The following is a 106,061-nucleotide window of genomic DNA, read 5'->3' as shown; positions in this document are numbered from 1 at the left end:
TCAGAGGAAAGCATTGAAAAAATTTATATTGATTATTGCATTTTTAATTTCAGGATGCAGTGAGGTTATCAATCATAACTATCCTACATATCAAGATGCTTTAGAAAATCAGCTTTTTGAGCGTGGTTGGTTACCAAATATTTTACCTGAATCAACGACAAAGATTATCGTTAATAATGATCTTGATCTCAACGCTTCAGCAGGGAGTTTTGTTATAGCTAAACCAGATTTAACTGTTTTTGTTTCACAACTCACTCTTGTGAATGGCAAAGATAGTGTTTTTGAATATTCTTCTGGTAGAAGTGTTTGGCGGTTTACGATTGAAGAAAATGGTTTAGTGGATTATCTACTATTAGCGAATGAAGAGACAGCCGTGAATAGGAAATAGTCTTCTAATCTTAATAGAAGGTCTAATGGTTATTTAGGAGGCGTGATGGAATTATTACACGAAGAAACAATATGTTGCCCTTACTGTAATGAATTAATTGTTATTCTAATTGATCAAGAGGATCATGACCAAGAGTACATTGATGACTGCAGTGTTTGTTGCCGACCCATTCACATTCACGTCATGACTAACGCTAATGATGAGTTAGTCGTGACTGTAAATGATGAAAATGAAGCTTAAGCGTAAATCATTATTTTTCTAAATCAATCGTTTTACAACGGATAGAAAGTGTAGACATACTTGCACTTGGCGATAAGCTACGGATAAAATCAATGGCTTTAGTTAAGTCTTGAGTTTCGATTTTAAGGTTGTTCATAATACGGCCATCATTAGTCATGTCTGTATCAACAACACTTGGGCATAAACAGCAGACCTTAACTCCAAAAGGAAGTAATTCCTGATAGAGCGACTGGCTATAACTCACAATAGCGGCTTTTGTTGCTGAGTAAACGGCGATTTTAGGAACTGGCTCTAGGCCTGCGGTTGAGCCGATATTATAAATCTCACCATAACCTTGCTCTTTCATTTTTTCGACAACCAAATTACATGCAGTAATCGTAGAAAGTAGGTTAACATTTACTAATTCTGAGAGCTGATTTAGTGTTAAATTAGTGTGCCCAGCCATGAGTATACCTGCGCTATTTACCATTACGTCGATAGAGTTGTAATTAGTAATAATTGATGAAATGCTTGATTCAACATCCACAGGGTTATTAAAATCGATATTAATGGCTTCAATACTGCTTGATGGATATTGAGCTTCTAGTTCTCGCTTTGTAGTATTGAGATTATCCTTATTTAACGAAACTAAAATAAGTGAATAACCTTGTTGAGCAAAGTAATGAGAAATCGCTTTTCCTATACCTCGACTCGCACCTGTAATGAGTGCAAATTTAGACATAACAGACTCCTTGTTTATTGTTTTTTTCACCTTAACATCTTCTAATGCTTTCTAAAAGTGACAATCTTATTTAGGCATTTATTATTTTTGTATGTATTTTTAGCAAAAAGATAACAAACTCATTAAAACACTGGCATATATTTGGTTTTTAACATTGTTAAGTATTATTGGTTTTAATGATGACCATGTAATACGATTACGTATTAAAAATACCCGTAAGCAAATGAGGTTAGGGCATGAAAAGTAACTATCTTGATAGAATTTACCGTGGAAAAGTAGAGCATCGCTATGGCTTTGATACAGCGATGAATAAGCTACCTGTAGATACTCACTTATACCTTTCTCTGGAAGGATTAGAAGGAGATCAGTGTGCTGATTTACATCATCATGGTGGCGTTGAGCGTGCGTTGCATCAATATCCTCTAGAGCATTATGCTTACTGGAAAGAAAAGTATGGTGGTGATGTTCAGTGGGAGGCTCCTGGTATGGGGGAGAACTTTAGTTCAAGAGATATGACAGAAGAGACTGTTTGCTTGGGGGACCGTTATCAATGGGGAGAGGCTATTATCGAAGTGAGTCAACCTCGTTCGCCATGCTTTAAATTGAGTAAACGTTGGCAGGTAGAGAATTTCTCTGTTGATATGCAAGAGATTAGTCGCTGTGGCTGGCTATATCGTGTCATTCAACCGGGAATGGTCAGTGTTGATGAACCTCTCGAATTGATTGAACGAGAACCTAACGCAATGACAATACGTGAAGTGTGTGATGTGTTTTTTGGTGATCCGCTGAATAATGATGGTCTACTAAAGCTACAGCAACAAACTAAATTATCAGCTAGTTGGATGACGAAAGTAATAGAACGCCTTGAGACTAACCGTGTAGAGAATTGGAATTTTAGATTGCTCGGACACGCAGGTCTTTAAATACAAAATAGAAGTACCTACCTTATCGGTACTTCATTTTCTTAATCACTAAATTAAAGGCAGAAGAGCATGCGTGTATTAAAATATCTTATGTTATCTGACTGTAAGTGAAGTAACGATGAAGTATAATGTTTTTAGAATTAATTAAAGGTTAGGTATTTATGAACAATAATCGAGAGATCATCGCGAGTTTGCGTGAACGTATTCCAACGTTTGAATGTACGCTAGGGTGTCATGATTGTTGTGGACCAGTTACAACGTCTTCAGAAGAAATGTCTCGCTTGCCAGTAAAAAGCGATGAAGAGCATGAGGCTGCATTAAATGAATTTGATTGTGTTCATTTAGGACCGAAAGGTTGCACTGTTTATGAAGAAAGACCGTTAATATGTCGACTTTTTGGTACAACACCGAACATGCCATGTCCAAATGGCTGCCGACCTAAAGAGATGATTGATTCAAAAACTGAACGTCAGATCCATAGCTATATTGCAAATACAAGACAAGTGCTAGTGTAAATATAATCGTTTTTTTATCGTAGCTAAAACTTAAGCTGAGTAGAATGCTTCTCGGCTTTTATACTCGATTTTCTATCCAGTTTGATAATTGTTTTGCTTGTTTTAATGCATTAAAGTTTTTTTCTACTCGTTGTCTTGCCATTGCTCCCATTTTAGCTCGTTGCTCAAAAGTAAGTTGTGCAAATTGTTCAATGCTTTTTTTCAGCTCTACAACGTTTTTTTCGTTGACTAGGTAGCCTGTCTCAGAGGTGACTATTTCTTTACACCCCATTATATTCGTAGTGATGACTGGCGTTCCAACAGCCATGGCTTCTTTTAACACTAACGGACCAGTATCAACACAACCTGTTTGAGAGAAACAGAAAGGGGCAATTAGGCAATCATATTTAGATAGATTTTCTTTTACCCAATGGTGTGGTTGAGCGCCTAAGAAACATACATGATTTGATAACCCCTTAAGTTTTACCCGCTCTTTTAATTGTTCTTCCATTTCACCCGTACCAATAATATCTAAATGAACATTAAGCGACTTAGCTATTGGCGCTAGAGCATCAATTAAGTAATGAATTCCTTTTTGTTGAACTAATCGACCAAGAAATACAAAGCTTAAGTGATTAGAAGGTTTTTTATCTTCCACTACAAATTGATCTGTTTTTACACCGCAATGTAAGAGTTTTATGTTGCCGGCTGCCATTTTCTCAAAATCATTTTTCATGTCTTTGCAGACCGTAACAACGAAGTCACTGGCTAAAATTTTCTTATCTATATCAAAAGCCGCTTCATACACATCATGTCCATGAGCAACAAACGAGCAAGTGATATTAAGTAATTTAGCAGCAACAATAGCGTGAGCTGCAGTATGCTGGCAAAAATGTGCATGGATATGATCGGCTTTAATGTCGGCAAGCTGTAAAGCCAATTTTAATCCGTAGTTAAAAAGAGATCTCTTAGGTAAATGCTTTTGTTCTCGAATGAATTTCATTGCTTCTAAAACGCCCGACAGGTGGAGATTTTTAAACATATCAGCCTGTATGTTTTTACCTATTTTAATAACGTTATAATCAAATTTATGTTGATAATCTTCAATTTCAAACGCTAATACGCATACGTCATGCCCAGACGCCTTAATAGCGTCAACCTCCGTTTGAATGAAGGTTTCACTAAGAACAGGATAGGTTGGAGCAATAAAAGCCACTTTCTTCATATTCATGCCCTCTAAGACTGATTAAGTAATTAAAGCAAAATATACGCCATTAATTATTTATAATAATATCAATACCTTGCTATTATTTTTATCGTGCTTTGTCATGCGTTCTCAAAATGACAATCAATATGAAATAATGATGAGTGTATTTTTCATTTAGTGTATGCATTTTAAGAAAAGTAAAAATTATTAATGTAATTCAATGCGTTAGTGTTTGGCATGTTTTCTGCTGTAGTTAATTATTACTTCAGTGTTTAGGGATAAAGTTATGGCTAAGGTATCGATAATCATTCCAACATATAATTGTTTAGTTTTTCTGCCTACTGCGATAGACAGTGTATTAACACAAACACATCAAGATTTTGAGCTATTGGTCATTAATGATAATAGTACAGATGGCACGGCAAGTTATTTAAATACATTAATAGATGAAAGAATTATAACGATAACGACTAATGGTGTAGGGGCATCTCTGGCTAGAAATCTAGGGATAGCTAAGGCATCAGGTGAATTTATCGCATTTTTGGATGCTGATGATTTTTGGTTGCCAGAAAAACTGTCAATGCAATTAGCTTTGCATGCTGACTCTCCCAATTTAGCGATGAGCTTTACTAATTATGATCATTTAACTGAAACTTATGAGTCGATAATCGATTGTTTTGGCTATTGGGAACAATTTAAGGGGCAAGATGAAAAGTTTATCACGCTTAAAAACCCACTCGATTTCATTATAAAAAACAATATTATAGGTACGTCGACGGTAATGGTGAAAACTGAGATTTTAACTCAAATGCATCGATTTAATGAAGATTTAAAATATGGTGAAGATTGGGAGTTATGGCTAAGAATATGTGAAAGTCATGACGTTGGAGTTCTAAATTCCATTCAAACAGGTTACTTGATGCGTCAGGATTCAACGACACAAACTGATGGATTACGACTAAGGAACCTTCGATGTATTGAGTTGATTTTGAACCGTTATCAAAAAGATAAGCAATATTGGAACTTATCGTCTTCAGCTCTTAATAATGCGCGAGCTCGAATATTAGAAGGGTATGCGGATTACCATCGTGGTTTGTGTCAATACCGCTCTGCAATAACGTATGGAATTTATTCATTATTTCTTGCGCCTCAAAAAAGAAGAGTTCGTAGCTTGCTTGGTGATTGTAAAAGCATGTTATTACCAGCTTAAGAGGAAGATAGAATGAATTCACTTAAGCAATCAGCGTATTATGCTGTTGGGATCTTAATGATGAAGGGGATCTCTCTTGTTATGATCCCCTATATCACACATAAAATGACGCTTGAAGAGTATGGCTCGTTAGAGTCTTTAGTATTACTTGCTGACATAGGAACCATCTTATTTGGCTTTGGTATTGTTGATGCAATGTATCGTTATGTTGGCGTTGCTAAAGGAGAAGAGAAGCGTCAATTGGTATCAAACTGTTTTACGCTAAGTGTGTTTGTTTGCCTTTTAGGTGGGTTATTCATTGCTATTAGTTTACCTGCTTTATTGCTGGTATTACCGGTTAAATTTTCTTCCTATCAAATATTCCTTTTACTTATTCCTACAATGCTTGATGGTGTTATTTCAATTCCGTTGACCTTGTTGAGGATGAATGCAATGGCTAAACGCTTTTGCTTTTTAAATGTATTTAAAGCGGCAATACAAGCAGTGATGACATTTTTACTTTTAGAGGCAGGATATGGTATTGATGGTGTACTTATCTCTGGTGCGGTATCAAGCATTGTCTTACTGATATGCTTACTGAGTTATCAGTGGCAAGAGATGGGAGTATTTGGTTATTTAAAATCATCTAAGTTGGTATTGAGCTTCGGGCTTCCTGTGCTAGTTGGGGGAGCTTCCGTATATATGATTAATGGATTAGACCGCTGGTTTTTAGCCAGTTTTATAGGGGTGGAGGAATTGGCAGTGTATGCAGTTAGTGCTAAATTTGCGCTGATATTAGGGCTTATTCTTCAACCTTACGCACTGTGGTGGTTTCCTAATCGAGTCTCTATATTACAACTTGAAGATGGGAAGAAAACATGCGCCGATAAAGCGTTGCTCGGAGTAAATATTGGTATTGTTATGGGGACTTTATTGATCCTTATTGTTCCCGGATTAATTACTGTAATGTTACCTCGTAGCTATAATTTAGCCGGAACAATTGCTGTGGTTTTACTGGCGATTGGTATGATTAAAAACGCTGGTGACTATTTGAATTTAGGGTGTTATAGCGGCAATTCGAGCCACTCTCAAATGTGGATTCAAGGCATTTGTGCAGTTGTTGCTGCGGCCGGCTATTTTGTTATAACTCCAACATTTGGTTTATGGGGGGTTGTAGGTGTTTTGGCTACGGCCTATACATTACGTTTGGTATTATTATACATCGTAAGTCAATCGATGGAGTTTCTTCCTTATGAGTATTCAAAATTACTAACTTGCATTGTGATCGCTTTCTTTGCCATTACATTAGATCGTTTTTTAGATAATACACTTACAGATGTACCTGAACTTGTCATCGGAGTTATTGTGAGTTTACTTGCACTGCTTATTTTTGTTAAGTGCGCGGTTATTCCGTATCCTGATACGAGGTTTATCACAACAAAACAGAGTTAATGTGTAGAAAGGAGCGATTTTGTATTGATGTTATTTTTGTTCTCTTTTTAATGAGTGAATGATACGTTTATATCATAATAATAAATATCTTCTTAAGACGTACCGTTTTTTGTCATGTTAGAGCGATAAAATAGACAGGGGTAGAAGGTGTCGGGAATTACGGATTTGGATAAGTTACTAGTGTCAATGTCTCCAAAATTGATGGATGGTCACTATGTATTTTGTACAGTGCAGGGAAAGTTGAGTGAATACGTTCAATATAATCCGTTAGCAACATACCAAGAAAGTGAAGGGCTAACATTGGTATTACCGTTAGAAGAAGCTCGTCAAGGGGAGTTTGAGTTCACTGGTGTGTATTGTTTGATCACGTTAATGGTTCATTCTAGTTTGGATGCGGTGGGGTTAACTGCTGCAGTCGCAAATAAATTGAAGTCTAATAACATTAGTGCAAATGTTATTGCTGCTTATCATCATGATCATATCTTTATTCAAAAAGAGAAGGCAGAGCTAGCATTAGAGGCATTGAAAGAATTTAGCCGTTGATATGTAAATAGTTGCGGCGATAATGCCGCAACGATTAGATTCAACTGCTTTAATAGAATGTAGCGTATATACCCACTAAATTATCAGGATGCGAGGCTGTTACTGAGAAATAAACGTAACCTGCTTTTTCAACGTTCATTTCAATGAATTTGTTACGTGCTTTACCTGTAGAGGATCCTTCATTTTTGGTCTCTGTTGGCCAATAACCTTTAGCTGCATAGAGATTAATATCACCTTTATCTACATTTGCTGTTGATTTTTTCTTATCAACCCAAATGCGGACAGTTTGCTCATCTTTTGGTACATATAATGCTAAATAACGCTGTTTATTAATTATGATCTCTGTTGCGACATTATTATCTAATAGGATCGGTTTTAAATTATCAGATGGCATTGAAGGAGTCGTGGACGTATTATTAGTGTCTACATTAACCGCCAAAGTCACTTTTTTAAACGTATCTCGTGCTGCGACACTAAAGTAATAGCGGCCGACTTTAAGAGGTGTATTGGTATTATTTGATCCAAATTGAATGCTTTCATCGCTACCACGTTGAAAATTACTTGTTTCATAATCATAGTAGTGAGCGACTTTATTGAAACTTGCATATAAATCGGCATCACCATCTCCATTGATAGATACAGACACGACAGCTGCATCTGATGTGACATCAAAATAAAATAATTGCTCATTATAAATCTCTGACGATAGTGTGATGGTTGTATTTGCACTGAGTGCTGTCATCGTTTCTGAAGGTTGTGTTGGTTTCTGAGGCTCATTGGTTTTTTTGTCATCAAGTGTCGTTTCATCAACAACAGTATCTAGCCATACATTGAATTCATCATCGTATTGTTCACCAATATTTTTTATTGTTTTGGCCCATTCTTTATAATCGCCATCGCGAGAAAGTGCTAATAAAAGATCGACCTTTTCAGGATGGTTATCGATAAGAAAACGAACGGCTAAATACCCCCAACGATAAATACGGTCAGTATTATGATCGTATGTTGTAGCTAACACGTCAGATAAGCGATAGGTTTTTTGTCGCCCAATTTGAATCGCTGCACTATAAGTGTTTTTATAAGACATATATTCAGCAAAACCTTCTAGCCACCAAACAATATAACCTTCTCGTAAATTATCGTTAAAACCGCCATGTTGGTTAAAGCGGCCATCCAGATAATGTATGTATTCATGCTCAAGGTTTAAGATAGAAAATTTGTTGTTATTATCTTGGCGATAAGCAATAAATCGAGCTTGGTTGTTTATTTTACTTGGTGAGCCTTCAAGATATTGGCCACCATTGTTTGTTGTGTTACCAAACAAAAAAGAAGAGTAAGTAATGTAATCAGCATTACTATTGAAGACAGCAACCTCAAGGGTATCGTTTAGGTCATCATCGACTGGACGGTAACCACTGTTAGTAACTAGATGGAAGTCAGCTTCTTTTACATTTAATGTGTCACAACTTGCTTGGGCTTGTTCTTGAGTCATATTTTGGCCACGAATGATTGCAGGACCATCACATTGATAATTTAAGGTCATGATACGTTGTTCTAATTCATCTTTGGCATTTTTAAGACCAAACTCAGCAGCTCTATCTGGGGCGAAATAGGTTATCATTTCAGCTATACCAACCCACATTTTATCGCTTTTACCTCCCAATGGATAACGATCTAATAAATCTTTTAAAATGGTAAATACCTGTTGACGGGTGCTTGCGTGTGGGCTTGCAAGTAAGCGACCCATTTCACGACCGGCATTAGTGACTAAGAATCCTGATTTTGTTTCTAATGCCCATTCTTTATTTAAGATAAATTGGTGTAATTGTGTGAGATATTCTGGATGGGCTTGCAGATTGTCGTAATAGGTTTGTATACCAGAGTGTCCGTTCATTGCTTGAAATAAAACATTTAAGTTTTTCTGATTCTCCCAACTCTCTGCGTTTTCAATAGAGAGGGAATCTAATGAATTTACAAGGGAACTCATGATAGAAGGCAGTTGTCGAATACTGTCAATCATATAGATCATGCTATACATGGCACTCGTTTGGTTTTTCCCTTTTGTCATTGCTTTGGGGTGCGCAATAAAAGATTGGATACTTGCAGCCAATTGCATATCGAGTTGCTCAGAATAATCTTCTAGCTCTGCTTTAAAACCATAACGAACGAAATAGGCTGCGCGAACATATTCTGCTAGATTTTCAATTTTTTTTGCCTGTGTATCTTCACCTTTATATTCCATAATGCGTAGATTAAGTCGGTTAACTACTTTTTGTAATTGTGGTTCGCTATATAAGGATTCAAATAATGAACGAGGAGCATCGAACCAAGATCTCTGGCAATTATTATCTGCAATTTCTATTTGATCGAGAAATTGATTTGATTCTGAGATGCTTTTTATTGAGCATGATTGAGCCTCTCCAGGCTCAATAGCAAGTGTAGATGGTGAAATTAAACTTCCTGCAATAGCAAGTGCGAGCGAAGTGATGCGGTACCAACTGCGGATGTAATTATTAATCATAGTATCTCTAAGTTATTGGGTTTATTTTGCGGGGTGTGTTTTTATCAACAAAACATTCACGATACCAATGCAATTCTTATTGTTAAGATCGCAGTTCAGAAATTGCACATATAGTAATTACGCCTATTGCTTTAGATTTAATAACTATTTTCCAATGTTATATAAAAGTTAATTTAAGAGTGGAACAATATAAATTATCGGTATTTAATAAATAGAAATCGAAGAGGTCTTATAAATGATTAATAAGAAAATTACGCTTATATTGCGTAGAAATTTAAAATAGTTAAACATAGGTGTATTAATATTATTGTTACCATTATTAATGTAAGACTATGAAAAGTATTAAAAATAAGAAATTATGTTGAAGATGATACTGGTGAGTCATGGGAAATATTCTTTAATACGGTTAGAAATATAAATATTCATGATTACTCTAAAGAACAAGTAATCGCATGGGCACCTAGTGATTTTGATTTTACTGTTTGGTGCCATTACTAATATCAAGGTAAAGGGGTCGGTAACGCATTAATGAATCACATTTTCTCTATAGGAAAGGAGAAAGGGTTATCGCGATATTATTCAGAAGTAACTATTTACAGCGAAATCTTTTTATGAACATTTTGGATTTACGATTGTTAAGCAACAAATGATTGATGTTCGTGGGCAAAAGCTTGTAAATTAGGTGATGGAAAAAGTGATTAATTACAGATATCTTTTAATTTAAATGAGTAATGAATGAAGAAGCAAAGTGTCGTCTTAATTTTGGCCACGTTATTTTCTGGTTGTAGTACGCAGTTAAGCCCTTTCGATTCGCCAATCACTGTTTTTGACATAGAAGCACAGACGTTCACCTATAGCGGACTAAATGGGAAGGAAGCGGCATTATGGGAAAAGGCACGGCGCCATATCACACTGGCATATGGAAAAAACCAGCCCATATTACGTGTTGAAAATAAAGCGAGTGGGACGCTACTTGGTAAAGGGGTTGTTCGTTGGAAGTCGCCTTCATCTTTAGATAGTGTTGAGTGCTATTCTGAATACGATATCCGATTTATGGCCAGAGATCATAAAGCGCGCTTACAACTGACATTATTGCCGGGTGTTCCAACCCTCTCTGGTTGTGAAAATTGGGGATTGCCTTCTCAATTTGGTTATGAGCAAATTCTTAATAAATTTGAATTGATGTCTGATAGCTTGCATTCTGTTTTACGTGACGTTAAGTAGCATTTATTTTTTTCGATGACTTTTTTGAGCCTCTTTCCTGTCCTAGACTAAAAAGTAATGGATGGAATTAGAGAAGGGGTTTTCGATGGTTATAAAAAATAAGCGTACTCATACGAGTATAATTGGCTTCTCTCTCTTTTTTCTTACAACTTTTCCTGTTTCTTCAGATCAAAGGTCTTCCTCTTTAGCCGATGTCGATTCGTTACCTTATTTTCAGGAATGGCCGAAAGTAAATAGCGCTATTCCAAAACGAGATTATATTGAAGAAAGGGTCGCGAATATCGTTGCTCAAATGACATTAGGTGAAAAAGTTGGGCAAATGGTCATGCCTGAATATCGTCAGATTACGCCTAAAGAAGCGAAGCAATATAAGATAGGATCAGTACTTAATGGCGGTGGTGGTTGGCCAAATGAAAACAAACATGCGTCGGCATTAGAATGGGCTTTGCAATCTGATAAATATTGGACTGCATTAGATCAAGCGTATGCTGGCAGAGGCTTTCGGGTCCCATTTATGTGGGCAACAGACGCTGTGCATGGGAATAACAATGTGTATGGAGCGACATTATTCCCTCATAACATTGGGTTAGGAGCCGCAAATAACCCTGAGTTACTTTTTGAGATTGGTCGAATTACCGCAAAAGAAGTTGCAGCGACAGGTCTTGATCTTACTTTTGCTCCAACCGTTGCTACGCCGCGTGATTATCGTTGGGGGAGAGTGTATGAAGGGTATTCTGAAATTCCTGATATTACTTACCAATACGCAAGAGCTATCGTTAAAGGCCTGCAAGGAACGGAAAAAGAGCTGCGTTCGGAGCAACGAGTTCTGTCTACTGTAAAGCATTGGATTGGAGATGGAGGTACGTTTAACGGTGTTGATCGTGGTGTTACGTTCTATAGTGAGGATGACTTACGTAATATTCATGCTATGGGGTATTACTCTGCTCTTGAAGCTGGAGCCCAGATAGTTATGACCTCATTCAACTCTTGGCAGCAAAATAACATTAAAGATCGGTCAATAGATACAAAGAAAATAGACAGTAATCGCTTTGGTAAACTTCACGGAAGCCGTTATTTAATCACCGATGTCTTAAAAGAAAAAATGGGATTCGATGGTATTGTTATTACGGATTGGAATGGTCACGGTGAAGTAAAAGGGTGTACAAATCAGAGCTGCCCTAAAGCGGTTAATGCCGGTAATGATTTATTTATGGTAACTGACAATAAAGATTGGAAAGCTTTTTATCAAAACGTAATTAAGCAAGTTCAACATGGTCAAATATCAATGGCTCGAATTGATGATGCGGTAACCCGTATTCTGCGGGTTAAGATGCGAGCGGGTTTATGGGAAAAACCGAGACCGTCTTATCGTATCCTTGCGGGTGAACAACAAATTCTAGGGGCGCTTGAGCATCGAAAAGTGGCTCGACAAGCAGTCAGTGAATCTCTAGTTTTATTAAAGAATGAGAATAAAATACTACCATTGAAACAAAAGAATCGCAGCTATGTTGTGGTAGGAAGTGCTGCCAATGACATTCAAAAACAGAGTGGCGGCTGGACGTTAACTTGGCAAGGAAATGAAAATAAGCCACACGATTTTGTCCATGCCACGACGGTTTTAGAGGCGTTTAGACAAGTGGTGGGAGATAAACATGTGTATACCGACCCAAATCAAGCGTCTATGGATGCAATTGCGGTAGTGGTGATGGGAGAAGAACCATATGCTGAAATGTATGGAGATATTAAAGTTCATCAAACATTGGCGTATTCAGAATTGAAACCTAGTTATGCAAAAGACTTACAGCTAATTCAAGAGTTAAAAAAGAAAGGATTTAAGGTGGTGACGATCTTATTTTCTGGGCGTCCTTTATATGTAAATCCTGAGTTAGCCCTTTCAGATGCTTTTGTCGCGGCATGGTTACCAGGTACTGAAGGTCGAGGAATTACTGATGTGTTATTTGCTCAAAATGGAGCGAATTTTAGCGGTAAGCTTTCTTATTCTTGGCCAAACAGTAAATGCATGACAACCATTAACGAAAACAGTCAAAATATACCTAATTATCATGCTCCAGATTTTGAACAAATAGGGAAAGAGTTTACACCTTTGTTTCCTTACGGCTATGGTTTGAATTATACCAGTGAGCAACCTTTGGTATCTCTACCTACATTGTTTATGGATAAACGCCAATGGGGATGTGGAGAAACAAAAGCGAAAGATCGACCAACGACAAATCTTGAGATATTCAGTCGTGAAGCGACAACCACGTTTGTACCTAAAGTGAGTGGAAAAGTGACAAAATGGAAAGGAGCCTTTATCTCTAGAGCTAAAAAGATGACAGTGGGTAGTGCGTCAATACTGCCTCTTAATTATAAGCATCAACAAGATGCCTTAAGAATTGATTTTGGCAAACAACTTCCTATGCAATTTTATCTTCAAACTCCTGATAAAAAAGGGATTGATATGCGTCATTATTTAGCAGCAGATTCAACCTTAGAGTTTGATATTGCAGTGCAAAGTAAGATCCCTAACTCATTAAGATTGGCTTCCCATTGTGTTTACCCTTGTGGTGCGATAGCGCCTATACAAAAGGAACTAAAAGCCATTGTAGAAGCTTCTGAATCTGAGTGGGTAACAATGAAAGTTCCCTTGCGTTGCTTTTCAGATAATGGTGTGAATTTTTCTAATATTAATACGCCATTTCTCTTGTACTCAGATGAACCGTTTCAGTTCGATATTGGTGAAATTAGATATGTCCCAAAAGATGGAGATATTACAGAGAATACGATGAGTTGTGATAGTTTTGAGTCGATTTAATATCAATTACCAATATCAATGCCAATGACACGGTGTTAATCATGCTGTGTCATTGGTTTTAGTTTTAAAATTTAGATTAAATCAGCGCATTAAAGCCAATACATTCAATCCCTTCTTTTTTAAGCCAAAGTGACAATTCTGGTGATGTTAATAACTCTCTTTCTACAACTCGCATAGTTCTGTAGCTCGTTAGTTTAGTAAGATCTGAATTGTCTTCTGTACTTGGGTGGCACATGAGTTCTAAAACGCCATCAGAAAGCGTTTCTTTATAGCTTAAAAGTAGTACTTGTAACTGCTTAAGAGAGACGCCTTTATCAAAAAATTGAGCATCAAATGCATCTGGAGTTGGTACGATTAATCCATCTTGGCCACTAATAATATTATCTATGCGGCGAACCGGAAGACCTGTTTCATTAGCAAATCGAATAAACGCTTTTTTTAGTGGAGGGTATACACCAGCGAAATGGTGGCTATCAATATGATTAATGTCAAAACCTGCCTTAATTGCTGCATTGTACTGTGCTTTAAGTTCAATATAGACTTCTTCATCACTCACATTCTTTGTCATTAATATTTTTCTATCGAGAAAATAACCATGTTCATCAACCAAGCTTGATACGGTCAAAGGATCAGATAACGGTTGTCCTGCAGTGACAGTAAAATGTAAACCAACCTCAGGAACTAAACCTTGTTTATATAAGAGTGCTGCGTGCTCAACGCCTTGTTGATTCATCATTACGGTTGTAGATGTAACGATGCCTGATTGTAGACATTCTACGATCCCGTTATTGACACTTTCTGATAACCCAAAGTCATCGGCGTTCATGATTAATTTCATGGTGGTTACCTTAATATTGAATATGTTGAACTGCTAAGTCTATTAATAAGCCATTTAATCACCACTGACAAGTGAGTATACTTGGGGGAGGGATTGCTGGTTCTAATGCGTGATAGAGACCACGATTTGATTGGGTACATAAATCTTACGTGAAGGAGAAAATGTGATTATTAGAGCGATTTTAGAGAAAGACATTGATACGATACTTGAGCTAAATGAGCAGTTTGTGCACGTATTAAGCCCAATGAATAAGAGTAAGTTAGTTCGGCTCATTGAAATGTCGGCGATATCTGTTGTTATCGAGGAAGATAACCATATTGCAGGTTTTATGCTGGCTTTTACTCAAGGAGTAAAATATGAAAGTATTAACTATGAGTGGTTTAATGAGAATTACGATTCATTTTTGTATATAGATAGAATTGTTGTTTCTGAGCATTTTCAAGGAAAAAGAGTCGCATCGAGACTTTATAAGCAGGCGTTGGATTTGGCAGCAGAACGTTCGTTATCTTGTGTTGTTGCTGAAATTGATATTATGCCACCGAATGACCCTTCATTACTTTTCCATCAAAAAATGGGCTTTAAAGAAATTCAGTTATTAACGCATAATGAGAACAAAGTAGTGTCTTTACAAGAATTAATAATAAGTTAACTTGGTTGAGGCTTTATAGTTACTGTCGTCAATTTTCGGAGAAATGTTATGAATAAAAAATTATCACGTCTGTGTGTTATCTCTGCAATGAGTTGCAGTGGATTGTTTTTAGGTTTGTCTACGGCGCAAGCGTCAGCAACATTGGATTGCCGTGATCAAGTAGGTTGCGCTCAGAAAACTTGTGAGATTGAAAAGCAAATTAGTATTGCTAAAGATAATGGGAACGAACATAAGCTCTCTGGCTTAAAAATAGCACTGAAAGAAGTTGCTACTTATTGTTCTGATGCAGACATTAAAGACGACTTGAAAGAAGAAATTGAAGAGTTAAATGAAAAAATAGCTGAAGATCACTCCGATCTCATTGAAGCAAAGCAAGATCAGAAAGAAGATAAAATTCAAAAATATCAAAGAAAGATAGCAGAAAAAGAACAAAAAATAGAGCAACTTAAAGACGAATTATCAAGAATCAAATAAATCAAAGTATCTAGGAGTTAATAGCAAATGGATTTAAATATATATCAGGTTGATTCTTTTACGAGTGAAGCGTTTAAAGGAAACCCTGCGGGGGTTTGTATTAGCGAAAATGGCTTAACAGAAGCACTGATGCTATCTATTGCTGAAGAAATGGCCGTATCCGAAACGGCTTTTTTATCTCTTTCAGACATGAGATTGAGATGGTTTACACCTCAAGTTGAAGTGGCTTTATGTGGTCACGGAACCTTGGCTGTTGCGCATATTTTAAAAGAGATTGGTGCTGCAAAAGCGGGTGAATGTATTGAGTTTAATACGCTGTCTGGCGTCCTGTCTGCCAAACTTCAAGACTCAACCATTGAATTAGATTTTCCATCCACCACAATTTCGTTTAACTCGATAAAAAATAAGGCGTTATTAACGTGTTTAGGGATTAATGAAAGAGAGGTTATTTCATTTGGTATATTTGATTCAAAAGAGCTTATAGAAATAGAAAGTGAAGAGGCGTTATTGGCGTTGTCTCCTAATTTCGATGGATTAAAGCAGCTTTCAGGCCGTGGGGTGTTGATTACTGCGAAGTCTTCATCAGAACAATTGGATTTTGTGTCTCGTTATTTTGCTCCTTGGGTAGGAAACAATGAAGATCCGGTCACTGGTTCGGCACATTGTGCATTAACGGTTTATTGGGCTGAGAAACTGAAGAAATCAACTTTCAATGCTTATCAAGCCTCTTCTCGTGGTGGCTATATTGGAACCGAGCTTCTTTCTAATGGAAGAATAAAGTTAATTGGCTCTGCAGTAACCACGATAAAAGGGCAAATGTTCGTATAGAGGGCGTTTTCTTGAGTAATGAATATGAATAAAGCAACAATTATGGGTTTGTTTACCTCAGTGTTAGGTTTAATAGGACTTATTGCTGCGTTATCTATTGGATCTCATTTCCCTATCTATAGGTGGCCTTATGATGTATTTCAAGGTATTGCCTTTTCTTTGGCATTTGGGTTAGGTTTTTCAGATACAATTAGTTACGCTGTCACTATTGTTCTCGTTTTTCTTGTTACAGTTACTTTCTTTACTATAGGTACTAAGTTATCGCGTTTCTTATTTAGTTTTAAGTAAGTGAACCGCAAAATAAATAGATTAAGCAAAGTAGGTCACATTCCGTGTTTTTATGTTACGTATAATCCTAAGGTGATTGTTTTTATTAAATTTTCTAGGATTTTAAATGACTGAAAAAGAAAAAATGTTAGCTGGTCTTCCATATGATGCTTGGGATGAAATTTTACTTAATGATCGCATGAATGCTAAGGTGCAATGTCATCAGTTTAATTTGGCAGATCCAACCAAATTAGATGAAAGAGTGGGTATCTTAAAAAAATTGCTATGCATAAAAGATAACGCTCACATGGAGCCTAATTTCTTTTGTGATTATGGTTATAACATTGAAATTGGTAGCAATTTTTATTCTAATCATAACTTGACGATTGTCGATGTGTGCAAAGTAACTATTGGTAATAATGTCTTATTTGGTCCTCATGTGATGATCTCGACGGGCACTCATCCATTAGATCCTATTGAGCGTCAGAAAACAGAATACGGCGCGAGCATCTCTATTGGTAATGATGTTTGGGTTGGGGGTAATGTATCTATTTTACCGGGAGTTAAAATTGGTAATAATTGTGTGATAGGTGCCGGCAGTGTTGTTAATCGTGATATTCCTGATAACAGTGTTGCTGTCGGTAATCCGTGTCGCGTTATTAAATCAGTTTAGATTTGCAAATAATGTTTAAGTAAGAAAAACCTCGGTTAATATCCGAGGTTTTTCATTATCTATTATGAGCATGAACCACAGCAAACTCCTGGTTCTCCGTGTTTTTTTACCTTTTTTTCTTTATCTTCAAATGATTTTTTTTCATTTAAAATTGGTTGCTGTACTAATTTATCATCAGTTGGTTTATTTTCGCTTTTTTTGAATATCTTTGTGAATGATAGTGTCATGGTAATTTCTCTCTGTGATTAATAAGGTGTATTTAAAATGCATCTTATTTAAAATATTACAAATAGTCAAGATTTCACATAGGACAAATAAGTTCTAATACTTTCATCGATATTTAATGGGGTGTTTGCTGGCTATGAAGATGCAAGGTTTTCATATCAAGAGGTAGTCGGTGATTTCTTCTAATTAGACTTATGTAGCAAAACATCTCAGGGTGGGGCATTATGCATTTTTATATTTAAAAATAGTGCATATAAATAGGTAGTTATGGACAGTTTTTTTAGTAGTGAGATCACTCTCTCTAACTCGACCTTCTTTTTCTTTATGACTTTGCTGCTTACTGGTTTTCTTCATATACCATTATTGTGTGGTAAAAACTTGTCTAAAATACAATGGAAAAAAATTGATTATCTTTGGCCTATTGTTGCCGGTATAGGTTTAATGGGGACAGTATCAGAGGTGAGATCAAGAGTGGCGAGCGATTGGGCTGAAACAGAACATACGCGTGCTGTGTTAAGTCTTGAATCTATTAATGATTATACTGTAAATCAATTAAACAGTTTTTTATGTGTGAATGATTTAAGGGTTGATGAGCGTGTAGCATCACAACAATCTTGTTTATGGCTTTCAGAGTCTGCGCATTATTTACAATCAATGAATTTTAACGAATTACCCAATATTACGTTTGATAGTTTGCCAAAAATCACATTTAAGTCTGATCTAATCGATTCGAATGTTATGTGGTTGCAAGGTATGTTTGATAATTATCAGGCTCAAAAATATGTCTATGAAAGTACGGTATTAGAAACAAAGAAACATCCATTAGAAGAGCTATTTTGGTATTTGAGTCCTTATTTAATCTGTATTGCGATTTCAGTTCGTGTTACTAAAGTATCTGCAGAGTTAAAGATGGAGAGACAAGGTGAATGAGCTAGCTTAAGTAGTGGTCAGTCCAGATGGTGTCTAGCTCACACTATGACTAAGGAATAATAGCATTCCCTTATTTAAGCGGTATTTTTATTAATGTAGATAACAATACTAATAAAATACATAAGGAAATGTGATGCTCACTGAAAAACTATCTGGCTTAGAATTAATGCAGGCAATGGTGACGGGGGATTTTCCTCATCCATCAATGGTTGATGTTGTTCCAATGAAAATTATCTCAGCAGAATATGGCAACGTGGTGTTTGAAGCGATGGCTGACGAACGACACTTAAATCCACTTGGAGGAGTACATGGTGGTTTTTTCGCAACGGTGATGGATTTAGTGACAGGCTGCGCTGTTCATACGACATTAGAACCGAATATTGGGTATGGAACGATTGATTTGCATGTAAAGATGCTCAGAGCTATCCCTAAAAATACGTTATTGATTGCAGAAAGCCGAGTGATTCAATCTGGTTACTCTTTGGGTATATCGGAAGGAAGCTTGAAAGATGAAAAAGGGACTTTATATGCACATGCGACCGCGACTTGTATGATCTATCGGGATAAGTAAGAGCGAGCTATAAGAGTAAATAAGAGAAGAGATTTAAACAGCTAAGAGCGGTATATTAACCATACCACTCTTAGTTTTATTCGTTTATTTTGGATACTCGATTACGCGTTTTTTAGCATATCTAGAGCAACCGCCTCAGCGATTTTAATTCCATCAATACCTGCAGATAAAATACCACCCGCATAACCTGCACCTTCACCACCTGGGTATAGACCTTTGGTGTTTAAACTTTGGAAGTCTGGGCCACGTTTGATTTGTACCGGAGATGAAGTGCGAGTTTCAACGCCTGTTAGCATTGCGTCTTTACTGTCAAAACCACGGATTTTCTTAGCAAATGCAGGTAAAGCTTCACGAATCGCTTCAATAGCGAAATCTGGTAATGCATCACTAAGATCAGTCATCTTAACGTTAGGCTTATAAGATGGCTCAACGTTTTCAAAAGGCTTACCTTTGCCTGCAGCTAGGAAGTCACCAACCATTTGTGCTGGTGCATCATAGTTGCTGCCGCCCATCACATAAGCATTACGCTCTAATTGACGCTGAAGAGCAATACCTTGCAGTGGATCGTTATTGAAGTCTTCAGGAGAAATACCAACTACGATTGCACTGTTTGCATTACGCTCACTACGTGAATATTGGCTCATGCCGTTGGTTACTACCGCATGTTCTTCTGACGTAGCCGCAACAACAACACCACCTGGACACATACAGAAGCTGTATACTGAACGGCCATTTTTACAATGGTGAACAAGTTTGTAATCGGCTGCACCTAGAAGTGGGTGACCTGCATTCTTACCAAAACGTGCTTGGTCAATCATTTCTTGTTTGTGTTCAACACGGAAACCAATCGAGAATGATTGTGCTTCCATGTGTACACCTTTATCGTGCAACATTTGGAATGTATCACGAGCACTGTGGCCAATAGCAGCAACAACGTGTTTACTATTAATGACTTCGCCACCGTTTAGCGTCACACCTGTTACTTGTCCGTCTTCGATATTGATCTCGTCAACGCGAGTTTCAAAACGAATGTCGCCACCTAGCTCAATGATCTTGCTACGCATTTGTGAAACCATAGTCACTAGCTTATAAGTACCGATATGAGGCTTACTTACGTAGATGATTTCAGCAGGCGCACCGGCTGCAACAAATTCTGTTTTTACTTTAAGTCCTAGGAAACCTGGATCTTTCACTTGGCTGTATAGCTTGCCATCAGAGAATGTGCCTGCGCCGCCTTCACCAAACTGAACATTTGATTCTGTGTTTAATTCACTGGTACGCCAAAAACGGAAGGTATCTTTCGCACGTTCGTGTACTGATTTACCACGTTCTAAGACGATTGGCTTGAATCCCATTTGCGCTAAGATAAGAGCAACAAATAAACCACATGGGCCCATACCTATAACAATAGGGCGCTCAGTTAAATCAGCAGGAGCAGTGGCAACGTATTTGTATTCAGTGTCAGGTGAAACACGAATATTATGGTTGTCTTCAAAGTTGCCTAATAGCTGCTCTTCATTCACGTCTTGCAGGGTAATATCTAACGTATAGATTAAGAAAATTTGATTCTTTTTACGTGCGTCATAGCCACGTTTAAATACATGGATATCAACCAGCTGTTCTTCAGTAATAGACAGTGTGCTTAAAACTGCATTTTTCAGTTCGTCTTCACTGTGATCCAGCGGTAATTTAACTTGGTTGATACGTATCATAATTCACCTGATAGTTGGCATGAAAATAAGCGCGTAGTTTACGTGATCTATCTCAAAAATGTAATCTATATTGCAGGCTAAAAACGGTAAAAGGACTCATTTTATATTACGCCGTGCCACTGATGTTTTTCTGCTAATTTTTTCAATAGGTTAATTTCGTTTTTTGAGTTCAGTTTTAACCAGTCAACTAAATCATCAATCACCGTTGAATGGGTTCGCTGGTGTCCATAATATGTCCATGCACTGTGTTGTACTTTTGCGTTTTCAGGGCAATAAAAGAAGCCTCTGTCTAACTCTTGAAGTATTAGGAGTAAATCAGTGACCGTAACGCCTTGTCCTGATAAGCACGCACTCAGTGCTAAATCTAATGAAACAAAACTGGTGTTTCTTACTTGTTGATATGGCGGCGTGGCAACATCAGCTAACCACATCTTCCAATCATGGTGATCTAAAGTAGGATGAAGCCTTGGCATGGTTAAAATTGAATCTACATTGGTGTGCTCCGTTGCGATACTTGCCGCGCAGACAGGAGCCATAAACTCTTCTCTAAGCAGAAACATATTTGGTTTGTTATCGTAGTGATCTTTGAGACGGGTATGAAAGATCAAAAGGTCATAATCTGGGTTATCTAAACACTCATCTTCTTCTAAAGAAGGAATAATGACGATTTCGTAATCAGGGTAGCGTTCATTGAGCTCTCTTACTTTAGGTATCATTACGCGGGTAGCAAAGCTGAGCGTCGCTTTAATTACAATCCGTTTTTGCTTTGGTTCTTGCCAAGAAGCGAGAACGGATTCTAACGCCGAGTAATTATCTCGTAGAGTATGATAAAGCTCTCCCCCTTGTAACGTTAATTCGATAGCTCGATGTTTCCGTACGATTAAGGATGCGCTGAGATCATCTTCAAGCTGTTTAACCTGACGACTTACTGCGCTTTGAGTCACGTTAAGCTCGTTGGCAGCAGAAGTGAAACTCATTAAACGAGCTACGGATTCAAAGGCTTTTAAACCATTATGTGAGTAGGGTAAATTAGAGTAAGGAGTCATAATTTTCTCGCATGAGTTTTTAGAATGCCAGTGTGACGGATATATCAATTGAATACCAGCCTCTAACCCTTTAACTTTGGCCTAATTGATACCTTGGTTTAATTAATATAAGAATTCTCTTTTTATGAAAAAAATACTGTCACTCGCATTCCCACTCATCATCTCACAACTTATTTCTATGGCACTGGTGTTGACTGATGTGTGGATGATGTCACGGTTAAGTGTTTCGGCATTGGCAGGTGGAGGGCTTGGCGCCTCCATTTATTTTTTCATCTTTATCATTGCGAGTAGCACCGTTGGGTGTGTCGCTAATTTAATCGCTATTGCTTACGGCCAACGTTTAGCAAGACCTGATTATGGCAATCAACAGATCCGCTTTGCGGTTAAAGGTGCGGTTTTACTTTCTGTGGTACTCAGTGTGTTATTTATGTTTAGTTTTTCATACGCACCGCTTGTATTAACAGAGGCAAATCAACCTGAAGAAATGATTACGTTAGCAATGGAATACGTTCATGCACTGAAATGGGTGATGTTTCCGTCATTAATCTTGTTGGTATTACGTGGATTAACCAGTGCGCTTGGAAATGTTAGGTCCATTATGGTGATGTCAGTTATTACAGTGATTTTAAATGTGCCTATTAGCTATCTATTAACGTTTCAATTGGGAATGGGCCTAACTGGGTTAGGGTTAGGAACAGCCATTGCGGCGTTTATTGTGATGGTTGGGTACGGTATTTGGGTATTTAAACAAACAGAGTTCCAACAATTTGCTCCTTGGTTACATCTTGAAGAATATTCGCTTAAATTGATGTTGCCCTTGTTAATGATGGGATTACCTATTGGTTTGGCGGCACTGCTTGAGCATGGATTAATTTATGGCGGTACGTTGATGGCGGGAACCATCAGTATTGCATCTTTAGCACTGCATCAAATCCTATTGCAATGCTTAAGTTTTACTTGGAATTTTAATTTTGGTTTTTCACAAGCTGCAGCCATTTTAATAGGAAGAGATTTTGGCTCGGAAAATTACGCCGGTATAAAGCAAACGTCACTACATAGCTTCTTGCTTGTGACTGCTATTAGTGTCTTTTTATCTGCTGTTTTTATTATTTGGTCAGACAGCATTGCCAATTTATTTCAACTTGATGATGGCACAAATAATATGTCGGCATTACTGTCTTCTGTTATTTGGGTTGTGGCTTTGTGCTTTATTGTGGATGCATGGCAGTTGTTAGCCATTAATCTATTGCGTGGGATGAAGATTGTCTCTATACCAACTGTTATGACGGCGATTGGTTATTGGGTATTTGGTTTACCTGCGGCGTGGTTACTCATGCCTTTATTCGGGTTAGCGGGGATCTGGGCTGGTATTGGGGTTGGGTTAGGGGTGACAGGGATACTTTTATTAATGCATTTAATGATCGCCATTCGTCGTTATAGTGCTATAAAAATCGAAATTATTCACTAGGTGAATGCATCTGGTAAGATTTGTTAGTTGGTGTATTTCAGGTAAATTCGAGTTCCTTTATACAAACAGTTTCGGGTACGAGTAATGAATAAAGATTCAGCGACGTTTGCTGGGCAGGCGGTGTATTCTAAAAAAGTACTTTCTATCTATGATTTATGGGTATTAGGTTTTTCAAACCATTATTTATGGAAGTGCCCAACAAAGTTAATTAGCCAACAGTTTATTGATCTTGCATCAAAGAACCACTTAGATGTAGGGGTTGGTACGGGGTACTATCTAAAAAAACATTTATCGCTAACAGAGAGACGAGTCGCTTTAGTTGATCTTAATGAAAATAGTCTTGAATCAACAGCAACAGCCATTCAACATTTTAACCCAGAAGTGTATCGTAAAAATATACTGGCTCCTTTAGAGCTTAAGTGTGAGAACTTTGATTCAATTAGCATCAATTATTTACTGCATTGTTTGCCAGGGGATTTATCAGAAAAAAGCGCTGTTTTTACGCATTTACATGAGGTGTTAAATGATGGTGGAGTGTTATTTGGCAGTACTATTCTAGGTCAAGGCGTTCCGAAAAATGTGTTTGCAAGTAAATTAATGAACTTCTATAACAAGAAGGGAATTTTTACGAATGAAGACGATGAGGTTCACGCATTAGAAGCAGTATTGAACGATACTTTTGTTGATGTAAACATTGATGTTATTGGTTGTGTTGCTCTCTTTTCTGCTCGAAAAAAATAAAAATTACCTGCTATTAACATTCAGCATTCCAATGTGCTGAGTGTTTCTTTTCAAACTCTTCTTTTTTCATTCTAGATATTTAAATAAGTTCACAAATTACATCCTAAATTCATGGTAATTTATCTCCATGTTAAATGTTTTAAATCAAAGGGATGTAATGGGAACAATAATAGGCTTAATACTACTCGCTCTTATTGCTTATACAGTGAAAAAGACGACAGGACTGCATTTGCATCGCTGGATAGAAAAGAAATATCAAGAATACGAAGATTCAAAAAAATGAGTTTATCTACTCTGTAATAATTCATACCAAGTGGAAAACATTGTTATGTTTATAAAAGGAATTTATGATGATTCACACGATTAAAGAGACGGTATTTACGTATCCTCAACGATTACTTGATGGTTGGAAAGAAGGAAAGAAAGAAGAATGGTTACCTTCGAGTTTATTCATCCCCACAGAAGTTGAACAGCAACCAAATGAGTATTTCGGTGCGTATTTTGGATTATCTCAATATATGAGTCAGGGATGGTTAGGTACGGCATTTTATGCTTTAGGTAATTGGGAACTTGATAATCCACTTTATACAGAAGGTAGGATCTTACTTGCCCAATACATAAACCCAAATAAGCTGTCACTCTTTAAAGGATTACGAACAGGGTTAACCTCTGGAGAACCAGATTTGTTCTTATATAAACCTGACGGTTCGATATTGTTTGTGGTGGTGAAAAAAGAGAATGAAATTCTTTCAGATGCTGAGTTAATCTGTTTATCAAACATTAAGTCAGTATTAGAGTGCGATGTAGAGGTTGCTTACCTTGCAGAAGAAGGCAGTCGCTATACACCGAAAAGTTATGATATTAAAGTTGTTCAATTTCCAAATCCACTTGGTGTGTAATTCTTTTATATGTTAACTCGAATTTTTAATATGCTTATTAAGCAGTAGGTAGTAATAGAGTCTATTATGGTCAAACGTATATTAGTCAGTTTCTTATTTTTTCTTGGTCTGTTTTCGTCTTCTGTGTGGGCAAGTAATGCTGATGTGAAGCGTGCTTTTGAGTCTCATCGCAGTGATGTTCAAGTTGAGGGGGGTGGTGAGGTTATTCGGGTGTTACCGGATGATAATAAAGGTTCAAGACATCAAAAGTTTATCCTTCGTTTAGATAATCGTTTAACTATTTTAATTGCACATAATATTGATTTAGCGCCGAGAATTCCAAATTTAAGAAAAGGGGACACGGTGAAGTTTTATGGTGAGTATGAGTACTCAAATAAAGGCGGTGTCGTACATTGGACTCATCTCGACCCAGGAAATCGCCATACTCATGGATGGCTAAAACATAACGGACGTACTTACGAATAGAAATTAAAAATCCCCTTCTTCACAAAAGGGGATTTTTATTATGTTGGGGTACAAGTTTTAATTATTTTCCATGGTGAGTTTTCTACTAGCCCTGGAATCTCTAATTGTGTCCACCATTGAGCTTGCCACATTTTTCCTTGGTAAATGACAGTATTTCCTTTTTTATAAATGTCATGCACCTGCCACTCTTCTTTCGGACATAAGGTTAATGGTTCAGGAGAAACCATCCAATCAACGATCTGCTTGTGATTTACAAATCTTACTTCTGGCTTTGTTAGGGCGTATTTTATGAATCGTTTTAATACATTTTGACGACTCTGAACCGTTGTTTCTGGCATACCATAATGCTCTTGTCCATTTAAATAGCCATAAAATGAAGAATGTAACCCTAGAACCAATGGTGCTCTGTTTCCTTCTAGGCGTAAATCCAGATTGTAACTATAGATAGCAACTACATCATTTTCGTTAAGACCTGCTGCCCCCCAATTTGGAGTGGTGTATAGGTTCCAGTCAAAATTGTCTCCTTTTCCTGAGACAGGATCAAAATAGCCAATACGACTCGCAATTTTATCTCTGAGTGAATAATCTAAACCATAATTGTCTAATTCATTGTCTGGCGGAACGATTAATGTGTGTAAAGGAACTTCCCATAAACCAGGGTAGTTATTGATACTCGGCTTCCACCAGCCATTCACTGCTTGATTATGTGAAGGACTGCCGTTATCTAAGGTAAATGGCCAATAATTGTTAAGGCCATTTTGCTCTGTAGTAATTCCTGCGGGAAAGCTAACATCATAACGAATTTGTTCATTAATGATGGCTTGCAGTGTGTTGTCGTTATACGTCATAAATGGTGCTCGGAATCCTGAAATACTTTGTACTCCAATTCCGCCTTCTGCAACTGTTTGCTTTAACCAAGAGTTACAACTTTCTACTTCTTGTTGCCATTGTTCTGAAGTCATCCATGATTGGAGAGGGTTATAATTGACCTTATCATCAGGGTGAGTCTCTGTGTGGTTGCCTATATCATGACCTGAGATGACAAGTTGTCGCCACAAGGACTTTATTTCTTCATTATCTCTTGCAGGTTCACAATGCATAAAGAAGGAGGCGGATAATGGCTGCTCGGCGTATTTATCAGCTCCTTCCGGATTAGTTGTCTTTGCTAATTGCTCCATTACCCACATCAAACCATCTGATTCCACATTGTCATCAAAACCTAAACTGATAAACATTGGGGTTTCTGATGTTGGAATAGGTGACTTTGATGAGGGGGGGACGTTGGCACTAACAACAGGGAAAGCCTGTGTCGGTATTGAATGAAGGGCTAATATACAGCTAAATATTGAAATCTTAGGTATCGTTAATTTTATCACTTTACAAATTCCTTTTAAAAATGAAAAAAGAGTGTAGTAAAGGCCGATTACAAAACAAATAATGAGTCAGGGCTTTGTATATGTGAGCGTAAATCTGCGACGTTATTCACTATGATATGTAACTAAAAGAAATGCTGATTATATTATTAATAATTTGGAGGGAATGAAAAGAAAGGTGTATTACAAAATGAGATTTTCAAAAATGGAACGATCCTAGGCTAGATAATTTGCTATAACTAGACCAAACTGAATCTAATTTGCTATAACTAGACCAAACTGAATCTGTGCATCTATGAAAAAGGACTTTCAATGTGTTTGATGAAAAGGGTAAATTGGTTTGTAGTATTTATTGGTGTGCTTAGCAGTTCGAGTGTATCAGGTGTCTCGGAACTGTGGTTAAACCGTTATGCCTATGACGCTATTCAGCAAGGGTTTAATAAAAAGGATATTTCTGTCTATAACAAAAAGCGCTCAGATATTGATAATTACGCATTAGCGGCGTATACGGATTATCGTGCTTTTTTATTTGATATTACTAATAAAACCTCCGATCAGGTTAACCAATTCTCTTTAGATTATTCAGATTATCCTTTCTCGGTGTCTATAAGAGCTGATTACCTTAATGCGATGATTGCTTCTAAGAATTGGAAGTCATTATTAGATTACCAGACCACGCCTCCTAGAGATCAAGATTATCAATGCTGGTATTACACCGCTTTTTATCATCAAGATAATAAAGAGATGGCATTTATTGGAGCAAAAAAGCTCTGGTTAAATGGTGAAAGTGTTTCTAATGCTTGTAACCGCCTTTTTTCTTATTGGGATGAGGCTGGAAAGAGGACTGATGATGTTATTTTTCAACGTGCGTTACTGGCCGTTGAAAGTAAAAATCCTCGTCTTATTACTTACCTTCGTAAACTTGCCTCTAATGATGAAATGAAAGATCTTATGTCTGAAATGCTTCGTTTATATAAGCAACCAGATAAACTTATCATGACTTTTGAAACTAAAAAAGACTCACGTTTTAATCGTGATTATGCACAGGTAATGTTTCGACATTTAGCTCGACATGATATTGATAATGCTTATGAGGTTTCTGCCTTTTTAAATGATCACTTTTCATTTAGCGAAAATGAATTTCAACCGAGTTTAGAATATGCAGCGGTACGACTTTTAGATATAAAGGATGAAGAAAGAATTCAATGGCGAGATAAGACCTTTGAACAATCAACTAATGATCAAGCTTTAGTGCAAAGGATACGTTTAGCAATACGAAAGGCTGAATGGAAAAATATTAAACACTGGATTTTACGTCTTTCAGAGGAAGAACAAGCCAGCTATCGTTGGCAATATTGGTTAGGGCGCAGTGAAATATCTCTTGGAAAGCAAGAAAGTGGAGAGGCGAGGTTAAAGCGGATTGCTGGAGAGCGCCACTTTTATAGTGTTGCTGCTGCTATCACGTTAAACAGAATGGTTAAATATCCAATTTCGAGTGTTGATTTTCATACCGATAAATTATCTCCTTTCCGTCCTGATATAGAACGGGTTAATGAATTACTCAATTTAGGGAAAGAAGCCGCAGCAAAAAGCCAATGGCGTCATTTGATTTCCAGAGTAGGTAAGAGTGATAAAGCATTATTGACCCGCTATGCAATAACGAAAAATTGGAATGCTTTTGCTCATGATGCAACGTTGGTTGGAGAGCTATGGGATTACATCGAATTACGTTTCCCTGTTCGTTATCAAGCTATATTTAAAGAGTATAGTAAGAAGCATAAGGTCAACATGATTACCTTATTGTCTTTAACTCGGCAAGAAAGTGGGTTTGAACCGTTGGCTCACTCGCCAGTAGGAGCATTAGGGTTAATGCAAGTGTTACCAAGCACAGCAGCTTACGTGGCAGATAAGTATAATTTAGATTATAAAAAACGTTCTGTGCTTTTTAATCCTAAGAAGAACGTTGAAATAGGAAGTCGATACTTAAGTCATTTACTTCGTCATTATGATCAAAATAGAGCTCTTGCTTTTGCTGCCTATAATGCGGGGCCTACAATGGTGGCTGTATGGAGACGACAAGCAAGCAATGAGATTGATATCTTTGGTTATATTGAGTCTATTTCTTTTAAAGAAACGCGTGTCTACGTAAAAAACATCTTAATGTTTGAAATGTATTATCGAGATTTACTCAAGATAGAGGGCGATTTTCTTACCACCTCTGAATTGAAATGGACTCCTTCCTTGTAATTATTGTTACGGTGTGACTTTTTCTATGTTTATCCATCTAAAAAATAGATGGTAACTAACTTTTTCTATCGATTTTAATTTATATAATAGAACTAACATTAACGCTTGGAGTTATATAATGAGAACTCGTTTTGATCGTATTCGTCACGCTATTTTATTTGAATTAATTGGTTTGTTATTGATTGTTGGTGTCCTAAGTCAGTTTGGCTTTGAAATGGGGCATGTGGGTATTATGGGGGTTGTTTTTTCTGTGGTGGCTACGGGATGGAACTATGTTTATAACATTCTATTTGATAACTACATGATAAAAAGAACTGGCAGCACAGTAAAAACGACGATGAATCGTGTCATGCACAGTTTAGGTTTTGAAGGGGGGTTATTGGTGCTTACTATTCCTGCAATAGCATGGTTCTTAAATGTCAGCCTAGTTGAAGCCTTTATTTTAGATATTGGTCTCGTTGTATTTTATCTGTTTTATGCTTATATCTATAACTTGGCTTATGATAAAGCTTTCCCTGTACCGCATAAAACTCAGTTAAAGAATGAGAACGTAACAATATAGTTTTATTTGGTTGGATTTAAATAGGGAGTGTCGTTTAATAAGGAGTGAGAATGAGTCATAAATTGTCAGATTTTAGTGTGCATATTCCTATTGATCGTGAATTGATGGATTTTCAAAACCAAGTAAAGGAAAAACTCTATGAGTTTAACCATAGCCGTCCGTCGCAAGGCGCATTTAGACAAGAGCTATTGGATGACCTTTTAGGAAGTAATAAAGGGGTTACCATCATTCCTCCTTTTTATTGTGATATGGGGAAAAATATTTGCTTTAAACAAGGAGGGTTCTTAAATACAGGTGTCACGATTCTTGACCTTGCTAGCGTAACTATTGGTGAGTATGTTCAAATTGGCCCTAATGTAGTCATTAGCACTGCTGGGCATCCTTTTGATCTTGCTGAACGAGTGCTTCCTATTGCTACAGGTAATCCTATTGTTATTGGCGATAACGTATGGATAGGCGCTAATAGTGTTATTCTGGATGGGGTAACCATTGGTGATAGAAGTATCATTGGTGCGGGTAGTGTTGTAACTAAAGACATCCCTTCTGATTGTGTTTCTGTTGGTAATCCTTGCCGTGTAGTTAAGTCAATTTCTCATAGTAAAATGCCGACAAATCAAGAATTAGATGAGATGTGGCGCCCACTAATGGAAGAAGATAATTAACGATAGAATTAACAATTGTTCTTTTTTTAAACGAAAATATACATTAGTGATCGTGATAGCATTTTATGTTCGTAAAGTTATCTAAACTCTTAATAGAGGAGCTCGTGTTTTAAATTCGAGCTAGTTTTATAAACAAATAAGGAGGTAACGTTATGGATAATGTAGCAATCGCATTACATCAATTGAATAGGGCTATTGACCTTTATTTTAATCAGAAAGATTTTGTAAGTGCGATAACATTAAGCAATGCTGCTCAGGCGATTTTAGTTAAAAAATGGATAATTGATAGTCAAGCTAAAGCTTGCGAAGATGTTATTTTCAATTCAACAGAATCTCCTGATCTTTTGCAGTACACCTATAAAATGAGTTCATCTATTTCATTTTCAGCATTAGATTCTAACGAAGAATTAGAAGATAAAGCCCATCAAGTATTAATGCGATGCTGCGATAGTGTCATGAGATTAAATCTTCCTCGTAGCCCGCAGGTTTCGGCTTTCATTCGTATGAAAAGTAAAATATTCATCTAGGTTTAAATTCTCAACCCAAGAGCTCTCAAATTGCGACAGTAAGTTTAAACTTTTTTCTTTTGATCCGCGGCTTCTTGTGCGGCTTATATCTCTTAGAGGTGTTATTTGGTGCCTTAAAGTGGCCATTTCGCGTCATTTTAAGTTAATGTTTTTTAAGGGTTTATATTTATTGGTATTTGTAAGAGATACTGATAGTCTTTCCTCAGATAAATTTAGAGGGAAAGACATGGCAATATATAATGAAGTGTTTGATAAAGTAGATTTCTCACGTCAAGATTTAAGCGAATCTTATTACGAAGAGTGTAAGTTTTATTGTTGTAATTTTAGTCGTACAAACCTTAGAGACGCTCGATTTGTTGATTGTGTCTTTATCGAACAAGGTGCTATCGAAGGTTGTCATTTTGATTACAGTGACTTGCGTGATGCTTCTTTTAAAAATTGTCGCTTAACGATGGCTAATTTTAAAGGCGCAAATGGGTTTGGGGCTGAGTTTAGAGATTGTGATTTAAAAGGAGCAAACTTTCTTCAAGCGAATTTTGTAAATCAAATTAGCCATCAGATGTATTTTTGTTCTGTGTACATAACCGGTTGCAACTTGTCCTACGCCAATCTTGAACGTTTATGTATAGAGAAATGTGATTTGTTTGAAAATAAATGGAATGGAGCAAATCTACAAGGCGCTTCATTTAAAGGTTCTGATCTATCTCGAGGTTCTTTCTCTGTCGATGCATGGGGGCAATTTAGAATGCAAGATGCTAATTTGTGTCATTGTGAATTAGAAGGCTTAGATCCTCGTAGAGTAGACTTAACAGGCGTTAAGATTTGTGGTTGGCAACAAGAACAATTATTAGAACCACTGGGCCTGGTCGTTTTACCTGATTAATAGGAGAGTGCGATGAGTAATTTGTTAACCAACCTTCCGAATGATCTCTGCAATGAGGTATTTACTGATTTAGTGACAAGTCATTCAGTGCGTATAGAGAGAATAGTATCGTCAGGTCAAAGCTCTCCTGAATCTGGTTGGTATGATCAAGATGAAAATGAATGGATTTTAGTGCTTGAAGGTTTTGGTACGATTGCATTTGAAGATGGCACAGAGAAAACCTTATGTAAGGGAGATTACTTAACTATCCCTGCACATCAGAAACATAAAGTGAGTAAAACAGATCCTGATAATTTAACGATTTGGTTAGCGGTTTTTTATTGAGTAAATGAAGATTCTTACATTTGGGCTTTTAATCGTTTACTCTGTCTTCTCTATTAATAGAACGGAACAAATATAATGACTCAAACACTGACTATTGTTGCAAGAATTGAAGCTCAAGATGGTAAAGCTGAATTTGTTAAAGCAGAAATGCTTAAACTGCTTGAACCGACACGTAAAGAAGTGGGTTGTATTCAGTACGATTTACATCAAGACAATGACAACCCATGTGTATTTGTATTCCATGAACAATGGGAGAGCGAAACACTTTTACAAGACCATTTAAATTCTGCTCATATTGCAGAGTATGTAAAAGCGGTAGACGGCTCAGTCGTGTCATTTGTGCTTAATCGTATGACGAAGCTTTAGTACAGATTAAACAGATCCCGCAACTTATTGTATAGCAGTAAGTCATGAATAAGAAAAAGCCACTCACGTATTATCATGAGTGCCTTTTTTATGTCTTATGTTATCAGTATCGACTTCTTTAGAAAGAAAGGAAGATTCCAGCAACTGTGGCACTCATTAAGTTTGCTAATGTTGCAGCAAAGATAGCTTTCATGCCTAAGCGTGCAATGTCTGGGCGGCGACTTGGAACAACGCCACCTAATCCACCCATTAACATGGCGATAGAGGTTAAGTTTGCAAAGCCACATAAAGCGAAAGTAACAATAGCTTGAGAATGTTCGCTTAATTGATCTTTAACTGCCATTAAGTCAGCAAAGGCTACGAATTCATTAATCGCGATTTTCTTACCAATTAAACTTGCAGCAACGGTTGCTTCTGACCATGGAACACCAATTAACCAAGCAATAGGGGCAAATAGGTAACCAAAAATAAGATCTAAGCTTAAATTATCAAAACCAACTAATAAGCCAACTTTATGTAATCCACCATTAACTAAGGCAATTAAGCTAATAATCGCCAATAAGCTAGCACCTACTGCAAAGACTATTTGTAAGCCATTCAATGCACCTTGTGAGGCGGCATCAATAATATTTACAGGAGCATCGTCAGCGGTATCTTCTTCGTATTGATCCGCTTCGTTAATTTCTTCGGTTTGCGGAACAAGCAGTTTTGCCATCATTAATCCAGCAGGAGCTGACATAAAGCTTGCAGCGATTAAATAACGTAATTCAACGCCTAAACCCGCGTAGCCTACCATTGTGCCACCAGCTACAGACGCTAAACCACCAACCATTACAGCAAATAACTCAGAACGTGACATTTTAGCAAGGAAAGGACGAACAACTAACGGCGCTTCAACTGAACCAACAAAGATATTAGCGGTTGCTGACATTGATTCTGTACGAGTTGTACCAAGGAAGCGCTGTAAGCCGCCACCAATAAATTTAATTATCCATCCCATTATACCTAAGTAATAAAGAACAGAGATTAATGCTGAGAAGAAAACGATGGTAGGCAAAACGTTGACGGCAAAAATGAAGCCTAACCTGTATTGGGCTAAGTCACCAAAAAGGAATTCAGTGCCTACACGTCCATAAGCAATAATGTCAGAGACGGCAGTAGAGATACTATTAAGGATAGTTTGACCGATAGGTACATAGAGAATGAATCCGGCAAATAGTAATTGAATTAGGAATGCGCCTAATACAGTGCGCCATTTTATGGCTTGTCGGTTTTCAGAAAAGAGAAAGGCAATCGCGAATAGGCAAACAATGCCTAAAATACTGACCAAAAAGTTCATGGTCAAACTCCAATAGTATTTAGTTAATGATTGCGGGGGTATTCTAGTCAAAAATAAAAGTGTGACAAGGATCAAGTTGTTATTGAATGTACATGATGATAACAAAAAGAGAGAAGATCGGTTGCCTATTCATCAATAACAGCTTGTTTGAGAGATTTGTCACATATAAAAGAGTTAGTTGTTACTATATGGGATAATTTGGTGTGTTATTGACTGTAACTATCCCTAATTCTATATGGTAGAGTATTATCAATTCTGTCTGAGTTAATATGCTGTCGAACAAACTCCATAAAAATATGGACCTTTTTAGGTAGGAATTTACGTCGAGGGTAAATTGCATATAAAGGCATTGATTGATTTAATTCCCAATCAGGTAAGAGCTGAACTAGTTTACCTGTCCGCAGCTCATCTGATAAAAGATAAGTGGCGATATAGCCAATACCGTTACCGGAAATCGTGGCGTTACGAATGGCGTCGGCAGAATCGATGCGATAATTACCAGTCACTTTAATTTGAAGGTCCTCTTCACCTTTATGAAAACCCCACACATTATCCTTACGTTCACGACTAATATAAGTAAGACAGTTGTGTTTTTTAAGATCATAAGGATGATAAGGGATCCCTTGTTTTGATAGATAACTAGGGCTTGCAACTAGAACGAAATGACAATCAATCAGATGTCTTGCAACAAACCCTTCTGGAGGGGAATCCATCACACCTATCCATAAGTCTAATTGCTCCGCAATCACATCAATCTTATGATCAAACAAGGTTATTTCAATATTCAGTTGTGGATAGCGCTGATGAAGCTCAGAAAGATAGGGCAATATATGATTGGTCGCAAAAGATTGAGCGATCCCGACACGAAGTTTGCCATTTAATGTATCCATATTAGATAGCAATTCGTTCTCTGCCTCGTTAATCTCATCGGCAATATTGGCGCAATGCACCGCGAATGATTGACCAGCTTCTGTAAGGGAAAAAGAGCGTGTTGTTCGTTGTACTAACTGAACACCTAAACGCTCCTCAAGAAGCTGAATCTGCAAACTGACCTGCGTTCTTGAAATTTCAAGAAGCTGAGCGGCCTTAGTAAAGCTTTTCTGTTGAGTGAGCGCATTAAATACGATCATTTGTTTGGCTTGCTTTAACATAGGTTTCTCTATTGGTAAATTTAACAGTAAAAAGAACGCTTACTATTGTAATGGAGCGATTGAATTGAATAAAGTGAGTTGTGTCTTTGTTTTTAGTTATCTGTTGAAAATACTTCGTTTTTTCATGATAGAGTTTAGAGATAAAAGACGACAGCTAAGGATGATGAATGCTATTTCCATATCAGAATATTGTTATTTTAACAGGAGCAGGGATTTCTGCTGAATCAGGGATTCAAACATTTCGAGCAAGTGATGGTCTTTGGGAAAATCATCGAATTGAAGATGTAGCGACACCTGAAGGCTTTTTTAAAGCCCCTGATTTAGTTCAAGATTTCTATAACAAGCGCCGTTCGTTGTTAAAAAGTGAAGATATTCAACCAAATGCTGCCCATAAAGCCTTAGCTAAACTTGAAAGTAAACTCGATGGAACGGTAACTATTGTGACGCAAAATATTGATAATTTGCACGAACGTGGTGGCAGTTCAAACGTCATTCATATGCATGGTGAACTAAATAAAGTTCGTTGTGAAGAATCAAATCAAGTCATAGATTGTACTGATGATATTTATACGGGAGATCTTTGTCATTGTTGCCAGATACCTGCGCAGCTGCGTCCTCATGTGGTTTGGTTCGGTGAGATGCCATTAGAGATGGGGCGAATTCATGATGCATTAAATAAAGCTGATTTGTTTATTTCTATTGGAACCTCTGGTTCAGTGTACCCAGCGGCAGGGTTTGTTCATGAAGCAAGGTTGCACGGTGCTCATACTATTGAAATTAACTTAGAGCCAAGTGCGGTTGATGATGAGTTTGAAGAAAAGCGCTATGGAAAGGCTGGTGTGTTAGTTCCTGAGTTAGTCTCAGAGTTGTTAGAGAGTGAGATTAATAAAACTTAATAATTAAAAAAGCCAATGAATCGTATAATTCACTGGCTTTTTATTCGATTACTTCAATCTTGATGAAGCTAAGTAGAGTTATATTACATATCTACTTTTAGACGTTGGAAGTATTCGTCGTATAGCGCGCTTGCTTCACCGACTTCATCTTGCCATTCGCCTGAATCCATTACTTCTTGTGGTGGGAAGATATTTGGATCATTCGCAAACTCTTTTGGAAGAAGAGGGTATGCTGATTTAACAGGTGTTGGGTAACCAATTTCTAGTGCGATTTTAGCTGCATTCTCAGGACGTAGTAAGAAGTCCATCATTTGATGCGCTGCGTCTACATTTTTTGCGCCAGCAGGAATCGCTAGGCTGTCCATCCAGAAAATTGCGCCTTTATCTGGCCATACGATTTGAATGTTGGCACCTTCTTCACGCGCCATATAAGCTGAACCGTTCCAAAGCATACCAACACTAGTCTCACCAGCTAAGTACGGATTTGCTGGGAAATCAGAATTAAATACTAATATGTTAGGCATTAGTTTTTTCAATTCTTCATATGCTTCTTTGATTTCATCAGGATTGGTTGTGTTTGCTGAGTAACCTAATTTTGTTAATGCAATATGGAAGACTTCACGAGAGTCATCCATCATCATTAATTGGCCTTGCCATTTTTCATCCCAGAAATCATCCCAAGAATTCAGATCATTTGGGTTCATCATATCGGCATTAACACCAATACCTGTTGCACCCCAGATGTAAGGAATCGAGTAGTTATTATTTGGATCAAATGGTTTGTTCAAATAGTTAGGATCTAAATCTTTGAAATGAGGCAGTTTACTTTTGTCTATCTTTTGTAGCATGCCTTCTTTGCGCATTTTAGACACAAAGTAAGTTGAAGGAACAATTAGGTCGTATCCAGAGCCTTGAGTTTTTAACTTAGCATACATGCTTTCGTTAGACTCATAAGTTGAATAATAAACTTTGATACCAGTTTCTTTGGTAAAGTCTTCTAGCACTTCATTAGGGATGTATTCTGACCAGTTGTAAAAATAGAGCTCTTTATCCGCAGCTTGTGCATTACCAGCGATTAAGGCTGCAGCGCACAGTCCTGTAGAGACGAGAGTTGTCCACTTTTTCATTTCCTTCTCCTATATCAGAGGGATTTCCATTAATTAGCCGAACATTATAACAATAATTGAGACAGACTTCATGGGTTTATAAATCAAGGGCTTGATATAGATTAGTTTTTAAGAAAAGAAAGGGAGAGTTAAAGGAGGATATCCGTTATTTATAAATATAAAAATGGCAGCGTAAACGCTGCCATTAATTAAGGTCAGTAAAGGGTTAGGTTACTGTCCGGCTTTCAGTTTTAAGAAGTACTCTTCGTATTTCACTGTCATATCACCAACGGCTGATTGCCATTCTACACGGTCAAGATCTTCTTGAGATGGGAACAGTGGAGCAACATCTTGAAATTTATCATTTGATGCTTTAACCGCAGTTAAATAACCAGTATCTTTTGAAATACGAGCTGCAATTTCAGGGCGAAGTAAGAAGTCGATCATCTTATGAGATGCTTCTACATTTTTTGCACCAGATGGAATTGCAAAGTTATCAACCCAACCAATACCACCTTCTTTAGGGAAAATTAGTTTAATTGGTAGGCCTTCAGCTTGTGCGGCAGCTGCAGAACCATTCCAAAGCATACCAAGACCAACTTCACCAGCCATGTATGGTGCTGCAGGGTTATCTGAATTAAATACTAATACATTTGGCATTAATTTTTGAAGCTCAGCGTATGCTTCATCGATTTCTTTTGGATTTGTTGAGTTACCAGAGTAGCCTAATTTGCGTAATGCGATGTGGAAGACTTCACGAGTATCATCCATAAGCATTAGTTGACCTTCAAATTCTGGATTCCAAAGATCACCCCAGCTATTGAAGTCATCAGGATTATACATTTCAGTATTTACGGCAAGACCTGTAATAGCAACCACGTGCGGGATAGAGTATTCATTTTTTGGATCGAATGCTTTATCTAGGTAGTTTGTATCTAAGCCACTAAAGTTTGAAATTTTTGATTTATCAATTGGTTGTAGCATTTTTTCGTCACGCATTTTTGCTACGAAGTAAGTTGATGGAACAACTAGGTCATAGCCTTTATTATGCGCTTTCATTTTTGCGTATAAAGTTTCGTTAGACTCGTAAGTAGAGTAGATAACTTTAATGCCAGTTTCTTTAGTAAATTCTTCTAAGATATCACTGTTGATGTATGGTCCCCAGTTCATGAATACCAGTTCATCATTTTCTTTTGCGTTAGCAACATTCATTGTTAGTGCTAATGCACAGGCGGTTCCAGTAAAAAACGCAGCCATTTTGTTCATTGATTGACTCTCCATTAGAGTGATAAAAAAGAAGACATGTCGAACAAAAGGCATGTCTTCCAGATTTCATTGCTTGTAATAAGCAATTGATTTTAAATTTTGAAAAAACTTACTTAATTTTTTCTCTTGCAAGCAGTTGCGAAAGTACAACCAAAGCCAGTGAAACGATTAACATAACTGTCGCTAGGGCATTTACTTCTGGAGAAATACCAACTTTAACCATTGAATAAATTTTCAGAGGTAAAATTTCATAAGTAGGACCTGTTACAAATGAACTAATGATTACATCATCCAGCGACAGAGTAAAACTTAATAACCAACCAGCAGCAACCGCAGGTTTTGCTAATGGTAAGATAATTTGCTTTAGGATAACCCATTCACTTGCACCTAAATCACGGGCTGCTTCTAGCATCTTCACATCAAAGCCTTTTAATCGGCTGTATACTGTCACAACCACAAATGGCAGACAGAAAGTAATGTGAGCAATTAACAAGGTTAAAAAGCCAAGTTCAAAGCCGATCACCAAGAAGATAGCGAGTAATGAAATTGCCATTACGATATCAGGTGACATCATTACAATAAACAATAGGCCATTAACGAACTTCTTGCCTTTAAACTGATAACGAAATAGGGCAACAGCTGTTAAGCTACCAATGATCGTTGCAGCAGTACCTGAAATCACAGCAATGGTGATTGAGTGCCAAGCCGCTTGCATTAAACTATCGTTATTGATGAGAGCTTCATACCATTTCGTAGTAAAGCCGCCCCATTTCATGCCAAATTTACTTGCGTTAAATGAGTTTGCAATCAAAACGATGATTGGCAGGTATAAGAAGATGTATACCAAACTCATGAAACTAAATTTTATTGTGCGTCCCATTAATCTAGATCCGCCTTTTTATTTAATAACTTTCCTGCACGGTAGTATGCGTACAGCATTAATGCCATTGCTAAGGTTAGGGCAATACTGGTTGCTGCGCCAAATGGCCAGTCACGAGCATTAAGAACCTGACTCTTAATAACGTTACCAATTAATAGGTTTTTCGCGCCACCTAGCAAGTCTGAAATGTAGAACATTCCAAGTGCAGGTAGAAGCACTAATAGACAACCACCGATAATGCCAGGCATTGTTAGTGGTAACACAATCTTCCATAACGTTTGAAGTTTGTTCGCACCTAGGTCACGAGCAGCTTCTAGATAAGTACCGTCTAGTTTTTCAATTGCTGAATACAGTGGCAAAATCATAAAAGGCAATAGAATGTAAACTAAGCCAATCATTACTGCACTTTCTGTGTACATAATACGTAATGGTTTATCGATGATATCCATAGCGATTAAGCTTTTATTCAGAATACCTTGCGTACCTAACACTATTTTTAACCCGTAAGTGCGGATTAATGAGTTAGTCCAAAAAGGAACAATGATTAAAAACAGCATAAATGGGCGCCACTTTTCAGGCATTTTTGCAACAATGTAAGCGAATGGGTAACCCACAACTAAACATAGCAGTGTTGCAACAATGGCCATATAAAATGAGTGCCATAGTACTTTTGCATATAGAGGATCAAAAAGACGCAGATAGTTATCCATCGTAAACGTCATTTCAATTAAATTTGCTTCATCACGCGTTAAAAAACTAGTGCCGATAATCATTACATTTGGAATGAATACGAACAGCAGTAACCAAGTTACGATAATTGTGATGATGATATTTTGGAGATTAAACTTCTTGTTCATCTGCTAACACCACTTCCCAGCTTTCAACCCAAGTAATTGCTACTTTTTGACCTAAAGAGTGATCAACATCTGGATCATCTTCATTAAAGAACTCACTGATCATTACTCTCATACCAGAATCTAATTCAAGTACAGAATCTAATGTCATCCCTTTGTAGGTACGCTCACGAACGTAACCAGTGATGCCTTTAGTATCTGATTCTTTAATTTCTTCAAGTCGTAAATCTTCAGGACGCAGCAATACTTTTACTTTATCACCCGGACTTACATCCAGTTCACAGTAAACAATTGCTGTCGTATCTTCGATTTCAGCTTTAATACGTTTGTCATCAAGGCGCTCTAGCACTGTTGCTGCGAACACGTTGATTTCACCGATAAAGCGAGCAACAAATAAGTTCTTTGGTTCTTCGTAAATTTCACGAGGAGTGCCGTCCTGTTCGATAACACCATCACGCATTACAATAATACGGTCTGACATTGAAAGGGCTTCTTCTTGATCGTGAGTTACAAAGATAAAAGTAATACCCAACTGACGTTGTAATTGTTTAAGCTCAATTTGCATTTGTTTACGTAGTTTGTAATCAAGTGCAGATAAAGATTCATCTAATAATAGAACCTTTGGCTTATTTACTACTGCGCGAGCAATAGCGATACGTTGTTGTTGACCACCAGATAACTGATGTGGTTTACGGTTTGCCATTTGAGCAAGACGAACCATTTGCAATGCTTCCATTACTCTTGGCTCAATATCTTGGCTTGGGATGTTTTGCATACGCAAACCAAACGCAACGTTTTCAAATACCGTCATATGTGGGAATAGGGCATAGCTCTGGAATACCGTATTCACATGCCTCTGTTCAGCGGGTATTGACGTTACATCTGTCGAATCCAGTAAAATTGTTCCTGCATCAGCGGTTTCAAAACCAGCAATCATGCGTAACACTGTGGTTTTACCACAACCTGATGGTCCTAGAATTGTTAAAAATTCACCGTGATTAACATCTAAATCAAAATTAGAGATCACTTCTTTGCCATCAAAGCTTTTTGAAATGCCGGTTAATTTAATAACGGCTTTTTTTTCGGATTGTTCTGTAACGTTCAATGTCTTTTTATCTCCGCCTTCGGGTTGTGATACCGCGCTTAGTGTTATGAATGTAAGATGGGATTTCGGGCGCATAATAGACCCCAAGTTACGATATTAAAAGTGTTTTTTATTTGATAACCCTATTTTTTTTTAAACTCTTTGTTTTTTAGCGTCTTAGTGTATATATGTTGAGCTTAATTATAGACAAAAATCAGTAAGTTGGTTGGTTTTGTTACAATTAAAAGTTGTTGTTTTCAAAGGATTATTAAAATTCTTTTTTTTGATTACTGCACAGTGAGGATGAAAGCCGTATAATCGCCGCATGTTTTATTGTGGTATACAGAAATGAGCGAACAACCAAAAGAAAAAACGTTTATCCTTGGTGGGAGCATTGAAAAGGCAATGACAGGACAAGTCGAATTGAGCCCTGTCAGCGTATTGAAAGAAGCGTGGAAAAATACGATTACGCATTTCTTTACGTTTTCACCCGCTATTTTATTACTGACGTTTTCTTATATGGCAGTATTCTTCATCGCTTTACAAGTTCAATTAGGTGATCCTGCAATTTTGTTTAAAGCTTTCCTTGGCGAAACGGAGCTAACGACTAATATCTCTTATGCAGCATTTGTGGCTGGATTAAGCGCTCAAGTTATTATTTCTCCATTAACAGCTGGAGCAAGCTTAATGGGTATGAGTCATGCGGCAGGGCTTAAGTGTCGTTCAAGTTATATTTTTAAAGGAATGGCTTCTGCGGGCATGATCGCTTTAGTTACGATCCTTTCTGAGGTATTACAAGGATTAGTAAACATTTATTTACCAATGGTTGCTCTTTATTTATCAATAGCTTTTGGCTTTGCTATTCTTTTGGTATGTGAGAAAAAAGTTCCGCCATTAAAAGCGTTACTATACTCATTTAGAGCAACGAATAGAAAACTGGCATCTATGCTTCTTATTCATGTTGTGATTATGATTACTTTGGTGTTTGGCATTGCTTTATATGGCGTAGGTTTAATTGTAGTAATGCCATTTATCTTTAATGTTAAAGGTATTCTTTATCGTAATATGTTCGGTATTACTTTAAAAGTAATGGTGAAAAATGATGAGGATGGTAGCAACAATGATGACAACCATACCCCAAATCAAGATGTTAAAAATAATATTTTCAATGCGTGAGTTCTATAATGATTAAAAAAATTCTTATTCTGTCTGCTGTATTAATGATGTCTGCTTGTACACCAAAAGAGAATGTTCCTGATTTTAAAGCCTTTACTGATGTAAAAGAGAAAAAAGCAGCTTTCTTTAACTTTATGTATCCAGCGGTAATTACTGAGAATACTCGAGTGAAAGAAGAGCGTACTTTCTTAGAGTCTCTAGTCATGAAATTAGATAATGATGCGGATATATCTACAAAAGAATTAGAACAAGCAACTAAGCTATCTAATTTATATAAAGAGAAGTTAACCGATGCAGGGATTACCTCTGGTTGGGTGAACGCAATGTTAGTCAAAGTCGATTATATACCAGCACCACTAGTATTAAGTCAGGGCGCGAATGAATCTGCGTGGGGAACGTCTCGTTTTGCCCGCGAAGCAAATAATTACTTTGGACAATGGTGTTACACTAAAGGTTGTGGGGTTGTTCCAAGTAAGCGTAATGAAGGTGCTGTGCATGAAGTGGCAAAGTTTAATTCATCACAAGATGCTGTTCATGCTTACTTTAGGAATGTAAACCGTAACAATGCTTATGCTGATCTTCGTATAATTCGAGCTAAGTTACACAGTTCTCCTGAGGCATTAACGCCTGAGCAAGAAGCGAATGCATTAGCACATGGACTTATTCGTTACTCTGAACGTGGCGAGGCTTACGTTGAAGAGATCCAAGCGATGATCCGTCATAATAGTCAGTATTGGAGATAAAATGAAAAAATGGATTGGTGCGACAACGTTGTCACTGTTGTGTTTGGCGTTACCAGTTAAAGCTGAGCAGTATCGTTTTACTTATTCGAAACTGTATTACCAGTTAAAAGTGAATCAAAAAGAAGGTCATGAAGATGTTCGTATGGCTTTGTTTTTTAATGATTCACAAACGGGTAAAGCCTGTCAAATAACAAAAGCATGGATGGAAAAAGAAGAGCACTATGAAGAATTTACGATTCCAAGTAGTCAGGAGTTACCTCTTCCAATTGATGACAATTTAAAATCAGCTAATCCATTAGTTTATATTCAAACTGAAGAAGGGAAACAATGCGATATTTCAATGGAAGTATTAGCTAATAAACCTTTAACTGGTTCAGTAAGCTTTAATGAATTATCGCTATTAACAAAGCAAATGGACACTATGCTTTCAGATATTGGAGGTATGTTCTCTAAATACTTTATGCCAGATGTGGAAGGTGTACGCTTTGTTTTCAGTGACGCGGTAACATCTGGTATCAAAACGTCTAATGGTGTGATTATTCCTATTCAAAATGGGAAGGCAACAATAGATTTAAGAGGATTTAATCAAGAGACGTCTTTTGAATTACCGGCTACGCCATTGAAAGTAACGCCTTGGCTTGTTAAGTAATCTACTCCACACTGAATAAAAAATGGCGTTACTTTTAATAAGTAACGCCATTTTTGTATACAGCAATATAAAGTGAGTATTAACCACTAGTCGCCACAGTAAGATTACTGAACGTTCACGACATCTAATTGAAGTGACGGGTCAAATTCAGTTACGGCGTCATCAGAATCAACTGGTTGAACTGGCATTTCTTCTTTATCAAAACCAATATCTCCACCGTTAATAACTCCAGAATCACGGTTAATACTTTTAAAATCAAAGGTATTAAAGTCTGCAAGGTGACTTGGAACTACGTTTTGCATTGCTGTAAACATAGATTCAATACGTCCAGGAAACTGTGTATCCCACGTATTAAGCATTTGCTTAACATTTTGACGTTGCATGTTTGGTTGTGAGCCGCAAAGGTTACAAGGAATAATAGGGTAATCAGCCATGTCTGCGTACTTGATGATGTCTTTTTCACGACAATAAGCTAATGGACGAATAACAACATGCTCACCATTATCAGAAACTAGTTTTGGTGGCATACCCTTCAATTTACCGCCATAGAACATATTTAAAAACATAGTTTCTAAAATATCATCGCGATGATGACCAAGTGCAATTTTAGTTGCTCCTAATTCATTTGCCGTACGGTACAAAATACCACGGCGTAAGCGTGAGCATAAAGAACAGGTTGTTTTGCCTTCTGGTACTTTATCTTGAACTATTGAGTAAGTATCTTCTTCGACAATTTTGTATTCAACACCTAGTTTTTCTAAGTATTCAGGCAAAATATGTGAAGGGAAACCAGGTTGTTTCTGATCAAGATTTACAGCGATTAGATCAAATGAGATAGGCGCGCTTTTCTTTAAACCCATAAGAATATCTAACATGGTAAAACTGTCTTTACCACCAGATAAGCAAACCATGATGCGGTCGCCATCTTCAATCATATTGTAATCGGCAATTGCATTACCGGTATTACGACGGATTTTCTTTTGAAGCTTATTGAAATTGAATTGCTGCGCTTTGGTTAATTCGCTCATTTATTTACTCTAACCTAATGATGGAACTGATAAGGCGGGTATTATACCCAATCAAGATCAATAAGCGAGTTTCAGCAGGGATTATTTTGTTAATGAAGAAGAGAGGGCGACGAAGTTGCCGCCCTTAATGTGATTAGATATGATTAGGGTCTAAAGGACTAATATAACCTTCAGGTTTTAACGCTAATATATCGCTGTTTAAAAGTGATAATGTATTTTCTGCTGTATTACCAATAAAGATTGCTGATAACCCTGTACGGCCAGTGGTACCAAGAATAACAAGACCTGCATGCAATTCATCTTCAACCTCTGAGATAACTTCTTCTGTTATCCCTTCATATACATGAGTTTGTTCTTCTGGTATGCCATGATTTTGTCGTAATGCTTTCATTTGAGTTAGATGGTGACCTCGAATGGCATCTTTGTATTGAACTGTATCAAATTCTGGCAATTCAGCATGTATTGATGGCGGTGTAGAAGGATAGGCATTAACTAGGTGTGGGGTTGAGTTTAAAACCTCGGCAAAGTATTTTGCCTCTTCTACCATTTTATGATTAAGCGCTAGATGTGCCGGGTTTTCAGATCCAACATGAACGGACGCTAAAATATTACCATTATCTGGCCATCCTCTTGCTTTTACTAAAAGGACAGGAATTGGGGATTTACGTAATAAATGCCAATCTGTTGGTGTAAAGAAGACGGTTTCAAACTTAGCGTGTTCACGAGTCGCTTTAACTAATAAATTATAGCCATTGTCGAAAACTTCATTAATAATCGCTTCATAAGGGCGATTATGCCAAACAATCTTTATAGTAATGGTGACATGCTCAGGAATATCGTAACTCTCGATAACATCATCGAGCATTTTTACTTTTTGAGATACAACCCCATTTCTCATTGCTGTCCTTTCATCTGCAGATAGCATTGATGTCATTTCATAGGAGAAGTCATAGGTAGTACAAAATAGAGTGATCTCAGATGATTTTGTACTGCGTTTGGCAATATCTAATGCCCGATATAAGGCGGGTTGATCGTCCTGATCGATGATCCCTACAGCAAGTATTTTACGGTAGCGGTTCATAATAACCTCCTTGGTAAACCAATTTCATTAAATTGTTCTGTTATATTTACTTTAGCAGTTTAGTAAGGGATTTGTAGTGTTAGGATACAAAAAAGTGAGATACTTCAAAGAGTAGTATCTCACTTTTATATGATATTTTATGGGGTGTTACTTATTTTATTTCTTTAGCAGAGCCAGCAAGTTCAGCTAATGCATCGTGATCATTAATCGTGATGTATTTGCCTTTCACTGTAAGCATATCTGTTTTTTGGAAGCGTCCCAATAGGCGACTGATTGTTTCTACAGTTAATCCTAAATAGTTGCCGATATCACCACGGGTCATGGTTAATCTGAACTCTCTTGGAGAGAAACCACGTTGATGAAAACGAGTTGATAAGTTATATAGGAAAGCGGCTAAACGTTCTTCTGCATTCTTTTTTGAAAGCAACAGAATCATTTCTTGGTCGCCTTTAATTTCGTTACTCATTAAACGCATAATTTGTTGACGAAGCTTAGGCATTTTACCTGATAAATCATCAAGGATTTCATATGGTATTTCACATACCATTGATGTTTCAAGAGCTTGAGCAAAGCTTGGGTGTTCAGCATCAGTAATAGCATCAAAACCTACTAAATCACCAGCTAAGTGAAAAGCGGTAATTTGCTCGTCGCCTTGTTCTGTAATTGTGTAACTTTTGATCGTTCCTGAACGAATTGCATATAGAGAACGTAATTCATCACCGGCTTTAAAAAGCTCTTGGCCTTTTTGAATCGGTTTTTTGCGTTCAATGATTTCATCCAACTGATCTAATTCTGATTCATTTAATGTGAATGGAATACATAGCTGACTAATACTACAATCTTGGCAGTGAATAGCACAACCGCCTGACTGAATTCGTTTGTTTGCTGAGTTATCTGACATCATCTCATTCAATGCTCTTATAATTGATATAAGTCAATTTTAGCATTAACCTGTCCAAAAGTGGTAGCATAAAAACAAAACTATGCAAAAAAATATAATTAGTTTAATTGATCTATAGCAATAGATATCGTATGAAGGCCATAACTTAATAATAATAAGCCACTTATATTTTTTGTTACCTTATGATTTAACCATGATTTTAGTGTTTGAGCTCCTAGCCCTACGAGAAACATAGCGGGAAGAGTACCTAAACCAAAAGCCACCATAATAAGAGCGCCATTAATAGCACCTCCAGAAACGGCTGCCCAACTTAATGTTGAATAGACTAATCCGCAAGGTAACCATCCCCATAAGAACCCAAAAGGAATAGCATGAAAGGGGGTTTTTAAAGGGAGTAACCGTTTTGTTAGAGGAGACAAATATTGCCAAAGTTTCTTGCCTATAACTTCAATATAAACCAGACCTTTCCACCAGTTCCCGATATAAAAGGCAAGTAAACACATCAGTAGACCCGCAAGAATACGTAAGTAAACTAGTGCACTATAACTTCCTGATGTTGATGCAATAGAGAAGAAGAACCCACCAATCAAGAAACCAAAAATAGAGTAAGAGCAAATTCTACCAAGGTTATAAAGTAGGATGAATGACCAGCGAGGATAGCTTGTTTTCGCGGTATTCATGGAAATAACAGCTGAAATACCACCGCACATACCTATGCAGTGGCCCGCTCCCATTAACCCAATAATAAAGGCCCCAATAAAATCAATGTTCATCTTTTTTCTTTTTTATTGGTGTATCTTCGTCAAACAAGATTTCAGTCCCTTGACGGTCAAGATCTTCAAATTGATCGCTTTTTACAGCCCAAATGAAAACAGCAACAGCCACACATACTAGCATAATTGCGATTGGGATTAATAAATATAAACTAGCCATTTTCTTTTAATAACCTAAGAGAATTAGAAACAACAATAATAGAGCTACCAGACATGCCTACAACAGCAATATAAGGAGCAACTAATCCCATAACCGCTAATGGTAATATAATGGCATTATAACCTAAAGCCCATGCTAAGTTTTCACGGATTATTTTTCGTGTCTTCATCGCCAGCTCTCGAGCTTCAATAAGTCGAGAAAGGTTATCACCAAGAAGAATCATATCCGCTGAGGCTTTTGCTACATCGGTTCCTGAGCCCATTGCAATTGATAGGTGGGCACCTGCGAGGGTCGGGGCATCATTTATACCATCACCAACCATTAGGCTGACTTCTTGTTTAGGTAGTGATTTTAAATAATCTAACTTGCCTTGTGGTGTCGCACCAGAGACAACTTCATCTATATCTAATGCTTTTGCCACTCGTTCAACAGAAGAACTGCTGTCGCCAGTGAGCATGGTTACTTTAATACCTAAGTGGTGTAGTGATTGAATTAAGGCTTGGCTCTCTTGGCGAATTGGATCATCCAATACAAAAGCAGCAACCGCTTGTCCATTTTTAGACAACCATACTTGATAGTCTTGCTGATTTTCTAATTGGAAATTAGGCGTCGCAAACGCTTTATGGCCAATTTTCCATTCATCTTGACCTGAATATCCAACTAAACCGGAACCAATAATATTTTCAACTCGCTCGAAATGTGTCAGCTCTGGTTCTCTATACTCTGAGAATGCACGAGCTATAGGGTGATTAGCAAAAGACTCTAGCTCTGCTGCAATGACTTTTGATTGTTGAGGGTTAATACCACCGAAGGTGCTGATTTGCGTTAGGCGAATATTCCCTTCAGTTAACGTGCCTGTTTTATCAATCACCAAGCGATTTACTTTGCATAATGTTTCTAAAACATGCCCCCTACGAAGCATAAGACCTAACTGAGCTAATCGAGATGTTGAGCAAGTAATCGCTGTTGGTGTTGCTAATGATAAGGCACAAGGACAAGTTGCAACTAATACAGAAAGCATGATCCAAAAAGCGTCATCAGGCTTGGTTTCATGCCAATAGAACCAGGTGAAAGCTGAAATAATCAAGATACCAGCCACAAAATAGCGAGCGACTAAGTCTGCAATCTCTGCCACTTTAGGTTTCGACATTTGAGCTTCATCTTGTAATTTAACAATATTAGATATTAATGAATCAGCTTTGGTTTTCGTTACTTCTATGGTTAGATTTCCGTCGCCATTAATCGTCCCGGCATAAACTGGATCGGTTTCTGTTTTAGAGACAGGCATTGATTCGCCCGTAAACATTGATTCATCAATCGCACTGCAACCAGACAGTACAATACCATCAGCGGGTAAGTGTTCTCCTGGTGGAACAATTACGGTATCACCAACATCGAGTGTTCTTGCTGGTACTTTTTTACCTGATGTTAATGTCGCCATTACAGGAATTAATTTTAATAGATTACCAGTAATGGCTGCGGCCTTACGACGAGCTCGCATTTCTAAAAATCGACCAAGTAACAAGAAGAAAGTAAACATGGCAACCGATTCAAAAAAAACTTCGCCTGTTTCAGTCACGGTTGCAACAACACTGGCAAAATAGGCAAATAACATTGCGATCGAAACGGGAACATCCATTCCTAGCGTTCTCGCTTTTAAACTGCGCCAAGCATTCATATAAAATGGCAGTGCCGAATACAGCATCACTGGCGTTGCAAACACTAAACTAACGTATCGAAGGTAGTTTCTAAATTCAGCATCTAGATCTCCGAATACCTCTAAGTACAATGCCACAGCAAGCATCATTACTTGCATTGTAGCTAATCCAGCAACGCCTAATCGATATAGGTATTGTTTCATTGAACGATGGTATTCTTCTTCTTGCTTATCTGCTTCAAATGGCGCCGCTTTATATCCTAATTGGTGAATAAGAGTAAGAAGGGTGCTTAATTTTGTTTCTTCTGGATTCCAGCTCAACAATGCTCGATGTGTTGAGGTATTTACTTTGATTTGATGAATCCCTTTTGCATTAGCAAGTTGTTTTTCGATTAACCAAGCGCAAGCCGCACAAGACACACCATCGAGTGACAATGTCACTTCCTTGAAGTTATCGTTAGTTCGTATAAACTCTTTTTGAATCTCATTATGATCGTAGTGAGCTAATGCTTTTAATTGTTCTGGGACTAAATCTGCTTTATCGGCAGGGGTCGTACGATATTGATAATATGAAGAGAGTCCATTATCTACGATAGTTTGCGCCACTGATTCACAGCCTGGGCAACACATATCACGAGTTTGGCCTAAAATATCAACTTGAAAGTATGAACCGGAAGGTACAGGTTCACTGCAGTGGTAACAATCCTTCGACATAGGTCTACTTGCCTTATTTACCTAGTGGGAAAAAATCTTCGGTGGGGAAGTTAGTGCGACCTTGGATCATCCATTCACTATCGTGAGGTAATAACTCAATAAACCAAGGACCAGTTAAAGGCTCTTCTAATTGAATACGATAAACACTTTTCGCATCAGACGTTAATACTTGAGAAAAATCGTGATTTGGTAGGGTTCGATGAGTGAATATAGCTTTAATAGCCGGATTATGCTCAAGTTTTCCTTTGTCTAATTTAATTTCAATTGTATTACCAACAGAGCGAACTTTTGCAAAAATAGAGAGTTCTTGAGCCACTTTTATTTTAGAAAGATCGACATTAATCGCCTTTCCTTTTTTGTAGTAATCTTCAGCAACCAGATCAACATCATTTTCGACGAACAAAACAAAGGTAGTAATACAAGCGACAACAACAGTACCTGGGAGGATGATGAGAAACCAAGGCCAAAACTGCTTATACCAAGGTTGAGACATAGTAATAATTCCTATTAAAAATCTTTCTATAAGTGTTTATTATGTTGAAAGATATATGGCAAAAAGATGAGCTTATAACGTATTTTCTTTAAATAGAAAAAGCCCCTGAACATACAGGGGCCTTGTTTTTATTTACTTGTTGCTTAGACTCCAGACATAAGCAGAAAGAAGTTGAACTTTCTCTTCACCTAATACGTCTTTCCATGCCGGCATAACGCCTTGACGGCCATTGGTTACTGTCTCAGTAACTGCTGCACGTGAATCACCAAATAACCAATCATTGTCAGTCAGATCAGGAGCTCCTAGAGCAGGGTTACCTTTACCGTCTGTTCCATGACATGCAGCACAAACGATAAATCGTTGTTTACCTGCAGCGGCATCTTTAGCATTAACTTTACGACCTGATAAGCTAAGCGTGTAGCTAACTACTTCTTCTACACCATCAGCCCCTAAAGCATCACCCCAAGCTGGCATGTTACCAATACGACCATTCATAATGGTTGTTTTGATTGCTTGTGGCTCACCACCATATAACCATGCATTATCGGTTAGGTTAGGGAAGCCAATCATGCCTCTTGCATCTGAACTATGACATTGAGAACAGTTCTGTAAGAATAAACGTTGACCCACTTTTAGTGCATCTTCATCATTTGCAATATCAGTAATAGCTCGGAACTCAGAGCTCCCTGGCTTATATGCAAGTTTAGAGAATGTTTCACCAAAGCTTGTATTTGCATCGTCTAATTCACGAGCAAATTGGTCAAGCGTTTTATCTTTATGAGCACGTTCAATCGATGCTCGTGATTCTTCAACTGTACGAACGGTTTGATCTGAACTTGTCCAGCCTAATACGCCTTTAAAGTTGCCTAATCCTGGGTAAAGAATTAAATAAACAATCGCAAAAACGATTGTTGCCCAGAACATATAAGACCACCATTTTGGTAATGGATTATTAAGTTCACGAATACCATCGTATTCATGACCCATGTCTTCACCTTCTTCAACGCCTGTTGTGTTTTTCAGACAAAAACGAAGGAGTAAACCACAACCAATTAGCGTACCAATGGTAATGACACTTATCCAGAGACTCCAAAAAGTACTCATTATTTTTCGACTCCTGTCTTAATTTGGCTTGAAGTACTATTTTCTTCTTCATCAGCAAAAATCAAATTAGCCGCTTCTTCAAAACGTGTTTTTTGTTTTTTACTGTATGCCCAGAAAATAATGCCTACCATGCTTAAAAACAGAATAACTGTCCAAATTGCATGAATAGTTCCAGCGTCCATAGGGACCTCCTTACTTCATTGCGTGGCCAAGAGACTGAAGGTAAGCAATAAGTGCATCCATTTCAGTCTTGCCTTTAACCGCTTCAGATGCATTTTTTACATCTTCTTCAGTGTATGGAACACCGAAATTATTACGGAAAATGGCAATTTTCTTCGATGTTAATTCACCGTCAAGCACGTTCTCAGCTAACCAAGGGAAGCCAGGCATGTTTGATTCAGGAACTACATCACGAGGGTTCATTAAGTGAACACGATGCCACTCATCAGAGTATCGATCACCAACTCGAGCTAGATCAGGGCCTGTACGCTTAGAACCCCATAGAAATGGATGTTCCCAAACACTTTCACCAGCAACTGAATAATGACCGTAACGTTCCGTTTCTGCACGGAATGGACGGATCATTTGGCTATGACAAACATTACAACCTTCTCGGATGTAGATATCACGGCCTTCCATTTCTAGAGGAGTATAAACACGTAGGTTCTCAACAGGTTCTGTTGTCTGTTTTTGGAATATTAGTGGAGTGATCTCTACTAACGCACCAAAACTAATAGCAACAATAACCAATACAGCGAGGAGGCCAACATTTTTTTCTATGATTTCATGACGATTAGAACTCATAATCTGATCTCCTTATAGTGCTGGTTGAGGGATAGCTTTTAGACTGTTCTTCGGAGCAGAAATTGTTTTATATGCATTAAATGCAAGTAAGAACATTCCTGATAAGAAGATTAAACCGCCTAAGAAGCGAACAAAATAGAATGGATAAGAGGCTTCTAAAGACTCAACAAAGCTATACGTTAATGTGCCATCCGCATTTACTGCACGCCACATTAGACCTTGCATAACACCTGAAATCCACATTGCTACAATGTAAAGAACCGTACCAATAGTCGCTAACCAAAAATGAACATTGATTAGTGATACCGAATACATACGTTCTTGACCAAATAGCTTAGGAATTAAGTGATATAAAGAACCAATTGAAACCATTGCAACCCAACCTAACGCACCAGAATGTACGTGACCGATAGTCCAGTCAGTATAGTGAGATAGGGCATTTACAGATTTAATCGCCATCATCGGACCTTCAAAGGTAGACATACCATAGAAAGATAGAGAAACGATTAAGAATCGAAGAATAGGGTCATAACGAAGTTTATGCCAAGCACCAGACAGTGTCATTATACCATTGATCATGCCGCCCCAAGATGGTGCGAATAGAACTAATGACATAACCATACCTAATGACTGAGTCCAGTCAGGTAAAGCTGTGTAATGTAAATGGTGAGGACCGGCCCAGATATAAAGAGATACTAATGCCCAAAAGTGAACAATAGATAAACGGTAAGAATAAACTGGACGTTCTGCTTGTTTTGGTACGAAATAATACATCATACCTAAGAAACCAGCAGTCAATAGGAAACCTACTGCATTATGGCCGTACCACCATTGAACCATTGCATCAACAGCACCAGAATAAATCGAATATGACTTACCTAGTGATACAGGAACAGCAAGGCTATTCACAATATGAAGAACCGCAACGGTTAAAATGAATGCTCCAAAGAACCAGTTTGCAACGTAGATGTGAGATGTCTTACGTTTAAACAAGGTTCCAAAGAAAACGATAGCGTACGCAACCCAAACTAAAGTGATTGCGATATCAATCGGCCACTCTAATTCTGCGTATTCTTTACCTGATGTCATACCTAGAGGCAACGTAATTGCTGCTGCTAAGATAATTGCTTGCCAACCCCAGAAGGTGAACGCAACTAATGGACCACCAAACAAACGTGTTTGACAAGTACGCTGGACAACATAATAAGATGTTGCGAACAGGGCACTTGTGCCGAATGCGAAAATTACTGCATTAGTATGCAGAGGACGCAAACGGCTGTACGTAAGCCATGGTGTGTCGAAATTAAGTTGCGGCCAAACTAACTGAGCGGCAATTAGTACACCCACACCCATGCCAACAATTCCCCATAGTATGGTTACTAAAGAGAACTGACGAACAACGGTATAGTTGTAGTTTTGTTCATGCTGCTGTACTTGGCTCATAATTGCATGCTTCCACTTTTATTATAACTACACTTTACTTTCCATAGTGCGAACAAATTGTTCGCAATGCCATCCAAAATTCAATCTCTAATAATTAGATTTGTGACCCTTTTATTTTGAAATATCCTTTTTTAATGCAAAAATGGCATTTTCGGCATTAATGATACTTCACTTCAAAAATGAATCATAGTTGATGCCCACAGTATATTTACGGTTAAGCAACATTTTTTCATTTTTTTTGAACTAGATAACACAGGTTTTTTCATCTATGGCTATAGAAAAGTTAACAGGTCCTCGTTTATATCAACTTATTTTCTTGTTGGTAGTATTAATCTCCGCGTTTACTTGGAGAACAATAACCTATGTCCCAGCAAGTGATGTGAGTCTAATAAGTGAGAATTTAAAGATTTGTGACATAACAAATCAAGCATGTATGTTGAATATTGATAATAATCAGATCATTATTGACGTACAAGAAAGACCAATTAAGCAAAATTCTGAGATCACTGTATCAGTAGCAGGAATAGACTCTAAATGGAAAATGGAGGCAGAAGGAGTTGATATGAATATGGGAACATTGAAATTCAATCCTCTAGAAACTGAAGATAATATGCAATTGTATTCAGTTTTTGTACCAAAATGTAAACATAATGAAATGAAGTGGCAAATAAACTTATCTTCAGAGAATCGAGTAATAAATATTATATTTGATTCTAAAAAATAAATATTTTCAATATGTTATATAGATAAAGTATAAAAACTAACCGCTCATATATAAAAAAACACTTTTAAAGCATAAGTAATAGTATTTGGAGCGATTATGAAGATAATTAGCAGTATTTCACAAAAAATAGACTCAAGAGTTGCAATTGAAGAATGCCTCATGATTCTAGAAAAAGAGCTTACTGAACCAAGTATTATACTTTGCTATTTCACTGAAGAGCACAATGAAAAAATCATACTGTCTTTATTAAAGAAACAATTCCCAAATAGTAAAATCCACGGCTGTACTTCATGCCAGGGAATTATGACTGATGATGGTTTTGTCTCAAACAGCGCTCTTGCTGTCTGGGTTCTTATTGACACAAAAAATGGGCGTTATGGTACAAGTATTAGCGAGTACCATAATGCTGATAGCGTTCAATTATTAACGATTAAACTCTTAGAATCGGCTATTTCTGATAGTGGCCGAGAAGGGGAATTACCGTCATTAGTTCTTCTTCACGCTACATCTGGTTATGAAGAAATTATTATTTCTACTATCGATGATTTTTTTGGCACTCCAGTTCCATTAATTGGAGGAACTGCTGCGGATAATCATAATAAAGGTAACTGGTGTATTTTTACTCAAGACGATGTAGTCAATTCTGGTATCTCTATTTCTGTTTTTTATCCCTCTTGCAAAGTATCATATTCATTTCATTCTGGTTATGCTCCTTTTGATATTTCTGGAATTGCAACCAAAACGAATAAGCGGACACTCTATGAGATAGACAATAGACCAATAGTCGAAGTCTATAAAGAGTGGACTCAAATGTCTGATTTAATAAATAAAGATCAAAATCTGTTAGAGCATATGGCTCAATACCCTTTAGGTAGGATTGCGGGTTATATGGATACTGTTCCTTATTTCAAACTGGCTCACCCAACAAAAATTACTCATGACGGTGGTATTGAGTGCTTTGCTGATATTAATGTTGGTGAAGAAATTCATATGATGTATGGAGAGAAAGACCAAATAATATCTCGTCCTCAGCGTGTTATTAACTCCGCAATAGGGTATCAGCAAATAAGTTTTGCTCCAATTGGAGGTATTAACATATTTTGTGCTGGATCTATGATGCATATTAAATCTTCAATGCTAGATGTTTGTGATTCTGTAAATGCTGCAATGCATGAGGCTCCCTTTATCTGCCCATTTACCTTTGGAGAACAAGGTAGATTTACGGGCGGAGAAAATGCACATGGAAACTTAATGGTTTCTACTGTTTTATTTCATTACTAATCAGGTATTTGTTTGTGAAAAATCACACGGAGAAAGAACAACTTCAAGAAATACGGTTAGAATTGAAACGAAGTAGAGCCCGTGAAGCCGACCTTCAAAAAGAGAACAGACTCATACTTAATGGGCTTTCAATTATTTCTGAAGCTCAAACAAAAGAACATATTTTCAATGGTTTACTTACTGTCATTAAAGAGTTTATTCCTTTTGATAATGCCCTTGTTTTATCATCTTCAGATACAAAAACTTTTTCTGTCCTCGCTTCTACAAATCCTTTATTTAACGAGGTCACTTGGCAATATAATGATCTTTTTTATCGGGCTTGTAATAATGAAACTATTGTTTTATTTAAGCCATCTCAAACGTATCAATTCTCTTTTGATTCAACAGAATTACAATCATATTTTACTTCTGTTGCTATTAGTGGAATAGAATCCCATTCAGGTTATGCGGTAATTATTTTAATGAGTTCTGATTTTGGTGTGTATTCCACATCAACAAAAGAAACGATGCAACGTTTTATGCCTCTTGTTGAAAGAGCCATTATTGATATTGATTATAAAGAGCGATTAAATTCATTAGTTGCAATTAAAACGAAAGAATTAAAATTAAGTAAAGAGCGCTTCCAAGATTTTGCTGAAACTGTAGGTGATTGGTTTTGGGAAACGGACCTTCAGTTTAATTTTACTTACTTATCAGATTCAAAGATTAATAGTGTCCCGATTTTATCCCGTAATCTATTCACGTTAATTAATGATGATTCACTGATCTCTATAATAAAATCAGCCAGAGCTAATAAGATCTCATTTAATGAAATTGAGTGGTGTCCTGATATTTTTCACAATCAAATTTGGTTTAGCTTAAGTGGAACTCCATTTTTTGATGAACTTGGTAATTTGCTTGGGTACAGAGGTACTGTTAAAGATATCTCTGTAAGAAAAAGACGTATACGCGATATACAACAATCGAAAAGTGAGGCAGAAAAGGCAAACAAAGCGAAATCACAGTTCCTTGCAATGATGAGCCATGAAATACGAACACCATTAAATGCTATTCTTGGCTTAGTAGATATATTCCACGATAGTTCTTTATCTAAATCTCAAATCGAATGGCTTAACCAAATGGAAGGTTCAGCACAGTTACTATTAACAATTATTAGTGACGTATTAGATATATCAAGGATAGAAGCGGGTTCTTTTACTTTAGATGAACAACCTATTGATTTACTAAGCACAATCAATACCGCTGTTGATTTTTTTAAGGATAAAGTAGATAAAGATCTAATCACTTTAACTGTGACGGTGTCACATAATGTACCCGTTTATGTATATGCAGATCCAATTCGAATAGCTCAAATTATATTTAACCTTGTTGGAAACGCGGTAAAGTTCACCAAAAAAGGGCTTATTTGTATTAATATTAATCAAATAGACCATGGGCTGACTTCAATATCCGTTTCTGATACCGGTATTGGTATTGGACAAAATGCATTGGACCAGTTATTTCAGCCATTCGTACAGGCAGATAGTTCAATTACTCGTCAATATGGAGGGACAGGATTAGGTTTGTCAATCATTAAGCACCTAACTGAGTTAATGGATGGCACAATTAAGGTCGAAAGTATCTTAAATGAAGGAACTGAGTTTATAGTTGCATTACCATTAAAAGCCATAACTCAACAGCAGGTAATAACCGTTAGTAAACAGCCAGATTTAGAGCGATTGAATTTAGCGATAAATAAAATACGAGTACTTGTTGCTGAAGATAATAAAGCTAATCAAGCAATTATTAAGTTGATGCTAGAAAGACAAGGTCATGAAGTTTATATCGTTAGTAATGGTGAAGAAGCTATTTTAGAAATAAAAAAAGAAACACTTCCAAGTTATGATTTAATTCTAATGGATGTATCGATGCCAATTAAAGATGGGATTACGGCAACTAAAGAATTAAGAGACCTTGGATTTACATTACCTATAATTGCAATAACAGCGCATGCAATGAATACTGAAAAGAAAATATGTTTAGATGCTGGTATGGATGATTTTATTTCAAAACCAATAAGAGCAATAGAATTAAAAAAGCTGTTAGTATCATTAGATCTCTAAGCTAATAATCAATGGATAAATACGCAGTATTATTTAATGATTATTAGCTATTTTATGGTAAATATGATTATGGTTAAATGGATAAGCTTTAAGTAGATGAAATAGAGAATGGGGAAGCATATATAGATATTATCTAGATACACCAAACCCTATTTAACATAATATACATAATGCGCACTAAAGTGCCTAATAAATCAAAGAAGTAATTATCTGATAATTATACGTTTTAACCAATTATCTGTTATTTATCATTATTAGGTTTGTATCCGTTTCTGCTTATAGCTAAACTAACTTCATATTATACTTTTTGTTACCTTGTCACGATTTGAACATTCTTCTTATCATCAACAAAGTTAAGGCTATTCAATGAATTTAAAAAAACTGGTTTTATCGATTTTACTCTTCAACGTCATGATAATTTCAGGCTGTACTAGTTATTCGATTACTGAAAAAGAAATGACCGACTATCTTTCTGATGAGATTCATGTAGAAAAATCGGTTGGTATTCCTGGTTTTCTCTATGCGCAAGTTAATGTCGAAAATGTTGATGTGCATATTGGCCGTATTGATTCGAATCGAATCAGTGTTTTTGCCAATACCACTGCAGAGATTCAAATGATGGCTGAGATTAAACAGAATTTAAATTTAACATTAGAATTTAGCGCTGTACCTGAATATGATAAAGACGCTGGCGAAATTTATTTAAAATCTCTACGATTAGAAAAGTTTGAAGATAAAAATAAGCAACTCTCACCCGATCTTGTTACCTTATTAAAGCCAGCTGTGTCTATGATTGGTTATGCATTATCAAATGAACCAGCCTATAAACTGAGTTCTGATAAGCTAAAAGAATCTTTAATTAAATCAGCTAAACCTAATTTGGTAATCAAAAACCATAAGCTCGTGATTGAGTTGTTTGATTAAAATACAGCGTTAATTTAGTTATTAGTGCATTAAACCGTGCATAACTAGGAACTGCTAAAATATTTGTTAATTATTGTTTTAGCAACTCATGTAGATCCGCTTTTAAAGATGATACCGTTTGGCTCGCCTTTTCTGTTCTAGAGGCTTCGCTTAGTAGATATTCAATCGTATCAGAAAGTGTTGAATCAAGATCTTGAGCTCTAAGCGATAATTTTTCCCACACACGAAAATCCAAATCGATGGATTTCTTACGAGTATGTTCTTGCTCTGCATTAAAATGACGTTTTCTTTTGGCACGAATGGCCTGCTTTAATTTGTTTTCTAAATCAGGATTCATATGCTTTTGCATCCATTCAAGCGCTTTAACTGGCTCATGTTCTAATTTTAGAAACTCACCAACAAATTGTGCCTGTTCACTCGAATCGATATAACTAGTAATAGATTCTCCCATACGGTGTTTATTAAATAAATACATCCATTTCCAACCAGCTTCTAGGTTTTCAAGTTGTTGATATTTCATAGGCGGCACACTCAAGAGTAAGGAAAATCATATGGTGACAGTGTAACCCTACTTATCAATTTCTTCAATAAAATAACACTATAATGAGATTCAGCCCTAATTGATAATGTAACTACTGAAAAATCAGACGTATGTGGTTATGTCATGTATAATCAATTTTATTTTTTATTTATAAGTAAGCATGCAGTTAGACACACCATTTTTAATTACGCCACAATATGATCATATTCAAGATGTGTTGAATCAGTCTCACTCAATTGATGCGCAATCACCCTATTCTCTACAGCCTAGATTAACGCAAGCTTTAGAGCGATTCTCTCACATAAATGGTGTAAACATTCTTCAAATCAATGCGTTAGATAATCATGTTTATCGTGAATACGTAGCGAATTGGCTAAAATTAAATACTTCAAATCGTTTAGTAACCTCAGAATCAGTTCCTGTAATCATTGCAGAAAACGCTTCAGAGACTGAGCTTTTTGGTGTTTATCATAATAAAAGTGATGTATTAGAAGCCGGATTATTACAAAAAGCTCACGGTGGTTTTTTAGTTATCTCTCCAAGTATCTTACTTGCAAATCCGAGCTTGTGGCCGCGTTTAAAAAGCCTATTACAAGGTCATACTGTTACCGTCCCTACAAGTGATTCAAAATCACCAACACTTAAAACACATCATTTAACTGTAGATGTGAAATTAATCATTGTAAGTGATCGTGCTCTGTTAGGTGAAATTGAACAACTGGAGCCGGATTTACTAGCTGGTATGTCGATGTTTGCAGAATATGAATTTGATACCAAAGTATCTAACGATTCTATTTCTGCATATCAACAGCTAATCAATTCTCTCATAATAAAACATAAACATTTACCATTAGAGAATGGCTCCGCTCTACTTCCATTACTAAAGCTGGGAGCTCGTGAGTGTGAAGACCAAACTCGAATTAATTTATGTTTATTATGGCTAAACGCAATATTAGCCAATGCATCTTTATCTTCAGCATCACAAAAATATATTAATGCTGCTGATTTTACCCAATCATTTGATGATAAGTACTATTTAGAGTCTTATTTACCATCACGGGCATTGGATGATATTTTAGAACAGAATATTTTCATTGAAACTGACGGTGAAAAAGTTGGCCAAATCAATGGTCTAACTGTTGTATCTGTGCCTGGACACCCTATTTCTTATGGTGAGCCTTCGCGTATATCTTGTGTTGTTCATGTTGGTGATGGGGAATTATCAGACGTAGAACGTAAGGTTGAATTAGGAGGTGATTTGCATGCCAAAGGCATGTTGATCATGCAAGCTTATATACTTAGCCAGTTAAATACTCATGAGCCATTACCATTTACGGCCTCTATGGTGTTTGAACAATCTTATTGTGAAGTTGATGGTGATAGCGCAAGCTTAGCTGAATTGTGTGCATTTTTAAGTGCTCTAGCAATAAAGCCGATCAGCCAAAGTTTCGCAATTACCGGCTCAGTCGATCAATTCGGCATGGTACAACCTATTGGCGGCGTAAATGAAAAAATAGAAGCCTTCTTCCAACTGTGTGAAAAGCGTGGGTTAACGGGTGAACAAGGTGTTATTATCCCAGAAACAAATGGAATTAATCTTGTACTTTCAGACGATGTAATTCGTGCAGTTGAAGAAAAACAATTTACTATTCATGGTATTAATCACGTAGAACAAGCTATTGAGCTATTAACTGGTTTACCATTACAATCTGAAGAACACGAATCAATTTTTTCTTTAATTGCTCAACATATCGAAGATGTTGAGCATAATCCAAACCAATGTTCAGCTCTATTGTGTCGTATAAAGAACTGGTTTAACCAGCGCTGATCCGACTTGATAAGCGTACAAGTGTTCGCTAGAATCTCAGCAACTTATTTAGGAGTAATACTTTAATGCAAAATAAACCTAGTTCTTACAATCGTGAAGATTTACTAGCATCAAGCCGTGGTGAATTGTTTGGTCCAAATGGCCCACAACTACCGGCACCAAACATGTTAATGATGGATCGCATCCCTCTTATGTCTGAAACTGAAGGCCTATTTGGTAAAGGTAAAGTGATTGCTGAGCTAGATATTACTCCAGACCTTTGGTTTTTTGATTGTCACTTCCCAGGTGATCCAGTAATGCCTGGTTGTCTTGGCCTTGATGCTATGTGGCAGCTTGTTGGCTTCTTCCTTGGCTGGGTTGGCGGTCAAGGTAAAGGTCGTGCTTTAGGTGTAGGTGAAGTTAAGTTCACGGGTCAAGTCCTACCAACAGCCAAAAAAGTAACGTACGAAATTGATTTTAAACGCGTTATTAACCGTAAGTTAGTTATGGGCTTAGCTGATGGTCGCGTACTTGTTGACGGTAAAGAAATCTATGTTGCTAAAGATCTTAAAGTAGGTCTTTTCCAAGATACTTCTGCATTCTAATAGAATCTTAGTAATGATAAAAGCCAGCAAGTTGCTGGCTTTATTTTTAATAGTAACGAACAAGTTATAGTGCACTAGATTAAATGTGCTTTATCTCAGATGAAATTAAAGCCTCATAAAGAGGCTTTAATTAAAATTCTATTTAATGTTTGGTTATTTAAATAAACCTGAATGTTTGTCGTCTCTTGCGTCCCGCCAGCCCCCAAGCCAACATGAACGAGCATCCATTGATTGATACGGGCAATTCTCTGATGAGCGGCCATTTAAACCCGCTTTATACCCTTGTGATTGTGCTCGTTCTAAACGGTCACGCTTTTGTCTCTTCATAGTTCAGTCCTCATAGATGGAAGGCATAATGCTTCAATAAATATACTACTTTACTACTTCATACCCTTTTCGTTAGGGTTCACCATAAACATTTTATAGTGACAACATTAAGAATCGGATAAATTAGAGACTTTTTCAAGTATAAAAAAAGCCCGAAGTCTCATATTGTGACTCCGGGCTTAATCTTATAAATCAGTTTTATTTAATTTTCTTTCGCATGAAACCAAATAAACCTAGTAGTGTCAGAGCACCAAAACCAAGTGAACCACCTTGGCGTTCACTTGCGGTGCTTTCATAAGTACGCGGTTCTATATTTCGTTGAGCTTCATCGGATATAGGTACAAGCTTAACGGCAACTACCGTTTCATCACCATTACCATTATCACAATAGGCATTATGAGCAGTTGAATCATAGCCACCAGGGCACATAACTGCTGTAGCAGAAATAACACCAGCATCATTTATATCAGTTGCATCATAAATACGATATTGGTTATTACCCGTTGTTGAACCATCATTTGTTAAATCATCAAGTAACCATGCCGACTTATTATCTTTATAAAAGATATTTCGACGATCCGCATCTGTACCCGTGCCGTTATATGCATAAATAAATGCGCGCTGACGTCGTTGTTTACCATCATATTCACGGTGATTTTCAGAATCTATACGTCCAACAATTTCATTGAAATTATTAATGCCGCCCATTTCTCCGCCAGCACCATTGAAGAAGATACCACCATCAGAACTGTCTAAAAAGTGAGCGCTTGGTGAGTTGGCATTCGCAACCACAAATAGGCGATTTGCCGCTGCACCATTTTGCGGGTAACGACCAGAGCGTTTAGCTTGGCCTACTACAACCAAATTTTTATTAATGTTTGTCGCAACTGAGTTTGTATTCGTATTATCATCACCAGCATCAACTTCAGCGCCATTAATCAGTATTGAATCAATTTTAGTTAAAGCACCACTGCCTTCAATGTGCGCTGTAAAAATAGTCGCATTCATATGCTGATCTTTATAGTTGTTGTAACCAACACCATAAAATGTTGAATCATCTACATAGAGATCGCGCATACTCCCTTGAGCATAGTAATCACCATCTTGTTCGTCATTATACGCCCAATCAATAGCAGCTAACGTCGTATCATTCCATACAGCTGCTTTTGATGAGTAATAATACCTATTATCTCCAACACCACTTTTAGTTGATGTACTCCCCACAACATAGGTACCATCACTAGCCCATGCTCTAGATTGAGGTTTGGTTAAAATGTCAGCATTAGCAACATCTGAAAATACTTCATTACGTTTACTTGAAGTACTATAGTTGCCGACAGGAATAGAACTAGCGGCTCCACTCGCTTTGCTGAATGAATTAATAACTGTATTTATTGAATTGGTTGGCTTTTCCGCAGCCCCTTCAATAAATGCCAATGAATTAGGCGTGTCACTTCCATAAGTTTCATTAGACCAACTAGACCAACGATCTGAAGCCCAGTATTCACATGTAGCATAACCTAATTGGAAAAAGCAATAATCTTCAAATCCATCATAATCATCTTCAATGTAACCAAATGAGTTATCCATTGCGAAAGGCACTTCTTCACGATATGAGAAGCCATCTGGGCGCTCCCGAGTCTCGCCTGCTAGTTTATAGTCAGTGCCAAGCCCACAATCCTTTTCAAAACATCCCTTAGGAAAAGTGGTATTATCTGCAATTGGAGACGGCTGAATCGCTGTTCCATAATACTCAGTTTTCTCGCTTACTTCTGAATCTGGTAATCCTGAATCTACTTCCACCACTTTATAAAGCGCCGCGTGCGCAGGAAGCGCAGCGGACACCAAAACAGCTAATGTGGTTAATTGTAATTTACTACTCATTTAACTTCCTATTGTAGAGCTTCAAGTTCTTCCCAACGCTCGAATGCGACTTCCAACTCTTGCTCAGCTTCTGCTAAACGTCCTAAGACTTCATCTGTCTTTTTAGGATCTTGTTGGAAGAAAGACGCGTCGTTCACTTTCTCTTGAAGTTCAGTAATTTCGTTTTCTAATTTCTCTAATGTTTCAGGAAGCTGTTCAAGCTCGCGCTGTAACTTATATGATAATTTCTTTGGCTTAACAGTCTGCTCTACTATTTGAGTTTTAGCAGCAACTGGTTCAGCTTTCTCTTTTACTTTTGGAGCCATCGCATCACGAGTCGCCTGTACATTAGCACGTTGACGCTGTGCATCGTGATAGCCACCTACGAATTCTTCGATCTGGCCCTCACCTTCAAAGATCCAACTGGTCATTACTGTGTTATCAACGAACTGACGATCGTGACTTACTAATAATAATGTACCTTGATAGTTGGCAAGTAATTCTTCTAAAAGTTCCAATGTTTCGATATCTAAATCATTGGTTGGTTCATCAAGAATCAATAAATTGTTTGGACGAAGGAATAAACGCGCAAGTAATAGACGGTTTTTCTCACCACCAGACAATGCTTTAACAGGCTGACGAGCACGTTTTGGCGAGAATAAGAAATCTTGTAAGTAGCTTAATGCATGACGCTCACGGCCACCCACAGTTACTTCTTGTTTACCATCAGCTAGGTTATCAATAACTGTTTTTTCAGGATCTAATGCTTCACGGTATTGGTCAAAGTAAGCCACTTCTAATTTCGTACCACAATGCAATTTACCTGAATCCGGCTGCAGTTGGTCAAGCATCAGTTTAAGTAAGGTACTCTTACCACAACCATTCGCACCAATCAGTGCAATACGGTCGCCACGCATAACATTGAAGCTAAAGTTCTTAACAATGTTTTTGCCATCAATTGAGTAATGAAGGTTTTCAGCTTCAAATACAATTTTACCTGAACGATTTGACTCATCCACTTGGATATTGGCTTTGCCCATTACTTCACGACGCTCTGAGCGCTCACGACGCAATTGTTTTAATGCACGAACACGACCTTCATTACGAGTACGACGTGCTTTGATGCCTTCACGGATCCACGCTTCTTCTTGAGCAAGAACTTTATCAAACTGTGCGTTTTGATCGGCTTCTACACGTAGTGCTTCTTCTTTCGCTAGTAAATATTCTTCATAATTACCAGGGTAAGAAGATAAGTTACCACGGTCTAAATCAACAATACGTGTCGCCATTGATTGAATAAACGCACGGTCATGCGAGATAAAGATGATTGAACCTTTAAAGTCTTTTAAGAAAGTTTCAAGCCATTCAATCGTCGTTACGTCTAAGTGGTTGGTTGGTTCATCAAGAAGTAATACATCAGGATCAGAAACCAAAGCACGAGCTAATGCCGCTTTACGTTGCCAGCCACCAGATAAATCTGTTAATAGCGTATGTCCATCTAATTTCAACGATTCAAGAACCGACTGAATACGCATATCAAAATGCCATGCATTAAGGTGATCAATTTTTTCTTGAGCACGAGATAGCTTATTGATGTTTGATTCACTTGGATCAGTTTCTAGCAAATCAAGAAGGCGGTGATACTCTTTTAAGTATTTCCCCGCTTCCGCTAGACCTTCTGATACGTAATCAAATACAGTGCCGCTTTCATTACGCGGTGGATCTTGCTCTAGACGAGAAACCACCACATCTTGATTAATTTGAAGTTTGCCGTCATCCATAATGATGTCACCAGCAATTACTTTCATTAGCGTTGATTTACCTGCACCGTTACGGCCAACTAAACACACACGCTCATTTTCTTGTAAAGCGAAATCAGATTTGTCTAATAGCGGATGGTCACCAAACGCTAATTGACCGTTATTAATTGTAAGTAATGCCATTGTCTTCTAACCAATTCTTTAATTGCGATATATTGAATGGCCAATTTAGCTCAGATAAGCCATTGGCCACCACAGGTATTGTGACACCGTAACGAGAGAAAAGCTCATCGTTGAACGCGATGTCTACCGTGTCTACTTTTTCGATATCTACACCCACCTCCACAAGCAAGTCAAACGCTTGCTCGCAAAGGTGGCAGCCTTCCGTGCTATAGAGAGTAATCATTCGTCCCTAGCCTTCCTTGTGAGTAATAATCCAACAGTTATGAATGTGTTTATTACGAGCAAAATCAAGCGGCAATGTTTGCTTAGAAATGTTCTTCGCTTTAAGGCCAGCTTTCTCTAGTGCTTCGTCATCCATTTTGAAGTTACGTTTATTGTTCGAGAATACGATAGTACCGCCCTCTCGTAGCATACGTTTTAGGTTCTCAAGTAACATGATGTGATCACGTTGGACATCAAACGTCTGTTCCATACGCTTAGAGTTAGAGAACGTTGGTGGATCGATAAAGATTAAATCAAACTCACCTTCTGCTTGTTGTAACCACTGTAGACAGTCTGCTTGTAAGAACTGATGCTGAGTACCGGTTTGACCATTGGTATTCATGTTCTTCTGTGCCCACTCTAGGTAGGTACGAGACATATCAATCGTCATGGTAGATTTTGCGCCACCACAAGCCGCATGCACGGTTGCAGAACCAGTGTAAGCAAATAGATTTAAGAAATCTTTACCTGCAGCCATTTCACCTAACATTTTACGAGTTAACTTATGATCTAAGAATAACCCTGTATCTAGATAATCTTGTAGGTTAACAATCAGTTTTACGCCGTACTCATCAACATCAAAAGAGCGAGATTTCTCAGCTAATTTTTGATATTGGTTTTTGCCTGATTGCTTTTGACGAACTTTCAAAATCACATTGTTCGTTTCTACACCCGTTACTAGAACCGTTGCACGGATCATATCGGTTAGACGACGACGTGTTTTATCTTCAGAAATTGTTTTTGGTGCCGCATATTCTTGAATGATGATGTAATCTTTATAGACATCAATCGCTGCATTGTAATCAGGTAAATCTGCATCATACAAACGGTAACAATCTAATTTCTCTTTACGTGCCCATTTGCCGATCTTAGACATATTCTTTTTAAGACGGTTCATGAATTCAGGAGCAACTTCAATATTCGCTGCGTCTTTACGCTCTGAAGATTCTGTAATTGAGTAGTTTTTCTGAACACACGGTAATGCACCATTGTTCAATTTAAATTGCTTATCAGCACGCATGCGTATACACGCAAGTAAATCATCGTTACTTGAATAGATTGATGCTGTACAGCCACCAAACTGCTCTTTAAGCTGGCGACCAAACTCACTGTACAATGCAATCAATGCAGGTTCAGTACTTAAACGCTCACCATATGGAGGGTTACAAATCACTACGCCATTTTCAAACGCTTCTGGACGTTCAATCTTAGTTGCATCACCAACATCAAACGTAATTAAATCTTCAACGCCAGCACGACGTGCATTTTCACGAGCCGTTTGAATAACACGGTAATCACGGTCAAATCCGTAAAAATGGGTATCTACTTTCTTAACGCCACGACGACTCTTAACACGAGCTTCTGAACGAATTTCAGTCCACAACTCTTCATCAAAATCATTCAGAGCTTCAAAACACCATTTCTCACGCTTAACACCTGGTGCCATTTCACAAGCCATTAATGCAGCTTCAATTAGTAATGTACCTGAACCACACATAGGGTCTAATAATGGTTTGCTCTCATCCCATGTACTACGAAGAATAAGCGCTGCAGCTAATGTTTCACGTAGTGGCGCACGGCCCGCTTCAGTACGGTAGCCACGTTGATGTAAACCTGAACCAATTAAATCAAAGCCAAGAATCCCTTTCTCGCCAGATAAACGCATATGTATACGTAAATCAGGTTCTGCTTTATCAATATTCGGACGCTCTAAATCCGCCTTTGTGAAACGATCAACAATGGCATCTTTAACCTTTAACGCACCGTATTGGCTGTTTCGAATCTCACGGTTTGTACCGTTAAAATCCACCACCAATGTTTTATCTGCGCTGAAATAACTAGGCCAGTTGATTGCAGAAGCACCTAGATATAAATCCATATCATCACGAACGTCAAATTCAGACAAAATTTGAACAAAACGCGAAGCGATACGGCTCCATAAACAACAACGATAAACAACCTCGATTGGAGCTTCAAACGTAACCCCTGCATAAACTAATTTTGGGTCAGTAACACCAAGTGCAATAAGTTCGTCAGCGAGTAGGTTTTCAAGGCCTTTAGAAGTGATGGCTAAGTATTTTTTCATGGGATTCTTTTGGTTATTAAATTGCCTCGCATTATACATGAATCTCACTGAAAGAGGATAAATAGATTGTAGATAAATGCTAAGCAAAGACACTTAATTATTTCTTTTAAAACAATCGTTTATTAAATACCAAATCAACAATCAATAAAGCTTGTTTTTATATGGAAACATAAGCTTTCGCCAAATTACCCACAACCTCTGGACTATACCAGTGCAAGTTCAGTGCTGTAACTTTCATACAAAACAGCACAAATGGGGAATCCGACGAGAAAAAGAACTACTTTACTGTTTGAAATATCAGAAATGATTATGATGTTTTTTTATACTTCTTGGCTCTAGATCTCATTTTTAAGAGTTCAAAATGTAACGAGTTTAGCTGTTATTAAGGAAACTTAAAGAAAGGTAAAGGCGTACAAATGCTTAAAAAGCCATTCATAGTAAAAGCTTAAGCTATATTCTATAGGGTATATGGAGCGTGGTAGTTCGTATTTTCGGAGGAGTTAACGATAAAAAAGTAGTAAGGTATGCTTTACTCGTAAACTAACCAACCAAAGCATAATAAGCGGAGTTGACGACTTGCATCTTAGCCATTCGGTCATGCATAACTTTAATTGGTTCACAAAATGCCATGTATTTAACAGGATTAAGAGCAAAAGAGTCCATGTCCACTAGCATACACATGCTGGCACATTCGTAGTTTTCAACAATAATGAAATGCCCTTCCCCTAAGTCATTCTTAAGAGAGACAACTTCTCCCTCTTCAGGAGAATAGCCATGGCCTTGAGATTCAAAAAACCAGCTTTTAGGTAGCATAGGCTTATGAAAGCGCTTAGCTGCTACACAATTAAGTGCTAGCTCTACTTTACGAGGCTCAGACAATGGTAGGAATGAAATATGTTCTACAAACATTTGGTAGGCAGAGGCATCATCAACAGAGAATTTACACTCGTCAAAAGCACTATCAATAAGTACCTTAGAAGGTAAGTTCACACGGAATACCATGTCCATACCTAAATCAAGCATTAGAGATTGTGCTTTATTGTCGTAATACCAATTCCATGTATCACTTGGTTTAAGCATTATCATTTCTCTCTTGAAAAAACGGGAAGAATCCCTTCGATAGCCAATCACCAATTACTGCAAATCATGCTAAAAATTCATGTGTATTTTCAGTCAAAAATAATACTGGTGCAATTAATCGTTAATTTTACAAGAGGTTAGCAATAAAAAAAGGGGAAATTTTCATTCCCCTTTCTGTTTGAATAGTCTGTAAGCAACTTTCGCTACTTTTTATAACAATTAAATATTGTTTACAATATCTTTAACTAATGCAGGACCTTTATAAATGAAGCCTGAGTAGACTTGCACCAGATCAGCACCTGCCATCATTTTTTCTTTTGCTGCAACATAAGAGTCAACACCACCTACCCCAATAATTGGTAAAGAATCACCAAGCAGCTCTTTAAGGCGACGAACAACTTCAGTACTGCGAGTTTGAACAGGACGACCACTTAAGCCTCCCATCTCTTCCGCATGCTTCATGCCTTCAACCATTGAGCGATCTAATGTTGTGTTGGTTGCAATCACACCATCAATTTTATACTTCATTAGAGAGTCAGCAATTTGAGATAATTCATTATCATCCAAATCAGGCGCAATCTTCAAAGCGATAGGAACATACTTACCGTATTTCTCAGCTAATTCTTTTTGCTTCTCTTTCAATTGAGAAAGAAGATCATCCAATGCTTCACCATATTGAAGAGTACGAAGACCTGGAGTGTTTGGCGATGAGATATTAATCGCAATATAACCTGCATATTGATATACCTTATCCATACAAATCAGGTAATCTTCTGTACCCTTCTCAATTGGTGTGTCTTTATTTTTACCAATGTTAATACCAATAACACCGTCAAATTTTGCTTTCTTTACGTTCTCAACTAAATTATCGACACCAAGGTTATTAAACCCCATACGGTTGATGATACCTTCAGCTTCAATAAGACGGAAAAGACGTGGTTTATCATTACCAGCTTGAGGGCGAGGAGTAACAGTACCAACTTCAATAAACCCAAATCCCATCGCGCCAAATGCTTCAATACATTCGCCGTTCTTATCAAGACCAGCAGCAAGGCCGAGAGGATTTTTAAATTGAATTCCCATTACTTCTACAGGTTTAGAAGCCAATTTTTGACGATAGAAGAGATCAAGTGGAGTGCCGGTAAAACGTTTAAAATTTTGAATAGCTAAATCATGTGCTTTTTCAGCATCAAGTTTGAAAATGCCAGCTCTGGCGATGCGGTATAACATTGTAGCTCCAAAAAAAGTCCCGAATAAACGGGGAGTCATTATTCACTGATTTTATTAACAATTCAAACTTAATCGTACTTTATTCATCATTATTTATTGCAATCTAAAAGCTCACCACTGCCTAAGAACATATAAATTCAATATAATCACTTATTAATACACTTAAATACAAAATTTATCGAGGAAATAAAAAGGGAAAGTGAATAAAAACTCACCTTCCCTTTTATTATGCAAACGTTTAGCTAAGAACGCTAAACCCTATTATCATTAATTGCCAGCGTGCGAAGAACAACTTAAATTAAGCAAGGTTAACTCTCTTAATGCTACTGAGAATTTCGCAAATTCATGAACCGAACCTACTTTGAACTCATTTAAAATGTTGTCCCAGCGCCCTACTGATGCCATGTTCTTTTTACACCAGTCTTCTATCGCATTTTCAACTGAATCACTGTCTTTATACTCATCAAGTACAAGTTGAGTTAATTGACGTTGCTGCCAATCTAGATCTTCACGGAAAGAAGCGCGAGCTAATGCTTGCCAGTGGTTATCAACACCTTGGTTATTAATTTGTTTCAAGAACCAATGCAGTGACAACTTATCTCCTAATACATAGTATAAACGAGCTGACGTAGATACCGGTCGCTCTGTCACTTCGGCAACAGCTGAAATATCCATTGCTGAATACAAGCTACTTAAACGTGCTAATACATTACCCAGTTCACACGGGACTCCCATTTCCAGATAGTGATTTGCTTGTTCAATATGCTCAACAACTTCATCATTTACCAAATAGCTATCCAGGTTCATTTTAATATCATCAACCGCTGGTTTATATTTTACTATCAACTCCTGAATCGTCATTTTTTGTGAACCATTACGTAATAGCCAGCGTGCTACTCGACGGATGGTTCTACGCATAGTAAAGAACGCATCATACTGTGCTTCAGTCGTGGCAATATTATCTAAATTACGGATCTCTTTGAATAAATCCCCAAATTCAAAAATTGCTCGAGTAGCAGAATAAGCATTAGTTATATCAGTGACACTGTAACCAGTTTCTTCATGCATGCGAGTGATAAAGTTGCACCCCATTTCATTAACCATCTGATTTGCTAAGCAAGTTGCGATGATTTCTGAACGTAATGGGTGGTTATCCATCGCCGCTTTATAGTTACGCTGTAACTCAGTAGGAAAATACGTAGTTAGTAAATCTGCATGGTATGGATTATTTGCTATTTCATCACAGGCTAACTGTTCTTTAAGCACCATTTTTCCATAAGCAACAAGAACAGAAAGCTCTGGACGAGTTAACGCCTGCCCCATTTTCTCACGCTCAATCAATGTTTCGTCATCAGGAATAAACTCTAATCCACGATCCAATTGACCTTGTTTTTCTAAATGATGAATAAAACGGATCTGCTCTTTAACTAATGACGTACCTTGTTGTTCTGTTACAGAGATCGACTCTGATTGGCAATACGCATCATCAAGAACAATGTCACCGACTTCATCTTCCATTTTCTGAAGCAGAACATTACGTTGCTTGTACGTTAGATCCCCATTAGCAACCAGACCATTAAGTAGGATCTTAATGTTTACTTCGTTATCAGAGCAGTCAACACCACCCACATTATCAACGAAATCAGTATTAACTCGACCACCTTTAAGGCCATATTCAATACGACCCAATTGAGTCATACCAAGGTTCCCGCCCTCACCAACTACTTTTGCATTTAGCTCTGATCCATTGATACGTAAGGAATCATTCGCACGGTCACCGACATCTGCGCTAGTTTCTTTACTTGATTTAACGTAAGTGCCTATGCCGCCATTCCACAACAGATCAACATCCATTTTCAAGATCATCTGAATGAGATCATTTGGCGCTAATGACTGTTTGCGAGTGCCTAGCATCTTCTGAATTTCAGGAGAAAGATCTATCGACTTAGCTCGACGAGAGAATATACCACCGCCTTGAGATATCAGATCTTTATTGTAATCTTCCCAACTTGAACGAGGCAGTTCAAATAAACGAGCACGTTCCGGCCATGTAATCTCAGCATTTGGATTAGGATCGATGAAAATATGCATATGGTTAAACGCTGCTTGAAGGCGAATATGTTTAGATAGCAACATACCATTACCAAACACATCACCAGCCATATCACCAACACCAGCAACGGTGAAATCAGTCGTTTGACAATCAATATCCATTTCACGGAAATGACGTTTAACAGATTCCCACGCCCCTTTTGCAGTAATACCCATGGCCTTATGGTCATAGCCATTAGAGCCGCCTGAAGCAAAGGCATCGCCTAACCAAAAATTATATTCATCTGATACTGAGTTTGCTAAATCAGAGAATGTTGCCGTTCCTTTATCTGCAGCAACAACTAAATACGGGTCATCATCATCATGACGAACGACATTTTGTGGTGGAACAACCTCACCTTCAATGATGTTGTCAGATACATCTAACAACGCACGAATGAATTGTTTGTAGCAACGTTGCCCTTCTGCGAAAATATCATCACGTGTTGTAAAGTTATGTTGCTTCTTACAAACAAACCCACCTTTTGCTCCAACTGGAACAATAACCGTGTTTTTAACTTGTTGTGCTTTTACAAGACCAAGAACTTCGGTACGGAAATCTTCTTGACGATCTGACCAACGTAATCCACCACGTGCCACTTTACCACCACGTAAATGCACACCTTCAATATCAGGCGCATAAACAAAGATCTCAAAAGCAGGCACTGGTGCTGGAATTTCAGGGATATTCGATGGCTGTAGTTTCAGTGATAACCATGGCTTAGATTGGCCATTTTCACATACTTGATAATAGTTAGTACGAAGCGTCGCAACAATCATCTCTACATAACGGCGAATGATACGGTCATCATCTAAACTTTCTACTTTATCTAAGCTATTATAGATAGCATCAAGCTGTTTTTTCTCTTTCTTCTCAGACCAAGCTGCTGAAGGGTTAAAGCGAAGATCAAAGAGATTAACCACAGATACTGCAAGTTTCGTATGTGTAGATAGAGTATCTTCAATGTATTGTTGACTGAATGGAAAGCCTACTTGGCGCATATAACGAGCATAAGCACGTAAAATAGTGACTTCTCGCCCAGATAAACCAGCACCTAAAACTAAGCGGTTAAAACCATCACTCTCTAATTGCCCACCCCAAATTTGAGCAAACGCTTCTTGAAAACGACCACGAGCTTGACGTAAATCGACTTCTTCCGAGCCATTATGGATCATGGAGAAATCCAAGATCCAATCAACAGATCCATCACTCTTCTTAACGCTATATGGTGATTCACCAATTACTCGCAATCCTAAGTTTTCAAGCATAGGCATCACATCAGATAAATGAATTGGCTCATCACGATGGAACAGTTTGAGCTTAACGTTAGCTGAGCCCTTTTTCTCTTCTTGTGGACGATAAAATAACATTCCCAACTTATTATCATCGCTCAATAACTCAAGAAGTTCGATGTCCGCAACAGCCGAACCAGGAAGTGTTGCTTCTTTATATGAACGAGGAAAAGCTCGTTGATATTTCTTTGCAATCGCTGTACCTATGCTTTCGCCTAGATTCGCAACAATCACATCACACAGACGATCATCCCACGTAGATGCTGCTTCCATTAAATTATTTTCAATATCTTTCACATTAATGTCGCCGTTATTATTATCTACACGCACAATATAATGAGTTCTTGCTAAAGCACTCTCAGAGAAAAACGTCGTAAATTCAACTTCTTGATCTGAACCAAAATAGTCCTTCAAAATACGTTGAGTTTGACGACGAAGTTCAGTGTTATAACGCTCTTTGGTTACATACACCATGCATGAAAAGAAACGACCGAACGGATCACGACGCACAAATAAACGTAATAAATCACGATCTTGCATCTTCACCACACCCGTACCGACTTCAAGCATCTCTTCTTCGGTAGCTTGGAACAGTTCATCACGTGGATACGTTTCAAACAAATTCGTTAATGCTTTAAAAGAATGCGAGCCTTTGATGTATTGGCTTGACTCTAGAATACGCTCTACTTTATTACTAAGAAGAGGAATGTTAGACACACTTTGATTATAAGCGGTTGAAGTATAAAGACCAGTAAAGCGATGTTCACCGACTACTTTTCCTTTTTTATTCAATCGTTTAATACCAATATAATCCGTATAAGCTGGGCGATGAATTCGAGATTTAGTATTTGATTTAGTTAAAATCAATAAATCGGATTTTTTCGCAGCCGCACGTGCTGAAGATGGCATCTCAGATAACTTCGTAGTGCTAATTCTCGAGCCTAATGAGAACAGACCTAACCCCATTTCTGGTGTTGGCGTCAGTTCATGATCACCTTCTACGGCAACCAAATCAAAGTTCTTGTACCCCATTAATGTGAAATTATGATTTTGTAACCAAGTTAAAAATTCAATCGCTTCATTAACTTGCTCTTTTTCAAGCGGTGAATCATTTGCGTGAAGCTCTAGAATAACCTCTGTCAATTTTTCAGACATTGGCTTCCATTCATTCACTACACGGCGAATATCTTCTAGCACTAATATTAATTCAGCTTGGAGAGCTTCCATTTCAGAAGCATCATTTAAATGATCGACCTCGAAGTGGAAAAGGGTTTGTTGCATTTTTCCATCGCTGCTACAGATCGAAATAATCTCACCGTTTTCATCACGTGTAAAACAATGTGGACCATGAAGCATAAAGTGACTTGTCGTATCGAGGCGGGTTAATGCCATTTTAACAGAATCAACCAGAAAAGGACTATCTGGCGCGACAATCTCAACCACACTGTGGGTTGATTGCCACCCATCTTGACTTAATGTTGGATTAAAAACACGAACCGAAATATCAGACAAATTAACATCTGATAAATGATTCCAAAGACTGAGAGTTGCACCATACATATCGGATTCATTACGTTGCTGTAAATCATCATCATCAATATTGGCAAATAAACGCTGAGCAAGTTGCGTTACTAGGGATTGTTGAGGCATTTCAAGCTTTTCAGCAATTAGAGCGTACACTTTCTCAAGTAGTACTGGAACGATAGGATCACGCGTCGTCATAAAGCGAATGCTCCGTTTCTTATGATTAGAATTATTTTATCAATCACAGTAAGTAAGAGTTCAGAAATAGCGAAGGAAAAATACTTGAGAACAAGACGGAATTTTTCGATAAGTAGTTACTCTACAATCAAAAATTTCAACGCAGTTATCGAGTGTTTTAACAAGCTAAGATGACCTGTTATTTGCTACGATTGATATATAGTGTAGCAGTTGAAACTGCTTATGCGCCTCATATTGTAAGGATAATATGACTGAAACGTTATGACTTTTTTGCGTGCTAGAGGCTTTATAGTTAGAAATGTGATTAAGGTAGAGGTTTATCCTATCTGCTCAAGATTTACAAAACGATTATTTTGATCAACAGTCAAACGAAAGCGACCTTTCACTCCTAATTGAGTTAAAAACGCGCGAAACCGTGATGCTGGTAACTGAAGCTTTAATCCTTGTTCGGTCACCACTAACACAGTACTGGCCGCACCAGAATAGTGACTTAGAAAAGATTGGTAACTGACATTAACTCGAAAATAATAAAACGTATTCATGATTAAATAAGTGCATTAACTCTGTAAGAAAAAAACGAAGTATAAAGAAAAAATAAAAAATGGTCAGCATAAAATACTGACCATTTCACCTTTAGATCATATTAAGATCGCACTATTACGCTAATGCTTTTGTTACCTTTTCAAAAAGATCTTTAGCTAGATTATCTAGATCCGCCAAGCGTTGTAACTGCGCTTTCATTAACGTTTGACGATCACTATCGTATTTCTTAAATTTCAATAATGGGTCAATTAAACGCGACGCAACTTGCGGATTACTCACATTAAGATCAAGTAATATATCACCTAAAAATGCGTAACCTTCTCCGGATTTAGTATGGAAATTCACCGCATTATTAGCAGCAAATGATCCGATCAAGCTACGAATACGGTTTGGGTTTTTCAAGCTAAACGCTTTGTGATTCATCGTCTCTTTAATCGTAGATAAAGCACCTACACTTGGGTTTGAGCCCTGTAAAATAAACCACTTATCCATAACTAAGCCGTCATGAGACCATTTTTCACTGAAGTCATTCATCAACACTTCGCGAATAGAAAGCTCTGCTGAATTAGCAGAAACCATCGCTGCCATAGTATCAGTCATGTTATCTGCACTCTTATATTGCGCTTCAACTAATGACTCACCAACGTCTGTTTTTGCTAAATAACTTAGCGCACAATTTCGTAAAGATCGTTTACCAATCGCGTCATGATCTACAGAATAAATCTCTTGTTTCAAACTGTGATAAGTTGCAGAAAACTCATCTTTAAGATCTCTTGCTAATGTCTGTTTAATAAAACCAAGCGCTTTATCAATCGCATCGACATCAACCGTATCAAACCAACCTGTGATCTCATTATGATTTGGCAGTACAAACATTTCAGCAATAAAGGCATGGTCTAATTCTGCATTTAATAATACACCGCGGAAAGCATCGACAACGACTTCAGGCAAAACTAATGATTCATTATTTTGAACATGAGTTATGTTCGCACGAATATAGTTTGCAAGTAGCATCTGCCCTGCATCCCAACGAGCAAAATCATTTTTAGCATGAACCATTAAGAAAATTAATTCTTCATCGCTATAAGCGTAATTTAGTTTAACTGGTGCTGAAAATTCACGAAGTAAAGAAATGACAGGCTTTTCAGAAACATCTTGGAAAACAAACGTTTGTTGTTCTTCAACTACATTCAATACATGACCAATATTTTCATTGTTACAGCGTAACTCTATTACTGCCCCATCGCGTGTATAAAGCTCAATATCTAATGGAATATGTAATGCTGATTTTTCAGTTTGATCTTCTGTTGCTGGTGTATGCTGTTTCACTGTTAAAGCATATTCTTGTTTTGCTTCATCGTATTCAGAAGTAACAGATAAAACAGGCGTACCCGATTGACTGTACCAAAGACGGAACTGAGTCAAATCGATGCCAGATGCATTTTCCATTGCTAATACAAAATCTTCACAAGTTGCTGCCGTACCATCATGACGTTCAAAATAAAGTTTCATTCCTTTTTGGAAATTTACTTCGCCCAATAAAGTATGCATCATGCGGATTACTTCACTGCCCTTTTCGTATACCGTCAACGTATAGAAGTTATTCATTTCTATTACTTTTTCTGGGCGAATTGGGTGTGCCATTGGGCTCGCATCTTCAGCAAATTGAGGTCCGCGCATAATACGAACATTATTAATTCGGTTCACAGAACGAGAACCTAAATCTGATGAGAACTCTTGATCACGAAAAACGGTTAAACCTTCTTTTAAGCTTAATTGGAACCAATCACGACAAGTAACACGGTTGCCCGTCCAGTTATGGAAATATTCATGACCAATTACCGCTTCAATACCTAAATAATCAGTATCCGTTGCTGTTTCTTGTTTTGCTAATACAAACTTAGAGTTAAAGACATTTAAACCTTTATTTTCCATTGCGCCCATATTGAAGAAATCAACAGCAACAATCATATAAATATCAAGATCGTACTCAAGATCAAAACGCTCTTCATCCCACTTCATTGAGTTAATTAATGATGTCATTGCATGAGGAGTACGATCTAGATTCCCTTGATCTACATAGATTTCAAGAGCAACATCACGACCTGATTTAGTTTTATAAGTATCTGTTAATACATCAAAATTTCCTGCGACTAATGCAAAAAGATACGCAGGTTTTGGAAAAGGGTCTTGCCAATGAACAAAATGTTTACCGTCATTAAGGTCCCCATGACTAACACGATTACCGTTACTTAATAAATGTGGGTATGCATTTTTATCTGCGATTACTTTTGTTGTAAAACGCGCTAATACATCAGGACGATCTAAATAATAAGTGATACGACGGAAACCTTCTGCTTCACACTGCGTACAAAAACCATCGCCTGATTTATATAAACCTTCAAGTGCAGTATTTTCTTGAGGATTAACTTCTGTCACAATCGTTAATGTAAAATCACCACTCACATTATGAATCGTTAATTGTGTATCTGTTTGGGTATAATCAGAATGATCAACATCATTTACTTTCAGCGACACTAATATCATCCCTTCCCCTTCAAGAAGAAGATCGGTTGATTGTTTTAGTTGTTGTACTTTTGAAGTCGCTGATATGAACGTTTTTGTATCATCAAGATCAAAAACTAAATCGATGTCTGAAATGGTAAATTCTGGAGATTGATAATCACTACGAAATTTAGCCTGAGGTTGTTGGCTCATAATATATCCTTATGATGTCTATCACTAATGAATGAATACAAATAGATATTTAGTGATAGTAACTAATTAACCCAACTATTTTCGCACAAGATCTAACAAGAATGTTAATTAAAAGTGGTATAGGCTCATATTTCTATCCCGAGAGTCACATTATTCTCTTTGTAATAAGGCATACATACCAAACTGTTCATTTTTTAATTCAAAAACTCCATTATTAATTATGAAGGTAGATTCTTGTTCTCCATCTTCATACAGTAAGACTAAATCATCATCTTCAAAATAATAATAGCCAACTTGTTGATTTCTTTTTCCAGTATCAGAAACGACCTCAAGTAAAAAGACAAAGTCCGATCGTAACTTTAAATTTAAAGATTCGATATTACTCACCATAATATCTTCACCTGAAACTAGTTTTGAATTCCACGAGCCAGTCATTCTTTCTGGCACCACTTTAAAAAACTCAACTCCGTTTAAGTACAAGCGATTGTGACTGACTTGATAATGATAGACTTGAGACTCTTCTTCCTTACCTTCAAAACGAATACTGTCTTGAGAAATCTCAAATGTCCCTTTCCATTCTTCAGCAGTATTAGAAGATGTTTCAATCATTTCAATCGAAAACTCATTATCTGAACTTAGTCTAATATGAAGAACATCATAATCATTTTCTACGTGAGGTGGTTTAAAGAAATACCAATCTCCAATAAGAAATGGATTTTCAAAATAAGTCAGTGAATTATTCTCAAGTTCAACCTTTGCATTAGCTGCAAGTGGATTCATAAAGAAGAGTAATATAAATAAGGCCATCAACTTCATAACAAGACTCCAGACAAGATAGAGAATATGTATTTACTCTCATACCTTAAGACTAGATGAAATCTCAGTAATTTGCTGTTTTTTAGACAAAAAAAACAGAAGTCACTATAACTTCTGTTTTTAACTTATATCTAAGATTATTTTTTCTGATTCATTAACGCTAAATCAATTGTAATTGAAACGGCTTCATCTAAATAAGCATCAGGAACTTCATAATCTTTCGGGATATCATCAAGAGTTTTAAACCCTTCTTTTTTAAGAAGTTTTTGTCTCTCATTCACCCGAGTAAGACGACGAACATCAGCTTCATCACTTTCTTTCTCACGAACCTTTTTATTCAATGAAATCGAAGTGATGTCTTTATCGGCTTTATAACGAGCAATGTCTTCTTGAATAAATCCGAACTCTTCATCGGTTTTAATTCGTTCAACATGTTTTTTCGCTAACGGTTCAATTGTATTTACAATCTGGTTAGTTTGAGTATAGGGTGCCGCTTTAATGCTATCCCAAGGAAGCGCATTATCTTCAACACTTTCACCAGTTTCTTTTGGATCAATCGCGGTTGGGAACGCAATATCAGGAACAACGCCAAGATTTTGAGTACTACCACCATTAATTCGGTAGAATTTCTGAATCGTGTATTGAACATGACCAAGAGGCTTATCAAAAAGATCATAAATATGATTTAATGAACGGTGTTGTTGGACAGTACCTTTACCAAATGAATTTTCACCTAAGATCACGGCACGGCCATAATCTTGCATTGCTGCAGCAAAAATCTCAGAGGCAGATGCACTGTAGCGATTCACTAATACTGTCATTGGACCAGTATATGAAATCTCACCATCGGTATCAGCATTAACATTTACTCGTCCATAACTATCACGAACTTGAACTACAGGACCTGAAGTAATAAATAATCCAGATAATGCGGTTGCTTCTGTTAACGCACCACCACCATTGTTACGTAAATCAACAATAATGCCGGTAATATCTTGTTCTTTCAGTTCAGCAATCTGTTTTTTCGTATCTTCGGCTAATCCAACATAAAAACTAGGTACTTCTAACACACCTACTTTCTTGCCATTTTGCTCAATGACTTCAGATTTAACTGCTCTATCTTCTAAACGGATTTTATCTCGAACAATTGTGACAGTGTGACTTTTTGAATCATTGCCTTCTGGCAAGATATCAAGCTTCACTTTTGTCCCTTTTGGTCCTTTGATAAGTTGAACAACATCATCTAAACGCCATCCAATAACATCAACGATTTTTTCACCTTCTTGTCCGACACCAATAATTCGGTCGCCTTCAGAAAGTTGTTTACTCGTTAATGCAGGCCCGCCCGCAACTAAAGAACGAATAACCGTATAATCATCCGTTGCTTGTAATACTGCACCGATCCCTTCTAATGAAAGATTCATTTCTGATTGGAATTGCTCGGCATTACGAGGAGATAGATAACTGGTATGAGGATCAACTTCACGCGCAAACGCATTAATGTAAAGTTGGAACGCATCTTCATTATGACTTTGAGTCAAACGCTTAAGCGCATTATTATAACGTTTACCTAACATCTCTTGGATTTCAGGCCAATCTTTACCTGTCATAGACAGATTAAGAGCGTCATATTTAACACGTTTACGCCACAGTTCATTTAATTCAGCTTCATCTTTTGGCCAAGCCGCTTCAGAGCGATCAAGTTCGAGAGATTCATCAACCGTATAATTGAACTCTTTATCTAAAAGAGATAGCGCATAAACATAACGTTCAAAGCGACGTTTGAGTGATAAGTTATAGATATCAAAAGCAGCTTGAGAATCACCTACTTTTAATTGATCATCTAACTTAGTTGATAATGGGGCGAATGAAGTAAGATCGGCTTGAGTAAATATATTACGATTGTAATCAAGCATGTCTAAATATCGCTCATAAATGGCAACTGAAAAGTCGTCATCCAATGAGAAATGCTTGTAATGAGAACGTGTAAAACGAGAAGTAACACGCTTACTTGCAGTTGAATGCTGCGTTTCTGCGGTTAATACAGGTAAGTCCGTTTCTGAATACTTGGCTTCGAGAACCTTAGCTTCAAGTGCGTGTGCAGATGCTGCTAGCATAACGCCAGCAGCAATCAGCGAGACTCTAAATCGACAATTCATACGTCGGGAGTGCTCCTTTATGAACGAAGATTCTCCGCTTTAACAACCATTTGCAGGCCGTTCGATAAGCGAATTCGTACATCATCCTTGTTAATTTCAACGATTGTCGCAGGCATATTACCTTTACCCATGTTCACGCTTACGTTGTTACCAACAGTAATTTCATCTGCGTTTAAAGCACGAGTTTCAACTGGCTGTTCTACTTTTTTAGTAGCAGCAGGTTGAGGACGACGCTTAGGTGGAGTAGCAGCACGAGCTGTTTTCTTAGCTTTTGCTTCTTCTCTTACTTTTTTAGCTTGCTCTTTACGGCGAGCAGCTACTTTTGCTTTACTCTCTTCAAGAGTAGCTTTAGCGTGTTCAATGTGCTCTTCTTCTAGTTCACCACAAGGGTTACCATCTAAATCAACACGAGATGCGCCCGGCTTAACACCGTGTAGGTAACGCCAAGAAGAGGTGTATTGACGTAAACCAGCACGTAGCTGAGTTTTACTTACTTTAGGATCATCGCTTAAACGCTCTGATAAGTCTTGGAAGATACCAATTTTAAGAGGTTTAGCTTCGCCTTCTAAGATAAAGCATTTCGGGAAGCGTTCAGCAATGTATGCAATTACTTCTTTGCTGTTCGCTAATTTTTCAGAGTTTTCCATGTAGTTTCCTGATAGTACGGTTTATCCCGTATTTAGGTGTATTTCTAGTAAAGATATTCCGCTATTATAGATACTTAAGCGTGAAAAACCACTACTGAAGGAAAATTAAAGTCTCTTTTCTGCTTCTTTCATGAAATCAATCAGTCCTTTTTCGTCAATTTCACTAAATCGTGCAATTTTTGGGCTATCAATATCCAGCACTCCTGCTAGTTTTCCATTTTTATAAAATGGGATCACAATTTCAGAGTTACTTTCAGCATCACAAGCAATATGTCCTTCAAATTGGTGCACGTCATCTATACGCTGGACGGTCTCTGTCGCAAAAGCAGTTCCACAAACGCCTTTACCTATCGTGATTCGAATACAAGCTGGTTTACCTTGAAATGGCCCTAACACTAATTCGTCTTCTTTAAATAAGTAAAAACCAACCCAATTAATGTTATCCAATTCCATATTCAGCAATGCACTGATATTCGCAAGGTTTGCAATAAAGTCTGTTTCGCCTTCTATCAGCCCTATCGCTTGCTGAGTTAAACGTTTGTAATGTTTTAATTCCATTTGTAATTTTCCTTTATTCACTTGCGACTCGTTATATACTGAGTACAATGCCTCGATAAAAACAGTAATAGGAATCACTCTCATTATGAGCAATGTCAATTCATCTACAATTAACTGGAATTGGTTATTAAGGCAAGCAAAAACCTATAAAAAACGATTGTTTTTTGCAAATCTCATCGCAATCATAGCTACCTTGATTAGTGTGCCTATTCCATTATTAATGCCATTAATGGTTGATGAGATCTTATTAAACAAACCATCAACCGGTATTGAATTATTAAATACAATGCTCCCTACATTTTGGCAGGGACCTTTTGGCTATATCTTTTTGGTGCTTGTTTTAGTCATTCTTATGCGTGTCGTTAGCCAAATACTAAACATTTATCAAGGAAGACAGTTCACCCTAGTATCTAAAACCATTACCTATCAAATCCGCCTTCAGTTATTAGATAAATTAAGCCGTATAAGTATGAAGGAATACGAGTCTCGTGGCAGTGGTGGTATTAACTCTCATATAATTACAGACATAGATACTATTGATAAGTTCCTCGGCCCGACACTTAGTCGCTTTATTGTGTCCTTTTTAACCGTTATTGGAACTGCTGGAGTTCTGTTATGGATAAACTGGCAGCTTGGCTTATTTATCCTTCTGGTTAACCCTATTGTTATCTATTTATCTCGTAAGCTAGGACATCGCGTAAAAGATCTTAAACGAAAAGAAAATCAATCGTATGAACGCTTCCAAACCCGTTTAATTGAAACCTTAGATGGAATCTACCAATTACGAGCATCAAATCGTGAGCGTATCTTCTTAAATCAGCTAAAAACTCAAGCGGATGAAATAAGACACAGTGCCGACCAATTTGCTTGGCAATCGGAAGCTGCGGGACGACTTTCCTTCTTACTTTTTTTACTAGGTTTTGAGCTTTTTCGTGCAGCAGCCATGGTTATGGTGTTGATCAGTGATTTAAGTATTGGGCAAATGTTTGCGATATTTAGTTACTTATGGGTGATGCTATCTCCTATTCAAGAACTACTTAATATTCAGTTTTCTTGGTATGGGGCTTCAGCCGCATTAAAACGAATTAACACACTCCTACATATTGATGAAGAGCCAAAAGTCAGTTCAACAGTCGATCCGTTCCATCAAGAAACCGCCACTGAAATAACCATTAACAATTTAAATTTTAGTTATAACGATGAAAACCAAGTATTAAATGATCTCTCTTTAACAATACGAGCAGGTGAAAAAGTTGCCTTAGTTGGGACCAGTGGTGGTGGGAAATCAACGCTTATTCAACTATTATTAGGGTTATATCAACCAACTGATGGTCATATCCTTTTCAACGGACATAATACGAAAGACATCGGTTTTGAAAATATTAGAAACCAAATCTCGGTTGTATTACAGCAACCTATACTATTTAACGATACACTAAGGCATAATCTAACCTTAGGATCAGACTATTCTGATGATTTATTGTGGAATGCACTTGATGTCGCACAACTGCAAGATGTGGTAATTCAACTAACAGATGGATTAAACACACAAATCGGTCGCCAAGGCGTTAAGCTTTCAGGTGGTCAACGTCAGAGATTGGCTATCGCAAGAATGGTGTTAACTGATCCTAAATTTGTTATTTTAGATGAAGCTACGTCAGCATTAGATACGGCAACAGAAGCAGCGTTACATAAGGCATTAAGTGAATTCTTAATAGGAAGAACAACATTGATTGTTGCGCACCGTTTAAGTGCCGTAAAACAAGCCGATACCATTTATGTATTAGATGATGGTAAAGTGTCTCAGTCAGGCACACATCATGAACTGGTTACACAGCAAGGACTGTATCAAACTCTATATGGATCAATTCAAAGTTAATAGATTGGATATAAACCGTGGAAGACGCTAAATTTCGTCGCTGCCACGGCTGTGATCTTGTCGTTAAAGTAGCGAAGGTAGAAAGAAAGCAGAATGCACACTGCCCTCGCTGCAATACACAACTGTATCGTGGTAATCGAATTTCATTAAACAGTGATTTAGCTATCGCTATTGCTGCGTTGTTGCTATTTATACCTTCGCATTTTTTCCCGATGGTCACCATTCAATTGTTTGGTGTCATGATCCCTGCCACGCTGCCTTCAGGAACCATCACTCTAATGGGTGAAGGCTTTCCTATGCTTGGATTATTAATTTTATTTTGTAGCTCTATAGTTCCGTTTCTTGTTTGTGGCTCGGTCGTTACTGCGCATTTAGCACTCAGACGAAAATGGTTTACTTTATTTAGAAGCAGCATTTCAACCATTCAGCATTTAAAGGATTGGATGATGTTGGATGTTTTTCTCGTAAGCTTAGCTATTGCGTGTTTTAAAATACAAGATCATGCCGATATATTCATTGGTTCCGGTCTGTACGGTCTCATCCTACTGCAATTTGTTACCTCGTTATTATTAACACACGTGAGTGCAAGACGTTATTGGCGAGTATGGCAAAGAAAACATCAACAACATATTGAAGCACCAATTAGTGAGCCCGAAGAGTCTGTTCATTGTGGGCATTGCCACTTCACACAACAAAAAGGCAGTCACTGTATCCGCTGTAAACGTCCGATACATTCAAGAAAACCAAAGTCCATACAGAAAACATGGACCTATTTACTTACTGCTGCAATATTTATCATTCCTGCAAATATTCTCTCTATCTCTATACTATTAACTAACGGTAAGCGATTAGAAGATACAATATTTTCAGGGGTTGCAGGATTAATAAAAACCGATATGTATGGCATTGCCATTATCATCTTTGTTGCAAGTATCATTGTACCTGTCGCTAAAATTCTTGGCTTAGGCTATTTATTATTATGCGTTCAATTTAAACGAACCGTTTTTCATCGCCAAAGAATGTCAATATATGTGGCCGTAAAATGGATAGGTAAATGGTCCGTAATGGATTTGTTTGTAATCTCGATTATGATGACATTAATCGATCGTGGACAAATTCTAGATTTCACTCCCGGCCTTGGTGCCGTTGCCTTTGGCTTAGTTGTGGTATTCACCATGCTAGCCGCTGAAAGTTTTGATTCTCGTTTAATTTGGGATAATTATGAGCGAAGCAAAAAATCTTGATTCATCTATTGAACAAGTAAACATCAAAAACGAACGAGGGATATCTCCACTTTGGATGCTACCCCTTCTTGCCCTATGTCTTGGGGGCTGGTTAGTTTATTCTGCTTTTATGGAAGCAGGCCAACGTGTTCAAATCTATTTTGATGATGCGCAAGGTTTGATTGCCGGTCGCACGACCATTCGTTATCAAGGTCTTGAAGTCGGTATGGTGAAAAATATTACCTTATCTGAAGACCTCTCTAATATTTATGTGGATGCAGATATTTACCCAGAAGCATCAAACCTCCTTAAAGACAGCACTCAATTTTGGCTTGTTAAGCCTCAAGCCTCTTTAACGGGTATTTCAGGGTTAGATGCGCTGGTTTCTGGTAATTACATCGCTATTTTACCTGGTTCAGGTGAGGCAAAAACAACATTTACCGCCTTAGCAAACTCCCCAGCAATTCAACCCGATACAACAGGACTAAGTGTTACGCTTCGTTCTAAAGATTTAGGGTCAATTTCTGTTGGTTCAAAAATCTATTACAAAAAAATCCCAATTGGTGAAGTGTATAATTTCAAATTAGACCAAAAAACCGATAACGTTCGAATCAAAGTACTGATTAAAGAAGAATACACTCACTTAATCACCTCTAAAAGTCGCTTTTGGAATGCAAGTGGTATAGGCGCTAGTTTAGGTTTTAATGGTGTTGATGTTCAACTTGAAAGCTTATCAGCATTAATTGGTGGGGCTATAGCAGTCGACTCACCTGACGATGGTGCTGAAATTGAAAATGGCAAAGAGTTCCGTCTTTATTCGAACATTAAAACTGCGGGTCGCGGTATACCGATTAAAATCACGTTACCTGATAACAACCAAGTAAGCCCTAATGGCTCAGCTATTATGTACCGTGGTCTTGAGATTGGTCAGATTAATAGTTTAAAACTGTCTGATGATAAAAAAGACATCATCGCTTCAGCAACAGTGGAACCTGCGTTTAGTGAATATTTAAATGATGGCTCTCGCTTTGTATTAGAAGAAGCAAAAGTAGGCCTATCTGGCGTTGAAAACATTGGTAACCTTGTTCGTGGTAATTTCCTTACTTTAATCCCAGGTAACGGCGATAAATCACGAACATTTGCTGCAATTAGAAAACCAGATCTAATCAAACAAGATGTAAAAGCCCTTACTTTTTCACTGTATGCAGATCGCTCTTTTGGATTAACTCCAGATACCACAATCTTATACAAAGGAATTAAAGTTGGTTCAATAACTCACGTAGCATTAGTTAATGATCGAGTTAAATTCGATGTGATGATTTTTGAAAAATACAAACATCTAATTAAATCTAACAACAAATTCTTTGTCTCTGGCAGTGTTTCTGCAGAACTAACCGACTCTGGTGTGAATATTGATATTCCACCCACGCAAGCATTAATTTCAGGCTCAATCAGCTTTACTAGTGAAGGCAAAGGCTACAAACAAAAAAGTTATACGTTATTTAAAAATAACTCTCTTGCAGAGCTAGCGCAGTTCAAGACAGAGAAAAGCACGGAGCTAACTCTATTTAGTCCTGAGCTACCGCCTATTACTAAAAACAGCCCTATTTTATATCGTAACCTTGTGGTCGGAAAAATTACCGACTTCAGCTTAGGTAATGATGGCGTTAACATTAAAGTAAACATTGAAAAACAATACGCACACTTGATCCAAGACGATACTGTATTTTGGAACTACTCTGGTGTGAATGTTGAAGCAAGTTTAAGTGGTGTGAATATTCAAGCAGCCCCCCTCATGTCTATGATCCGAGGTGGTATTGGTTTTGACAATATGCAAGGCGTCGAAAACAAATTAGGTAAAAAATGGAAGTTATACTCAAACTTATCTGAAGCACAAGAGTTTGGCAAAATCATTGCCTTTACAGCAAAAGACAGTAACTCCATTTCAAAAGGAACCTTAATTAAATACAAAGGTGTTTCTGTTGGTGAAATAAGCAAAGTCACACCAAACTTTAAACAAGGTAATGTATACGTACAAGCTCGTGTCTATCCTGAATATGTAGATCAAATTGCAGTTTCAGGCAGCCATTTTTGGGTCGTTAAACCAAACATTAGTTTAGCCGGTGCTGAAAATCTAGACACCCTACTTGGCAGTTATATCCAGGTCACTCCGGGAAGTGGCAAAACGAAAACCCAATTTAATTTAACAGGCCAACCTAAGAGTAATAAGTTAGTTACCTATACATTAGAATCAATTACTCGCGGCTCAGTAAAAGTTGGAACCCCTATTTTATTTAGAGAAATGGAAGTGGGTGAAGTAACCGATGTGAAATTAGGCGATTTATCTGATCGTGTTATTTTCACCATAGGTATTGATCCCGATTTCGGCTACCTTGTTCGTGAAAACACCGTTTTCTGGAATGTTTCAGGCGTAAAAATGTCTATTGGTTTAAGTGGTGCAAAAGTACAAGCTGGTACAGTAGACAGCATCTTACGTGGTGGTATTGCATTCTCTACGCCAGATGATGAAGCATTACAACCTAAGGCAAAAGCAAATAAATCTTATCTATTGCATAAATCAGCAGAAGAAGATTGGCCTCTATGGAATGCTGCAATACCCAATCCAAACAATTAATAATAGACCTATAACATCGTAAATTTAGGCAGCCAAACTTCACATTGGCTGCCTTTTTTTATTTAAGCTCTTAAATTCTCCTATAACTGTAGATTCCATTTAGACAATAGTGTTAATTGCGTTTACACTCCCTGCCATAACATCATCCTATGAGATTCATCCGTGCACGATAATATTTATCTACCTGAAGCCTTCTTAGCACAAGTACAAGAAACCATGCCTTCCCACCTTTCAATGGAAGAGTTTGTTGCTGCTTGTAAACGTCCTTTACGCCGTAGCATTCGTGTAAACACATTAAAAAATAGTGTAGAAGAATTTAAACAGCGCGCCGATGAAAAACAATGGAAACTAGAACCGGTTCCTTGGTGTGATACTGGTTTTTGGATAACAAGACCAGAAACAGATACCGTTAAACTAGGCAGTACCGCTGAGCACATGTCAGGGCTTTTCTATATCCAAGAAGCAAGCTCTATGATGCCAGTGACCGCATTATTGAAAGATAATGATGAGATTGAAATGGCATTAGACATGGCTTCTGCGCCGGGGTCTAAAACAACACAACTTGCCGCAGGAATGAAAAACCAAGGTGCTCTAGTTGCTAATGAGTTTTCATCAAGCCGTGTAAAAGTATTGTGTTCTAATGTACAACGCTGTGGTGTGAGTAACGTCGCCCTTACCCATTTCGATGGCCGTGTTTTTGGTGGTTGGTTACCAGAAACTTTTGATTCTATTTTATTAGATGCGCCTTGCTCTGGTGAAGGCACAATACGTAAAGATCCAGATGCCATGCACAACTGGAGCCCAGAATCTGTTATTGAAATTGGCGATACTCAACGTGATTTAATTGAAAGTGCTTTTCATGCCCTCAAGCCTGGTGGTGTGATGGTCTATTCAACTTGTACATTGAACCACCAAGAAAACCAGAATATTTGCCATCACTTAGTAGAACAGTTTGGTGACACGGTCACGTTTGAACCCTTAGGCGACCTCTTTGAAAATGCAGAAAAAGCATTAACACAGGAAGGCTTCTTACATATCTACCCACAGATCTTCGATAGTGAAGGTTTCTTTGTTGCCAAAATACGTAAAAATTCAGCGACAACACCTCCTGAAGTAAAAAAACGTTTGGGTAAATTTCCTTTTGTTGCAGCATCAAATAAAGAAAAAAAAGACATTGAAGCGGAATTAAAAACGAGTTTAAATCTATCGATCCCAGAGGCAAATGAACTATGGATCCGAGATAAAGAAGTCTGGGTTTTCCCTAAACGAATGAAACCATTAATTGGTGAAATGCGTTACCACCGTATTGGATTTAAATTGGCAGAAACTCATAAAAAAGGCTATCGCTGGCAACATGAAGCAATTATGGCATTAGCAGAAGCTAATAACTCAACAGCAACAGAGTTAACCATTGAAGAAGCTCGTGAATGGTATATGGGCCGTGACGTCCGTCCTGAAGCGGTAGGAAAAGGCGAAACGATAATAACTTATTGTGGTGCTGTTATTGGACTAGGTAAATGGGTTGGAAATCGAGTTAAAAATGGGCTTCCTCGTGAATTGGTTCGTGACGGAAACTTATTTTAATAATATAAAGTGCTCTCTCGATATAGAGACCCTTATTTAGTAATTAAATAGTAGGAATACGGACATGCCTTCACAATATCGAATCAACCGGATTGTTGACATTGGGGACACTCTGCACCGTTGCGGGTGTGCCCCTTATAAAGTAGAACGTTACACCACTTTTTATGCCGATAAATACGGCGTAAATTGCATGATACAAGCCACTCCAACCTCTATAAATTATCAGTTTCCAGACGATAATAATGCAGTCATTATGAAGCGGCACAAACCAGCAAGTATTGATCTCGGTTTACTCGCTAATACTATTATCCAACTTCAGCAACCTCTTACACCTGTGCCTTTAGCTCCTGCAGAAGGGGTCTCTTACCCTACTTGGATAGTACTTTTAGCCAACACTTGTATCCCACCCGCTTTTTTAATGCTTGTAGGCTCCACATATGAAGCTCTTTGGGTTAGCTTTATTCTTGGTTTTCTAGTCTGGTGCTGCCAAGTTATTTGCACTAAGCGTCGCAGTATTGCTGTCGAATTTTTTAGTGCTTTGATAATAGCCTTTACCGTCACTTTTATTGCTAGTCTTGGTCTCCCCATCCCAATTTTAGGGTTATGCATTGCAGCCGTAGTGCTTTTTGTCCCCGGGCTGTCAATTTCTAATGCGTTAGAATGTTTAGCTTTTAATGATTTAGTTTCAGGAACCAGCTTACTTGGTCAATGCTTCCTTACCTTAATAAAGCTGCTTATTGGTATCATCATTGGGCTTCATTTTGGAGAAGCAATTTTCGGCGTATCCGACTCCATTACCTATCAAAATGAATTCCCTCTTTGGTTACAAATAATTGGTTTACCTATTATTTCGTTTTCGATTGGAGTTATGTTTAAAGCAAGACCAAAAGATACATTATACAGTTTACCCGTTGCCGCATTAGGCATGTGGGGACCTTTCTATCTTGGATTCGATGGTGGATGGGTTGTTGGGACTTGGGTTACAACGGTATTAATCACTCTTTATGGAACTTGGATTGCAAGACGTTTGAACTTAACTGGCATTATCTTTATTGTTCAAGGGATCATCATTCTTGTACCAGGAAGCCGTATCTTAGTGAGCGCAAGTCAAAGCGTCTTTGAGCAGTCTATCTTACCAATACCGAGTATCGGATTATCTGCCCTATTTATGTTCTCAGCTATTGTTGCCGGACAAATTACAGCTTATTCAATTTATTCTCCAAAAATTGAACGTGATTTATAACCAAGTATATTAATACCAGTATTTATCCAAAAAAAGATAATAAAAAAGGCCAACTATCAGATAGTTGGCCTTTTCAATTCTTTAAAATAATGTCATTTTTATTTAAATAATTCCAATGTAACTAATTAAGTGATCTATTTACTACGCAGGAAAATCACTTAAGAGTAAGGAAAAACTCTTATAAGTAGTTATTCTACAATAATAATTTTTAACGCAACTATTGAGTTATTTAACCAGTAATAATGATCAGATAATTAATGGAATTGGTATAACATTATCTAAAATGATTAAGCACGGCTCATGAACTTATGCTCAGTCGTATTGATCTTAACTTTCTCACCGTTAGCAATGTACTCAGGAACTTGTACCGTTAAACCAGTTGTCATTGTCGCTGGTTTAGTACGAGCACTTGCAGAAGCACCTTTAATTGAAGGCGCTGTATCAACGATAACTAGATCAACTGCTGAAGGTAATTCAATCGCAACTGGCGCACCATCAACGATTAAAATTTGAAGACCTTGCGTCTCTTCAGAGATGAAAAGTAACTCTTCTTCGATAGCTTCTTTGTTAAAGTTGTATGGCGTGTAATCTTCTGCATCCATGAATACATACTCATCACCATCAACATAAGAGAAAGTCGCACTACGACGGCTAAAATCAGCTAGGCTGATGATATCGTCCGCTTTAAAGCTCTCATCTGCTTTTGAACCAGTTGCTACGTCATACATACGCATACGGAATAACGTTGCGCCAGCACGACCACTTGGTGTTAGCTTACTGATTTCTTTAACGAAAAATACTTTACCGTTGTGTTCAATTGCTGAACCTTTCTTAATGTCACTTGCCTTTGGCATGATAAAAAATCCATAAATAATTGGTAGGTGAAAAATACCATGAACTTTTTATATCTCCAATAAATATGTGCTTGAAACTCGCCATTTATCGACTATTTATTGAGCATTTGATTCAATCATTGCTTCTTTTCGACCTTGTTGCCAAGATCGCAACATAGTTACCGCAGTATAAAGAACAACAAAAGACACTAACCAAGCCAACATTTCTACATCTAACGATTTCACGATAAATGCAGCAATAAATACACCAATAGAACCAGTCACCGCTACAACTAGCGCAGCTCTTGAGTTCAAAGCCTCTTTTTGAATAAAGTTACCTGATGAGAAGAAGCATAAAAAAGCACATGAACACATCATGATAGGAAATGCCGCTAATGGATTCATTCCTAATAAGTAAATCATTGTCATGCATGGTGCATATAAGCCAATCCCAACCGTCATCAACGCACCAAAAATAAAGTTACCTATAATACCGATCATTAACTTCTCACCAGATAAACCAAGTGCGTCTCCACCAAGTGGGAACAAATGAAATTGTCCAGCAAACATTAACAGTGCCACCACAAATAAAGCACCAGTCATAATCAATCGAATCAGTTGACGATCAAAATTAGAAACCAATCGAGCCCCTATCGTTGCACCAGCACACGCGGCAACAATTAAACTAAGTAATGTTGTTAAATCAACATTAACTGCCGTCAAAAATATTAGAGCTTGAAATACCGTCGCCATGGTTGCTTGAGCATTCATTGTTCCAGGTAGGTCTTTATCATCAAGAAGCTTAAATTGCTTATAGCCCGCTGTTTTTATGGCAAAACTTCCTACACCTAATGTGTCACAGAAATTAGCAAACCCACCAATAAGACCAATTGCGATCACATTTGTGTTCTTCTCTATTCCCTTTTTTCTCATCCATAATTTAATAAGCATATAGAGAAAAATTGCGCCACCAATAATTAGGCTAATCTGTAAGAGTAGAAGAACGGACATGATACATCACACTGTAATAATAAAGGCGCAAATCATAGTCCAGTTTTATTTGAAAAACCAGCAAGAGCCCTTATGGGGAAAGGGCTACTAGAAATAACAACTAACAATTAATCCATACCCTTAACACTTAAAGATAAAAGCATCAGTAATAATGATGTATTTAGCAGAACAATCAACGAAAATAGGCTTTTCGATGTTTTTTTATCGTTATTTATCGAATGGTTTGATGTGTTAGTTTAAAAAAAAGTGATAGGTTTGTTGATTAAACTTATAAATAAAAATATCTTATGAAAACAAAACTATTATGCCTTTCGCTTTTACTTGCAGCTTCCTGTTCAGCCCAAGCCGATCGCCTAGATGATATTCAAGAATCTGGCGTTCTTCGTGTTGGTACCACTGGTGATTACAAGCCCTTCTCTTCTTTTGATGGCAAAAACTACGCAGGCTACGATATTGATGTTGCGAAACACGTAGCAAATCAACTTGGAGTAAAACTAGAACTGGTTAAAACATCATGGAAAAACCTAATTCCTGATTTAAACGCAGACAAATATGACATAGCAATGGGCGGGATCACCCGAAAAATGCAACGTCAATTAAACGCAGAGCAAACACAAGGTTATATGACTTTCGGTAAATGCTTTCTTGTCGCTAAAGGTACAGCTGAGCAATTTAATACGCTAGATAAAGTTAATTTAGAAAAAATTCGTGTCGGTATTAATATCGGTGGAACAAATGAAATTTTTGCTAATGATAATTTAAAGAAAGCTAGTTTTACACGTTATGAAAACAACTTAGATGTTCCCCAAGCCGTCGCAACAGGAAAAGTTGATGTCATGGTTACTGAAACGCCAGAAGCTCTCTATTACCAAGCAACAGATCAGCGCTTAGAAGCCGCTCGATGTGATAATCCATTTACAAAAAGTCAGTTTGGGTATCTTGTACCTAAAGGTGAACAAGAACTGCTAAATACAATGAATTTCATTATGGATGAGATGAAATTGAAAGGAATTGATGAAGAGTTAATGAAAAAAAATTCTCTTCGATAGCTTCTTTACTTTAAAAGTACAAACATAAAAAGAACGTAAAGATAACTATCAATACGTTCTTTTTTATTTATGGTTATTCCGCTTGAGCTCGTCGTTTTTGAATCAAATTAATCACAAATTTAATCGCAATTGGGAATACGCCAAGCAAGGCTAATGAACCTAATATTTGAGGAGAAATCAATCCAGATAACGACGTAATCTCTGATAATTGTGTACCAGCATTAAGGTATACCATCGTTCCTGGCAACATACCTAATTGACTAAAGAGATAGAAACGCCCTGCACTAATCTTCGTTAATCCCATGAGCAAGTTAATAACAAAAAATGGGAAAATAGGAATTAATCGTAATGTGAGTAAGTAAAAGGCACCATCTTTCTCAACACCTTGGTTTATAGGTACAAGTTTATCTTTAAATTTGCTATCTACCCACTCTCTTAACAAATAACGGCTGCTTAAAAAAGCAATAGTCGCACCGATACTGCTCGCAAAAGAAACCAGTAGCAAACTCCACCAAAAACCAAACAAAGCCGCGCCAAGTAACGTAACAACAGCAGCTCCAGGAATAGACAATGCAGTAACAACAACATAAGAAAAAAAGTAAGCCGCACTATAAAAGAAAAGATTTTCCTGTATGTCACTTTGAAGCGATTGATGAAACCCTTTAATTTGTTCTAGCGTTAATAAATGACCAAAATTTAAATAAACAACGGCAAATGAAACAAGAAGTACAATGAGCAATATTAGTTTCTTATTCATGATCTCCTCCTGCTTTCACATCAGTATTCATGATTTTTGTCAGCTCATCAAAGCCACCAACATATTTACCATCTAACCAAATCTGAGGAACCGTTACGGGTGTTTTCTCACCAATAATCGCTTTAACTTCAGGGATCATTCGATATAGAGCCGCACTGTCTTTCACAACATCATGATAAACATACTCTACTCCTGCCTCATCTAAAGCAGCTTTAGCTTTAATGCAAAACGGACAAGTAGCCTTACCAAAAACAACATTTCCTTTAATGTCATCTTGCTTAGCGACTTGTGCAATAACTGCCTGAACTAAAACGCCACGATTTAATGCTTCGCCTTCACTGATCACTTTATCTTCAACAATAATAATTGGTGCATGCCATGTTTTAAGTTTTAATGGTTCCCACCAATGGGATAGCCAATCTTTCACTTCTAATTCAATTGGGATCCCAGCAAGCTCAGTATTAAATGTATCTTGTAGGATATCTTTCGTTAACGTGCATTCACCGCAAGGAATATTAACTTTAAAAGGTCCCCAACTGCCTGCCCAACGATATAACGTGATTTTAATTGGCTTCATGATTTTATCCCTTACCGATATAAATTAAACTGAACTGTTTAGTTTAATTTAGCCTATATCAAGTTTATGTCAACAATTAAAAAACAAAAGACATAATTAATTAACTTAATAATAGCCGTTATTTTTGCATAATGAATAAGATATAGGTGATAAACGATAAGATAACCATCTATGGGTGATGATTTGTCTACTTAGATATAAAACTAAAGATAATTAGAGAGCTCTATCAGATTGCCATCAGGATCTCTGAGATAGATAGAGATTATATGCCCTAAAGCCCCTGTTCGTAAGACCGGCCCATCAATAATCGTGATTCCTTGTTCTTCTAGGTGTTTTATTACTTCTGAAATATCCGTTTTCATAATAAAACAAAGATCAGCACTTCCGTTTTTTACATTTAGAGCTTTTGGTTCAAACTCATTGCCTTGTTCATGTAGATTAATTTTTTGATCACCAAATAACAAAGCCACTCGCCCCTCACCAAAGGTTACTTTTGTCATTCCAAGTGCGCGAGTGTAAAAAGCGATAGTGTCATCAATACTTTTTACCGTAAGCACTAGATGGTCTAAATGACTAATTTCCATAACTAACCTCTGCCTACATACTATTCAGATTTAAAAATAATATCTAAAAACAATTGATGAGCTAATTCAATAAGTGATATATCTTTCGTTAATTGCAATGTTGCTAACAAACCGTTATAAACCAATCCTGCCTTTTTGGCTTTCAGTTCAGCATAATCAATTCCATGTCGATTTAATAGCGCAATGAGTAACTCTTGAGTTCGTTGCTTATATTGTGAACTAACCTGAGTAATAGCAAGATCTTCATTACTGTATTCACTAAACGCCAATTGAAAATAACAGCCATTAAATGAATCAATATCAATACAAGTAGCAAGTCCTTCAAAACGTAGAGCTACTTTTTCTTCTAGAGTCAGATCTGTATTCTCAAAAAGAACCTTTACACTCGATAGAGATTGCTCACTAAAGAGCTCTAACGCATTAACAATCAAATTTTCTTTAGATTGAAAATATTTATAGATAGTCGCTTTTGACAACCCAGTAGCCGCAGTAATCTTATCCATGCTCGTGCCATGAAAACCATACAGAGCACATAATTCTATCGTTTTTTGTAATGCATTCAGTCTCTTTTCTTCTTTCATGACATCTCTCTCCTTTATTGGTTCCATAATAGCAAAATAAACCGTTTAGTTCAAAAACCAGTTGACTTAGTGTAGATTATCGATAAATTAAACTAAACAGTTTAGTTTGATTTATTCAAGGAGCACCAATGTGGAATATGGGTCATAGTTTGGCATAATATTGGCAGATTGAGTCTTCTACAATAATGATATCTGCCTTTTTTCCTACTTCTAAAGAGCCGATTTTCTCTTCCATATGCAGTGCTTTTGCTCCATCTATGGTGGCCATTTCAATCACTTGTTCCGGTATCATGATCGTTCTATCTGAATGTTTTAAGCGTTGCAGTTTGCCGCATAACTTAGAGTTCGCCATAAATCGACTTGATTTGAGCTCATTGGGCCGTCTGTACCTAAACCAATTCGCATATCGGCTCAATACATATCCCACGCAGGAGCAACACCTGTAGCCCCTTTTGCATTCGCCATTGGATTATATGAAATCCCAGCATCGGCCTCTTTAAGCAAAACCTGATCGTGTTCTGATAAATGAATGCCATGTGCAATCACAACACGTTCATCAAGTACGCCAATCTCATCTAAATATTCAACCGGTGATGCTGCTTTTGTTGGATCTTTAATACGCGTTTCTTCATTTGGAAATTCAGCGACATGTATTAATACTGGAACATCATAATCTGCGGATAACTTGTTAATTTCTTGAAGTTTCTCTTTACTCACCGTATAAACTGCTGGGGAGCATAAGCTGGAGTAATTAGCAGATCATTTTTAATGACAACAACACCATAATCAATGACTTTCATTGCAGAGTTCACTGTCAATATTTGTCCATTATTGATGATCACATCGGCGTTATATTTTTGCTTCTCTGTCGCGACGCCACAACCAGAAAGCAAAACAGCACTAATACTAAATACCAAACTTTTAAGCTTCATTCCTAAACTTTAACTAAATATTCCCTAAATAATGAGTCAAAGTAAGCGTAAAGGGAAAAATAAACTTACTGTCTTTTTATAAGAAAAAAGAACGTAAAGCGTTTATAGCAATACGTTCTTTTCTATTTTTATTTAACGCTTATTAAGCGTTATAGTTCGTACATTTTATCAAATTCGCGTTGCGCTAAAATCTCTTCAATTTTAGAGCGAGCATCAACTTTAATGTTCCCATCAGAGTTTGTTTGCTTTGCTTTCTTCCTTGATTTAACTTCACGTACTGGTTTAATTTTATCAGTCATATACATCTCCATTTGATAACGAGAGTATAACACTGTTTTAAACTCTAAATATCATAGCACCGTCAAAACATTCTAAATTAATAAATAAAAAAACAAGCTTTAATTACTTAATAGCATGCTCTTCTTCACATTAATTAACCTTACTTTAAAAGAGCATTTCAGCCAATACTTGATAGCTATCACTAATAATCGATTAACCATAGTTTTTATCTATCTTATTTTGATTTCATGCTATTTCTCTCATTCTAATTTATCTCGTAATATAAGTTATATGTGCTCACCCAAGTACTTAACCCTTGTAACTGAACGTTTTTAAATAACGGAATAATTATGAAACGAACAATGAAAATTTTACCCGCTTGTGTCTTTGCTGATTTACTTTCATCTCCAGTTATCGCCATGGAAGAAGGTGAAATCACCATCTGGATAAACGGTGATAAAAGTTATGAAGGGTTAGCATTAATTGGTGAAAAGTTCGAAGAAGACACTGGCATTAAAATTCGAGTACAACACCCTGATGCTTTAGAAACTAAATTTCAGCAGACAGCATCAACGGGAGAAGGACCTGATATTATTTTTTGGGCTCACGACCGCTTTGGGGGCTATGCTGAATGAGGGTTGCTTTATGAAATTAATCCAAGCGAAGAATTTAAGGATAAGTTGGTTGATTTTAGTTGGGACGCGGTAACGTTTAATGGAAAACTGATCGGCTATCCTGTCGCGATAGAAGCCCCTTCCCTTATTTATAATAAAGATTTACTTCCTACCCCACCTCAAACATGGGAAGAATTAGAAAGCATACACAAAGACATGGCAAAACAAGGTAAAACAGGATTGATGTGGGATGTGAAAAATGCCTACTTCACGTGGCCAATGATCTCTTCTGGTGGAGCGTATGCATTCAAAAGAACCACCACAGGCTATAATGCGAAAGATACTGGTGTAAATAACAAAACAGCGGTTCAGGGCCTTCAATTTTTAGTTGATATGGTGAATAAAGGTATCGTTAATCCAAATATGGATTATTCAGTTTCAGAAGCCGCATTTGCTAAAGGTAATGCTGCAATGACTATCAATGGACCTTGGGCGTGGGGTAACTTAGACAAGCTTGGGGTTAATTACGGAGTCGCTGTTTTGCCAACACTCAATGGTGGAAAAGGAAACCCCTTTGTCGGTGTATTAAGTGCTGGTATTAATGCTTCAAGCCCAAATATTGATCTCGCCGTCGAATTTCTTGAAAACTACTTATATCAAGATGACGCTTTAAAAATCATGAATGACGATAAGCCATTAGGGGCTGTGACATTAAAGTCGTTCCAAAGAATATTAGAAAGTGATGAGCGTATTAAATCAACCATGATTAATGCAGAAAATGGAGAAATCATGCCTAATATTCCACAAATGACGTCTTACTGGTTTTCAGAAGGAGCGGCTATTGACAATGCAATGCAAGGAAAACAAACCGTCAAAGAAGCATTAGATATGGCAGCACAACAAATCACAAGATAGTACATCAATAAAAGGGCTCGTACTCTACAATACGAGCTTTTTATTATTCATTCACTTTAGCTTAAAACTGCCAATTTATTTTTAAACATATCCAACCTAATACTATTGCACACCCTTGTGCTTAATCTGAATAATACATTGAGATAAATAAATGGTGTATTAAGTATTTAAGACTATTGATAAAAAAGAGCCGGTAAGATTACCGGCTCTTGAGGTTATTTAGATTCAAAAGCCCGAACTAATAATCCATCACCAGACACCTTATAAGTACCTGATTCAATGAATAATGATTGCCCTGCTAACAACACAGTGTCATTAAATTGAACACGCCCTTTAGCAACCAATAAAATTGAACGAGACGTCACCGTTAAAGATTGCTCATGCTCAGTAACTTGGCATAATGCCAATCCGAAATCGGTCTCTGTTGGCTGCAATATTTGTTCTGATTCAACAAGCATTGGTGCTAACTTTTCAGGGATAAACGAAGTAAATTGAGTACAAGCCATTAACTCAGCGGTATCAATATATTTTGGAGTAAGCCCTGCTCGTAATACATTATCTGAACAGCCCATCAACTCAATACACGTACCCTTTGTATACGCATGAATAGTACCCGCGGGTAAATACATCGCCTCACCTGGTTCTAGAGTTAAACAGTTCATATAAAGTGGCGCTAATACCCCAATATCACTTGGATAATAATGTGCAAGCTCTACCAATTGCTGCCACATTGGGTCATTGTGACCAATCCCAATGGATAATGCCTGTGCAATGATCTGCTGCTTATCTTCTTGTGCTAATTGCAACAATGATAATAATAATGTCTGATGATTAAATGCTTCACTTTGTAAGATAGCGTTTAATGCTTCTGACTGAATTAAACCAAGATTATCCGTAATATCGTCTAACTTCTTAAATCCCACCATAATTTTAAAAGGTGACAGCGCCATGACCATTTCAGGTTTCGCGTAAGCGTCTTTATAATTTCGGTATGGTGCATCTAAAGGAATGTGCTGTGCATTTTCACGCTCAAAACCTTCTTTCGCTTGAGTATTATTCGGATGAACCTGAAGAGATAAAGGCTGAGAGGCACTCAATACTTTAAACAAAAAATTCAGAGGTTTTTGCTCTAAAAACTTATCTAATGTTTGCCAAGAATTGTCATCAAGTTGAACTTTAGAAGGCAACGATGGATGCCCACCAAACCATAATTCAGCCAGTGGTTTATCATCTTGGATTGGAAGTCCAAACAGCCCATAAAGTAGATGAGATCCCCATTGGTAATGACGCTGCCCTGCTTTAACGGTATATACACTATTCATAAAGATAACTCTTTAATTGCAAAAATAAGAGCCGTTAATCCTTGCTCTACTTTTATGCGCGGACAACCTAGGTTAAGCCTTACAAAACCTTTCCCTGCAATCCCATAAGTACTGCCTTGCATGATGGCAACTTTATGGCTCTTAATTAAGCACTGATTTAAAGCATCCATATCTAACGATAAAGAAGAAAGATCAATCCATGCAAGGTACGTTGAATCAGGAATTTGATAACCAATACTTGGTAACTCTTTCGCCAACATCTCTTGAACATAACGATGATTTTCATATAAGTACGATTTCAGTTCATCAAGCCAAGGACCACCTTCTTGATAAGCGGCCATTAAACCAATAACACCAAGAATAGAAGGAGAAGAAAGGCCATCCACTTGTTTAAGGTTAAATAAGTAATTCTCTCTTGCGATGTCATCAGTAATAAATGCATAAGAGCCGTTAAGTGCCGGAATATTGAATGACTTTGATGCTGAGCTGACTAAAGCCCAACGAGTCCCCATACCAAACCCTTGCCAAGGCGTATGAGGTTTAAAACAGATATCCATGTGGATCTCATCGCTAATAACAGCAACATGATACTTTTCACAAAGAACTGCCATGCGTTTCAACTCTTCACAACTCCAGACTTTACCTGTCGGATTATGAGGGCTACAAAGCAATAAAATCGTGTTATTAGGATCAGATAATTGAGCTTCAAATACATTCCAATCAATTTGATAACCATCTGAAGAAGGGGATAATTGATTTGGAATAATCGTTCGTTCTAACCCTAAAATCATTTTATCAAAGGCATCATAAGCAGGAGTATGAATAATAATACCTTCACCTGCACTGCTCCATTGACGGATCAACTGCGAAATAATGTAAATAACAGATGGCCCATAAACAAGATGGTTACCATCAAGCTCAGCATTAAAACGGTGCTTAAACCAATCCGTAATCGCCCCTTTAAAATCGCTGTGATCCCAACGGCTATAACCAAATACAGGATGTTCCATTCGTGATTTTAGTGCATTCATAACCACAGGTGGCGCAGCAAAATCCATATCTGATATTGTAAACGGTAAAAGATCGGCCTCACCGAAGCGATCAGCAACGTAATCCCATTGAGTGCAGTAACTGCCTTTACGATTGATTTGCTCAGAGAAAGTAAACATAGCGACTCCAAAAGCTCATTTCTATAAGATTAAAATACGAAGGATGTGAAAAAGGTGGAGAGAACCTCCACCTATTAGCGATTAAGCTGTTGCTGACATTAAGGATTGCATTTCATTTTTTACAATATGAACTTGCGCGCCAATAACAACCTGTAAGCTATGTTCATCAAGCTTAACGACACCAAGAGCGCCATACAGTTTTAACTGAGCATCATCAACCAAACTCATGTCTTCAACCGTCATACGTAAACGTGTAATACAGTTATCTAATGACGTGATATTCTCTGCACCACCAAGTGCTGCAAGGATAAGTTTTCCTTTACCACCAGCTGTTGCAATAATTGCCGCTTCTTCTTTAGACATCGCAACGTCTTCCGCTTCACGGCCTGGAGTTTTAAGGTTGAACTTAAGAATCGCAAACTTAAACACAAAGTAATAAACCGCGAACCAAACACCTGCAACCACAGGAACTAGATACCATTTAGTAGACAGACCTTGAAGCACACCAAAGACTAAGAAATCAATAATATTGCCATCGGTGTTACCAATAGTAACGTCTAGCATTCCCATAATCATGAAACCAAGACCAGTTAAAATTGCGTGGATAAAATACAAAACTGGAGCAACGAATAGGAATAAGAATTCAAGCGGTTCAGTGATACCACCAACAATACAAGCAACCACTCCTGAAACTAATAACGCTTTAATCTTGCTGCGGTTTTCAACTTTAGCACAGTGGTACATAGCCAAAGCTGCACCAGGAAGGCCACCCAAGAATGCAGGCATTTTGCCTTGAGATAAGAAAGCAGTAACTGATGGAGTAAAGCCTTGAGTTTCAGAACAAGAAAGCTCTGAGTAGAAAATGTTTAATGCGCCAGATACCGTATCACCACACACTTCCATCGTGCCGCCCGCTTCAGTAAAACGAATAAGCGCAACTAAAATATGATGAAGACCAATAGGTAAAAGTAGACGTTCGCTCATGCCAAATAAGAAAGGACCAAAATCACCTGCACCAGCAATAACGTGACCAATGCCGTTAATACCTGCCGCAAAGTAAGGCCAAATAAAAGGAACCAATAAACCAACAACACCTAACGTAATCGTTGAAATAATAGGAACAAAGCGAGCACCACCAAAGAAAGCTAATGCATCAGGCATCTTAAACGTATAGAAGCGAACATGCAGCTTAGCAACGATAATACCAACGATAACCGCACCTAAAATACCAGTATCAATCGATTCGGTTCCTAAGATAGATTTTACACCGTAAGCTTCACGTAACACTTCATTATCAAGTACACCATTCACCGTTAGGTAAAAGTTAACCGCTAAATTTAGTGCAGCGTAACCAACCAAACCAGAAAATGCAGCTACCCCTTTCTCTTCACGAGCAAGACCCATAGGGATGGCAATTGCAAACATGACAGGAAGATAAATAAAGGCAACTAAACCAATCTTTGTCATCCATATAAATAAATATTGGAAAACAACATTATCAAAAAATGGCATTGCCTCTTTTAATGCAGCACTTGAGAAAGAGCTACCAATACCAAGTAATATCCCTGAGAACGCAAGTAAAGCAACAGGAACCATGAAGGTTTTTCCTAAGCTTTGTAAGAACTCCCATAAAGTCGTTTTATTCGCTTTTTGCTGCATAAAATATCCTTAATTGATCACTTAAAATAAATACCGTTGAGTAATTTAAACGTCTTTATTGATTTAAATTTCCTCTTAATCTTGGTCAATACAATACACCTGACAAATCTTGGTAAAACGTTTTACCAACAATCTTGTGCGAGTGATCACGATCTTTTTCCATTAGATTCATAATTACGCTAGAATGGCGGTAATAAATGTGTTTTATTAGGTAAAACGTTTTATCTAATCGTGGTAAAAGAAGTGCTATGACAAACAAAAAAGCAAATATTAAGGATGTTGCAAAACGCGCTGGCGTCTCAGTAACAACCGTATCAATGGCACTGAGCGATAAAGGACGGATCTCACCTGAAACCATTCAAAAAGTAAATCAAGCAGTACAAGAGCTTGGTTACATTAAAAACCGTACGGCCTCTAATTTACGCTCAAAACAGTCATTATTAATTGGATTGATCCTAAGAGACATTAGTGATCCCTATTATGCTGAAATTGCGGCAGGGTTAAGTGAAGTATTAGAAGAAAAAGGTTATATGCTTTTTCTTACTCAATCAGGCACAAATCAAGATAAGTTTGATCAATGCATTGAAACCATGGTCGCTCAAGACGTTGGTGGGATTGTATTTTGCCCTATCCGTGACATTGGCGTTCCTAATGTCCAAAAAATACAAGATTTAAATTTACCGATAGTGTGTGTAGCTCGAGCAAAAGTAGGACAACAAATTGACTTTGTTGGGCCAGACAATATGCAAGCAGCTAAAATTGCTACAGAGTATTTGATTAAACAAGGACACCGTCAAATTGCTTACGTTGGCGGCCAAAGTGATTCATTAAGCAGAGCAGAACGTTTAGGGGGTTATTGCAGTACACTAATGCAGTTTGGTTTACCCTTTAAGCCTGAATGGGTAGTAGAGTGTGATAAGAGTCAAACTGCTGCTGCAGAAGCTGTAAATCAACTAATTAATAAAAACCCAAAAATAACAGCAATACTTTGCCATTATTCATCAACCGCGTTTGGCGCGGTATACGGTGTTAATCGATCTAACCGCAGTGTGGGTAAAGATAATTATATTGGGCAACAAATCGCTATCATTGGGTTTGATGATGTGCCTGAAGCTGAATTAATTCAACCATCACTCACCTTTGTCTCTTCCCCTATCCGTGACATTGGCCGCCAAGCTGGACATAGATTAATTCATCAAATCAACAATAAAGACAGCGCACCTCAAAGTCTGATTTTAAACCCAGAATTAATTGCCCGTGATTCAGCTTAATTACCTGTTTTAATAAATAAAAACCACAGATAGAAGAAAAAATATTTGGGTTAGTAATATATAATTACAAGCCCAAACATCTGATACTACGACCACAGCTTATGTCTCACTTGGCTAAAGCGATAGAAAACCAAAGACAGAAGCAATAAACCACAGCCAACAAGTTTATTTAACGGCATCGATTCATCATATATCCAAACACTCAGCAGCATGGTCCAAATAGGTTCAAGTAACATTAAGATGGCTGCATTAGTCGGAGTTACCCACTTTTGTCCTATCGTTTGTAATAAATAACGTAAACTGGTTGCCAACAACACACTTAATAACACCCACTTCCACGTAATTAAACTCACCTCTTGTGGCCATTCTTCTAAAAACAGTGATAACACCACACCTAAACAACCAACCGTGAATAATTGCAATGTCGTTAATAAAATGGGCGGCAAGCTTGCTGAGTATTTACTGTTAAAATTAAAATGCGTCGCAAGCCCTACAGCTGCAAAAATAAACCATAGTTGACTTGCCGATACATTCCAACCGTCGTTCCATGCCAATAAAAACAAACCAGAAACCGCAATGGGTAAAGATAACCAAAATGCTCTTGGTGGCCTATTGCCAAATAACGGCCAAGCAAGTAAAGGAACAAACAGCATAGAGAGGCTCATAATAAACGCCCCTTCACCTAAAGTGTCACTGATTGATATTGCATGGATCCAACAGAACAAAGCGGCAGAAAGCAATACACCAACCCCCATTGAACGAACACAATCTTGCCATAAGGCTTTTTTCAATGCGCCAAAGCAAAATGGCAATAAACACAATGAAGCCAGAATAAAGCGAATACCAATAAAACCAAACGGAGGTAACTCTTGAA

General features: G+C 37.4%; 96 protein-coding genes and 3 pseudogenes (1 of these 99 cut by a window edge). 46 read left to right on the top strand and 53 right to left on the bottom strand.

What is annotated here, in order from left to right:
- Both BTO22_RS06405 and BTO22_RS06400 read left to right on the top strand, forming a co-directional pair.
- On the top strand, positions 1 to 388 hold a 388-nt coding region (locus BTO22_RS06405), incomplete at its 5' end, for a hypothetical protein (RefSeq protein WP_308727209.1).
- Between the two features lie 45 nt (positions 389 to 433).
- Positions 434 to 628: a CPXCG motif-containing cysteine-rich protein gene (locus tag BTO22_RS06400; protein WP_105054765.1), complete on the top strand. Its 195-nt coding sequence runs from the start codon at positions 434 to 436 to the stop codon at positions 626 to 628.
- A gap of 10 nt (positions 629 to 638) precedes the next feature.
- On the opposite strand, the gene BTO22_RS06395 is transcribed toward BTO22_RS06400, so the two are convergent.
- Positions 639 to 1,349: an SDR family NAD(P)-dependent oxidoreductase gene (locus tag BTO22_RS06395; protein WP_105054764.1), complete on the bottom strand. Its 711-nt coding sequence runs from the start codon at positions 1,347 to 1,349 to the stop codon at positions 639 to 641.
- 236 nt (positions 1,350 to 1,585) lie between these two features.
- On the opposite strand from BTO22_RS06395, the gene BTO22_RS06390 reads away from it, so the two are divergent.
- Both BTO22_RS06390 and BTO22_RS06385 read left to right on the top strand, forming a co-directional pair.
- Positions 1,586 to 2,272, top strand: coding sequence for an MOSC domain-containing protein (locus BTO22_RS06390; RefSeq protein WP_105054763.1), 687 nt, complete (start codon positions 1,586 to 1,588; stop codon positions 2,270 to 2,272).
- 161 nt (positions 2,273 to 2,433) lie between these two features.
- Entirely contained in the window at positions 2,434 to 2,787 is a 354-nt protein-coding gene (locus tag BTO22_RS06385) for a YkgJ family cysteine cluster protein (RefSeq protein WP_105054762.1), read from the top strand.
- A gap of 58 nt (positions 2,788 to 2,845) precedes the next feature.
- Here the strand turns inward: BTO22_RS06385 and BTO22_RS06380 are convergent, their stop codons facing one another.
- Complete coding sequence (locus tag BTO22_RS06380; protein WP_105054761.1) at positions 2,846 to 3,991, bottom strand: glycosyltransferase family 4 protein; 1,146 nt, start codon at positions 3,989 to 3,991, stop codon at positions 2,846 to 2,848.
- Between the two features lie 268 nt (positions 3,992 to 4,259).
- Here BTO22_RS06380 and BTO22_RS06375 point away from each other — a divergent pair, with 268 nt between their 5' ends.
- The 3 genes from BTO22_RS06375 (at position 4,260) to BTO22_RS06365 (ending at position 7,157) form a co-directional block, all read left to right on the top strand.
- Complete coding sequence (locus BTO22_RS06375; RefSeq protein ID WP_105054760.1) at positions 4,260 to 5,183, top strand: glycosyltransferase family 2 protein; 924 nt, start codon at positions 4,260 to 4,262, stop codon at positions 5,181 to 5,183.
- 12 nt (positions 5,184 to 5,195) lie between these two features.
- Positions 5,196 to 6,614, top strand: a complete 1,419-nt coding sequence (locus tag BTO22_RS06370) for a lipopolysaccharide biosynthesis protein (protein ID WP_105054759.1) — start codon at positions 5,196 to 5,198, stop codon at positions 6,612 to 6,614.
- Positions 6,615 to 6,761: 147 nt separating this feature from the next.
- The gene (locus BTO22_RS06365; protein ID WP_105054758.1) at positions 6,762 to 7,157 is read left to right on the top strand and encodes an ACT domain-containing protein; all 396 of its coding nucleotides are present in this window, start codon (positions 6,762 to 6,764) and stop codon (positions 7,155 to 7,157) included.
- A gap of 49 nt (positions 7,158 to 7,206) precedes the next feature.
- Here BTO22_RS06365 and BTO22_RS06360 read toward each other — a convergent pair whose 3' ends face one another.
- Complete coding sequence (locus BTO22_RS06360; protein WP_105054757.1) at positions 7,207 to 9,678, bottom strand: M9 family metallopeptidase; 2,472 nt, start codon at positions 9,676 to 9,678, stop codon at positions 7,207 to 7,209.
- A 348-nt stretch (positions 9,679 to 10,026) separates the two neighbouring features.
- On the opposite strand from BTO22_RS06360, the pseudogene BTO22_RS20135 reads away from it, so the two are divergent.
- The 3 genes and pseudogenes from BTO22_RS20135 (at position 10,027) to BTO22_RS06345 (ending at position 13,717) form a co-directional block, all read left to right on the top strand.
- A pseudogene (locus tag BTO22_RS20135) lies at positions 10,027 to 10,360 on the top strand (GNAT family N-acetyltransferase).
- A 53-nt stretch (positions 10,361 to 10,413) separates the two neighbouring features.
- On the top strand, positions 10,414 to 10,902 hold the full coding sequence (locus tag BTO22_RS06350) for a hypothetical protein (RefSeq protein ID WP_105054756.1): 489 nt from the start codon (positions 10,414 to 10,416) through the stop codon (positions 10,900 to 10,902).
- Between the two features lie 85 nt (positions 10,903 to 10,987).
- Positions 10,988 to 13,717, top strand: a complete 2,730-nt coding sequence (locus BTO22_RS06345; RefSeq protein WP_105054755.1) for a glycoside hydrolase family 3 protein — start codon at positions 10,988 to 10,990, stop codon at positions 13,715 to 13,717.
- 76 nt (positions 13,718 to 13,793) lie between these two features.
- Here BTO22_RS06345 and BTO22_RS06340 read toward each other — a convergent pair whose 3' ends face one another.
- Positions 13,794 to 14,555, bottom strand: coding sequence for a carbohydrate deacetylase (locus tag BTO22_RS06340; RefSeq protein WP_105054754.1), 762 nt, complete (start codon positions 14,553 to 14,555; stop codon positions 13,794 to 13,796).
- 163 nt (positions 14,556 to 14,718) lie between these two features.
- Here BTO22_RS06340 and BTO22_RS06335 point away from each other — a divergent pair, with 163 nt between their 5' ends.
- The 5 genes from BTO22_RS06335 to BTO22_RS06315 all read left to right on the top strand — a co-directional run bounded on the left by BTO22_RS06335 (position 14,719) and on the right by BTO22_RS06315 (position 17,446).
- On the top strand, positions 14,719 to 15,204 hold the full coding sequence (locus tag BTO22_RS06335; protein WP_258132470.1) for a GNAT family N-acetyltransferase: 486 nt from the start codon (positions 14,719 to 14,721) through the stop codon (positions 15,202 to 15,204).
- Positions 15,205 to 15,252: 48 nt separating this feature from the next.
- Positions 15,253 to 15,678, top strand: coding sequence for a DUF1090 domain-containing protein (locus BTO22_RS06330; RefSeq protein ID WP_105054753.1), 426 nt, complete (start codon positions 15,253 to 15,255; stop codon positions 15,676 to 15,678).
- 27 nt (positions 15,679 to 15,705) lie between these two features.
- On the top strand, positions 15,706 to 16,506 hold the full coding sequence (locus BTO22_RS06325) for a PhzF family phenazine biosynthesis protein (RefSeq protein WP_105054752.1): 801 nt from the start codon (positions 15,706 to 15,708) through the stop codon (positions 16,504 to 16,506).
- A gap of 24 nt (positions 16,507 to 16,530) precedes the next feature.
- Positions 16,531 to 16,794, top strand: coding sequence for a hypothetical protein (locus BTO22_RS06320; protein ID WP_146107518.1), 264 nt, complete (start codon positions 16,531 to 16,533; stop codon positions 16,792 to 16,794).
- A 106-nt stretch (positions 16,795 to 16,900) separates the two neighbouring features.
- Complete coding sequence (locus BTO22_RS06315; RefSeq protein WP_105054750.1) at positions 16,901 to 17,446, top strand: sugar O-acetyltransferase; 546 nt, start codon at positions 16,901 to 16,903, stop codon at positions 17,444 to 17,446.
- Between the two features lie 62 nt (positions 17,447 to 17,508).
- Here the strand turns inward: BTO22_RS06315 and BTO22_RS06310 are convergent, their stop codons facing one another.
- A complete protein-coding gene (locus BTO22_RS06310; protein WP_105054749.1) occupies positions 17,509 to 17,673 on the bottom strand; it encodes a CCGSCS motif protein in 165 nt (54 codons plus the stop codon).
- Positions 17,674 to 17,938: 265 nt separating this feature from the next.
- Here BTO22_RS06310 and BTO22_RS06305 point away from each other — a divergent pair, with 265 nt between their 5' ends.
- Together BTO22_RS06305 and BTO22_RS06300 are read left to right on the top strand one after the other, a co-directional pair.
- On the top strand, positions 17,939 to 18,601 hold the full coding sequence (locus BTO22_RS06305; protein ID WP_105054748.1) for a hypothetical protein: 663 nt from the start codon (positions 17,939 to 17,941) through the stop codon (positions 18,599 to 18,601).
- 133 nt (positions 18,602 to 18,734) lie between these two features.
- On the top strand, positions 18,735 to 19,172 hold the full coding sequence (locus BTO22_RS06300; protein ID WP_105054747.1) for a PaaI family thioesterase: 438 nt from the start codon (positions 18,735 to 18,737) through the stop codon (positions 19,170 to 19,172).
- A gap of 101 nt (positions 19,173 to 19,273) precedes the next feature.
- Here the strand turns inward: BTO22_RS06300 and BTO22_RS06295 are convergent, their stop codons facing one another.
- Positions 19,274 to 20,884, bottom strand: a complete 1,611-nt coding sequence (locus tag BTO22_RS06295; RefSeq protein WP_105054746.1) for an NAD(P)/FAD-dependent oxidoreductase — start codon at positions 20,882 to 20,884, stop codon at positions 19,274 to 19,276.
- Positions 20,885 to 20,985: 101 nt separating this feature from the next.
- A complete protein-coding gene (locus BTO22_RS06290) occupies positions 20,986 to 21,930 on the bottom strand; it encodes a LysR family transcriptional regulator (RefSeq protein ID WP_105054745.1) in 945 nt (314 codons plus the stop codon).
- 124 nt (positions 21,931 to 22,054) lie between these two features.
- On the opposite strand from BTO22_RS06290, the gene BTO22_RS06285 reads away from it, so the two are divergent.
- The 4 genes from BTO22_RS06285 (at position 22,055) to BTO22_RS06270 (ending at position 25,503) form a co-directional block, all read left to right on the top strand.
- Entirely contained in the window at positions 22,055 to 23,398 is a 1,344-nt protein-coding gene (locus tag BTO22_RS06285; RefSeq protein ID WP_105054744.1) for an MATE family efflux transporter, read from the top strand.
- An 84-nt stretch (positions 23,399 to 23,482) separates the two neighbouring features.
- Positions 23,483 to 24,139: a class I SAM-dependent methyltransferase gene (locus BTO22_RS06280; RefSeq protein ID WP_105054743.1), complete on the top strand. Its 657-nt coding sequence runs from the start codon at positions 23,483 to 23,485 to the stop codon at positions 24,137 to 24,139.
- 350 nt (positions 24,140 to 24,489) lie between these two features.
- Complete coding sequence (locus BTO22_RS06275) at positions 24,490 to 25,038, top strand: VRR-NUC domain-containing protein (RefSeq protein WP_105054742.1); 549 nt, start codon at positions 24,490 to 24,492, stop codon at positions 25,036 to 25,038.
- A gap of 63 nt (positions 25,039 to 25,101) precedes the next feature.
- Positions 25,102 to 25,503 carry a DUF3465 domain-containing protein gene (locus BTO22_RS06270; RefSeq protein WP_105054741.1) on the top strand — a complete coding sequence of 134 codons (402 nt, stop codon included), beginning with the start codon at positions 25,102 to 25,104 and terminating at the stop codon, positions 25,501 to 25,503.
- Between the two features lie 38 nt (positions 25,504 to 25,541).
- Here the strand turns inward: BTO22_RS06270 and BTO22_RS06265 are convergent, their stop codons facing one another.
- Positions 25,542 to 26,819, bottom strand: coding sequence for a polysaccharide deacetylase family protein (locus BTO22_RS06265; protein ID WP_258132555.1), 1,278 nt, complete (start codon positions 26,817 to 26,819; stop codon positions 25,542 to 25,544).
- Between the two features lie 378 nt (positions 26,820 to 27,197).
- Here BTO22_RS06265 and BTO22_RS06260 point away from each other — a divergent pair, with 378 nt between their 5' ends.
- The 7 genes from BTO22_RS06260 (at position 27,198) to BTO22_RS06230 (ending at position 32,447) form a co-directional block, all read left to right on the top strand.
- Positions 27,198 to 29,123, top strand: a complete 1,926-nt coding sequence (locus tag BTO22_RS06260; RefSeq protein WP_258132469.1) for a transglycosylase SLT domain-containing protein — start codon at positions 27,198 to 27,200, stop codon at positions 29,121 to 29,123.
- A gap of 118 nt (positions 29,124 to 29,241) precedes the next feature.
- Positions 29,242 to 29,685, top strand: coding sequence for a PACE efflux transporter (locus BTO22_RS06255; protein WP_105054738.1), 444 nt, complete (start codon positions 29,242 to 29,244; stop codon positions 29,683 to 29,685).
- Between the two features lie 50 nt (positions 29,686 to 29,735).
- Positions 29,736 to 30,347, top strand: coding sequence for a sugar O-acetyltransferase (locus tag BTO22_RS06250; protein WP_105054737.1), 612 nt, complete (start codon positions 29,736 to 29,738; stop codon positions 30,345 to 30,347).
- A 152-nt stretch (positions 30,348 to 30,499) separates the two neighbouring features.
- Positions 30,500 to 30,874 (top strand): hypothetical protein, encoded by a 375-nt coding sequence (locus BTO22_RS06245; RefSeq protein WP_105054736.1) that lies wholly within the window; start codon positions 30,500 to 30,502, stop codon positions 30,872 to 30,874.
- Between the two features lie 226 nt (positions 30,875 to 31,100).
- Positions 31,101 to 31,757 carry a Qnr family pentapeptide repeat protein gene (locus tag BTO22_RS06240; RefSeq protein WP_105054735.1) on the top strand — a complete coding sequence of 219 codons (657 nt, stop codon included), beginning with the start codon at positions 31,101 to 31,103 and terminating at the stop codon, positions 31,755 to 31,757.
- Positions 31,758 to 31,769: 12 nt separating this feature from the next.
- Entirely contained in the window at positions 31,770 to 32,081 is a 312-nt protein-coding gene (locus BTO22_RS06235; protein WP_105054734.1) for a cupin domain-containing protein, read from the top strand.
- Positions 32,082 to 32,156: 75 nt separating this feature from the next.
- Positions 32,157 to 32,447 (top strand): putative quinol monooxygenase, encoded by a 291-nt coding sequence (locus tag BTO22_RS06230; RefSeq protein ID WP_105054733.1) that lies wholly within the window; start codon positions 32,157 to 32,159, stop codon positions 32,445 to 32,447.
- Positions 32,448 to 32,565: 118 nt separating this feature from the next.
- Here the strand turns inward: BTO22_RS06230 and BTO22_RS06225 are convergent, their stop codons facing one another.
- Both BTO22_RS06225 and BTO22_RS06220 read right to left on the bottom strand, forming a co-directional pair.
- Positions 32,566 to 33,786: a NupC/NupG family nucleoside CNT transporter gene (locus BTO22_RS06225; RefSeq protein ID WP_105054732.1), complete on the bottom strand. Its 1,221-nt coding sequence runs from the start codon at positions 33,784 to 33,786 to the stop codon at positions 32,566 to 32,568.
- A 206-nt stretch (positions 33,787 to 33,992) separates the two neighbouring features.
- Positions 33,993 to 34,937 carry a LysR family transcriptional regulator gene (locus BTO22_RS06220; RefSeq protein WP_105054731.1) on the bottom strand — a complete coding sequence of 315 codons (945 nt, stop codon included), beginning with the start codon at positions 34,935 to 34,937 and terminating at the stop codon, positions 33,993 to 33,995.
- A 167-nt stretch (positions 34,938 to 35,104) separates the two neighbouring features.
- On the opposite strand from BTO22_RS06220, the gene cobB reads away from it, so the two are divergent.
- Positions 35,105 to 35,833: a Sir2 family NAD+-dependent deacetylase gene (gene cobB, locus BTO22_RS06215; protein ID WP_105054730.1), complete on the top strand. Its 729-nt coding sequence runs from the start codon at positions 35,105 to 35,107 to the stop codon at positions 35,831 to 35,833.
- Positions 35,834 to 35,916: 83 nt separating this feature from the next.
- Here cobB and BTO22_RS06210 read toward each other — a convergent pair whose 3' ends face one another.
- From BTO22_RS06210 to potA, 5 genes are all read right to left on the bottom strand, one after another.
- Positions 35,917 to 36,960 (bottom strand): extracellular solute-binding protein, encoded by a 1,044-nt coding sequence (locus BTO22_RS06210; protein ID WP_105054729.1) that lies wholly within the window; start codon positions 36,958 to 36,960, stop codon positions 35,917 to 35,919.
- Positions 36,961 to 37,170: 210 nt separating this feature from the next.
- Complete coding sequence (locus BTO22_RS06205; protein WP_105054728.1) at positions 37,171 to 38,205, bottom strand: extracellular solute-binding protein; 1,035 nt, start codon at positions 38,203 to 38,205, stop codon at positions 37,171 to 37,173.
- Between the two features lie 109 nt (positions 38,206 to 38,314).
- Positions 38,315 to 39,085, bottom strand: coding sequence for a spermidine/putrescine ABC transporter permease PotC (gene potC, locus BTO22_RS06200; RefSeq protein WP_105054727.1), 771 nt, complete (start codon positions 39,083 to 39,085; stop codon positions 38,315 to 38,317).
- Entirely contained in the window at positions 39,085 to 39,942 is an 858-nt protein-coding gene (potB, locus tag BTO22_RS06195; protein WP_105054726.1) for a spermidine/putrescine ABC transporter permease PotB, read from the bottom strand. Before potB ends, potC begins: the two co-directional genes overlap by 1 nt.
- Complete coding sequence (potA, locus tag BTO22_RS06190; RefSeq protein ID WP_105055568.1) at positions 39,926 to 41,044, bottom strand: spermidine/putrescine ABC transporter ATP-binding protein PotA; 1,119 nt, start codon at positions 41,042 to 41,044, stop codon at positions 39,926 to 39,928. Before potA ends, potB begins: the two co-directional genes overlap by 17 nt.
- Before the next feature lie 327 nt (positions 41,045 to 41,371).
- On the opposite strand from potA, the gene BTO22_RS06185 reads away from it, so the two are divergent.
- Genes BTO22_RS06185 through BTO22_RS06175 form a run of 3 tightly spaced genes read left to right on the top strand, consistent with a single transcriptional unit; the run spans position 41,372 to position 43,591 of the window.
- Entirely contained in the window at positions 41,372 to 42,199 is an 828-nt protein-coding gene (locus BTO22_RS06185) for a hypothetical protein (RefSeq protein WP_105054725.1), read from the top strand.
- 8 nt (positions 42,200 to 42,207) lie between these two features.
- On the top strand, positions 42,208 to 42,942 hold the full coding sequence (locus BTO22_RS06180) for a glucosaminidase domain-containing protein (RefSeq protein ID WP_105054724.1): 735 nt from the start codon (positions 42,208 to 42,210) through the stop codon (positions 42,940 to 42,942).
- Position 42,943: 1 nt separating this feature from the next.
- Positions 42,944 to 43,591: a DUF2987 domain-containing protein gene (locus tag BTO22_RS06175; protein WP_105054723.1), complete on the top strand. Its 648-nt coding sequence runs from the start codon at positions 42,944 to 42,946 to the stop codon at positions 43,589 to 43,591.
- Between the two features lie 104 nt (positions 43,592 to 43,695).
- Here BTO22_RS06175 and ttcA read toward each other — a convergent pair whose 3' ends face one another.
- From ttcA to ccoN, 11 genes are all read right to left on the bottom strand, one after another.
- Positions 43,696 to 44,619, bottom strand: coding sequence for a tRNA 2-thiocytidine(32) synthetase TtcA (ttcA, locus tag BTO22_RS06170; RefSeq protein WP_105054722.1), 924 nt, complete (start codon positions 44,617 to 44,619; stop codon positions 43,696 to 43,698).
- 133 nt (positions 44,620 to 44,752) lie between these two features.
- Complete coding sequence (gene uspE / locus BTO22_RS06165; RefSeq protein ID WP_105054721.1) at positions 44,753 to 45,700, bottom strand: universal stress protein UspE; 948 nt, start codon at positions 45,698 to 45,700, stop codon at positions 44,753 to 44,755.
- Between the two features lie 151 nt (positions 45,701 to 45,851).
- Entirely contained in the window at positions 45,852 to 46,604 is a 753-nt protein-coding gene (locus tag BTO22_RS06160) for an FNR family transcription factor (RefSeq protein WP_105054720.1), read from the bottom strand.
- Positions 46,605 to 46,699: 95 nt separating this feature from the next.
- On the bottom strand, positions 46,700 to 47,374 hold the full coding sequence (locus BTO22_RS06155) for a sulfite exporter TauE/SafE family protein (RefSeq protein WP_105054719.1): 675 nt from the start codon (positions 47,372 to 47,374) through the stop codon (positions 46,700 to 46,702).
- Positions 47,364 to 47,534, bottom strand: coding sequence for a cbb3-type cytochrome oxidase assembly protein CcoS (gene ccoS / locus BTO22_RS06150; protein WP_105054718.1), 171 nt, complete (start codon positions 47,532 to 47,534; stop codon positions 47,364 to 47,366). The genes BTO22_RS06155 and ccoS overlap by 11 nt, the downstream gene beginning before the upstream one ends.
- The gene (locus tag BTO22_RS06145; protein WP_105054717.1) at positions 47,527 to 49,905 is read right to left on the bottom strand and encodes a heavy metal translocating P-type ATPase; all 2,379 of its coding nucleotides are present in this window, start codon (positions 49,903 to 49,905) and stop codon (positions 47,527 to 47,529) included. Before BTO22_RS06145 ends, ccoS begins: the two co-directional genes overlap by 8 nt.
- A gap of 13 nt (positions 49,906 to 49,918) precedes the next feature.
- Positions 49,919 to 50,398 carry a FixH family protein gene (locus BTO22_RS06140; RefSeq protein ID WP_105054716.1) on the bottom strand — a complete coding sequence of 160 codons (480 nt, stop codon included), beginning with the start codon at positions 50,396 to 50,398 and terminating at the stop codon, positions 49,919 to 49,921.
- 132 nt (positions 50,399 to 50,530) lie between these two features.
- On the bottom strand, positions 50,531 to 51,502 hold the full coding sequence (gene ccoP / locus BTO22_RS06135) for a cytochrome-c oxidase, cbb3-type subunit III (protein WP_105054715.1): 972 nt from the start codon (positions 51,500 to 51,502) through the stop codon (positions 50,531 to 50,533).
- Positions 51,502 to 51,684, bottom strand: a complete 183-nt coding sequence (locus tag BTO22_RS06130) for a cbb3-type cytochrome oxidase subunit 3 (RefSeq protein WP_061002352.1) — start codon at positions 51,682 to 51,684, stop codon at positions 51,502 to 51,504. The genes ccoP and BTO22_RS06130 overlap by 1 nt, the downstream gene beginning before the upstream one ends.
- Before the next feature lie 10 nt (positions 51,685 to 51,694).
- Entirely contained in the window at positions 51,695 to 52,306 is a 612-nt protein-coding gene (ccoO, locus tag BTO22_RS06125) for a cytochrome-c oxidase, cbb3-type subunit II (protein ID WP_061002351.1), read from the bottom strand.
- A gap of 12 nt (positions 52,307 to 52,318) precedes the next feature.
- Positions 52,319 to 53,749, bottom strand: a complete 1,431-nt coding sequence (gene ccoN / locus BTO22_RS06120; protein ID WP_105054714.1) for a cytochrome-c oxidase, cbb3-type subunit I — start codon at positions 53,747 to 53,749, stop codon at positions 52,319 to 52,321.
- A 268-nt stretch (positions 53,750 to 54,017) separates the two neighbouring features.
- On the opposite strand from ccoN, the gene BTO22_RS06115 reads away from it, so the two are divergent.
- From BTO22_RS06115 to BTO22_RS06100, 4 genes are all read left to right on the top strand, one after another.
- Positions 54,018 to 54,473, top strand: coding sequence for a hypothetical protein (locus BTO22_RS06115; protein ID WP_105054713.1), 456 nt, complete (start codon positions 54,018 to 54,020; stop codon positions 54,471 to 54,473).
- A 96-nt stretch (positions 54,474 to 54,569) separates the two neighbouring features.
- The gene (locus tag BTO22_RS06110; protein WP_105054712.1) at positions 54,570 to 55,754 is read left to right on the top strand and encodes an FIST signal transduction protein; all 1,185 of its coding nucleotides are present in this window, start codon (positions 54,570 to 54,572) and stop codon (positions 55,752 to 55,754) included.
- Between the two features lie 14 nt (positions 55,755 to 55,768).
- Complete coding sequence (locus BTO22_RS06105; RefSeq protein ID WP_105054711.1) at positions 55,769 to 57,856, top strand: PAS domain-containing hybrid sensor histidine kinase/response regulator; 2,088 nt, start codon at positions 55,769 to 55,771, stop codon at positions 57,854 to 57,856.
- A 366-nt stretch (positions 57,857 to 58,222) separates the two neighbouring features.
- On the top strand, positions 58,223 to 58,780 hold the full coding sequence (locus BTO22_RS06100) for a DUF1439 domain-containing protein (RefSeq protein ID WP_105054710.1): 558 nt from the start codon (positions 58,223 to 58,225) through the stop codon (positions 58,778 to 58,780).
- A 70-nt stretch (positions 58,781 to 58,850) separates the two neighbouring features.
- Here BTO22_RS06100 and matP read toward each other — a convergent pair whose 3' ends face one another.
- Positions 58,851 to 59,300 (bottom strand): macrodomain Ter protein MatP, encoded by a 450-nt coding sequence (gene matP, locus BTO22_RS06095; RefSeq protein WP_105054709.1) that lies wholly within the window; start codon positions 59,298 to 59,300, stop codon positions 58,851 to 58,853.
- A gap of 181 nt (positions 59,301 to 59,481) precedes the next feature.
- Here matP and BTO22_RS06090 point away from each other — a divergent pair, with 181 nt between their 5' ends.
- On the top strand, positions 59,482 to 61,149 hold the full coding sequence (locus tag BTO22_RS06090; protein ID WP_105054708.1) for an AAA family ATPase: 1,668 nt from the start codon (positions 59,482 to 59,484) through the stop codon (positions 61,147 to 61,149).
- A 65-nt stretch (positions 61,150 to 61,214) separates the two neighbouring features.
- Complete coding sequence (gene fabA / locus BTO22_RS06085; RefSeq protein ID WP_060990979.1) at positions 61,215 to 61,733, top strand: bifunctional 3-hydroxydecanoyl-ACP dehydratase/trans-2-decenoyl-ACP isomerase; 519 nt, start codon at positions 61,215 to 61,217, stop codon at positions 61,731 to 61,733.
- A gap of 153 nt (positions 61,734 to 61,886) precedes the next feature.
- On the opposite strand, the gene rmf is transcribed toward fabA, so the two are convergent.
- The 14 genes from rmf to BTO22_RS06015 form a co-directional block, all read right to left on the bottom strand.
- Positions 61,887 to 62,060 carry a ribosome modulation factor gene (rmf, locus tag BTO22_RS06080; RefSeq protein WP_060990978.1) on the bottom strand — a complete coding sequence of 58 codons (174 nt, stop codon included), beginning with the start codon at positions 62,058 to 62,060 and terminating at the stop codon, positions 61,887 to 61,889.
- A gap of 198 nt (positions 62,061 to 62,258) precedes the next feature.
- Positions 62,259 to 63,944, bottom strand: coding sequence for a DUF3466 family protein (locus BTO22_RS06075; protein ID WP_105054707.1), 1,686 nt, complete (start codon positions 63,942 to 63,944; stop codon positions 62,259 to 62,261).
- An 8-nt stretch (positions 63,945 to 63,952) separates the two neighbouring features.
- Entirely contained in the window at positions 63,953 to 65,866 is a 1,914-nt protein-coding gene (locus BTO22_RS06070; RefSeq protein ID WP_105054706.1) for an ABC transporter ATP-binding protein, read from the bottom strand.
- Positions 65,847 to 66,089: a glutaredoxin family protein gene (locus BTO22_RS06065; RefSeq protein ID WP_065591114.1), complete on the bottom strand. Its 243-nt coding sequence runs from the start codon at positions 66,087 to 66,089 to the stop codon at positions 65,847 to 65,849. Before BTO22_RS06065 ends, BTO22_RS06070 begins: the two co-directional genes overlap by 20 nt.
- Positions 66,090 to 66,095: 6 nt before the next feature.
- The gene (rlmKL, locus tag BTO22_RS06060) at positions 66,096 to 68,213 is read right to left on the bottom strand and encodes a bifunctional 23S rRNA (guanine(2069)-N(7))-methyltransferase RlmK/23S rRNA (guanine(2445)-N(2))-methyltransferase RlmL (RefSeq protein ID WP_105054705.1); all 2,118 of its coding nucleotides are present in this window, start codon (positions 68,211 to 68,213) and stop codon (positions 66,096 to 66,098) included.
- A 540-nt stretch (positions 68,214 to 68,753) separates the two neighbouring features.
- Positions 68,754 to 69,293, bottom strand: coding sequence for a cell division protein ZapC (locus BTO22_RS06055; RefSeq protein WP_105054704.1), 540 nt, complete (start codon positions 69,291 to 69,293; stop codon positions 68,754 to 68,756).
- Positions 69,294 to 69,512: 219 nt separating this feature from the next.
- On the bottom strand, positions 69,513 to 70,523 hold the full coding sequence (pyrD, locus tag BTO22_RS06050; RefSeq protein ID WP_105054703.1) for a quinone-dependent dihydroorotate dehydrogenase: 1,011 nt from the start codon (positions 70,521 to 70,523) through the stop codon (positions 69,513 to 69,515).
- A gap of 267 nt (positions 70,524 to 70,790) precedes the next feature.
- Positions 70,791 to 75,629 carry an NAD-glutamate dehydrogenase gene (locus BTO22_RS06045; protein ID WP_105054702.1) on the bottom strand — a complete coding sequence of 1,613 codons (4,839 nt, stop codon included), beginning with the start codon at positions 75,627 to 75,629 and terminating at the stop codon, positions 70,791 to 70,793.
- A 317-nt stretch (positions 75,630 to 75,946) separates the two neighbouring features.
- Positions 75,947 to 76,171, bottom strand: a complete 225-nt coding sequence (locus tag BTO22_RS06040) for a DUF2835 domain-containing protein (protein ID WP_105054701.1) — start codon at positions 76,169 to 76,171, stop codon at positions 75,947 to 75,949.
- Between the two features lie 115 nt (positions 76,172 to 76,286).
- Positions 76,287 to 78,890 carry an aminopeptidase N gene (gene pepN, locus BTO22_RS06035; RefSeq protein ID WP_105054700.1) on the bottom strand — a complete coding sequence of 868 codons (2,604 nt, stop codon included), beginning with the start codon at positions 78,888 to 78,890 and terminating at the stop codon, positions 76,287 to 76,289.
- A 150-nt stretch (positions 78,891 to 79,040) separates the two neighbouring features.
- A complete protein-coding gene (locus BTO22_RS06030) occupies positions 79,041 to 79,706 on the bottom strand; it encodes a hypothetical protein (RefSeq protein ID WP_181044571.1) in 666 nt (221 codons plus the stop codon).
- Positions 79,707 to 79,843: 137 nt separating this feature from the next.
- On the bottom strand, positions 79,844 to 81,865 hold the full coding sequence (gene prc / locus BTO22_RS06025; RefSeq protein ID WP_105054699.1) for a carboxy terminal-processing peptidase: 2,022 nt from the start codon (positions 81,863 to 81,865) through the stop codon (positions 79,844 to 79,846).
- A gap of 17 nt (positions 81,866 to 81,882) precedes the next feature.
- Positions 81,883 to 82,512, bottom strand: a complete 630-nt coding sequence (gene proQ, locus BTO22_RS06020; RefSeq protein WP_105054698.1) for an RNA chaperone ProQ — start codon at positions 82,510 to 82,512, stop codon at positions 81,883 to 81,885.
- 105 nt (positions 82,513 to 82,617) lie between these two features.
- Complete coding sequence (locus BTO22_RS06015; protein WP_105054697.1) at positions 82,618 to 83,070, bottom strand: GAF domain-containing protein; 453 nt, start codon at positions 83,068 to 83,070, stop codon at positions 82,618 to 82,620.
- Between the two features lie 85 nt (positions 83,071 to 83,155).
- Here BTO22_RS06015 and BTO22_RS06010 point away from each other — a divergent pair, with 85 nt between their 5' ends.
- The 5 genes from BTO22_RS06010 (at position 83,156) to BTO22_RS05990 (ending at position 91,634) form a co-directional block, all read left to right on the top strand.
- Positions 83,156 to 84,949, top strand: a complete 1,794-nt coding sequence (locus BTO22_RS06010) for an ABC transporter ATP-binding protein (protein WP_105054696.1) — start codon at positions 83,156 to 83,158, stop codon at positions 84,947 to 84,949.
- Positions 84,950 to 84,966: 17 nt separating this feature from the next.
- Positions 84,967 to 86,193, top strand: coding sequence for a paraquat-inducible protein A (locus tag BTO22_RS06005; protein ID WP_060990964.1), 1,227 nt, complete (start codon positions 84,967 to 84,969; stop codon positions 86,191 to 86,193).
- Positions 86,171 to 88,807 (top strand): MlaD family protein, encoded by a 2,637-nt coding sequence (locus tag BTO22_RS06000; RefSeq protein WP_105054695.1) that lies wholly within the window; start codon positions 86,171 to 86,173, stop codon positions 88,805 to 88,807. Before BTO22_RS06005 ends, BTO22_RS06000 begins: the two co-directional genes overlap by 23 nt.
- A 162-nt stretch (positions 88,808 to 88,969) precedes the next feature.
- Positions 88,970 to 90,391 carry a 16S rRNA (cytosine(1407)-C(5))-methyltransferase RsmF gene (gene rsmF, locus BTO22_RS05995; protein ID WP_105054694.1) on the top strand — a complete coding sequence of 474 codons (1,422 nt, stop codon included), beginning with the start codon at positions 88,970 to 88,972 and terminating at the stop codon, positions 90,389 to 90,391.
- Between the two features lie 64 nt (positions 90,392 to 90,455).
- Positions 90,456 to 91,634 carry a threonine/serine exporter family protein gene (locus tag BTO22_RS05990; RefSeq protein WP_105054693.1) on the top strand — a complete coding sequence of 393 codons (1,179 nt, stop codon included), beginning with the start codon at positions 90,456 to 90,458 and terminating at the stop codon, positions 91,632 to 91,634.
- Between the two features lie 287 nt (positions 91,635 to 91,921).
- On the opposite strand, the gene efpL is transcribed toward BTO22_RS05990, so the two are convergent.
- Entirely contained in the window at positions 91,922 to 92,488 is a 567-nt protein-coding gene (efpL, locus tag BTO22_RS05985) for an elongation factor P-like protein EfpL (RefSeq protein ID WP_105054692.1), read from the bottom strand.
- Positions 92,489 to 92,584: 96 nt separating this feature from the next.
- Entirely contained in the window at positions 92,585 to 93,478 is an 894-nt protein-coding gene (locus tag BTO22_RS05980; RefSeq protein ID WP_105054691.1) for a sulfite exporter TauE/SafE family protein, read from the bottom strand.
- Between the two features lie 287 nt (positions 93,479 to 93,765).
- Between BTO22_RS05980 and BTO22_RS05975 the strand changes: the two genes are divergently transcribed.
- Complete coding sequence (locus tag BTO22_RS05975; RefSeq protein WP_105054690.1) at positions 93,766 to 94,527, top strand: transporter substrate-binding domain-containing protein; 762 nt, start codon at positions 93,766 to 93,768, stop codon at positions 94,525 to 94,527.
- Between the two features lie 73 nt (positions 94,528 to 94,600).
- Here the strand turns inward: BTO22_RS05975 and BTO22_RS05970 are convergent, their stop codons facing one another.
- The 6 genes and pseudogenes from BTO22_RS05970 to BTO22_RS05945 form a co-directional block, all read right to left on the bottom strand.
- Positions 94,601 to 95,284 (bottom strand): TVP38/TMEM64 family protein, encoded by a 684-nt coding sequence (locus BTO22_RS05970; protein WP_105054689.1) that lies wholly within the window; start codon positions 95,282 to 95,284, stop codon positions 94,601 to 94,603.
- The gene (locus BTO22_RS05965) at positions 95,277 to 95,864 is read right to left on the bottom strand and encodes a glutaredoxin (protein WP_181044613.1); all 588 of its coding nucleotides are present in this window, start codon (positions 95,862 to 95,864) and stop codon (positions 95,277 to 95,279) included. Before BTO22_RS05965 ends, BTO22_RS05970 begins: the two co-directional genes overlap by 8 nt.
- Positions 95,865 to 96,064: 200 nt before the next feature.
- Positions 96,065 to 96,445 carry a VOC family protein gene (locus BTO22_RS05960; RefSeq protein WP_105054687.1) on the bottom strand — a complete coding sequence of 127 codons (381 nt, stop codon included), beginning with the start codon at positions 96,443 to 96,445 and terminating at the stop codon, positions 96,065 to 96,067.
- Positions 96,446 to 96,465: 20 nt separating this feature from the next.
- Positions 96,466 to 97,026, bottom strand: a complete 561-nt coding sequence (locus BTO22_RS05955; RefSeq protein WP_105054686.1) for a TetR/AcrR family transcriptional regulator — start codon at positions 97,024 to 97,026, stop codon at positions 96,466 to 96,468.
- A 123-nt stretch (positions 97,027 to 97,149) separates the two neighbouring features.
- A pseudogene (locus tag BTO22_RS05950) lies at positions 97,150 to 97,958 on the bottom strand (amidohydrolase family protein); the annotation flags it as partial.
- Between the two features lie 149 nt (positions 97,959 to 98,107).
- Positions 98,108 to 98,257, bottom strand: coding sequence for a hypothetical protein (locus tag BTO22_RS05945; RefSeq protein WP_181044629.1), 150 nt, complete (start codon positions 98,255 to 98,257; stop codon positions 98,108 to 98,110).
- A 330-nt stretch (positions 98,258 to 98,587) separates the two neighbouring features.
- Between BTO22_RS05945 and malE the strand changes: the two are divergent.
- A pseudogene (gene malE / locus BTO22_RS05940) lies at positions 98,588 to 99,766 on the top strand (maltose/maltodextrin ABC transporter substrate-binding protein MalE).
- Between the two features lie 215 nt (positions 99,767 to 99,981).
- Here the strand turns inward: malE and manA are convergent.
- From manA to malX, 3 genes are all read right to left on the bottom strand, one after another.
- The gene (gene manA / locus BTO22_RS05935; RefSeq protein ID WP_105054684.1) at positions 99,982 to 101,088 is read right to left on the bottom strand and encodes a mannose-6-phosphate isomerase, class I; all 1,107 of its coding nucleotides are present in this window, start codon (positions 101,086 to 101,088) and stop codon (positions 99,982 to 99,984) included.
- Positions 101,085 to 102,257, bottom strand: a complete 1,173-nt coding sequence (locus BTO22_RS05930) for a MalY/PatB family protein (protein ID WP_105054683.1) — start codon at positions 102,255 to 102,257, stop codon at positions 101,085 to 101,087. The genes manA and BTO22_RS05930 overlap by 4 nt, the downstream gene beginning before the upstream one ends.
- A gap of 81 nt (positions 102,258 to 102,338) precedes the next feature.
- Positions 102,339 to 103,916, bottom strand: coding sequence for a maltose/glucose-specific PTS transporter subunit IIBC (gene malX, locus BTO22_RS05925; protein ID WP_060990942.1), 1,578 nt, complete (start codon positions 103,914 to 103,916; stop codon positions 102,339 to 102,341).
- A 248-nt stretch (positions 103,917 to 104,164) separates the two neighbouring features.
- Here malX and BTO22_RS05920 point away from each other — a divergent pair, with 248 nt between their 5' ends.
- Positions 104,165 to 105,187 (top strand): Mal regulon transcriptional regulator MalI, encoded by a 1,023-nt coding sequence (locus BTO22_RS05920; RefSeq protein WP_060990941.1) that lies wholly within the window; start codon positions 104,165 to 104,167, stop codon positions 105,185 to 105,187.
- Between the two features lie 86 nt (positions 105,188 to 105,273).
- On the opposite strand, the gene BTO22_RS05915 is transcribed toward BTO22_RS05920, so the two are convergent.
- Positions 105,274 to 106,061: the 3' portion of a DMT family transporter gene (locus BTO22_RS05915; RefSeq protein WP_105054682.1), read on the bottom strand. It continues 85 nt past the right edge of the window; the window shows 788 of its 873 coding nt (coding positions 86-873); the start codon falls outside the window, past its right edge; the stop codon is at positions 105,274 to 105,276.

The sequence above is a fragment of the Aliivibrio sifiae genome (assembly GCF_002954705.1).
Taxonomy (GTDB): Bacteria; Pseudomonadota; Gammaproteobacteria; order Enterobacterales; family Vibrionaceae; genus Aliivibrio; species Aliivibrio sifiae_A.
Note: the sequence above shows the minus strand (reverse complement) of the source record. Positions and strands in the feature narration are given on the sequence as shown.

What these genes read in the sequence shown, in the direction of transcription:
- BTO22_RS06305 (WP_105054748.1), top strand. Translation starts at nt 17,939, where the DNA reads ATGGACAGTTTTTTTAGTAGTGAGATCACTCTCTCTAACTCGACCTTC.
- matP (WP_105054709.1), bottom strand. Translation starts at nt 59,300, where the DNA reads ATGAAATATCAACAACTTGAAAACCTAGAAGCTGGTTGGAAATGGATG.
- BTO22_RS06360 (WP_105054757.1), bottom strand. Translation starts at nt 9,678, where the DNA reads ATGATTAATAATTACATCCGCAGTTGGTACCGCATCACTTCGCTCGCA.
- BTO22_RS06140 (WP_105054716.1), bottom strand. Translation starts at nt 50,398, where the DNA reads ATGTCTCAACCTTGGTATAAGCAGTTTTGGCCTTGGTTTCTCATCATC.
- BTO22_RS06175 (WP_105054723.1), top strand. Translation starts at nt 42,944, where the DNA reads ATGAAAAAATGGATTGGTGCGACAACGTTGTCACTGTTGTGTTTGGCG.
- BTO22_RS06010 (WP_105054696.1), top strand. Translation starts at nt 83,156, where the DNA reads ATGAGCAATGTCAATTCATCTACAATTAACTGGAATTGGTTATTAAGG.
- ccoO (WP_061002351.1), bottom strand. Translation starts at nt 52,306, where the DNA reads ATGAGTTCTAATCGTCATGAAATCATAGAAAAAAATGTTGGCCTCCTC.
- BTO22_RS06310 (WP_105054749.1), bottom strand. Translation starts at nt 17,673, where the DNA reads ATGACACTATCATTCACAAAGATATTCAAAAAAAGCGAAAATAAACCA.
- BTO22_RS06290 (WP_105054745.1), bottom strand. Translation starts at nt 21,930, where the DNA reads ATGACTCCTTACTCTAATTTACCCTACTCACATAATGGTTTAAAAGCC.
- BTO22_RS05955 (WP_105054686.1), bottom strand. Translation starts at nt 97,026, where the DNA reads ATGAAAGAAGAAAAGAGACTGAATGCATTACAAAAAACGATAGAATTA.
- BTO22_RS06220 (WP_105054731.1), bottom strand. Translation starts at nt 34,937, where the DNA reads ATGTTAAAGCAAGCCAAACAAATGATCGTATTTAATGCGCTCACTCAA.
- BTO22_RS05960 (WP_105054687.1), bottom strand. Translation starts at nt 96,445, where the DNA reads ATGGAAATTAGTCATTTAGACCATCTAGTGCTTACGGTAAAAAGTATT.
- rlmKL (WP_105054705.1), bottom strand. Translation starts at nt 68,213, where the DNA reads ATGAAAAAATACTTAGCCATCACTTCTAAAGGCCTTGAAAACCTACTC.
- malX (WP_060990942.1), bottom strand. Translation starts at nt 103,916, where the DNA reads ATGCAGCAAAAAGCGAATAAAACGACTTTATGGGAGTTCTTACAAAGC.
- BTO22_RS06370 (WP_105054759.1), top strand. Translation starts at nt 5,196, where the DNA reads ATGAATTCACTTAAGCAATCAGCGTATTATGCTGTTGGGATCTTAATG.
- BTO22_RS05975 (WP_105054690.1), top strand. Translation starts at nt 93,766, where the DNA reads ATGAAAACAAAACTATTATGCCTTTCGCTTTTACTTGCAGCTTCCTGT.
- BTO22_RS06350 (WP_105054756.1), top strand. Translation starts at nt 10,414, where the DNA reads ATGAAGAAGCAAAGTGTCGTCTTAATTTTGGCCACGTTATTTTCTGGT.
- ccoP (WP_105054715.1), bottom strand. Translation starts at nt 51,502, where the DNA reads ATGAGTACTTTTTGGAGTCTCTGGATAAGTGTCATTACCATTGGTACG.
- BTO22_RS06115 (WP_105054713.1), top strand. Translation starts at nt 54,018, where the DNA reads ATGGCTATAGAAAAGTTAACAGGTCCTCGTTTATATCAACTTATTTTC.
- BTO22_RS06045 (WP_105054702.1), bottom strand. Translation starts at nt 75,629, where the DNA reads ATGACGACGCGTGATCCTATCGTTCCAGTACTACTTGAGAAAGTGTAC.
- BTO22_RS06000 (WP_105054695.1), top strand. Translation starts at nt 86,171, where the DNA reads ATGAGCGAAGCAAAAAATCTTGATTCATCTATTGAACAAGTAAACATC.
- potB (WP_105054726.1), bottom strand. Translation starts at nt 39,942, where the DNA reads ATGAACAAGAAGTTTAATCTCCAAAATATCATCATCACAATTATCGTA.
- BTO22_RS06385 (WP_105054762.1), top strand. Translation starts at nt 2,434, where the DNA reads ATGAACAATAATCGAGAGATCATCGCGAGTTTGCGTGAACGTATTCCA.
- proQ (WP_105054698.1), bottom strand. Translation starts at nt 82,512, where the DNA reads ATGGAAAACTCTGAAAAATTAGCGAACAGCAAAGAAGTAATTGCATAC.
- BTO22_RS06075 (WP_105054707.1), bottom strand. Translation starts at nt 63,944, where the DNA reads ATGAGTAGTAAATTACAATTAACCACATTAGCTGTTTTGGTGTCCGCT.
- BTO22_RS06015 (WP_105054697.1), bottom strand. Translation starts at nt 83,070, where the DNA reads ATGGAATTAAAACATTACAAACGTTTAACTCAGCAAGCGATAGGGCTG.
- BTO22_RS06160 (WP_105054720.1), bottom strand. Translation starts at nt 46,604, where the DNA reads ATGATGTCAGATAACTCAGCAAACAAACGAATTCAGTCAGGCGGTTGT.
- BTO22_RS05945 (WP_181044629.1), bottom strand. Translation starts at nt 98,257, where the DNA reads ATGACTGATAAAATTAAACCAGTACGTGAAGTTAAATCAAGGAAGAAA.
- ttcA (WP_105054722.1), bottom strand. Translation starts at nt 44,619, where the DNA reads ATGAGCGAATTAACCAAAGCGCAGCAATTCAATTTCAATAAGCTTCAA.
- BTO22_RS06055 (WP_105054704.1), bottom strand. Translation starts at nt 69,293, where the DNA reads ATGCTTAAACCAAGTGATACATGGAATTGGTATTACGACAATAAAGCA.
- BTO22_RS06250 (WP_105054737.1), top strand. Translation starts at nt 29,736, where the DNA reads ATGAGTCATAAATTGTCAGATTTTAGTGTGCATATTCCTATTGATCGT.
- BTO22_RS06260 (WP_258132469.1), top strand. Translation starts at nt 27,198, where the DNA reads ATGAAAAGGGTAAATTGGTTTGTAGTATTTATTGGTGTGCTTAGCAGT.
- BTO22_RS06070 (WP_105054706.1), bottom strand. Translation starts at nt 65,866, where the DNA reads ATGGCATTACTTACAATTAATAACGGTCAATTAGCGTTTGGTGACCAT.
- potC (WP_105054727.1), bottom strand. Translation starts at nt 39,085, where the DNA reads ATGGGACGCACAATAAAATTTAGTTTCATGAGTTTGGTATACATCTTC.
- BTO22_RS06280 (WP_105054743.1), top strand. Translation starts at nt 23,483, where the DNA reads ATGAATAAAGATTCAGCGACGTTTGCTGGGCAGGCGGTGTATTCTAAA.
- BTO22_RS06205 (WP_105054728.1), bottom strand. Translation starts at nt 38,205, where the DNA reads ATGAACAAAATGGCTGCGTTTTTTACTGGAACCGCCTGTGCATTAGCA.
- BTO22_RS06390 (WP_105054763.1), top strand. Translation starts at nt 1,586, where the DNA reads ATGAAAAGTAACTATCTTGATAGAATTTACCGTGGAAAAGTAGAGCAT.
- BTO22_RS05930 (WP_105054683.1), bottom strand. Translation starts at nt 102,257, where the DNA reads ATGTTTACTTTCTCTGAGCAAATCAATCGTAAAGGCAGTTACTGCACT.
- pyrD (WP_105054703.1), bottom strand. Translation starts at nt 70,523, where the DNA reads ATGTTATACCGCATCGCCAGAGCTGGCATTTTCAAACTTGATGCTGAA.
- BTO22_RS06320 (WP_146107518.1), top strand. Translation starts at nt 16,531, where the DNA reads ATGAATAAAGCAACAATTATGGGTTTGTTTACCTCAGTGTTAGGTTTA.
- BTO22_RS06315 (WP_105054750.1), top strand. Translation starts at nt 16,901, where the DNA reads ATGACTGAAAAAGAAAAAATGTTAGCTGGTCTTCCATATGATGCTTGG.
- BTO22_RS06225 (WP_105054732.1), bottom strand. Translation starts at nt 33,786, where the DNA reads ATGAACTTTTTGGTCAGTATTTTAGGCATTGTTTGCCTATTCGCGATT.
- BTO22_RS06380 (WP_105054761.1), bottom strand. Translation starts at nt 3,991, where the DNA reads ATGAAGAAAGTGGCTTTTATTGCTCCAACCTATCCTGTTCTTAGTGAA.
- BTO22_RS06295 (WP_105054746.1), bottom strand. Translation starts at nt 20,884, where the DNA reads ATGATACGTATCAACCAAGTTAAATTACCGCTGGATCACAGTGAAGAC.
- BTO22_RS06340 (WP_105054754.1), bottom strand. Translation starts at nt 14,555, where the DNA reads ATGAAATTAATCATGAACGCCGATGACTTTGGGTTATCAGAAAGTGTC.
- pepN (WP_105054700.1), bottom strand. Translation starts at nt 78,890, where the DNA reads ATGAGCCAACAACCTCAGGCTAAATTTCGTAGTGATTATCAATCTCCA.
- BTO22_RS06065 (WP_065591114.1), bottom strand. Translation starts at nt 66,089, where the DNA reads ATGATTACTCTCTATAGCACGGAAGGCTGCCACCTTTGCGAGCAAGCG.
- BTO22_RS06400 (WP_105054765.1), top strand. Translation starts at nt 434, where the DNA reads ATGGAATTATTACACGAAGAAACAATATGTTGCCCTTACTGTAATGAA.
- rmf (WP_060990978.1), bottom strand. Translation starts at nt 62,060, where the DNA reads ATGAAGAGACAAAAGCGTGACCGTTTAGAACGAGCACAATCACAAGGG.
- BTO22_RS05970 (WP_105054689.1), bottom strand. Translation starts at nt 95,284, where the DNA reads ATGAATAAGAAACTAATATTGCTCATTGTACTTCTTGTTTCATTTGCC.
- uspE (WP_105054721.1), bottom strand. Translation starts at nt 45,700, where the DNA reads ATGAACCGCTACCGTAAAATACTTGCTGTAGGGATCATCGATCAGGAC.
- ccoS (WP_105054718.1), bottom strand. Translation starts at nt 47,534, where the DNA reads ATGGCTAGTTTATATTTATTAATCCCAATCGCAATTATGCTAGTATGT.
- cobB (WP_105054730.1), top strand. Translation starts at nt 35,105, where the DNA reads ATGCTATTTCCATATCAGAATATTGTTATTTTAACAGGAGCAGGGATT.
- BTO22_RS06130 (WP_061002352.1), bottom strand. Translation starts at nt 51,684, where the DNA reads ATGGACGCTGGAACTATTCATGCAATTTGGACAGTTATTCTGTTTTTA.
- BTO22_RS06255 (WP_105054738.1), top strand. Translation starts at nt 29,242, where the DNA reads ATGAGAACTCGTTTTGATCGTATTCGTCACGCTATTTTATTTGAATTA.
- BTO22_RS06275 (WP_105054742.1), top strand. Translation starts at nt 24,490, where the DNA reads ATGATTCACACGATTAAAGAGACGGTATTTACGTATCCTCAACGATTA.
- manA (WP_105054684.1), bottom strand. Translation starts at nt 101,088, where the DNA reads ATGAATAGTGTATATACCGTTAAAGCAGGGCAGCGTCATTACCAATGG.
- BTO22_RS05980 (WP_105054691.1), bottom strand. Translation starts at nt 93,478, where the DNA reads ATGTCCGTTCTTCTACTCTTACAGATTAGCCTAATTATTGGTGGCGCA.
- BTO22_RS06100 (WP_105054710.1), top strand. Translation starts at nt 58,223, where the DNA reads ATGAATTTAAAAAAACTGGTTTTATCGATTTTACTCTTCAACGTCATG.
- BTO22_RS06375 (WP_105054760.1), top strand. Translation starts at nt 4,260, where the DNA reads ATGGCTAAGGTATCGATAATCATTCCAACATATAATTGTTTAGTTTTT.
- BTO22_RS06185 (WP_105054725.1), top strand. Translation starts at nt 41,372, where the DNA reads ATGAGCGAACAACCAAAAGAAAAAACGTTTATCCTTGGTGGGAGCATT.
- prc (WP_105054699.1), bottom strand. Translation starts at nt 81,865, where the DNA reads ATGAATTGTCGATTTAGAGTCTCGCTGATTGCTGCTGGCGTTATGCTA.
- BTO22_RS06330 (WP_105054753.1), top strand. Translation starts at nt 15,253, where the DNA reads ATGAATAAAAAATTATCACGTCTGTGTGTTATCTCTGCAATGAGTTGC.
- BTO22_RS06395 (WP_105054764.1), bottom strand. Translation starts at nt 1,349, where the DNA reads ATGTCTAAATTTGCACTCATTACAGGTGCGAGTCGAGGTATAGGAAAA.
- fabA (WP_060990979.1), top strand. Translation starts at nt 61,215, where the DNA reads ATGCAAAATAAACCTAGTTCTTACAATCGTGAAGATTTACTAGCATCA.
- BTO22_RS06300 (WP_105054747.1), top strand. Translation starts at nt 18,735, where the DNA reads ATGCTCACTGAAAAACTATCTGGCTTAGAATTAATGCAGGCAATGGTG.
- BTO22_RS06345 (WP_105054755.1), top strand. Translation starts at nt 10,988, where the DNA reads ATGGTTATAAAAAATAAGCGTACTCATACGAGTATAATTGGCTTCTCT.
- BTO22_RS06240 (WP_105054735.1), top strand. Translation starts at nt 31,101, where the DNA reads ATGGCAATATATAATGAAGTGTTTGATAAAGTAGATTTCTCACGTCAA.
- BTO22_RS05990 (WP_105054693.1), top strand. Translation starts at nt 90,456, where the DNA reads ATGCCTTCACAATATCGAATCAACCGGATTGTTGACATTGGGGACACT.
- BTO22_RS06285 (WP_105054744.1), top strand. Translation starts at nt 22,055, where the DNA reads ATGAAAAAAATACTGTCACTCGCATTCCCACTCATCATCTCACAACTT.
- BTO22_RS06155 (WP_105054719.1), bottom strand. Translation starts at nt 47,374, where the DNA reads ATGAACATTGATTTTATTGGGGCCTTTATTATTGGGTTAATGGGAGCG.
- BTO22_RS06040 (WP_105054701.1), bottom strand. Translation starts at nt 76,171, where the DNA reads ATGAATACGTTTTATTATTTTCGAGTTAATGTCAGTTACCAATCTTTT.
- BTO22_RS06110 (WP_105054712.1), top strand. Translation starts at nt 54,570, where the DNA reads ATGAAGATAATTAGCAGTATTTCACAAAAAATAGACTCAAGAGTTGCA.
- ccoN (WP_105054714.1), bottom strand. Translation starts at nt 53,749, where the DNA reads ATGAGCCAAGTACAGCAGCATGAACAAAACTACAACTATACCGTTGTT.
- BTO22_RS06090 (WP_105054708.1), top strand. Translation starts at nt 59,482, where the DNA reads ATGCAGTTAGACACACCATTTTTAATTACGCCACAATATGATCATATT.
- BTO22_RS06230 (WP_105054733.1), top strand. Translation starts at nt 32,157, where the DNA reads ATGACTCAAACACTGACTATTGTTGCAAGAATTGAAGCTCAAGATGGT.
- efpL (WP_105054692.1), bottom strand. Translation starts at nt 92,488, where the DNA reads ATGCCAAAGGCAAGTGACATTAAGAAAGGTTCAGCAATTGAACACAAC.
- BTO22_RS06145 (WP_105054717.1), bottom strand. Translation starts at nt 49,905, where the DNA reads ATGTCGAAGGATTGTTACCACTGCAGTGAACCTGTACCTTCCGGTTCA.
- BTO22_RS06245 (WP_105054736.1), top strand. Translation starts at nt 30,500, where the DNA reads ATGGATAATGTAGCAATCGCATTACATCAATTGAATAGGGCTATTGAC.
- BTO22_RS06180 (WP_105054724.1), top strand. Translation starts at nt 42,208, where the DNA reads ATGATTAAAAAAATTCTTATTCTGTCTGCTGTATTAATGATGTCTGCT.
- BTO22_RS06235 (WP_105054734.1), top strand. Translation starts at nt 31,770, where the DNA reads ATGAGTAATTTGTTAACCAACCTTCCGAATGATCTCTGCAATGAGGTA.
- BTO22_RS05920 (WP_060990941.1), top strand. Translation starts at nt 104,165, where the DNA reads ATGACAAACAAAAAAGCAAATATTAAGGATGTTGCAAAACGCGCTGGC.
- BTO22_RS06210 (WP_105054729.1), bottom strand. Translation starts at nt 36,960, where the DNA reads ATGAAAAAGTGGACAACTCTCGTCTCTACAGGACTGTGCGCTGCAGCC.
- BTO22_RS06030 (WP_181044571.1), bottom strand. Translation starts at nt 79,706, where the DNA reads ATGAAGTTGATGGCCTTATTTATATTACTCTTCTTTATGAATCCACTT.
- BTO22_RS06325 (WP_105054752.1), top strand. Translation starts at nt 15,706, where the DNA reads ATGGATTTAAATATATATCAGGTTGATTCTTTTACGAGTGAAGCGTTT.